This is a genomic window from Martinezella calliandrae, from assembly GCF_030272695.1.
GTDB lineage: Bacteria > Pseudomonadota > Alphaproteobacteria > Rhizobiales > Rhizobiaceae > Rhizobium > Rhizobium calliandrae.
This window is the reverse complement of the sequence record NZ_JARFYN010000008.1, coordinates 1-115,343: the sequence shown is the minus strand read 5'-3', so window position 1 is coordinate 115,343 and position 115,343 is coordinate 1. Positions and strand designations below refer to the sequence as shown.

The 115,343-nt window shown below is 59.4% G+C and carries 103 protein-coding genes and 1 pseudogene (1 of these 104 running past the window's edge); 45 read left to right on the top strand and 59 right to left on the bottom strand.

All coding sequences use genetic code 11. The features are described from left to right. On the bottom strand, nt 1-2,453 hold the 5' portion of the coding sequence (alaS, locus tag PY650_RS08380) for an alanine--tRNA ligase (RefSeq protein WP_285878645.1). It extends 208 nt beyond the left edge of the window; the window shows 2,453 of its 2,661 coding nt (coding positions 1-2,453); the start codon lies at nt 2,451-2,453; the stop codon falls past the left edge of the window. 251 nt (nt 2,454-2,704) lie between these two features. Continuing rightward, a complete protein-coding gene (gene recA, locus PY650_RS08375) occupies nt 2,705-3,790 on the bottom strand; it encodes a recombinase RecA (RefSeq protein ID WP_285878644.1) in 1,086 nt (361 codons plus the stop codon). Nucleotides 3,791-4,029: 239 nt separating this feature from the next. Here recA and PY650_RS08370 point away from each other — a divergent pair, with 239 nt between their 5' ends. Both PY650_RS08370 and PY650_RS08365 read left to right on the top strand, forming a co-directional pair. Further along, nucleotides 4,030-4,974: a carbohydrate kinase family protein gene (locus tag PY650_RS08370; RefSeq protein WP_285878643.1), complete on the top strand. Its 945-nt coding sequence runs from the start codon at nt 4,030-4,032 to the stop codon at nt 4,972-4,974. Between the two features lie 46 nt (nt 4,975-5,020). Then, on the top strand, nt 5,021-5,947 hold the full coding sequence (locus PY650_RS08365) for a pseudouridine-5'-phosphate glycosidase (RefSeq protein WP_285878642.1): 927 nt from the start codon (nt 5,021-5,023) through the stop codon (nt 5,945-5,947). Between the two features lie 40 nt (nt 5,948-5,987). Here PY650_RS08365 and trpS read toward each other — a convergent pair whose 3' ends face one another. Continuing rightward, nucleotides 5,988-7,007 carry a tryptophan--tRNA ligase gene (gene trpS / locus PY650_RS08360; protein WP_285878641.1) on the bottom strand — a complete coding sequence of 340 codons (1,020 nt, stop codon included), beginning with the start codon at nt 7,005-7,007 and terminating at the stop codon, nt 5,988-5,990. 238 nt (nt 7,008-7,245) lie between these two features. Beyond that, a complete protein-coding gene (gene cckA, locus PY650_RS08355; RefSeq protein WP_285878640.1) occupies nt 7,246-9,861 on the bottom strand; it encodes a cell cycle histidine kinase CckA in 2,616 nt (871 codons plus the stop codon). Between the two features lie 290 nt (nt 9,862-10,151). On the opposite strand from cckA, the gene PY650_RS08350 reads away from it, so the two are divergent. After that, nucleotides 10,152-11,084, top strand: a complete 933-nt coding sequence (locus tag PY650_RS08350; protein WP_285878639.1) for a flagellar biosynthetic protein FliO — start codon at nt 10,152-10,154, stop codon at nt 11,082-11,084. A gap of 98 nt (nt 11,085-11,182) precedes the next feature. On the opposite strand, the gene dksA is transcribed toward PY650_RS08350, so the two are convergent. Continuing rightward, nucleotides 11,183-11,602, bottom strand: coding sequence for an RNA polymerase-binding protein DksA (gene dksA / locus PY650_RS08345; protein WP_028753038.1), 420 nt, complete (start codon nt 11,600-11,602; stop codon nt 11,183-11,185). A gap of 280 nt (nt 11,603-11,882) precedes the next feature. Between dksA and PY650_RS08340 the strand changes: the two genes are divergently transcribed. The 4 genes from PY650_RS08340 to PY650_RS08325 all read left to right on the top strand — a co-directional run bounded on the left by PY650_RS08340 (nt 11,883) and on the right by PY650_RS08325 (nt 15,720). Then, nucleotides 11,883-12,374, top strand: a complete 492-nt coding sequence (locus PY650_RS08340; protein WP_285878638.1) for a SixA phosphatase family protein — start codon at nt 11,883-11,885, stop codon at nt 12,372-12,374. 124 nt (nt 12,375-12,498) lie between these two features. Further along, the gene (locus tag PY650_RS08335; RefSeq protein WP_285878637.1) at nt 12,499-13,974 is read left to right on the top strand and encodes a YcjX family GTP-binding protein; all 1,476 of its coding nucleotides are present in this window, start codon (nt 12,499-12,501) and stop codon (nt 13,972-13,974) included. Further along, a complete protein-coding gene (locus PY650_RS08330; RefSeq protein WP_285878636.1) occupies nt 13,971-15,056 on the top strand; it encodes a YcjF family protein in 1,086 nt (361 codons plus the stop codon). Before PY650_RS08335 ends, PY650_RS08330 begins: the two co-directional genes overlap by 4 nt. Before the next feature lie 112 nt (nt 15,057-15,168). Continuing rightward, nucleotides 15,169-15,720 carry a hypothetical protein gene (locus PY650_RS08325; protein ID WP_285878635.1) on the top strand — a complete coding sequence of 184 codons (552 nt, stop codon included), beginning with the start codon at nt 15,169-15,171 and terminating at the stop codon, nt 15,718-15,720. Nucleotides 15,721-15,830: 110 nt separating this feature from the next. On the opposite strand, the gene folK is transcribed toward PY650_RS08325, so the two are convergent. From folK to folP, 3 genes are read right to left on the bottom strand one after another with little or no spacing between them, the layout of a single operon-like run. Then, entirely contained in the window at nt 15,831-16,370 is a 540-nt protein-coding gene (gene folK / locus PY650_RS08320) for a 2-amino-4-hydroxy-6-hydroxymethyldihydropteridine diphosphokinase (protein WP_285878634.1), read from the bottom strand. Beyond that, complete coding sequence (folB, locus tag PY650_RS08315; protein ID WP_285878735.1) at nt 16,354-16,716, bottom strand: dihydroneopterin aldolase; 363 nt, start codon at nt 16,714-16,716, stop codon at nt 16,354-16,356. The genes folK and folB overlap by 17 nt, the downstream gene beginning before the upstream one ends. Before the next feature lie 5 nt (nt 16,717-16,721). Further along, nucleotides 16,722-17,585 (bottom strand): dihydropteroate synthase, encoded by an 864-nt coding sequence (gene folP / locus PY650_RS08310; protein ID WP_490390924.1) that lies wholly within the window; start codon nt 17,583-17,585, stop codon nt 16,722-16,724. Between the two features lie 103 nt (nt 17,586-17,688). Between folP and PY650_RS08305 the strand changes: the two genes are divergently transcribed. Continuing rightward, complete coding sequence (locus PY650_RS08305; RefSeq protein WP_285878633.1) at nt 17,689-18,309, top strand: DUF922 domain-containing Zn-dependent protease; 621 nt, start codon at nt 17,689-17,691, stop codon at nt 18,307-18,309. A 459-nt stretch (nt 18,310-18,768) separates the two neighbouring features. Here PY650_RS08305 and PY650_RS08300 read toward each other — a convergent pair whose 3' ends face one another. Together PY650_RS08300 and PY650_RS08295 are read right to left on the bottom strand one after the other, a co-directional pair. After that, nucleotides 18,769-19,089: a 2Fe-2S iron-sulfur cluster-binding protein gene (locus PY650_RS08300; RefSeq protein ID WP_285878632.1), complete on the bottom strand. Its 321-nt coding sequence runs from the start codon at nt 19,087-19,089 to the stop codon at nt 18,769-18,771. A 151-nt stretch (nt 19,090-19,240) separates the two neighbouring features. Then, the gene (locus tag PY650_RS08295; protein WP_285878631.1) at nt 19,241-19,609 is read right to left on the bottom strand and encodes an Hpt domain-containing protein; all 369 of its coding nucleotides are present in this window, start codon (nt 19,607-19,609) and stop codon (nt 19,241-19,243) included. Nucleotides 19,610-20,101: 492 nt separating this feature from the next. Between PY650_RS08295 and PY650_RS08290 the strand changes: the two genes are divergently transcribed. The 3 genes from PY650_RS08290 to PY650_RS08280 all read left to right on the top strand — a co-directional run bounded on the left by PY650_RS08290 (nt 20,102) and on the right by PY650_RS08280 (nt 28,473). Further along, nucleotides 20,102-27,322: an apolipoprotein A-IV repeat region-like domain-containing protein gene (locus PY650_RS08290; protein WP_285878630.1), complete on the top strand. Its 7,221-nt coding sequence runs from the start codon at nt 20,102-20,104 to the stop codon at nt 27,320-27,322. Nucleotides 27,323-27,365: 43 nt separating this feature from the next. Next, nucleotides 27,366-27,581 (top strand): helix-turn-helix domain-containing protein, encoded by a 216-nt coding sequence (locus PY650_RS08285; RefSeq protein ID WP_285878629.1) that lies wholly within the window; start codon nt 27,366-27,368, stop codon nt 27,579-27,581. 325 nt (nt 27,582-27,906) lie between these two features. Continuing rightward, the gene (locus PY650_RS08280) at nt 27,907-28,473 is read left to right on the top strand and encodes a hypothetical protein (protein ID WP_285878628.1); all 567 of its coding nucleotides are present in this window, start codon (nt 27,907-27,909) and stop codon (nt 28,471-28,473) included. Nucleotides 28,474-28,871: 398 nt separating this feature from the next. Here PY650_RS08280 and PY650_RS08275 read toward each other — a convergent pair whose 3' ends face one another. From PY650_RS08275 to PY650_RS08230, 10 genes are all read right to left on the bottom strand, one after another. Beyond that, a complete protein-coding gene (locus PY650_RS08275; RefSeq protein WP_285878627.1) occupies nt 28,872-29,189 on the bottom strand; it encodes an RcnB family protein in 318 nt (105 codons plus the stop codon). 218 nt (nt 29,190-29,407) lie between these two features. After that, entirely contained in the window at nt 29,408-31,018 is a 1,611-nt protein-coding gene (locus tag PY650_RS08270) for a glycoside hydrolase family 43 protein (RefSeq protein ID WP_285878625.1), read from the bottom strand. Between the two features lie 132 nt (nt 31,019-31,150). Further along, a complete protein-coding gene (mgrA, locus tag PY650_RS08265; protein WP_285878623.1) occupies nt 31,151-32,182 on the bottom strand; it encodes an L-glyceraldehyde 3-phosphate reductase in 1,032 nt (343 codons plus the stop codon). Between the two features lie 69 nt (nt 32,183-32,251). Beyond that, the gene (locus PY650_RS08260) at nt 32,252-33,385 is read right to left on the bottom strand and encodes a Gfo/Idh/MocA family protein (RefSeq protein ID WP_285878622.1); all 1,134 of its coding nucleotides are present in this window, start codon (nt 33,383-33,385) and stop codon (nt 32,252-32,254) included. 10 nt (nt 33,386-33,395) lie between these two features. Further along, the gene (locus tag PY650_RS08255; protein WP_285878621.1) at nt 33,396-34,157 is read right to left on the bottom strand and encodes a sugar phosphate isomerase/epimerase family protein; all 762 of its coding nucleotides are present in this window, start codon (nt 34,155-34,157) and stop codon (nt 33,396-33,398) included. An 82-nt stretch (nt 34,158-34,239) separates the two neighbouring features. Continuing rightward, nucleotides 34,240-36,702, bottom strand: coding sequence for a beta-mannosidase (locus PY650_RS08250; RefSeq protein ID WP_285878620.1), 2,463 nt, complete (start codon nt 36,700-36,702; stop codon nt 34,240-34,242). Between the two features lie 57 nt (nt 36,703-36,759). Next, nucleotides 36,760-37,851, bottom strand: a complete 1,092-nt coding sequence (locus tag PY650_RS08245) for an ABC transporter ATP-binding protein (protein WP_285878619.1) — start codon at nt 37,849-37,851, stop codon at nt 36,760-36,762. Nucleotides 37,852-37,854: 3 nt separating this feature from the next. Then, nucleotides 37,855-38,787, bottom strand: coding sequence for a carbohydrate ABC transporter permease (locus PY650_RS08240; RefSeq protein ID WP_432761507.1), 933 nt, complete (start codon nt 38,785-38,787; stop codon nt 37,855-37,857). A 4-nt stretch (nt 38,788-38,791) separates the two neighbouring features. Next, complete coding sequence (locus PY650_RS08235) at nt 38,792-39,697, bottom strand: carbohydrate ABC transporter permease (RefSeq protein WP_285878617.1); 906 nt, start codon at nt 39,695-39,697, stop codon at nt 38,792-38,794. Nucleotides 39,698-39,912: 215 nt separating this feature from the next. Beyond that, complete coding sequence (locus PY650_RS08230; RefSeq protein ID WP_285878616.1) at nt 39,913-41,148, bottom strand: ABC transporter substrate-binding protein; 1,236 nt, start codon at nt 41,146-41,148, stop codon at nt 39,913-39,915. A 459-nt stretch (nt 41,149-41,607) separates the two neighbouring features. Here PY650_RS08230 and PY650_RS08225 point away from each other — a divergent pair, with 459 nt between their 5' ends. Then, complete coding sequence (locus PY650_RS08225) at nt 41,608-42,642, top strand: LacI family transcriptional regulator (RefSeq protein ID WP_285878615.1); 1,035 nt, start codon at nt 41,608-41,610, stop codon at nt 42,640-42,642. A gap of 169 nt (nt 42,643-42,811) precedes the next feature. On the opposite strand, the gene gnd is transcribed toward PY650_RS08225, so the two are convergent. Next, entirely contained in the window at nt 42,812-44,239 is a 1,428-nt protein-coding gene (gene gnd / locus PY650_RS08220; RefSeq protein WP_285878614.1) for an NADP-dependent phosphogluconate dehydrogenase, read from the bottom strand. Between the two features lie 303 nt (nt 44,240-44,542). On the opposite strand from gnd, the gene PY650_RS08215 reads away from it, so the two are divergent. Further along, complete coding sequence (locus PY650_RS08215; protein ID WP_285878613.1) at nt 44,543-44,941, top strand: SRPBCC family protein; 399 nt, start codon at nt 44,543-44,545, stop codon at nt 44,939-44,941. A gap of 7 nt (nt 44,942-44,948) precedes the next feature. On the opposite strand, the gene PY650_RS08210 is transcribed toward PY650_RS08215, so the two are convergent. From PY650_RS08210 to PY650_RS08180, 7 genes are all read right to left on the bottom strand, one after another. After that, on the bottom strand, nt 44,949-45,566 hold the full coding sequence (locus PY650_RS08210; RefSeq protein ID WP_285878732.1) for an ABC-type transport auxiliary lipoprotein family protein: 618 nt from the start codon (nt 45,564-45,566) through the stop codon (nt 44,949-44,951). A 38-nt stretch (nt 45,567-45,604) separates the two neighbouring features. Then, the gene (locus PY650_RS08205) at nt 45,605-46,975 is read right to left on the bottom strand and encodes an MlaD family protein (protein WP_285878612.1); all 1,371 of its coding nucleotides are present in this window, start codon (nt 46,973-46,975) and stop codon (nt 45,605-45,607) included. Nucleotides 46,976-46,983: 8 nt separating this feature from the next. Next, nucleotides 46,984-47,838, bottom strand: a complete 855-nt coding sequence (locus PY650_RS08200; protein WP_285878611.1) for an ABC transporter ATP-binding protein — start codon at nt 47,836-47,838, stop codon at nt 46,984-46,986. A 12-nt stretch (nt 47,839-47,850) separates the two neighbouring features. After that, a complete protein-coding gene (locus PY650_RS08195) occupies nt 47,851-49,011 on the bottom strand; it encodes an ABC transporter permease (protein ID WP_285878610.1) in 1,161 nt (386 codons plus the stop codon). A gap of 154 nt (nt 49,012-49,165) precedes the next feature. Further along, nucleotides 49,166-50,386 (bottom strand): MFS transporter, encoded by a 1,221-nt coding sequence (locus PY650_RS08190; RefSeq protein WP_285878608.1) that lies wholly within the window; start codon nt 50,384-50,386, stop codon nt 49,166-49,168. A gap of 168 nt (nt 50,387-50,554) precedes the next feature. Then, nucleotides 50,555-51,361, bottom strand: a complete 807-nt coding sequence (locus PY650_RS08185; protein WP_285878730.1) for a UDP-2,3-diacylglucosamine diphosphatase — start codon at nt 51,359-51,361, stop codon at nt 50,555-50,557. A gap of 112 nt (nt 51,362-51,473) precedes the next feature. After that, entirely contained in the window at nt 51,474-52,229 is a 756-nt protein-coding gene (locus PY650_RS08180; protein ID WP_285878606.1) for a glycerophosphodiester phosphodiesterase, read from the bottom strand. A 231-nt stretch (nt 52,230-52,460) separates the two neighbouring features. Between PY650_RS08180 and PY650_RS08175 the strand changes: the two genes are divergently transcribed. Both PY650_RS08175 and PY650_RS08170 read left to right on the top strand, forming a co-directional pair. Next, the gene (locus PY650_RS08175) at nt 52,461-54,773 is read left to right on the top strand and encodes an NADP-dependent malic enzyme (protein WP_285878604.1); all 2,313 of its coding nucleotides are present in this window, start codon (nt 52,461-52,463) and stop codon (nt 54,771-54,773) included. Nucleotides 54,774-55,029: 256 nt separating this feature from the next. Further along, entirely contained in the window at nt 55,030-55,791 is a 762-nt protein-coding gene (locus tag PY650_RS08170) for a hypothetical protein (RefSeq protein ID WP_285878602.1), read from the top strand. Between the two features lie 470 nt (nt 55,792-56,261). Here PY650_RS08170 and PY650_RS08165 read toward each other — a convergent pair whose 3' ends face one another. Together PY650_RS08165 and PY650_RS08160 are read right to left on the bottom strand one after the other, a co-directional pair. Next, on the bottom strand, nt 56,262-57,089 hold the full coding sequence (locus PY650_RS08165; protein ID WP_285878600.1) for a TolB family protein: 828 nt from the start codon (nt 57,087-57,089) through the stop codon (nt 56,262-56,264). Between the two features lie 30 nt (nt 57,090-57,119). Beyond that, complete coding sequence (locus PY650_RS08160; protein WP_285878599.1) at nt 57,120-58,799, bottom strand: NAD+ synthase; 1,680 nt, start codon at nt 58,797-58,799, stop codon at nt 57,120-57,122. A 189-nt stretch (nt 58,800-58,988) separates the two neighbouring features. Here PY650_RS08160 and PY650_RS08155 point away from each other — a divergent pair, with 189 nt between their 5' ends. Both PY650_RS08155 and PY650_RS08150 read left to right on the top strand, forming a co-directional pair. Further along, nucleotides 58,989-60,917, top strand: coding sequence for an LTA synthase family protein (locus PY650_RS08155; RefSeq protein ID WP_285878597.1), 1,929 nt, complete (start codon nt 58,989-58,991; stop codon nt 60,915-60,917). 81 nt (nt 60,918-60,998) lie between these two features. Then, nucleotides 60,999-61,547 (top strand): DUF1003 domain-containing protein, encoded by a 549-nt coding sequence (locus PY650_RS08150; protein WP_285878595.1) that lies wholly within the window; start codon nt 60,999-61,001, stop codon nt 61,545-61,547. 43 nt (nt 61,548-61,590) lie between these two features. Here the strand turns inward: PY650_RS08150 and PY650_RS08145 are convergent, their stop codons facing one another. The 6 genes from PY650_RS08145 to rpiA all read right to left on the bottom strand — a co-directional run bounded on the left by PY650_RS08145 (nt 61,591) and on the right by rpiA (nt 67,551). Then, a complete protein-coding gene (locus PY650_RS08145) occupies nt 61,591-62,181 on the bottom strand; it encodes an IMPACT family protein (RefSeq protein ID WP_285878592.1) in 591 nt (196 codons plus the stop codon). A 426-nt stretch (nt 62,182-62,607) separates the two neighbouring features. Then, nucleotides 62,608-63,033, bottom strand: a complete 426-nt coding sequence (locus PY650_RS08140; protein ID WP_285878590.1) for a GFA family protein — start codon at nt 63,031-63,033, stop codon at nt 62,608-62,610. Nucleotides 63,034-63,195: 162 nt separating this feature from the next. Further along, nucleotides 63,196-64,569 carry a class II 3-deoxy-7-phosphoheptulonate synthase gene (locus PY650_RS08135; protein ID WP_285878589.1) on the bottom strand — a complete coding sequence of 458 codons (1,374 nt, stop codon included), beginning with the start codon at nt 64,567-64,569 and terminating at the stop codon, nt 63,196-63,198. A gap of 145 nt (nt 64,570-64,714) precedes the next feature. Beyond that, on the bottom strand, nt 64,715-66,100 hold the full coding sequence (gene gor, locus PY650_RS08130; protein WP_285878587.1) for a glutathione-disulfide reductase: 1,386 nt from the start codon (nt 66,098-66,100) through the stop codon (nt 64,715-64,717). Nucleotides 66,101-66,251: 151 nt separating this feature from the next. Further along, the gene (locus tag PY650_RS08125) at nt 66,252-66,836 is read right to left on the bottom strand and encodes a DUF2059 domain-containing protein (protein WP_285878585.1); all 585 of its coding nucleotides are present in this window, start codon (nt 66,834-66,836) and stop codon (nt 66,252-66,254) included. A gap of 13 nt (nt 66,837-66,849) precedes the next feature. Then, complete coding sequence (rpiA, locus tag PY650_RS08120; RefSeq protein WP_285878583.1) at nt 66,850-67,551, bottom strand: ribose-5-phosphate isomerase RpiA; 702 nt, start codon at nt 67,549-67,551, stop codon at nt 66,850-66,852. Nucleotides 67,552-67,746: 195 nt separating this feature from the next. On the opposite strand from rpiA, the gene PY650_RS08115 reads away from it, so the two are divergent. Continuing rightward, nucleotides 67,747-68,421 (top strand): HAD family hydrolase, encoded by a 675-nt coding sequence (locus PY650_RS08115; protein ID WP_285878581.1) that lies wholly within the window; start codon nt 67,747-67,749, stop codon nt 68,419-68,421. A gap of 52 nt (nt 68,422-68,473) precedes the next feature. Here the strand turns inward: PY650_RS08115 and PY650_RS08110 are convergent, their stop codons facing one another. After that, nucleotides 68,474-70,372 (bottom strand): L,D-transpeptidase family protein, encoded by a 1,899-nt coding sequence (locus PY650_RS08110; RefSeq protein WP_285878579.1) that lies wholly within the window; start codon nt 70,370-70,372, stop codon nt 68,474-68,476. Nucleotides 70,373-70,791: 419 nt separating this feature from the next. On the opposite strand from PY650_RS08110, the gene fumC reads away from it, so the two are divergent. Further along, a complete protein-coding gene (gene fumC, locus PY650_RS08105) occupies nt 70,792-72,183 on the top strand; it encodes a class II fumarate hydratase (protein WP_285878577.1) in 1,392 nt (463 codons plus the stop codon). Between the two features lie 98 nt (nt 72,184-72,281). Here the strand turns inward: fumC and PY650_RS08100 are convergent, their stop codons facing one another. Continuing rightward, entirely contained in the window at nt 72,282-72,491 is a 210-nt protein-coding gene (locus tag PY650_RS08100) for a hypothetical protein (protein ID WP_285878575.1), read from the bottom strand. Between the two features lie 257 nt (nt 72,492-72,748). On the opposite strand from PY650_RS08100, the gene PY650_RS08095 reads away from it, so the two are divergent. Beyond that, nucleotides 72,749-74,356 carry a fumarate hydratase gene (locus PY650_RS08095; protein WP_285878574.1) on the top strand — a complete coding sequence of 536 codons (1,608 nt, stop codon included), beginning with the start codon at nt 72,749-72,751 and terminating at the stop codon, nt 74,354-74,356. Between the two features lie 196 nt (nt 74,357-74,552). After that, complete coding sequence (locus tag PY650_RS08090; RefSeq protein WP_285878573.1) at nt 74,553-75,620, top strand: GGDEF domain-containing protein; 1,068 nt, start codon at nt 74,553-74,555, stop codon at nt 75,618-75,620. Between the two features lie 60 nt (nt 75,621-75,680). Here the strand turns inward: PY650_RS08090 and PY650_RS08085 are convergent, their stop codons facing one another. Both PY650_RS08085 and PY650_RS08080 read right to left on the bottom strand, forming a co-directional pair. Continuing rightward, on the bottom strand, nt 75,681-76,289 hold the full coding sequence (locus PY650_RS08085; protein WP_285878571.1) for a pyridoxamine 5'-phosphate oxidase family protein: 609 nt from the start codon (nt 76,287-76,289) through the stop codon (nt 75,681-75,683). A 58-nt stretch (nt 76,290-76,347) separates the two neighbouring features. Next, complete coding sequence (locus PY650_RS08080; protein ID WP_285878570.1) at nt 76,348-77,322, bottom strand: alpha/beta hydrolase; 975 nt, start codon at nt 77,320-77,322, stop codon at nt 76,348-76,350. Between the two features lie 45 nt (nt 77,323-77,367). On the opposite strand from PY650_RS08080, the gene PY650_RS08075 reads away from it, so the two are divergent. After that, nucleotides 77,368-77,853 carry a MarR family winged helix-turn-helix transcriptional regulator gene (locus PY650_RS08075; protein WP_285878569.1) on the top strand — a complete coding sequence of 162 codons (486 nt, stop codon included), beginning with the start codon at nt 77,368-77,370 and terminating at the stop codon, nt 77,851-77,853. Here PY650_RS08075 and PY650_RS08070 read toward each other — a convergent pair. Together PY650_RS08070 and PY650_RS08065 are read right to left on the bottom strand one after the other, a co-directional pair. Next, nucleotides 77,847-79,046 (bottom strand): low temperature requirement protein A, encoded by a 1,200-nt coding sequence (locus PY650_RS08070; RefSeq protein ID WP_285878568.1) that lies wholly within the window; start codon nt 79,044-79,046, stop codon nt 77,847-77,849. The genes PY650_RS08075 and PY650_RS08070 overlap by 7 nt on opposite strands. Before the next feature lie 24 nt (nt 79,047-79,070). Continuing rightward, on the bottom strand, nt 79,071-79,445 hold the full coding sequence (locus tag PY650_RS08065) for a gamma-butyrobetaine hydroxylase family protein (protein ID WP_285878567.1): 375 nt from the start codon (nt 79,443-79,445) through the stop codon (nt 79,071-79,073). A 135-nt stretch (nt 79,446-79,580) separates the two neighbouring features. Between PY650_RS08065 and moaA the strand changes: the two genes are divergently transcribed. After that, entirely contained in the window at nt 79,581-80,630 is a 1,050-nt protein-coding gene (gene moaA, locus PY650_RS08060; RefSeq protein ID WP_285878566.1) for a GTP 3',8-cyclase MoaA, read from the top strand. A gap of 79 nt (nt 80,631-80,709) precedes the next feature. Here the strand turns inward: moaA and PY650_RS08055 are convergent, their stop codons facing one another. Further along, nucleotides 80,710-83,259 carry a methyl-accepting chemotaxis protein gene (locus PY650_RS08055; RefSeq protein WP_285878565.1) on the bottom strand — a complete coding sequence of 850 codons (2,550 nt, stop codon included), beginning with the start codon at nt 83,257-83,259 and terminating at the stop codon, nt 80,710-80,712. A gap of 327 nt (nt 83,260-83,586) precedes the next feature. Here PY650_RS08055 and PY650_RS08050 point away from each other — a divergent pair, with 327 nt between their 5' ends. From PY650_RS08050 to mobB, 3 genes are read left to right on the top strand one after another with little or no spacing between them, the layout of a single operon-like run. After that, complete coding sequence (locus PY650_RS08050) at nt 83,587-84,498, top strand: DMT family transporter (protein ID WP_285878564.1); 912 nt, start codon at nt 83,587-83,589, stop codon at nt 84,496-84,498. A gap of 10 nt (nt 84,499-84,508) precedes the next feature. After that, a complete protein-coding gene (gene mobA, locus PY650_RS08045) occupies nt 84,509-85,159 on the top strand; it encodes a molybdenum cofactor guanylyltransferase MobA (RefSeq protein WP_285878563.1) in 651 nt (216 codons plus the stop codon). After that, nucleotides 85,156-85,686 (top strand): molybdopterin-guanine dinucleotide biosynthesis protein B, encoded by a 531-nt coding sequence (gene mobB / locus PY650_RS08040; protein ID WP_285878562.1) that lies wholly within the window; start codon nt 85,156-85,158, stop codon nt 85,684-85,686. The genes mobA and mobB overlap by 4 nt, the downstream gene beginning before the upstream one ends. Nucleotides 85,687-85,737: 51 nt before the next feature. Here mobB and PY650_RS08035 read toward each other — a convergent pair whose 3' ends face one another. Then, nucleotides 85,738-88,215 carry an OmpA family protein gene (locus PY650_RS08035; protein ID WP_285878560.1) on the bottom strand — a complete coding sequence of 826 codons (2,478 nt, stop codon included), beginning with the start codon at nt 88,213-88,215 and terminating at the stop codon, nt 85,738-85,740. A gap of 371 nt (nt 88,216-88,586) precedes the next feature. Here PY650_RS08035 and PY650_RS08030 point away from each other — a divergent pair, with 371 nt between their 5' ends. The 4 genes from PY650_RS08030 to PY650_RS08015 all read left to right on the top strand — a co-directional run bounded on the left by PY650_RS08030 (nt 88,587) and on the right by PY650_RS08015 (nt 91,581). Continuing rightward, nucleotides 88,587-89,369 carry an ABC transporter substrate-binding protein gene (locus PY650_RS08030; protein WP_285878559.1) on the top strand — a complete coding sequence of 261 codons (783 nt, stop codon included), beginning with the start codon at nt 88,587-88,589 and terminating at the stop codon, nt 89,367-89,369. A gap of 117 nt (nt 89,370-89,486) precedes the next feature. Beyond that, the gene (locus PY650_RS08025; protein ID WP_285866533.1) at nt 89,487-90,290 is read left to right on the top strand and encodes an ABC transporter permease; all 804 of its coding nucleotides are present in this window, start codon (nt 89,487-89,489) and stop codon (nt 90,288-90,290) included. Further along, the gene (locus tag PY650_RS08020; RefSeq protein ID WP_285878558.1) at nt 90,287-91,117 is read left to right on the top strand and encodes an ABC transporter permease; all 831 of its coding nucleotides are present in this window, start codon (nt 90,287-90,289) and stop codon (nt 91,115-91,117) included. Before PY650_RS08025 ends, PY650_RS08020 begins: the two co-directional genes overlap by 4 nt. A 197-nt stretch (nt 91,118-91,314) precedes the next feature. Next, entirely contained in the window at nt 91,315-91,581 is a 267-nt protein-coding gene (locus PY650_RS08015; RefSeq protein ID WP_285878557.1) for an usg protein, read from the top strand. Between the two features lie 18 nt (nt 91,582-91,599). On the opposite strand, the gene PY650_RS08010 is transcribed toward PY650_RS08015, so the two are convergent. Then, entirely contained in the window at nt 91,600-92,325 is a 726-nt protein-coding gene (locus tag PY650_RS08010; protein WP_285878556.1) for a DUF2270 domain-containing protein, read from the bottom strand. A 147-nt stretch (nt 92,326-92,472) separates the two neighbouring features. Here PY650_RS08010 and PY650_RS08005 point away from each other — a divergent pair, with 147 nt between their 5' ends. The 4 genes from PY650_RS08005 to PY650_RS07990 all read left to right on the top strand — a co-directional run bounded on the left by PY650_RS08005 (nt 92,473) and on the right by PY650_RS07990 (nt 94,935). Continuing rightward, nucleotides 92,473-93,297: a class I SAM-dependent methyltransferase gene (locus PY650_RS08005; protein ID WP_285878555.1), complete on the top strand. Its 825-nt coding sequence runs from the start codon at nt 92,473-92,475 to the stop codon at nt 93,295-93,297. A 135-nt stretch (nt 93,298-93,432) separates the two neighbouring features. Next, nucleotides 93,433-94,125, top strand: a complete 693-nt coding sequence (locus PY650_RS08000; RefSeq protein ID WP_285878554.1) for a glutathione S-transferase family protein — start codon at nt 93,433-93,435, stop codon at nt 94,123-94,125. Continuing rightward, nucleotides 94,118-94,462, top strand: a complete 345-nt coding sequence (locus PY650_RS07995; protein ID WP_285878553.1) for an ArsR/SmtB family transcription factor — start codon at nt 94,118-94,120, stop codon at nt 94,460-94,462. Before PY650_RS08000 ends, PY650_RS07995 begins: the two co-directional genes overlap by 8 nt. Continuing rightward, the gene (locus tag PY650_RS07990; protein WP_285878552.1) at nt 94,459-94,935 is read left to right on the top strand and encodes an SRPBCC family protein; all 477 of its coding nucleotides are present in this window, start codon (nt 94,459-94,461) and stop codon (nt 94,933-94,935) included. The genes PY650_RS07995 and PY650_RS07990 overlap by 4 nt, the downstream gene beginning before the upstream one ends. On the opposite strand, the gene PY650_RS07985 is transcribed toward PY650_RS07990, so the two are convergent. From PY650_RS07985 to PY650_RS07970, 4 genes are all read right to left on the bottom strand, one after another. Further along, entirely contained in the window at nt 94,932-95,735 is an 804-nt protein-coding gene (locus PY650_RS07985) for an ABC transporter ATP-binding protein (protein WP_285878551.1), read from the bottom strand. The two genes, PY650_RS07990 and PY650_RS07985, sit on opposite strands and share 4 nt — an antisense overlap. Before the next feature lie 10 nt (nt 95,736-95,745). Further along, nucleotides 95,746-96,582, bottom strand: a complete 837-nt coding sequence (gene ssuC, locus PY650_RS07980; protein ID WP_285878549.1) for an aliphatic sulfonate ABC transporter permease SsuC — start codon at nt 96,580-96,582, stop codon at nt 95,746-95,748. A 24-nt stretch (nt 96,583-96,606) separates the two neighbouring features. Beyond that, nucleotides 96,607-97,782, bottom strand: coding sequence for an FMNH2-dependent alkanesulfonate monooxygenase (gene ssuD / locus PY650_RS07975; RefSeq protein ID WP_285878548.1), 1,176 nt, complete (start codon nt 97,780-97,782; stop codon nt 96,607-96,609). Nucleotides 97,783-97,986: 204 nt separating this feature from the next. Further along, nucleotides 97,987-98,955: an aliphatic sulfonate ABC transporter substrate-binding protein gene (locus PY650_RS07970; RefSeq protein WP_285878547.1), complete on the bottom strand. Its 969-nt coding sequence runs from the start codon at nt 98,953-98,955 to the stop codon at nt 97,987-97,989. Between the two features lie 272 nt (nt 98,956-99,227). On the opposite strand from PY650_RS07970, the gene PY650_RS07965 reads away from it, so the two are divergent. Then, a complete protein-coding gene (locus tag PY650_RS07965) occupies nt 99,228-100,100 on the top strand; it encodes an NAD(P)-dependent oxidoreductase (protein ID WP_285878546.1) in 873 nt (290 codons plus the stop codon). Nucleotides 100,101-100,158: 58 nt separating this feature from the next. On the opposite strand, the gene PY650_RS07960 is transcribed toward PY650_RS07965, so the two are convergent. From PY650_RS07960 to PY650_RS07950, 3 genes are all read right to left on the bottom strand, one after another. Continuing rightward, nucleotides 100,159-100,647, bottom strand: a complete 489-nt coding sequence (locus PY650_RS07960; protein WP_107108286.1) for an Lrp/AsnC family transcriptional regulator — start codon at nt 100,645-100,647, stop codon at nt 100,159-100,161. A gap of 66 nt (nt 100,648-100,713) precedes the next feature. Next, complete coding sequence (locus tag PY650_RS07955; protein ID WP_285878728.1) at nt 100,714-101,346, bottom strand: uracil-DNA glycosylase family protein; 633 nt, start codon at nt 101,344-101,346, stop codon at nt 100,714-100,716. Then, nucleotides 101,346-101,912, bottom strand: a complete 567-nt coding sequence (locus tag PY650_RS07950; protein WP_285878545.1) for a thermonuclease family protein — start codon at nt 101,910-101,912, stop codon at nt 101,346-101,348. Before PY650_RS07950 ends, PY650_RS07955 begins: the two co-directional genes overlap by 1 nt. Before the next feature lie 123 nt (nt 101,913-102,035). On the opposite strand from PY650_RS07950, the gene PY650_RS07945 reads away from it, so the two are divergent. Continuing rightward, nucleotides 102,036-103,565 (top strand): sensor histidine kinase, encoded by a 1,530-nt coding sequence (locus tag PY650_RS07945; protein WP_285878544.1) that lies wholly within the window; start codon nt 102,036-102,038, stop codon nt 103,563-103,565. 3 nt (nt 103,566-103,568) lie between these two features. On the opposite strand, the gene PY650_RS07940 is transcribed toward PY650_RS07945, so the two are convergent. Continuing rightward, nucleotides 103,569-103,964, bottom strand: coding sequence for a diacylglycerol kinase (locus PY650_RS07940; protein WP_285878542.1), 396 nt, complete (start codon nt 103,962-103,964; stop codon nt 103,569-103,571). Nucleotides 103,965-104,149: 185 nt separating this feature from the next. Further along, the gene (gene cobT, locus PY650_RS07935) at nt 104,150-105,166 is read right to left on the bottom strand and encodes a nicotinate-nucleotide--dimethylbenzimidazole phosphoribosyltransferase (protein WP_285878541.1); all 1,017 of its coding nucleotides are present in this window, start codon (nt 105,164-105,166) and stop codon (nt 104,150-104,152) included. A 123-nt stretch (nt 105,167-105,289) separates the two neighbouring features. Between cobT and PY650_RS07930 the strand changes: the two genes are divergently transcribed. From PY650_RS07930 to PY650_RS07910, 5 genes are all read left to right on the top strand, one after another. Beyond that, nucleotides 105,290-106,072: an adenosylcobinamide-GDP ribazoletransferase gene (locus tag PY650_RS07930; protein ID WP_285878540.1), complete on the top strand. Its 783-nt coding sequence runs from the start codon at nt 105,290-105,292 to the stop codon at nt 106,070-106,072. Between the two features lie 21 nt (nt 106,073-106,093). After that, on the top strand, nt 106,094-106,315 hold the full coding sequence (locus PY650_RS07925) for a DUF1289 domain-containing protein (RefSeq protein ID WP_285878539.1): 222 nt from the start codon (nt 106,094-106,096) through the stop codon (nt 106,313-106,315). After that, the gene (locus tag PY650_RS07920) at nt 106,312-107,013 is read left to right on the top strand and encodes a TIGR02281 family clan AA aspartic protease (protein WP_285878538.1); all 702 of its coding nucleotides are present in this window, start codon (nt 106,312-106,314) and stop codon (nt 107,011-107,013) included. The genes PY650_RS07925 and PY650_RS07920 overlap by 4 nt, the downstream gene beginning before the upstream one ends. Nucleotides 107,014-107,128: 115 nt before the next feature. Continuing rightward, nucleotides 107,129-108,034: a DMT family transporter gene (locus PY650_RS07915; RefSeq protein WP_285878537.1), complete on the top strand. Its 906-nt coding sequence runs from the start codon at nt 107,129-107,131 to the stop codon at nt 108,032-108,034. 461 nt (nt 108,035-108,495) lie between these two features. Next, on the top strand, nt 108,496-108,783 hold the full coding sequence (locus tag PY650_RS07910) for a glutathione binding-like protein (protein ID WP_285878536.1): 288 nt from the start codon (nt 108,496-108,498) through the stop codon (nt 108,781-108,783). Nucleotides 108,784-108,886: 103 nt separating this feature from the next. On the opposite strand, the gene PY650_RS07905 is transcribed toward PY650_RS07910, so the two are convergent. After that, on the bottom strand, nt 108,887-109,414 hold the full coding sequence (locus PY650_RS07905; RefSeq protein ID WP_285878535.1) for a hypothetical protein: 528 nt from the start codon (nt 109,412-109,414) through the stop codon (nt 108,887-108,889). Between the two features lie 245 nt (nt 109,415-109,659). Next, complete coding sequence (locus PY650_RS37350) at nt 109,660-109,884, bottom strand: putative quinol monooxygenase (RefSeq protein ID WP_432761506.1); 225 nt, start codon at nt 109,882-109,884, stop codon at nt 109,660-109,662. Nucleotides 109,885-110,050: 166 nt separating this feature from the next. Here PY650_RS37350 and PY650_RS07895 point away from each other — a divergent pair, with 166 nt between their 5' ends. Together PY650_RS07895 and PY650_RS07890 are read left to right on the top strand one after the other, a co-directional pair. Next, nucleotides 110,051-110,386, top strand: a complete 336-nt coding sequence (locus PY650_RS07895) for a type II toxin-antitoxin system TacA family antitoxin (protein WP_349644481.1) — start codon at nt 110,051-110,053, stop codon at nt 110,384-110,386. After that, nucleotides 110,374-110,904, top strand: a complete 531-nt coding sequence (locus PY650_RS07890; RefSeq protein ID WP_285878532.1) for a GNAT family N-acetyltransferase — start codon at nt 110,374-110,376, stop codon at nt 110,902-110,904. The genes PY650_RS07895 and PY650_RS07890 overlap by 13 nt, the downstream gene beginning before the upstream one ends. 450 nt (nt 110,905-111,354) lie before the next feature. On the opposite strand, the pseudogene PY650_RS07885 reads toward PY650_RS07890, so the two are convergent. Then, nucleotides 111,355-112,207, bottom strand: a pseudogene (locus PY650_RS07885) (chromosome partitioning protein ParB); the annotation flags it as partial. 396 nt (nt 112,208-112,603) lie between these two features. Between PY650_RS07885 and PY650_RS07880 the strand changes: the two are divergent. Next, nucleotides 112,604-112,825: a helix-turn-helix domain-containing protein gene (locus tag PY650_RS07880; protein WP_285878531.1), complete on the top strand. Its 222-nt coding sequence runs from the start codon at nt 112,604-112,606 to the stop codon at nt 112,823-112,825. Nucleotides 112,826-113,205: 380 nt separating this feature from the next. Here the strand turns inward: PY650_RS07880 and PY650_RS07875 are convergent, their stop codons facing one another. Together PY650_RS07875 and PY650_RS07870 are read right to left on the bottom strand one after the other, a co-directional pair. Next, nucleotides 113,206-114,783, bottom strand: coding sequence for a type IV secretory system conjugative DNA transfer family protein (locus tag PY650_RS07875; protein WP_285878530.1), 1,578 nt, complete (start codon nt 114,781-114,783; stop codon nt 113,206-113,208). Continuing rightward, on the bottom strand, nt 114,780-115,082 hold the full coding sequence (locus PY650_RS07870) for a mobilization protein (RefSeq protein ID WP_285878529.1): 303 nt from the start codon (nt 115,080-115,082) through the stop codon (nt 114,780-114,782). Before PY650_RS07870 ends, PY650_RS07875 begins: the two co-directional genes overlap by 4 nt. A gap of 95 nt (nt 115,083-115,177) precedes the next feature. On the opposite strand from PY650_RS07870, the gene PY650_RS37100 reads away from it, so the two are divergent. Further along, nucleotides 115,178-115,343 (top strand): MerR family DNA-binding transcriptional regulator (locus PY650_RS37100; protein WP_349644480.1); only part of this gene is annotated, 166 nt, incomplete at its 3' end.

The window sequence follows — 115,343 nt, the reverse complement described above, 5'->3', positions numbered from 1 at the left end:
ACGCCGATCAACGCCACGACACCGGAACCGAGGCTGGTTTTGCCATCGTCGGCAAGACCCTTGAGATCCTTCGGATCGACGCCGGAAATGGCCTTGCCGAGGAACTTGACGCCGCCGATGTCGCGAACCGCATCCGCCGAACCGCCCTGACCACCGCCCATGGCGAGCTTGCGCTTGGCGTCAGCCAGTTCGCGTTCCAGTTTGCGCCGCTCATCCATCAACGCTTCGACGCGCGCGACGACATCGCCCGGCTGCACCTTCAAGGTTGAGGCCAGCGTCTTCACGCGCTCATCCTGCTCGGCAAGATAGTCGCGCGCGGGGTCGCCGGTCACCGCTTCGATGCGGCGGACGCCCGCGCCGACGGCGCTTTCTCCGAGGATGCGAATGAGGCCGATCTGGCCGGTCGCGGAGACATGTGTGCCACCGCACAGTTCGACGGAATAGGGCTTGCCGGTCTTTTCACCACGCACGCCCTGCCCCATGGACACGACGCGCACTTCATCGCCATACTTCTCGCCGAACAGCGCCATCGCGCCCTCGGCAATCGCGTCATCGACGCTCATCAGACGAGTGGTGACCGGCGAGTTCTGCAGCACGATTTCGTTCGCCATGTCCTCGACGACCTTCAGCTCTTCGGCCGACATCGGCTTTGGATGCGAGACGTCGAAGCGCAGGCGCTCGGGCGCCACCAGCGAGCCCTTTTGTGCGACATGCGTGCCGAGAACTTCGCGCAGCGCTTCATGCAACAGGTGGGTCGCCGAATGGTTGGCGCGAAGGCGCGAGCGCCTGTTGTGGTCGACCGTCAGGGCAACAGCGTCGCCGGCCTTGATGGTGCCTTCCGAAACGGTGGCGCTGTGGACGAACAGGCCCTCGCCCTTTTTCTGGGTATCACTGACCGAAAGCTTGCCGTGGTCGCCGGCGATCACGCCGGTGTCGCCCATCTGACCACCGGATTCGCCGTAGAACGGCGTCTGGTTGACGACGATCTGCACCTTGTCGCCGGCCGAGGCGCTGTCGACGGCAACGCCATCCTTGACGATCGCCTGGATCACGCCTTCAGCGGTTTCGGTATCGTAGCCGAGGAACTCACTCGCGCCGAACTTCTCCTTGAGCTCGAACCAGATGGTTTCGGTCGCCTTGTCGCCGGAACCGGCCCAATGCGAACGGGCCTCTGCCTTCTGGCGTTCCATCGCATCGGTGAAGCTCGAAATATCGACGCCGATGCCGCGAGCGCGCAAAGCGTCCTGCGTCAAGTCGAGCGGGAAGCCATAGGTGTCGTAGAGCTTGAAAGCGGTTTCGCCATCAAGGCTGTCGCCCTTATGAAGCGTCGAAGTTGCATCGGCAAGCAGCGACAGGCCACGCTCCAGCGTTTTCCGGAAACGGGTTTCTTCCAGCTTCAGCGTCTCGGAGATCAGTGCTTCGGCGCGCACAAGCTCGGGATAGGCGCGGCCCATCTGTTGCACCAGCGTCGGCAACAGCTTCCAGACCAGCGGCTCCTTGGCGCCGAGCAACTGAGCATGGCGCATGGCGCGGCGCATGATGCGGCGAAGCACGTAGCCGCGGCCTTCGTTCGACGGCAGCACGCCGTCGGCAATCAGGAAGGCGGAGGAGCGCAGGTGATCGGCGATGACGCGATGGCTCGCGCGGCGCTCGCCCTCGGCCTTGACCCCCGTAGCCTCTTGCGAAGCCTCGATCAGCGCGCGGAACAGGTCGATGTCGTAGTTATCGTGCTTGCCCTGCAACACGGCGGCAACACGTTCGAGACCCATGCCGGTGTCGATCGACGGACGCGGCAGGTCGACCCGTTGCTCCTTGGTGATCTGCTCGAACTGCATGAAGACGAGATTCCAGATCTCGATGAAGCGGTCGCCATCCTCTTCCGGCGAGCCGGGAGGGCCTCCCCAGATTTGCTCGCCATGATCATAGAAGATTTCCGAGCAGGGGCCGCAGGGGCCGGTATCGCCCATCGCCCAGAAATTATCGCTGGTGGCGATGCGGATGATCTTGTCGTCGGCAAGACCCGCAATCTTCTTCCAGAGATCGTATGCGGCATCGTCGGTATGATAGACAGTTACCAGCAGGCGTTTGGCATCGAGGCCGAATTCCTTGGTGATCAGGTTCCAGGCAAGCTCGATGGCGCGCTCCTTGAAATAGTCGCCGAACGAGAAATTGCCGAGCATTTCGAAGAAGGTGTGGTGACGGGCGGTATAGCCGACATTGTCGAGGTCGTTATGCTTGCCGCCGGCACGCACGCATTTCTGTGCCGTCGACGCAGTCTTATAAGAGCGCTGCTCCAGGCCGGTGAAGACGTTCTTGAATTGCACCATGCCGGCATTGGTGAACATCAGCGTCGGATCGTTGCGCGGCACAAGCGGGCTGGACGGCACGATCTCGTGGCCGTTCTTCTTAAAATAGTCGAGAAAGGTCGACCGGATTTCATTCACACCGCTCATATTAGGCCCTTCAGTCCTTGCCTCGAGCGAGATTTCGTCTCGCTCATGTTCCATTGATTAGCATGACCCTATGCAAAAACCGCTTCGCACCTATGGGATCAGGCTCTGGCAATATTTAGTAAATCCAGTGGCTTTTATCGTCCGCTCCGAGCCCTGTCCAGACGCACAAACAAAACCGACCGTACATCCCTTGGACAATACGGCCGGTTTCGAATTTTAGTCTTGATTAGTCCTGGGTTCCGTCGCGGAAATTACAGGTCCGCGGCGTCGCCGTCATCGGCCTCAGGCCCGCCGTTCTGCAGGAAGCGATCGGCGATCAGACCGGCATTCTGACGCAGCGACAGTTCGATCTCGCGGGCGAGATCCGGGTTGTCGCGCAGGAAGAGTTTTGCGTTTTCGCGACCCTGGCCCAGACGCTGGCTGTTATAGGAGAACCAGGCACCGGACTTCTCGACAATGCCGGCCTTGACGCCCAGATCGATCAACTCGCCGGTCTTGGAGACGCCCTCGCCATACATGATGTCGAACTCCACCTGCTTGAAGGGCGGCGCCATCTTGTTCTTGACGACCTTGACGCGGGTCTGGTTGCCGACCACCTCTTCGCGCTCCTTGACGGAGCCGATACGGCGGATATCGAGGCGCACGGAGGCGTAGAACTTCAGCGCGTTACCGCCAGTCGTCGTTTCCGGCGAGCCGAACATGACGCCGATCTTCATGCGGATCTGGTTGATGAAGATGACCATGCAATTGGACTTCGAGATCGATGCGGTGAGCTTGCGCAGCGCCTGGCTCATCAGGCGGGCCTGCATGCCCGGCAGGCTGTCGCCCATTTCGCCTTCGATTTCCGCGCGCGGCGTCAGCGCCGCGACAGAATCGACGACGAGAACGTCGATGGCGCCGGAGCGCACCAGCGTATCGGTTATTTCAAGCGCCTGTTCGCCGGTGTCCGGCTGCGAAATCAGAAGGTTCTGCAGATCGACGCCGAGCTTGCGGGCATAGACCGGATCGAGCGCATGTTCGGCATCGACGAAGGCGCAGATACCGCCCTTCTTCTGGGATTCGGCGATCGTCTGTAGCGCCAGCGTCGTCTTACCGGAGCTTTCCGGTCCGTAGATCTCGATGATGCGCCCCTTGGGCAAGCCGCCAATGCCGAGAGCGATATCGAGGCTGAGCGAGCCAGTGGAAACTGTTTCGATTTCGACCACATTCTCGTTCGAGCCGAGCTTCATGATCGAGCCCTTGCCGAACGACCGCTCGATTTGAGAGAGTGCCGCTTCAAGTGCCTTGCTTTTATCCACCGATTTGTCCTCTACAAGCCGCAAAGAATTCTGAGACATCCGATCCACCTTTAGGTTATTGAAGCCGCTCAAGCAATGTTGCCGCCGATGAGAATTGTGTACTCTATTTGTTCTCATGCCGCAAGAGCACAACAAGCAATTGAAAGAAAAAGGTAAAATGAATTCCGTTCTACATTTGTTTTCTTCTTTCATAGCAAGCACTTACGTGCGCTTGCCCGGACTTTTGCGCGAAAAATCGCTCGGCTCGATTCGCCTTTGGAACCACTGAGGAGATCGATATGGCCAAGAAGATTCTCGTTCTGGGTGGTGCCCATATCGACCGGCGCGGCCGCATCTTCGGCGAGACGGTGCCGGGGGCCAGCAACCCGGGCGCCTGGTTCGAGGAGCCGGGTGGCGGCGGCTTCAATGCGGCGCGCAATCTGGCTCGCCTCGGCTTCGATGTGCGGCTGATCTCGCCGCGTGGCGGCGACGCGGCCGGCGAGATGGTGGCGCAAGCCGCGCGCAATGCCGGCGTCGACGACAAGCCCTTCGTTTTCCTCGATCGCAAGACGCCGAGCTATACGGCAATCCTGGAACACGACGGCAATCTCGTGATCGCGCTTGCCGATATGGAGCTTTATAAGCTGTTCGTGCCGCGCCGGTTGGCAATCCGTGCCATCCGCGACGCCTTTGTCGCCGCCGACCTGATCCTGTGCGATGCCAACCTGCCGGCCGAAACACTCGCAGCGATCGCAACGCGCGCCGCCGATTGCGGCAACCCATTGGCCGCAATTGCGATTTCGCCGGCCAAGGTGGTGCGCCTGAAACCCAGCCTTGCCGGTATCCACCATCTTTTTTTGAACGAGGCGGAAGCCGTGGCCCTGACCGAAAGCCGTCCCGACGACCCACGCAGCTGGGTTGCCGGATTGCGCTCCCTCGGCCTCAAGGGCGGTGTGATCACCCGCGGAAGGCGGGAATTGATCGCCTTCTCCGGCGATGACGCGATCAGCCTGCAGCCGCCCATCGTCGATGACATTGCCGATGTCACCGGCGCCGGGGATTCGCTTGCCGCCGGTGTTCTTGCCGCGCTATTAGCCGGCCACGGTCTTGGCGAGGCCGTGCGCTACGGCGCGGCCGCGGCCGCGATCACCGTGCGGTCGCCTTTTGCCACCGCGGAAGATCTTTCGCCCGAGCTCTTGAAGGCAACGCTGGCTCTTGTTCCCGAAGCCGCTATCTTGTCATGAAGCGCACGCAAATCGCATTTCCCGTCTCAGCCAATTGGATTAGACCATGATCAAGCCCATTTCCCCCCTGCTGCCGATCTCCTATTCGAAGGAGGTTGCCGCGGCCAAGCTGCGCGGTGCACCGTTGGTAGCGCTGGAATCGACCATCATCACCCATGGCATGCCCTATCCGGGCAATATCGAGATGGCACGCAGCGTCGAGGCGATCATCCGGCAGGAAGGTGCAGTACCGGCAACGATCGCCGTCATTCACGGCGTGCTTCATATCGGCCTGGAGCCGGCAGAGCTGGAAGCGCTCGCCAAGACCACCGGCGCGATGAAGGTCTCGCGCGCCGATCTGGCTTTTGCGATTGCCGAGCGTCGCACGGGCGCCACCACCGTCGCTGCAACGATGATTGCCGCGGCTCGGGCGGGCATCAAGGTCTTTGCGACCGGCGGCATCGGCGGCGTGCATCGCGGCGCCGAGGAAAGCTTCGATATCTCGGCAGACCTGGAGGAACTCGCCCGCACTGACGTCATCGTCGTTTGCGCCGGCGCCAAGGCGATCCTCGATATCCCGAAGACACTGGAAGTGCTGGAAACCCGCGGCGTTCCGGTCGTCACCTATGACAGCGCCGAATTCCCCGCCTTCTGGTCGCGTTCTTCCGGCCTGGCGAGCCCGTTGACGTTAAACAGCCCGGCGGCGATCGCCAACTTCCAGACGACCCGTGAACAACTCGGCATCGACGGTGGCATGCTGATCGCCAATCCGGTACCTGAAGCCGATGAAATCCCGCGCGAGGAGATGGAAATTTATATCGAGCGCGCCATCGACAGCGCCGAGCGCGACGAGATCGCCGGCAAGGCGGTCACCCCATATCTGCTCAGCACCATCTTCGATATCACCGACGGCCGCAGCCTTAAGACCAATATCTCGCTCGTCGAAAACAACGCGCGCCTTGCTGCCGAAATCGCGGTTGCCCTGGCCGAATAAGACAGACATAGGCTATGGATGTCGAAGCTTTATGGCCGCTTTAGGTGAAAGTGAATAGACCTAAAGCGGCGCGCAGTTCTGCAAAGGTTGCTTCCGTCCGCTCTTTGGCTCTTGCCGTGCCTTGCCGCAGCACGTCCAGAACATGGCCGGGATCGGCAGCATAGAGCGCTCGGCGCTCTCGGATCGGGGCAAGCAGAGCTTGTAGCATATCTTCGAGGTGCCGTTTCACGACCATGTCGCCAAGGCCGCCCCTGCGATAGCGCGCCTTTAGCCCTTCGACGAGATCCTTGTCCTCGGCAAATGCATCGAGATAGGTGAAGACGACATTGCCTTCGACCTTTCCAGGATCGGCGGCGCGCAGATGCTTAGGATCGGTGTACATCGCGCGCACGGCTTGTCGAATGTCGTCCGGTGATGCGTAAAGAGAGATGGCATTGCCCTGCGACTTGCTCATTTTAGCCTTGCCGTCGACGCCCGGCAGACGGCCAACCGTCGGTATCATCGCTTCAGCCTCTGGAAGAACTTCGCGGCCAACCTGCCTGTTGAGGCGACGTACGATTTCGTTGGTTTGCTCGATCAGCGGCGCCTGATCCTCGCCCACCGGAACGATCGTCGCCTTGAAGGCCGTGATATCAGCCGCTTGAGCGACGGGATAGCAGAGAAACCCCGCTGGAATATCGCGCTCAAAACCACGAGCCTGGATTTCCGTCTTGATCGTCGGGTTGCGCTCCAGCCGTGCGACGGTCACGAAGTTCAGGTAGAGCAGCGTCAGCTCCGAAAGCGCCGGCAAGGCGGATTGCACGCAGATCGTTGTTACGGCCGGATCGATCCCGACCGCGAGATAGTCGAAGGCTACCTCCAATACATTGCGGCTTATCCTGTCCGGATCATGCGCATTATCGGTTAGGGCCTGCGTATCTGCGAGAAGCAGGAACTGCCGGTGGCTATGTTGAAGGGCGACGCGGTTCCTGAGGGACCCGACATAGTGACCGAGATGGAGAGGACCTGTGGTGCGGTCGCCGGTGAGAATGACCGGCCTGTTATCGATAGGTGAAGACATTGGCTTGCTCCGCAAAAGGGAGCCGCCGAGACCGGAAGAAAGCCGAAAAACCATGCCTGCCGGATCACGGCGGCATGGGTCGATTTCAACAAATGACGACTGCCGCTCCTAGAAGGAGCGCCACCACATCCGCAGACTGAGGTTTGCAAGGTCGGTCATGTCGGTTTGATGCCACGGATCGGTCAGGCATGGCAACGGGAAATGTCAGTTTTTGGCCGTCTTACTTTAATCTTCTCATCTACCGATCCAACGTCTCCCTGACGACGACGGCAAGTTGCTTCAGCGAGAAGGGCTTGGGCAGGAAACCGAATTTTGCGTCGGCCGGCAAGTTGCGTGCAAAGGCATCTTCGGCATATCCCGACACGAAGATGAACTTCATGTCGGGATATTTCTTGCGCAATTCCCGCAACAGCGACGGCCCATCCATCTCCGGCATCACAACGTCGGAAACGACGACATCGACCTGCCCGTCCAGTTCATCCATGATGTCTAGCGCCTCGACGCCGGACCCTGCCTCGTAGACGGTATAGCCACGCGTCTCGAGCATGCGCTTTCCGCCGCGGCGCACGGCCTCCTCGTCTTCCACCAGGAGAACGACGGCCGACTTGCCGGTGAGATCGGCGGGCTCCTCCGGCGGGACGATGGCGGCGACACTTTGATCCATCGCCGAGATGTCGCGACTTTCGGAGACCTGCCCTTCGATAATCGTCGGGATCTCGACGATGTGGCGCGGCAGGAAGATGCGGAAGGTCGTGCCCTTGCCGACTTCGGATTCCGGGTGGATATAGCCGCCCGATTGCTTGATGATGCCGTAGACCATGGCAAGCCCGAGCCCGGTGCCTTTGCCCACTTCCTTCGTCGTGAAGAAAGGCTCGAAGATCTTGTCCATGATATCGGGCGCGATGCCCGTACCGGTGTCGCTGACCTCGACCAGCACCATTTCCTCATGCGGCAGATAGGCATAGTTGAAAGCAGCAACGTCGGCGGCCGACAGATTGCGCGTACGCAGCGTCAAGGTGCCACCGCCTGGCATGGCATCGCGTGCATTGACACAGAGATTGATCAGCACCTGCTCGAACTGCGAGAGGTCGGTTTTGACCGGCCAGAGATCGCGACCATAGTCGACGTCCAGCTTGACATGCGTGCCCGAAAGCAGTCGATCCACCAACATGCGCAGATCGCCGATGACATCCGTCAGGTTGAGGATTGTCGGCCGCATCGTCTGCTTGCGCGAGAAGGCCAGCAACTGCCGCACCAGCACCGCGGCGCGGTTGGCATTGCGCTTGATCTCCATCAGGTCGGCAAAGCTGGCATCGGATGGCCGCGCCTGCAGCAACAGGTGGTCGGACGAGAGCAGGATCGCTGTTAGCACGTTGTTGAAATCATGCGCGATGCCGCCGGCGAGCGTGCCGACGGCATTCAGCTTCTGCGTCTGCGCCATCTGCGTTTCGAGCGCCTTCTGCTCGGTCACTTCGACTGCATAGACGATGGCAGCTTCCTCGGGCGCTTCGTCGGTCTGATCGATGACAGCGTTGACGTAGAAGCGGAAATGCCGCGTGTCGTCCGTCGGATTGCGGGAATCGATCGGTGGGATATCACCTTGCCGGTCCTTTGCGGCGGCAATTGCCTGTGCGAGCCGCGGCCGATCAGCTTCAAAAACGACCGTCTCGAGGGCAGCGCCACGCTCGATATCGTCACGCGATACCAGATCGGAGAAGAGCTTCAGGAAAGGTGCGTTGGTGCGCAGAATACGCCCTGATCCGTCGACGGAGGCAATCGCCATCGGCGTATTGTTGAAGAAGCGGCTGAAGCGCATGGCCGCGACGGAGGCGGATTGATCGTTGTCGCCGCCATTTTGTCGCGTGAGCACGATGGTGCGGCTTTCGCCCGGCGCGCCGTCGCGCATCGACGTGACGCTATGGACAATCTGCACCGGCAGGCTCTGGCCATTGGCCCGGCGCAGATCGAGATCGAGGGTCACCGTCTTTTTGAGGCCCGGCTCGGCCTGCACGGACTGGATCAGCGCCAAGCCCTCGCCAGCGACGAGATCGCCGATGGTGATCGAGCCAGGGGTGAATTTGGTGAGATCGAAGCCCAGCCATTCGGCAAGCGTCGCATTCAGATAGAATATCTCACCCTTGCGGCCGGCCGAAAAGAAGCCCGCCGGCGCATGATCGAGATAGTCGATGGCGTTTTGCAGTTCCTTGAAGAAACGCTCCTGGTCGTCCCGCTCCGAGGTGATGTCGGTGATCTGCCAGATATGCAATGCCTTGCCGCGCCCTTGCTCCGGCGGCAATACACGCGCCTTCAGGCGATACCAATGCGCGCCGTTGCCGTTGGCCTCCGCCGGGCCGAGCGGCTTCAGGAGCCGAAATTCTTCCGACCCCTCCTTGCCGTCGCGCAGACCGTTGGCGAGACGGTATAGCGCCTCGTTGGATTCGCGATTGCGCGACAGCAGCGTTTCCAGCGATTGCACTTCGGTCGCCTTGGTCGCGCCCGTCAACTGACCGTAAGCGGCATTGGCGTAGACGATGCGGCCCTTTTCGTCCGTGATCAGCGTGCCGTCGGGATGACTGTTCAGGAATGAACGCGCCAGGCTGTCGGACTGCGTCTGCGGCATGACTTCGACGAAGCCGATGATGGATGAGACAAGAAAGAAGATGCCGACCATGGCAAGAATGCCGAGGCCGCCAAGCACGGTTTCATTGTCGAGCTCGTCCTTGAAGACGACAAAGGCGACGGCCGCCGCCACCAGCACCAGGGCAAGCAGAATGATACGCAATACGGTGCCCGAACGAACCCCGCGATCCACCAGCGGCACGCTATAGTCGTCGGACTGACGCTGCTTCGTCATAAACCCCTCGTCTCCATCCTCTTCCTTGTCACGTCAGGCACTTGACGGATCGCCGGATTCGGACCTTTCGAATCTTCTTTACCAATTTGCGGCATCAGCAAAAAGCTTTGCGGGGCTAGAAAGGCCTGTATTCACAAGGAAGAGCGCTGGACAACCGACGATCCTATCTTGTTTCCGGAGCGAACCTGTCCATATGATCGCCTCATATCAACACAAAGGTGAAGACACGGGGCCGGTCGTTTCGTTACGGCATGGTCACGACATCGGGGTTAATTACGGAGTATCTCGAAATGTGGGACGAAATCGCCGGGGCTTATGGCAGTCGCTTTTTCCTCGCAGCCGGTGGGGTTGGCATTGCCCTTCTTCTGTTGATCTGCATCCTCTGGATCTTCCGCAACCGAGCGCCCTCGCCTTTCGTGCGCGGCGGCAAGAACCGCCAGCCTCGCCTGCAGGTGCTTGATGCCGCCGCCGTCGACGCTCGCCGCCGTCTCGTGCTGGTACGACGCGATGGCATCGAACACCTTATCATGATCGGCGGCCCGACCGATATCGTCATTGAATCGGGGATTTCCGATGCGGCCAAGGCTGGCATGCCGGGGCCGGTCGGAATGCCGATGGCTTTGGAACGCCAGTTGGAGCCGGCGCAGGAAGCGCCTCGCCTCGATCATCAAACGGCGGCAGCCTTACAGCCGTCCCTGTCAGAGGACGTTTCAGTCGGAGCCTATGCGCGGCCCGAACCTGCGGCTGGCTTTGAGCCGGCCCCGCCACGCGCCGCCAAAACGGTCGAGCGTCAGCAACCTGCTCCCACGCCTCAGCAGCGTGCGCAACAGTCGGCTGCCATGCTGGGCGAGGCGGAAGTGGCTGAGATTCTCGATGCGGCCCGCCAGCAGGTATTGCCGCAGGAACCGGCGCGTGTCGCTCCGGCCGCACAACCCGTTCGCCCCTCCGTCGCAGCTCAAGCTGCGCCAGCGGTTGCGCCGCCGCCGGTGCGCGAACCCGACAGCGACTTCCAGCGCATATTGGAAGCGGAAATGTCCAGCAATCTCACTGCCGAGCGGATCATTCCGAACGCGCAGCCACAACGGCAAGTGCAACAGCAGCCCGCAGTCTCTCCACAACAACGCCTTGATCCGGAGCTCGCGCCGATGACCGGGTCGGATGCCGCGCTTCAGAAAGAGGTTGCGCGCATCTTCGGTGAAATGAGCGTCAACCGCGACAAATAGGATGGCGCCAGCCGCGCCTCGCCACGGCATGAGAAAGGCACGATGGAAATTTCCGCCGTGCCTTAATTTTTTGCACCCCAATCGGCTCGATCGGACGCTTATTCGTCGCGATAGACTTTTTCGCGACGCTCGTGGCGTTCCTGCGCTTCGATCGACAGGGTGGCGATCGGGCGGGCGTCCAGGCGCTTGAGACCGATTGGTTCGCCAGTTTCCTCGCAGTAACCGTAGGTGCCGTCCTCGATCCGCTGCAGAGCGGCGTCAATTTTCGAAATGAGCTTTCGCTGGCGGTCGCGAGCCCGAAGCTCGATGGCCCTGTCGGTTTCAGAAGAGGCCCGGTCAGCGAGATCGGGGTGGTTTGCGCTTTCTTCGGCCAGATGATCGAGAGTTTCGCGCGCTTCTCTTAGGATATCATTTTTCCAGGCGACTAGCTTAGCACGAAAATAGGCACGCTGGTTTCCATTCATGAACTCCTCGTCTTCCGAGGGCACATAATTGCTAAGATCGATCTTCTCACTCAACGCGATTCTCCTGAAGAACATCTCATATTGCGGGGTGTATATCCCAACCGATAGTATCGATTCAAGCCAAATAGACGTCGTGAACGGTTTTTTAAATTTGTCATAAAAGTCGGCTAAAGGTCTCTTTTTCCATCATATATTCGCGATACTAAAAATGTGGTAGAACCATAACCTTCGCGTGAACGATCGCCAAACCCGTGCGTAGCCGATGGCTGCGCTGTTGACGGCGCATGGGATGAGGCGGTACGTCAAAGGACAAATCGAGCACGGGAATTCCGCCATGACCCGCATCACGCCGCCGCCTTCCCGGATTTACCTGTTGCGACATGCCAAGGCTCTGCGACCCGCGCCCGGCCAAAAAGATTTCGACCGCGCGCTCAGCGATGAGGGCTTTGCCGCAGCGGAAATTGTCGCCGAAAAAGCCGTCGACAAGGACTACAAGCCGGATCTCGTCATCTCCTCCACAGCATTGCGCTGCCGCCAAACCGCTGAAGCCATTCGCCGCGCCATGGGTCCCTCGACCGAGTTTCGCTACGTCGACGAGCTATACGACGCCACAACGGACGGCTATCTCGAAATCATCTCGTCGCAGGTGAGCGAGGGTTCCGTCATGCTGGTCGGCCACAACCCGACCATTGAAGCTACGCTCGAAGCGCTGATTGGCCATAAGGCCTACGTCTCAGCCCTTCCCAAAGGCTTTCCGACCGCCGGACTTGCCGTCATCGACGCGACGCCGTCGGGCTGGGTCCTTACGGATTTCGTCAAGAAATAGGTTCGGCGGCAAAAGATCTGCCGGCACGCTGATTTAGCGGATTTGACCTCCAAGGGCCGGCCATCTTTTCGGCTCTCGCATCGCTTCCTATATTGACCACCAGCTGTCATTCAGGGATCCCGCCTTGCCGCCAAGCCTGACCTCCTTCACTGACGACGCCCTGATCGCCTTCGATAATCTCATCGACCGTACGACAGGTCTCGTCAATCCGACGATCCGGTTCGGCGTGACCGGCCTTTCGCGTTCCGGCAAGACTGTTTTCATTTCCTCTCTGGTTCATAATCTCTTGAATTTCGGTCGGCTGCCGCTGTTCGAGCCGGTGCAATCCGGCCGCGTCTCCGCCGTGCATCTTGAGCCGCAGCCCGATGATGCCGTGCCGCGTTTCCAATATGAGGATCACATTCGCGCCTTGGTGAAGGAGCGTATCTGGCCGGAGTCGACCCGGGCTGTCTCAGAGCTGCGCGTCACGCTGGATTATCAAAGCGCCAGCGGCTGGAACCGGCTGTTTTCGCCCGGTCGCCTTTCCATCGACATTGTCGACTATCCCGGTGAATGGCTGCTCGATCTGCCATTGCTCACCAAGGACTTCCAGGCCTTCAGCGAGGAGACGCTGGCGCTCGCCAAGACGGGAATTCGCGCGGAGCTGTCGCGTGCCTGGCTCGGGGTGACGCAAGCGACCAATGCCGCCGCGCCCGCCGATGAGACGACTGCACGGGAACTTGCCATAGCCTTTGCCAATTATCTCAAAGCCTGCAAATCGGACGAACGTTCGCTGTCGACACTCCCGCCCGGCCGATTCCTGCTGCCAGGCGACCTCGACGGCTCGCCGGCCCTGACATTCGCGCCGTTGGTGCCTCCGGTCGACGGCAAGGGGCAGAAGGGCTCGCTATGGGCAATGATGGAACGTCGCTACGAGGCCTACAAGTCCGTCGTGGTGAAACCCTTCTTCCGCGAACATTTCGCTCGCCTCGACCGCCAGATCGTCCTGGTGGACGCGCTGCAGGCGATCAACCGAGGCCCGGAAGCTGTACAGGACCTGGAGCGGGCGCTAACGGACGTGCTTTTCTGCTTCCGCCCGGGCGCCAACTCCTTCTTCTCGTCATTGCTCGGCCGCCGTATCGATCGCGTGCTGGTCGCGGCGACCAAGGCTGATCATCTTCATCACGAAAGCCACGACCGGCTGGAGGCGTTGACACGCCGCCTGGTAGAGCGCGCCATAGAACGGATCGGCATGGCCGGCGCCGGCATCGAGGTCATGGCGATCGCCTCTGTCCGCGCCACGCGCGAGGCAACGGTTAAACGCGACGGCCATACACTCCCCGTCATCGTCGGCACGCCGATGGATCGAGAGGCAATCGGCGGCGAGAGCTTCGACGGCAACCGCAAGACGGCGATCTTCCCCGGCGACTTGCCGGAAAATCCGCAATGGCTGTTCGATGCGCTCGAAGGGCGCGCGCCAGGCACAGATTTACCCGAAGTCAGTGTCGTCCGCTTCCGTCCGCCGGAGTTGGACGAGGCCGGTGGCGGCATCAAGCTCTCCGTGCCGCACATCCGCCTAGACCGTGCCATGCAGTTCCTGTTCGGAGACCGTCTCGCATGACGAAGCCGACCGCTGACGATCCCAGCCTTTCGCGCCGTCCCGCCGCCTTTTCGCTGGAACCGGAGACATCGAACGAAGAAGGACCTGCCAAAACGACGGCGCAGGTGCGGCGTCGCAAGCCGCAAAGTTTCGATACTGAAATCGTTCTGACGCCGGACGAGGAAGATCCGTTCCTCGATCCGGCCCCCGCCACCTCCGATGGCGAAGCTGCTGTCGCCTCGCCACGCCGCAGAGGTTTTTCCTTCGGCAAGATTGCCGCCGGTGCCTTCGGCATTCTTTTGTCGCTTGCCTTCGGCCTGTGGACCGACCGATTGATTAGCGATCTCTTCAATCGTGCCGACTGGTTGGGCTATAGCGCGCTTGCGGTGCTCGGCATCGGCATTCTAGCTGTCCTTGCCATCGTCATTCGCGAGACGGCGGGCATGATGCGGCTTGCCGCCGTGCAGACAATCAAGGCGGAGGCGGAGGCCGCCATGACCGAGAAGCGCCCGGCTCGCGCAAAAGCCCTGGTCCAGCGCCTGTGCACGCTTTTGGAGGCTAATCCGGAAACGGCAAAGGGCCGCGCGACGCTGAAAGCGGCAGAGGACGATATTATCGACGCGCCGCAGTTAATCGACCTTGCCGAACGCGAACTGCTCGGCCCGCTGGATCGCCGCGCCCGGGGCCTCATTCTCGGCGCTTCCAAAAGGGTCTCGGTCGTTACGGCCGTCAGCCCGCGCGCGCTGGTGGACATTGTCTATGTGCTTTACGAGTCGGCCAAGCTCGTGCGCGCCATGGCGGAGCTCTACGGCGGCAGGCCCGGCACGCTCGGCATGATCCGATTGATGCGTGACGTGCTTGCGCACCTCGCCGTCACCGGCTCTATCGCCGTCGGCGACAGCATCGTGCAGCAGTTGATCGGCCACGGTTTGGCCTCGAAACTTTCGGCTCGCCTGGGTGAAGGCGTCGTGAACGGCATGATGACGGCGCGCATCGGCATCGCCGCGATGGACCTCTGCAGGCCGCTGTCGTTCAAGGCGTTGAAGCGGCCGGGGATCGGTGATTTTGCGGGCGATCTCGCGCCAAGCATCTCCGGCCGCTGAGTGCCGCAAACCCCCGCCAATACGGCTTTTGCCCCAATAAGAAACCAAGCATTAACCATTCTGAGGCAAAAGTGGATACCAGTTTCCGGTTCCTCTTCGTTAGGGAATGTCCATGTTTTCGCGCCAATTTCTTCTTGTTTGCGGCTTTGCCGTTGCGGCCCTCTCCGCAGGTGCCTGGGTGCATTCAGCCGATGCGGCATCCCGAGACAAAGCCTTCTTCCAGTCTGTCGCCGGTTCGTGGCGCGGCCCGGGCGAGATCGTCGCCGGCAAGTACAAGGGTACGAAGTTCACCTGCAATCTGACCGGCAGCGCCCTTGACGGCAGCCAAGCCGGTGTCAAGCTCGACGGGACGTGCCGCGTCGGCGTCTTCCAGCAGCCGATGACGGCCGAAATCACCCAAAGCGGTGGCAGCTACTCAGGGAAATTTCTCGATGGTGCAGCCGGCAAAGGCCTGGATGTCACATCGGGCACCGTCAACGACGGCACCGTGGTGCTCGGCCTGAACCGCCAGAAGCTGAATGGCGCCATGATTGCCCGCGTCGCGGACAATAAAACGATGAATGTAACGATTTCGGTCAAGGTCAACGACCAGATGGTGCCGGTAATCGGCGTAACATTGCAGCGCGCTAATGTCGATCAAATGGCTGTGGGATCAATCCAGTAGAGCTTATGAGCTGACAGCAAATACGCCTCCGGCTTTTAAAAAGCGGGCCGGGGGCGTTTTTTATCTGCTGATCTGAATGTCGTTGATTGCGATATCGGGTGGGATCGGCACTACGCCACCTTCCACCAATCGCGATTTTCATCGGCGACATCTATTCCCTGCACATCCGCTTCGCTCAACCAATCCGCCACCTTGCGGCCCTTGACCACGAGGTCGGCGTCAAAGTCGAAAAGCGGCACCAGCACGAACCCTCGCTCGGTCATACGCGGATGCGGGATCGTCAAGAGAGATCCGGCGCGTTCGAGATCGCCGTAGGTCAGGATGTCGATATCGAGCGTGCGCGGCCCCCAGCGTTCGACACGCACCCGCTTCATGTCGCGCTCGATACCGAGGCACACCTCAAGCAGCGCCTCCGGCGACAGCGTCGTATCGACGGCTGCACAGGAATTATAGAAGAAAGATTGGTCCGTCTTGCCCCAGGGCGGCGTGCGGTAAAGACGAGAAACCGCGGCAATGCGGCAATCCGCGCGCGCGTCAAGCGTCTTTAAAGCAAGCGCCATGGCTCGAACGGGGTTGTCGAGGTTGCCGCCGAGACCGAGGGTTGCGCGTGTCGAACCGGAAGCAAGAAAAGTTTCAGGCGAAATGCTCAACGCTCACCTGCACATAGTCAAGAACCCCAGGCACCGGCGCATTGGGTTTGCGCACCGCAATCTTCGCCCGGCGAACGGTCGGAAAACGCCGGCAAAGCTCATTGGCGACGTCGAGAGCGAGCGCCTCGATCAGATAGCGTCGGCGTCCAGTGACGATTTCTTCGATGACGCTGAAGGCGATACCGTAATTAACGGTATCGTCGATCGAATCCCGCTCGAGCGCATCGCCGGCATCGACATCGAGCTCGGCATCGACGAAGAAGCGCTGACCGAGGAATTCCTCCTCGTCGTGCACGCCATGGCGGGCGAAAAATGCGCAGTTCTGAAGGGTGATGGTGTAGATCATATCGCTCATGGCGTCCTGGCGCCGATTTTTGCCCGTGTCCTAAGAATAGCATCGGCAACCGCCAGCGCATCCCTGTTGATTGCGACATTATGAACCCGGAAAATTGCCGCACCCTGCAAACGCAATATAGCACTGCTGGCCGCCGTTCCCACATCCCGGTCGGACATATCGCGTCCGGTAACGGCACCGACGAATCGCTTGCGCGACGTGCCAACCAGCAAGGGCAGTTCGAAGCGGAGCAGTGCTTTAAAGCGTGCCATTAGTTCGAGATTCTCATCGGTATCCTTAGCGAAGCCAAAGCCCGGATCGAGCACGATATTCTGCCTGTTCACGCCGGCCGCGGCAGCGATATCGAGCGATCGGCTCAAAAACAACACCTGGTCGTCGATGACGTCCGGCAGCTTTGGCCGTTCGCGCCCGGTATGCATGATGCAGAGCCCCGCACCCGTCTGTGCCGCCAATACCGCGATTTCCGGCTCGCGCTGCAGGCCGAAGACATCGTTGATGATGTGTGCGCCAGCGCTGATCGCCAGCCTTGCCGTGTCGGCGCGATAGGTATCGATGGAAATCAGCGCATCCGTCTTGCCGCGCAGCGCCTCGATGACAGGCAGCACGCGCCCCTGCTCCTGCGTGGCGCTGATTGCCTCGGCGTTCGGCTTGGTGGACTCTCCACCGATATCGATGATGGCAGCGCCCTCCTCCACGCAGAAAAGGGCATGCGCGACCGCGGTGTCGACCGCCTCGTAATAGCCGCCGTCGGAAAAAGAATCCGGCGTTACGTTGACGACCGCCATGATGGCGCTCTGTTGGCCGACATCGAGGCTGCGCCCATGCGCAACGTGCCAGCTATGGCTGCGAAGCTCTATCACGAACCGTCCATCCCATTGAAAATGAAAAAACCCCGCCTCGGATATTGCGCTTGCAGTGGCTATGCCGCAAGCTTCATCGAAGTTCAACCTGGTAGCAGCACGAATGCCGTTTGCTTCTCAACACATCCGTGTCTGGCTTGTCCTTGTGCTTGTGTGCGCCATCTCCAGCGTTGCCGACGCTGAGGTCATCGCCCGCAAGTCGATCTCCTATTTCGATATCAAGGGCGATAGCGCCGATGCGCTCGATGCTTCGTTGAATGCGCGCGGACCCGTGACGATGGGTTCGAGCAGCCGCCACCCAGGCGCGACGAAGATTCGCTTCAGCGGCAACGCGACATATACCGAGCGCAACGGCCGCTGCTATATCACCGACGTCAAAATTACGGTCTACACCGAAATCATTTTGCCACGCTGGCGCGATCGGCGGCATGCGAGCCGGCAATTGTCGATGATCTGGGACACGCTCTCGGAGGACATCCGCCGTCACGAGGACAGGCATGCGGAAATCGCCCGCGATCACGCACGGCAGATGGAAAGGGCGATCCTCGCCCTGCCTTCGGCCAAGGATTGCGACACGCTGCAGGACAAGGCAAACGAGGTCACCATGCAGCAAACTCAGCTACATGATGAGGACCAGGCCCGATTCGACAAAATCGAAGCGATCAATTTTCAAAGTCGCATCCAGCGGCTGATGACCTATCGCAGCCAACAAACTGGCGAATAAATGCCAATTTTGGCCTCTTTTTTGCCAAAATTACGTGCCGGTCGCAGCAACCTGTGGGAAAACTGTCACTATACCTGTGAATCGTCCACTACTTCTACCTTTTGAACTTTACGAGAATCTGAAATAGGTTTTTCCTATCTTAAAGGGCGTGGATCAGTTCTTGCAGATTGTGAACCGGAAACCTGAGGGGTTTCCCGCAAAGATCTATCAGAGTTCATGCGCCGGCGGTTCATTCGTTCCACCGCGCTTAGAGTTTAGTGTTTGACGCGTATATTCAGTGTTCTCCTGGCGCGTCCTGAAGCCACAGGTGTTTCCTCCCTTGCCTGTTGGTGATGCGCCCGCCTTGCCTCGCTCGCTGCGACAAGCTGAGCGAGGCTTCTTTTTTGTCCGCGCATCCCGAAAGCGGCACGGATTCTTTGAACTGTCCGACAGCAGGTCGCATAAATCGAGCGGCAGACCTCAGGCCTGACGCTCCGGAACATGCACGACGAGGCCGTCAAGCGCCTTGGTCACCTTGATCTGACAGGACAGGCGCGAAGTCGGGCGGACGTCGAAAGCGAAATCCAGCATGTCCTCTTCCATCGGCTCCGGGCCGCCGACCTTGTCGGCCCATTCTTCATCGACATAGACGTGACAGGTGGCGCAAGCACAGGCGCCGCCGCATTCGGCCTCGATGCCAGGCACGGAATTGCGCACGGCATTTTCCATGACGGTGGAGCCATCGTCGGCATCAAGGTCAAAACGGGTACCGTCGAAAGCGACGATGGTGACTTTGGTCATGTGATTGAATTCCGGTATTCGAGAGTGAAGGGCTACATCCGGAATTTTTCTTCCAACAATTCCAGAGGGCAGTCAACAATTGCGCCACCGAAATGGCTCAAACCATTTGGTGGCGCTATGGAAGACATGGATAATCTTGGTCAGCGTCAGCTCAACGCGACAGCTTCAGAATGAAATTCTCGGCCTCGATGACGCAGCTCGTCACCACCGCCATGCGAGCAGGGTCGCCGACATCGCTTTCGAGCGCATTGGCGGCATCGGCCACTTTGAATGCGCCGACGGCAGCTGCTGCACCCTTCAGCCGGTGCGAAGCGGCCACGGCGCGCTTTGGATCGCCGCTGCCGATTTCCTGCAGGCAGGACCGCGCCTGGCGGGCAAACATCTGAAGCACTTCCACTTCCAGGGCCTTGTCGCCCATCGTCTGCTTCGCGAGATGAACGAGGTCGATTGCCCGCTCCCGCGATGGCGCCGCGCCGCGCGAATTGTCCGGCGCTTCGAACGCGATATTTAATGCTGCCATGTGCCAACTCTCCCGTCTTATTTTATAGGGTTCACTGGGATCTGCCGCATGCTTGCGGCTTGCCGATGGCTATCGAGTTAAATTTTGGCACATTGGCGGCGTAAATCTCACGACATGGTTAACGGGCGTTAAACATGGCTAAATTATTAGGTTTTCAGCAGGTTGCGGCCACGAAAAGTGTTAACAATGGCTTAATACGACACGGAGCCGGCCGTGGAATTAATTGTCACGCTTGGGGGAATGTGTCACTACGGTACTGATAAATTGGGTTCATGGCCTATGCCTTTGCCCAAGAGGTGGATAGTGGTAATGTTTTAATACCATCCGTTTGAAAAAGCGGTTATCCACTCTGAAATGTAACGGGAAATCCATCTCCGACATCAGTCAGGGGCGGGTAACCCCACGGGAGGCAGGGTTCGTCTTTTCTGGACGTTGGCGGATTTCCGGAAAAGACACGGCAGGCCCGAACGAGTAGTAACGAGGCGTAACCGTATGGCGAACAAAAAGTACATCGAGTCGATCGAGGACAAGGCCTTTCAGGCACTGGACGAGGCTTTGCAGATCGATTTCAGTGACGAGAACTTGGAGCCTCGCAGCGGTTCGACGCCTGACGCCCCGGAGACAAGAGTGTCTGAACCATCGACTCCGCCTGCAAAACAGAGCCAGGATGACGCGGCACGCAAGGCGGCCGCAGCGCGCAGCGCCACCGCTGCCGCCCGACCGACCGAAGTGCCGAAGAGCCCCATCTTCGCTCCAGCCAACGATGGCAACCGGGTCAGCCCGGCAAGCATCCTGAAATCGCTCGATGGCGCCTCTCAAAGCCACGCCGTGCGCAACGCGACGATCTTCTCGCTGTTCTGGATCGTCGGCGGCATCGGTCTCGCCTTCTTGCTTTACGGGCCGCAGCTCTGGAACATACGCTCAGTTGCCGATCTCGCCGCACTTCCCGGCGTGATCGCCTGCATCATCGGCATCATCGTTCCCGTCCTGCTGTTTTATGCTTTCGGTGTGATGATTTCGCGCGCCCAGGATATGCGCAACGCCGCCCGCTCGATGGCGGAAGTGGCACTGCGCCTCGCCGAGCCGGAAACGGTCGCCTCCGAGCGCATCATGACGGTCGGCCAGGCCGTGCGCCGCGAAGTTTCGGCCATGAACGAAGGCATCGAGCGGACGATCGCCCGCGCCACCGAGCTCGAGACGCTGGTTCATACCGAAGTCAACGCGCTAGAGCGCAGTTATGCCGACAACGAGCTTCGCGTGCGCGGCCTTGTGCATGAACTCGGCTCCGAGCGCGACGCGATCGTCAATCACGCCGAACGCATCCGCTCGTCGATCGTCGGCGTGCATGACCAGATCAAGGAAGATCTGTCTCTTGCGACCGAAGAAATTGCCGTGCGCCTGTCGACCTCGGGTGAGGCCTTCGCCTCGATGATCGATACGCGCGCCGCTACACTGATGGAGAAGTCCGATTCTGCCTTGGAGGCGCTCGGCACCCTACTCGCGGCCAAGACAGACAGCCTGCTGCAGAACGTCAATGCTTCCGGCGTCGCGCTGAGCCAGGAATTCGACACGCGTCTTGAAAGTCTATCCTCGACGCTGGCGGAGCGCGGTAATGAGCTGTTGAGCCAGTTCGAAACCCGTGCCTCCACGCTGGATGCCAACACCGAGAAGCTGAACACGGCACTCAATGATCGCGCTCGTCAATTGAATGAGACGCTGGTCGCCCGCACCCGCGAAATCAGCGAAAGCCTCACCGGCAGCGAACGCTCGATCGCAAGTACGCTCGATGATGTGCTCTCCAAGCTTAACAGTGCCCTTGATGAAAAAGGCGCGAGCTTCCGCCAGAGCCTGCAGTCGACCGCCGATGACACCATCATGGATATCGACCTGCGCTCGGGCTTCTTCGAGGAGCGCATGCAGTCGACTGTGGCGCAGATTTCGACTGCCTTCGACGAGCGGGTCTCGGAATTCACCTCGGCCTTCGACAAGCGCGCCGGTTCGCTGGACAGCAAACTGTCGGAAAGCCTCACTCGGATCAACGAAACGCTAAGTGGCGGCTCGGATGCCATTGACGGCATCCTGAACTCCAGCATCGAGCGCATTGGCTCTTCGCTGACCGACCAGTCTTTTGCCTTGGCGACGACACTTGCCACCAGCCAGGAAGTATTGGAAAGCGCGATCGGCTCCAAGGCCGACGAAATCGCTGCTGCGCTCGAGGGGGCAAGGAGCGGGATTACCTCAGCCCTGACGTCCGGCGCCAGCGAACTGCACACCACCCTTGCCTCGCATGCCGGCAACTTCACGTCCGCAGTCCAAGGTGTAGCGCGCGACGTCTCCGCCGCCTTGCAGAGCGGCACGCAAGAGCTGACCTCGGCTTTTGCCGGCCGCTCCGGCGAGCTCTCCAATACGCTTGCCGAGCATTCCAGCGAGTTCACCAAGGCCCTGCAGACGGCAACCTCCGACATCTCCTCGGCGCTGAACAAGGGCACGAGCGAGCTGACCAACACTTTCCTCGGCCGCGCCAGCGAGATCAACAACACGCTTTCGGCCCGCACCGGCGAGATCACCCAGGCGCTGGGTTCGGCGCATGAACGCATCGATACGGTTATGGCCGAGCGCAGCAGCGCGCTGTTCGGCGCGCTTTCCGACAACCAGTCGCGCTTCGAGCAGACGCTGGCCGAGCGCTCGGAAGGTATCATCAATGCCGTCACCGGCAGCCATGAACATCTGACCGCTGCCCTTGACGAGCGCACCTCGATGCTGGCGATTTCGCTTGCCGAAAACCAGCTTCGCCTCGAGAACACACTGGCAAGCCGCGCCGACGCAATTGCCAGCAATGTCGCCGAAACACACAGCAAGCTGGCCGATACCTTGGACGACAAGGTCATGGCGCTCGCCATCGCGCTATCGGACGGCCAGGCGCGCATCGAAGATACTTTGAGCGGCCGGGCTGAGAGCCTGACCAGCGCACTCGCTGACACGCATAACAAGCTCGCCGACACGCTTGACGACAAGACGATGGCGCTGGCCATTGCTCTTTCCGATAGCCAGGCACGTCTGGAAGATACTTTGTCCGGCCGCGTCGAGGGCTTCACGGGCGCCATCGCCGATACGCACAACGCACTGGCAAGCACCCTGGACGACAAGACGAAGGCGCTTTCAGCAGCGCTCACCAGCAGCCAGTCCCGCCTGGAAGAGACGCTCTCCGGCCGCGTCGAAGGCCTGACCAATGCGATCGCCGATACCCATACCAAATTGGCCGAAACACTCGACGACAAGACGATGGCGCTTGCCGTCGCGCTCTCGGCGAGCCAGGCACATCTGGAGGATACTCTCTCCGGCCGTGTCGAAGGCCTGACCAATGCGATCGCCGATACCCATACCAAATTGGCCGAAACACTCGACGACAAGACGATGGCACTCGCCGTCGCGCTCTCGGCAAGCCAGGCACGCCTGGAAGATACCCTATCCGGTCGTGTCGAAGGCCTGACAAACGCCATTGCCGATACCCACAGCAAATTGGCCGAAACACTCGACGACAAGACGATGGCGCTTGCCGTCGCGCTTTCGGCCGGTCAGGCACATCTGGAGGATACTCTCTCCGGTCATGCCGATCGCGTTTCCGATACGTTGGACGGCAAGACCAGGGCGCTCGCCGAGGCCTTTAGCAGTGGCCAGTCGCGCCTTGAGGAAACGCTTTCCAATCGCGCTGAGGCGATCACCAACGCTTTCACGGGCAGCCATACGGCTCTCGCCGACGCGCTGGACGAAAAGGCGATGGCGCTCGCTATGTCGCTTTCCGCCACACAATCCCGGCTCGAGGATTCGCTGTCGAGCCGTTTGGACGCACTCTCCAATACGGTCGCCGGCACGCATGACAAGATCGTCAACAGCCTCGACGACAAGACGCTGGCGCTTGCGATCGCGCTGTCGGATAACCAGGCCCGGATCGAGGAAACCTTAGCAAATAGCGCCGAGGCGATCGCCCATGCCGTCAACAGCGGCCATGCGGCGCTGACCGACACGCTCGATGACAAGAGCATGGCGTTCGCCATCACGCTTGCCGAAAATCAGAACCGCTTCGAAAGTGCCCTGGAATCCCGCGCCAATGCCCTGCTCGACAGCGTGGCCGGCGCGGAATCCCGTGTCGCCGGCGCTTTTGGCGACAAGGCCGACGCCATTCGCGCCGCCTATACCGAAAATCAGGATCGCCTCGACCGCTCGCTCGGTACCCATACCGACGCGCTCTCCGGTCTGCTCGGCAGCGCCAGCGCCCGGATCGAAAACCTCATTGGGGGTTCGGCCGAACGTGTCGAAACCGCACTCAGCGCCACCACCCGCCAGCTTGAAAATGCCCTGGGCGCCGGCCTGTCTGAGATGGATGAGAGCCTTGCGTCTGCCTACGAGCGCATGCGAAGCACTCTCGAGGATCGCAGCAACGCCATCAGCCTGACGCTGCGCGATGCGCATGCGCAGCTCGACAATACGTTGACGGAGCAGGCGACTGCGATCGGTACGTCGATCGCCACCAGCGCCAGCATGCTGGAAATGTCGCTCGAAGATCGCGAAGCCTCACTGCGCCAGACCATCGATGCCAGCGCAAGATCTCTGGAAGAACGCCTGCACGGCGGCGCCGGGGATATTGCCGGTCGCATTCAGCAGGCAGCCGGCGACATCACACGCTCTGCCGAGACGTTCTCGAGCAATCTCAATCAGTCGATCGATGGCATGACCAGCCGCTTTGCCGAGACCGGCTCGCGCGTCGAGGCCAGCCTATCGGCCCTTGAGAACCGTATCCATGATGGCGTCGGCGGAGTTGCCGCGCAGGTGGATGCCGCCGGCAACCGGCTGTCGGACACACTTTCAAGCGGCATCACCCAGATCGACCGCAGCGGAGACGCCGCTGCAGCCCGCATCGCCGCAGCCCTCGACAATCGTCTGGCAACCATGGCCGAGGCGATCGACAGCCGCACGGCCAATCTGAGCAGGGCACTGGAAAGTGGCAGCGCCCACATCGAAGAGCGCCTGTCGACCATGGACCGAGCCCTGAATGTCGGCCTCGAAGCCGTCAATCGCACTATCGAGGGCAAGGCCACCAATCTCGCCACGACACTGCGCACCGCCGTTGCCGATGCCGCGCAAGGCATGGATAGCGAGGCGACGCGCACGGCCGATCTGCTTGCCCGCACCGGCCAGCAGTTCGCCGACGACCTTGGCAACCGCAGCGATGCCTTCACCCGCGCCATGAACGAGCGTTCTGAAGAGATCGTCACGCGCGTCTCCGAAACGCATAATCGTCTGGCAAGCCAGGCGGCCGCCGTCGCCCAGACTTTCTCGGAAGCCGGCAACGCGATCGTCAACAAGGTCGCCGAGGCCGAGGGACTTGTCGGCAATCAGGTCAACGCGATCTCGCAGGTGCTGTCCTCCGCCGAGCAATCCCTGGAAGCCCGTGGCGCCGCCATTCGCAATACGCTCGCCGGCGGCAGCGAGCAGATTGCTTCGACGATGGCTGAGGTCGAGCGCGCGCTCGATCAACGCGGCAACGCGATCCGTACCAGCCTGGAAGATCGAGCTCGCGAGATCAACGCGACACTGGCAGACGTCGACAAGGCTCTGGAAGCCCGTGGCACATCGATCCGCTCTTCGCTCGATGAGCGTACACGCGAGCTGAACTCCATGCTCGCCGGCCGCTCCAGCGAGCTGTCGCGCCTGATCGACGAGAAGGCTCGCCCGATCGTCGACCGCTACGCGGCAACCGGTCAGGAGGCTGCGGCGCTGATCTCGGCCGCTGCTCAGGAAAGCAGTGATCGCTTGCGCGCTGAAAACGCCGCACTGATCAACGCCATCGCATCGCGCACCAATGACACGTTGGCAGCAATCTCGGCTCGCACCGAACATGCCGCCAATGCAGTCAGCGCGCTGGAGAACAACTTGCTCGCCAGTGTCAACGGCATCATCGAGCGGTTGGCGGAAAACAATTCCGCTATGGCAGGCATGCTGAGCAGCGCCGCCGAGGAATTCGCCACGATCGATGGCCGCCTCAATGCGACATCGGCCCGGTTTGCCGACTCCGCATCGAAAGCGGGCGAAATGGTTTCTGCCTCGACGCGGCTTCTCGAAGGCAAGGTCGACAAGCTCTCGGATATTTCAGGCAAGACGCTGTCGCAGGTCGGCGGCATCATCGGCCGCTTCGACGAGCATTCCAAGGTTCTGTCGCAGGCTTCCCAGCTTCTGGGTGCTGCACAATCGAACCTCGTCTCGACGTTGGAAGAGCGCGAGACAGCGCTGCAGAACCTGTCCATTGGCCTGGTGCAGCGCTCGGAAGAGATCGAAAACACCATGCGCGCGCTCGGCAGCATGGTGGAAAGCGCCTTCGACCGTGCCGAACAGCGCTCCAACCAGGTCACCGGCAATCTGCGCCAGGGCGTGCAATCCTCCTTCGCCGATATCGGCCGTGTGCTCGCCGACGCGGAAGCCCGCGCCGAACAGGCGGCGCAAAGCATGCGCGGAACGCTTCAGAAGGCTGGCGAAGAAGCCAACCAGACGATCGACGGTACTTTCGCCAACGCGGAACGTCGTTCGAGCGAACTGACGAACCGTCTCCGGGGTGGCCTCTCCGCCTCGATCAACGACATGGAGCAAATGCTGGCAGAAGCCAGCAAGACATCGGACGGCGCAGCCCAGCAGTTGCGCGAGACCTTGCGCGTCGTAGTCGACGACGCTGTGGGCCGCTTCTCCGGTGCGACCGATGAGATCCGTCGCTCGGCAGGCGACATCCGCCGGGAACTCGACCTGACCCGCAGCGAACTGAAGCGCGGCGCCTTCGACCTGCCGGAAGAGGCCAAGGAAAGCGCGGCCGCCATGCGTCGCGCCGTCGCCGAGCAGATCAAGGCGCTGCAGGATATTTCCCAGATCGTCGGCCGCTCGACGCAGCAGCTGGAAATCTCCGAACCGGCAGCCCGCGCGCTGGCCGAAGCACAGCCGGCTCAGCGCCCCCGTCCGGCAGCACCCGCACCGGCAGCACCCGCACCGGCCGCGGCAGCTCCCCGGCCCCAGCCAGCCGCACCGCAGCCGCCCGTTCAGCAGGCACCACAGCAGCCAGCGCCGCAACCGCCGGCTCCGCAGCCGCAGCAGCCGCCGATCGAGGCCCTGGGCCTTCGTGGCACACTCTCCGAGCGTCCTGTTGCCCCGCAGCCGCGTCCGGCCGAGGCGCCCGCTCCTACCCGCCAGGAAACGGCTGCAGGCGGCGGGTGGATCAGCGATCTCCTGCGCGGCGCATCGCGCGACGACCTTGCCGACCTGCCACCGGCTCGCCAGACCGCACCACGCCAGCAAACGGAAGCAGCGCCTGCGGCGCGCAATCCGCGCCACGTGGTTGAATCGCTGAACTCGCTTTCGGTCGATATCGCCCGCGCCATCGATCACGATGCTTCGGTTGATCTGTGGCGGCGTTATCAGCGCGGCGAACGGGATGTCTTCACCCGCCGCCTCTACACGCTGAAGGGCCAGCAGACCTTCGACGACATCAAGCGCAAATACGACCGCGAGCCAGAATTCCGCACCGCCGTCGACCGCTATATCGCTGATTTCGAAAAGCTGCTTTCAGACGTGGCCCGCACGGATCGCGATCGTAGCGTCACGCAATCCTACCTCACCTCCGACACCGGCAAGGTCTACACCATGCTGGCCCATGCGGCAGGTCGTTTGAGCTGATTACTTAGGATCGTGCGCAACAAAAATCCGCAGTTGGACCACCTTGAAGAGCAATGACTGGAAGGCGCTACGCGCCGAACTCCCGGAAGACGTTCGTCCGCGCCTTGACGAAAAGCGCCAAGCGCGTCGCGTGGGCAAGGCTCTGGCTGAAGTGCGTAAGGCGATGAATGCAACACAGCAGGACGTCGCCACGCGTGCCGCTATGACGCAGAATACCGTCTCGAAGATCGAGAGCGCTGATGATTTCCTCCTATCGTAAGTCGTGCGCCACACGCACTCCGTTGGAGGTGGTATCGAGCTTGTCTTGAAGACGCCTGACGGTAAGGCAAAGCGGGTCGACTTCGATCCCGAAATCTATGTCAAGCAATACGCATAGCCGAAAGGTGGCGCGCAATTATGCGTTGGTGGCAATCGCTGCCTAAGGCCGTAAAAATGATGTCGTGACATCACAAGCAGCAACCGCCCAACCTTTGGTGGTTGCTCTACGTAATAGCGCAAAAATCCGCAATTATGTAGGACCCACCACCAGACTCTCATTCCGTGACCAGATAGTCCGAAAGCGTAGCTTTTAGAGGGGGTTACGGATGCAGGTGGTAGAGGAGCTGAAAAAGAAGCGGGAAGAGCTGGAGGCCAAGATCGATGCCCTTCACGGCGAGATCGCGGTCCTGGAGCAGCAGCGAGCCGCGTTCGACACCGTGCTGAAAGTTTACGACGTGCGCTATCGTCCCGACGGCGCTGCTCGCATCCGTCCGAGAAAGCCTCCGAAGGTGCCTGCAAGCGCAGTGACACCATTGCTCAAGGATCTCGACAAGCGCGGAGCCCTCCTGCGCATCCTGAGGGATGCAGAGGCTCCGGTTTCGACTGCGCACTGCGCAAAGCAGGTCGCGCTGCAGAAGGAGAGCGTCGATCGCTGGCATGCATCCTGGTTAACAGGGCCTCGTAAGTGCCTACAGATGAAACCAGCCATCCCCCGCGGAAAGCGGTATTATGTGTTCTTTAGAGTCCAGTTCTTGGGAGAGAATCCCAACACCGATCCGCTCGCAATGGACCTTTACATCGAAAGCGCCTATGTCAAGGACGTGCAGGTCCGGTTCCGACGGCTGGCACCGTTTGGCCGGATCGTGGAAGAAGCTGTGTTTGGAAAGCAATAGAGCGGCCGAAGCCGCTCTATTGTATTACTCGACCAACCAAACCTTTCGGTCCACCGGCGTAACCGTGTGACTGGATTTCTCCAGCGGGCTAGTGCTATCCGTGTTAATCACGTCAGCCGACCAGTCACTAGCTGCGCTGCGACATTTCAGCCCAAGCGCTCGAAGTACAACTAACTTGTATCGAGTAGGTTCCCTTCCCGCAAGCAGATTTTTGCCCCTCCCCGTGTCGACGGATGGTCGCAGCGAATTTCTGCTTGGTGGTGGGTCCTACATAATTGCGCAAAAATCCCTGGTCATCGTACCGGGGATTTTCGATTCTGACCGAAACAGCGAAAATTTTTCGCATAAAAAAGCGGCCTATCGGACCGCTCATTCTCATTTCGGATTTGAGATCAAACTCAGTGAGCAGTCTCAACTTTGGAGATCAGGCCGCTGGTAATGCCGACAAGCAGGAAATTATTGCCGATACGAACCCAGTGATAGCCGTGTGGCGGGGCCTTCAGATGATAATGGCGATAGTCGACGGGTTTGGCGCGATGGCGATCGGCGGCCGACAGATGGCGGCCCTTGACCCAGTGCCCCTTGTGAACGACGACCTTTTTCTTCTCGACGATAGCCTCGTTGTGAGGGACCGGCGCGGCATTGGCTTTGGCTGCCATGGCGAGCGGCGTTGCTAATACGGAACCGGCAAGAAGGATGGAAAAGAGTCTCTTCATTCGAGTGTTTCCTCAATTTTTTGTTCATGCCAGCAATTTATCGCGCAAAGGATAAACCGAATCTGAAAATCATATTACAGTTTTATAATGGAAATTAGGTGCTTGCAGGGATTGTCTAATAAAATGCGTGTGCGATGTTGGCAGCAACCGGCCGGCTGAAAAGGTCCCACCCGCCTATCAAGCGAAGGCGGGCGGACGACGATCAGTCATTGGACCACTCACAGCTGGTCGTAATTGAACCAGTCGAAATCGGCAGTCTTTGCACGACCCGACGTATCGAAAGCGAACATGCCGGCAAAGGCGCCGGTAAAGGAGCCGTGTTCGCCACGGCCGCCTTCGTCGGAAATGACACCGGCGTCGAGGACCGGGCCGATTGCCTGCCACGCTCCCATGCCCTCAGCCTGCCAGAAGAATTGCACGTCATTATCACGGACCTCCATGGCAAGCTGGATGCGTCCGTCCGGAACGGAGACGCCGCCTTCGATCGGAAAACTCAGCCGACCATTCGGATAGTCGCCCGCGCAGGTCATGATCGTGACGCAGCGTCCGAGCTTCTCATGCAAGGTGAGCGCTATCGCATGCAGCTTGAAGCGATTGTAATAGTGCGTCAAACCAGCGACCTGCTGATAGGTATCGGGCTGAAATTCCACGACCGTCTCGGCCCGGAAGCTGTGATGCTCCTGCCTGCGGGCGACAAGCGAGTGCTCGAACCAAGAGCCGATGCTTTCCCGCGCAAACAGACGCAGATGGCCGGGCCGCTCCGTCAGGCTGAAGATGCGTTCCGGCTGCGGCGTGCGCAACCACTGAAAATCCATGGGCAACTTGCCGCCGTCGAAATTATAGCCGCTGCGGCGCGGCTTCTCGACCGGCTGAGCTTGGTTGAGGCCCTGTACTTCGACATCGGGAACCACCGTGCCGTTTTCGAGATAGAGCCAGCCGTCTTCCTTCCAGACGCATTTCTGCAGGCTGGTCTCGCGGCCAAGGGTACAACGGCGATGTGGCGGCAGCGGCCGACCGGAAAGATGCGTATGATAAAACTGCCCGTCGGCCGTTTCCACATATTGGCCATGCCCCGCCCGCTGCAACACCGCTTCCGGATGGTCCTTCGAGGTGATGAGATGCTTGTTCGGATGCAACTCGTAAGGTCCATCGATATTGCGCGAGCGCGCCATTGTCACGGCGTGGTCGTATCCAGTGCCGCCCTCGGCGGTCGTCAGATAATAGTAGCCGTTGCGCTTGAAGAGATGCGGGCCTTCGACCAGGCCGAGCTCGGTGCCTGGGAAAATGTTCTTGACCGGCCCCTTCAGCAATTTCGTTACCGGGTCCCATTCCTGCAGCAAAATGCCGTCAAAAGCCGGCGTTTTTGGCGAGCCGCCGTAGCTTTCGGTGCGATGGTTCCATTGCATGTTGACGAACCATTTGCGGCCGTCGTCATCGTGGAAGAGCGAGGGATCGAAGCCTGAGGAGTTGACGTAGGAACGCTCGGACCATTCGCCTTCGATCGTCGGCGACGTCACGATGTAATTGTGCGCATCCTTGAAATTGCCGTCGTAACGCTTGACGTCGGTGTAGACCAACCAAAATAGACCATCGGCATAGGACAGGCATGGCGCCCAGATGCCGCAACTATCCGGCTCGCCGCGCATGTCGAGTTGGGAGGCGCGCTCCAGTGGGCGGCGAACCAGGGTCCAGTTCACCAGATCGCGCGAGTGATGGATCTGGACGCCCGGATACCATTCGAAGGTCGAGGTGGCGATGTAATAATCCTCGCCGACGCGGCAGATAGACGGATCGGGGTTGAAGCCCGGCAAAATCGGGTTGCGGATCATGGAACCATCTCCTCCAGAAAACACCAATATGCGCCGCTCAAACGGCAATGGATAAGGTGCCGGCAATGCCTGCCGGTCACCACGAGGGCAAAGCAAAACGCCCGGAACCAGGCTCCGGGCGTCGTCGAATGACTATTCGAGCTCGGCCGACTTGGCCCAGAGATTGATATCGGCCTCGCGGGCGTAGACGTCGATCTCCTTGAGCTCTTGCGCGGTGAATTCGAGATTGTCGAGCGCCTTGACGCAATCGACAATCTGCGACGAACGGCTGGCCCCGATCAGCGCCGAGGTGATGCGGCCGCCGCGCAGCACCCAGGCGATCGCCATCTGCGCCAGGGTCTGACCACGCTTTTGCGCGATCTCGTTCAGCTTGCGGATATTGTCGATGATCGACGGGCGGATGAAGTCCCGCTTCAGGAAGTGGTTCTGGGCGGCTCGGCTGTCCTCGGGAATGCCGCTCAGATATTTCGTTGTCAGCATTCCCTGGGCAAGTGGCGAGAACACGATCGAGCCGATGCCAAGGTCTTCCAGCGTATCGACCAGGCCGTCATCCTCGACCCAGCGGTTGAGCATGGAATAGCTGGGCTGGTGAATGAGGCATGGCGTGCCGAGATCCTTCAGAATTGCTGCCGCTTCGCGCGTGCGCTGCGAGTTGTAGGAAGAGATGCCGACATAGAGCGCCCTGCCCGAGCGAACGATATGGTCGAGCGCACCGCAGGTCTCTTCCAGGGGCGTATCCGGATCGAAGCGGTGCGAATAGAAGATATCGACGTAATCGAGACCCATGCGCTTCAGGCTCTGGTCGCAGGACGCTATCAGATATTTGCGGCTGCCCCATTCGCCATAGGGACCCGGCCACATGTCATAGCCGGCCTTGGAGGAAATAATCAGCTCGTCGCGCAGGCCGGCAAAATCGTTGCGGAGAATTTCGCCGAAGGCGGTCTCGGCGCTCCCGGGAGGAGGACCGTAATTGTTGGCAAGGTCGAAGTGGGTGATGCCGAGATCGAAAGCCGTGCGGCACATGTCGACCTTGCGATCATGCGGCGTGTCGCCACCGAAATTGTGCCAAAGCCCGAGCGAAACCGCCGGCAGCTTCAGACCGGAACGCCCGGTTCTGTTGTACTTCATGTTCGCATAGCGATCGGATGCCGGTTGCCAAGCCATAGTTCCAGTTCCTCCGAGATAAAAAACGCGCGGGCAAGCCGCCCGCGCGCAAACTAGCTTTTTGTACGCTTACTTCAAGAGCGCTTGGGCTTCTTCGATGCCGAGCGCAGCCGGCTGCGTGCAGGTCGTGGTCAGATCGACAAAGCGGTTTTCCGCGCCCGACTTCAGGATCGAAGTCATGACGTCGACGCCATGCAGCGTGCGGTCAAGCGAGCAACGAGCATCGCGGCCATCAATCAGCGACGCCGCCATGTCGGCAAGACCGGCCGTTCGATAATTGGCGCGCGGGCCGTTCGGGCTGTCCTGATTGGAGATGCCGAAAGGATGCGCCCATTCGTCGAGCACCTTGATGTCCTTGTTGCGGCCGCTTGCCTCGACCGTGCCGCCAAAGAAATTCGGATCCGGCACGTAGAGCGAACCTTCGGTGCCGTAGAGCTCCATGTTGGCGTGGCGGTGCGACCAGACATCCCAGCTCGCCGTCAAAGTCACCGTTGCGCCACTGACGAATTCCAACAGCGCCTGGATCGTCGTCGGTGTTTTCACGGGGATGACCTCGCCGCTGCGCGGCTGGCTGGTGATGGTGCGGGTTTGCGACGCCATCGAGGTCATGGCGCCGACACGCTTGACCGGGCCGATCAGGTTGATGAGGTTGGCGATGTAATAGGGGCCGAGATCGAGGATTGGACCACCGCCCGGCAGGAAGAAGAAGTCCGGGTTTGGATGCCACATTTCCATGCCCGGGCTCATGACGTAGCAGGCGCCCGAGGTGATGCGGCCGATGCCGCCATCGTCGACGAACTTGCGGGCAAGCTGATGGGCGCCGCCGAGGAAGGTATCGGGAGCGCAGCCGACGGCAAGCCCCTTCTCCTTGGCAATGCGGCGCAGCTCTTCGCCCTGCTCCAGCGACAACACCAAGGGCTTTTCGGAATAAACGTGCTTTCCGGCCTCCAGGATGCGCTTGGACACCGGGAAATGCGCGTCCGGGATTGTTAGGTTGACGATGACATCGAGCTCGTCATTGGCGAGCAGTTCGTCGATCGTCTGGGCCTTGACCTGATACTCCTCGGCGCGCAGGCGCGCCGCGTCCATGTTGATATCAGCGCAGGAAAGCACTTTCAGGCCGTTGAAGAGCGGAGAAAGCTTGAAGTAGGTGGTTGAGATATTGCCGCATCCGATGATGCCGACGCCAAGTTCCTTAGCCATGTGGGATGCCTCAGTAGGTCTTGAAGGATGCGATGGAACGGGTGATCAGACGATCGATGTCGCTCGGATTATCATGCTCGAGCACGTAATGCTTCGCCTTGGTACCAGCGAGCGTCTTCATGAGCTTCGGCCATGGAACGCTACCGTGACCGAGATCGGCCCAGCCGTCCTCGTTCTTGTTCTCACCTGCCGGTGCGATATCCTTGACGTGAACCGCCGAGATGCGCGGGCCGAGCTTCTCGATCCAGGCAAAGGGATCGGCGCCGCCGCGCACGACCCAGGCGATATCGGCTTCCCAGGAAATCTCCGGAGCGCCTTCGAAGATCTGTTCGATCGGCAACGAGCCATCGCCCTGCTTGACGAATTCGAAGTCGTGATTATGCCAACCGAATTCGAAGCCGGCGTCCTTGTAGGGCTTGCTCATTTCATGCAGGCGCTTGCCGAAGGCGCGCCAGCCGGCCGCATCCGTCGGGCGCTGATCAGCGGCCAGGTGCGGTGCGTAGATCGAGTCCATGCCGAGGATCTTGGCGATTGCCAGAGACTTCTCCACCTGCCCATCGAGAAAGTCAGGGCTGAAATGGCCGCTCGCCATCGTCAGGCCGTTCTTGTCCAGCTCGGCGCGCAGGTTCTTCAGCCCAGCTTCGTCCAGATCGGCGTAGATGCCGCCAAAACCTTCGACTTCCGAATAGCCGGCCTTGCCGAGTTTTGCGAAGATATCCGAATAAGGCTGAAAATTGCGGGCGCTATAAAGCTGGAATCCCAGTTTCGTCATCGATATTTCCTCCAATGGCCTCGCGGCCTCCTGTCATGGGCTTTTGGCCCCTCAATCGCCACCGAAAGGCGGCTCGGTACCCTCAGTCCACCGATTGGCTAGACTGCAGGTCGTAGAAACGGAAGTCCGGGACGCTCCCGGCATACGGTTTGGCCGGCGTGAAGACGATGCGACGGCTTTCGCCGGCGCCGAGGTCGAAGGCGTTGTCGGAGTAACGCCCTTCCGTCTCGCTTTCGATCATCACGAATAGCGCCAATCCCCTCGCGGTCACGGTAAACTCCACCGTGCCATTCTCCTCGATCTCCTCGCGCTGCACCGTAAGGCCTGCAGGCTGAAGCTCCAAGGCCTTATATGTGCCGTGGACATAGTGCCCTTCCCCGCTCATTCCGTTCGATGCGGTGAAATGCCACGCCAACAGGCAATCGGCCGGCACTTGAAGAGCGTCGATCGAGAACGCGGTGACGGCTTGATCGGACGTGCACGCCGCGTGGGCACTCGCAAGCGGCACGCGTTCGCCATCGAGCTTGAGCAGCGATACGGCGATGTCGACGGTGACGTCCGCGCTGGTGTCGTTGACGAGCGAGAAGCGGATTGTCTTGTTGTCCTCGGACGGAATGGCTGCCACCGAAACCGGCTGGAAGAAGCGGCGCACGAGATAGTGCATCACCTTCCAGCGCCCGCCGTAATCAAGGCTCGACCAGGATGCCACCGGCCAGGTGTCGTTGAGCTGCCAATAGATGGTGCCCATGCAATGCGGCTTCAGTGACCGCCAATATTCGACCGCCGTCTTGATGGCGAGCCCTTGCTGCACCTGGCTCAGATAGACGAAATTCGGGAAATCCTTCGGGAAGCGGAAATAGCGGAACATCGTGCCGGCGATGCGCTCGTTGCCGCCGGCATTCTTCTGATGCAATTCCATGACGGGCGAGGCTATATTCATATCCTTGGCGTCGGCATAGGTCTTGATGACGGGAAGCGACGTATAGGACTGGAAGCCGAATTCCGAACAGAAGCGCGGGCGCACGCAACGATAATTGTCGAAGGACTTGTTCTCATGCCAAACCGACCAGTAGTGCATGTCGCCGGAGCCATCGGCATGCCAGGCGTCGCCGAAGTTGAGATAGCCGGACGCGGGGCTCGACGGCCACCAAATCGCATCCGGTGCGGCCTTCTTCATTGCCTGCTCGATCGTCCGGTTCAGGCGATCGTAGGAAACGAGATAGCGATCGCGGTCATTGCGGGATTCTTCGAACCAGGTGAGAGCCCCCACCAGCTCGTTGTCGCCGCACCAGAGCACGATCGAGGGATGCGTCGCCAATCGACGAACCTGATAGCCGGCCTCAGCCTCGACATTCTCGAGAAAATCGCCGGTCGAGGGATAGAGGTTGCAGGCAAACATGAAGTCCTGCCAGATCATCAAGCCCAGGCGGTCGCAGATGTCGTAGAACCAATCGTGTTCGTAGAAGCCACCACCCCAGATGCGGATGATGTTCATATTGGCCGCAGCGGCCGACTGCAGGAGGTCCTCGGCCAAGGCAGGTCTTGAGCGTGAAAACAACGCATCCGCTGGAATCCAGTTGGCGCCGCGGGCGAATATCTCGCGCCCATTGACCTTGAGCGCGAAACGGCTGCCCGCTTCGTCCTCGTCGGTGATCAGCTCGACGGTGCGCAGGCCGATCTGGCGCGCCACCGTCTCGGAATTGGTCTCGACTGAGAGCGCGTAAAGCGCCTGCTCGCCACTGCCGGCCGGCCACCAGAGCTTCGGCCTGTCGACATGAAAGACATGCGTTATGGAGATCTCGCCGGCGTTGACGCCGACATCCAGTCGCAGGCGTTCCTCGTCGAGCTGGAAATAGACTTGAGCGACGCCGACGCCCTTGGCATAGAGTGCGACAGTCACCTGGAGATCGACCGAGCCGTCGGCATTGTGAACCTGCCGTGTCACCACATTCTCAATGCGAGCAGTTTCGAGCTTCTTCAGCGCAATCGTGCCGTAGAGCCCGAGTGGCGCGATGGCAATGTTCCAGTCCCAGCCAAAATGGCATTGCGGCTTGCGCAGCATATTGCCGTTCGGGATCGGCGAATTGGCAGTGCTGTAGGGAATATAGAAGGGCTGCTTTGCCTGCAGTTCGGCGCCCGCCTTGATACTGGAATAAAGAACGATGCGGATCGTATTCTGCCCTGCCTTCAAAGCCTGGGAGACATCCGGCCGATAGCGCTTAAAGCAGTTGTTGCCTTCGAGCACGAGCGTGTCGTTGACATAGACGCTCGCCATCGTGTCGAGGTAGTCGATATCGAGATACCAGTCGCCGCTTGCATCATCGAGATCGAAGCTGCGCTCAATTTGCCAATCCTTTTTCGCCACCCACTGCACGACCGCTTCGTTTCGGCCGAAATAGGGATCGGGAATGACGTTTGCGGCATGAAGCGCGGTGTGAACATCGCCCGGTACGGGCATTGAAAGAGAATGATCACTGTCCGGCGAGGTAAGCCGCCATTGACCAGCCAGATCGACTGAAAAATTGCCATTGAATGAAGACGACATCGGACCTCCCGCACCGCTGCAGAAATGGAGCTGACAAAACCACCTCCATTCATATGATCATATTCTGAGTTCTGTTTGCGCGTCAAAGACCGAAGCGAGCGACATATCGAATCCGAGCTTTACGGGCGTACCCGCGCTGAAACGCCGCGCCCCATTGATGCGCACCGACATGGTGTGACCAGCATGCTTGAGCCAAAGCAGGTTGTCGGCACCCATCGGCTCCTCGATATCGACCGTCGCATTGTGCACTTCCGCGCCGGGACCCAGATCCTCGTTCACCTTGATGTGCTCGGGCCGGACGCCGAGAATGACCTTGCGACCTGCTTCCAGCCTTGCGCCGGCATTATAGCCATCGAGCGCGAAAATCACATCGTTGGCGGCGAACGCCACTTTGCCGTCGCGGTTCACGAGTTCGCCATTGAGAAAATTCATCGACGGCGAGCCGATGAAACCGGCAACGAAGAGATTGCGCGGCGCATTGTAGATCGTCGTCGGATCATCGAGCTGCTGGATGATGCCGTTTTTCATGATGGCGATGCGGTCGGCGAGCGTCAGCGCTTCGATCTGATCGTGGGTGACGTAGATCATGGTGTTCTTCAAAGACTGATGCAGCCGCTTGATTTCGACACGCAGTTCCGAGCGCAGCTTGGCGTCGAGGTTCGACAGCGGCTCGTCGAACAAGAATACGTCGACGTCGCGCACCAGGGCACGGCCGATCGCCACACGCTGGCGCTGGCCGCCGGAAAGTTCAGCGGGTTTGCGCTTGAGCAAGGGCTGGATCTGCAGGATCTCGGCGGCCCGGGCAATACGCTTGTCGATCTCCGCCTGCGGCACCTTGGCGACACGTAGGCCGAAGGACAAGTTCTTTTCGACCGTCATCTGCGGATAGAGCGCATAGGACTGGAACACCATGCCGATGCCGCGGTCCTTGGGCTCTTCCCAGGTGACGTTCTTGCCCTTGATGAAGATCTTTCCTTCGGTGATGTCGAGCAGGCCGGCGATGCAATTGAGCAATGTCGACTTGCCGCAGCCGGACGAGCCGAGCAGCACGAGGAATTCGCCGTCGTTGATTTCAAGGTTGAGGTTCTTCAGAACGGTGACCGAGCCGAAATCGAGCGACAGGTCTTTGATGGAAACGCTGCTGGTCATGGATCAACCCTTCACTGCGCCGGCGGCGATGCCCCGAACGAAAAGCCGTCCGGAGACGAAATAGACGACCAATGGCACAAGTCCGGTAAGGATCGTTGCAGCCATGTTGACGTTGTATTCCTTCACGCCCTGGACGGAATTGACGATATTGTTGAGCTGCACAGTCATCGGGTAATACTCCGGCCTGGTGAAGACGACGCCGAACAGGAAGTCGTTCCAGATACCCGTAATCTGCAGGATCATGGCGACGACGAAGATCGGCAGCGACATGGGCAGCATGATGCGCAGGAAAATCTGCCAGAAACCTGCGCCGTCGATGCGCGCTGCCTTGAAAAGCTCCACCGGCAGCGATGCGAAATAGTTGCGGAACAGCAAGGTCAGGATCGGCATACCGAAGATGCAATGCACCAGGATAAGTCCGCTGAGCGTGCCGTAGATGCCGATTTCGCGCAGCACGATGACGATCGGGTAGATCATCACCTGATAGGGGATGAACGCGCCGATGATGAGGATCGCGAAGAAGAAATCCGCACCCTTGAACCGCCAGTTAGCGAGTGCATAGCCGTTGACCGAAGCGACTGCGATCGAGAAGATCGTGGACGGCACGGTAATACGTACGGAATTCCAGAACCCGCGGGAAAGACCATCACAATTGAGACCGGTGCAAGCCGTTGCCCAGGCTTTCACCCATGGCTCGAATGTGATCTCGAGCGGCGGCGCGAAGATGTTGCCAAGGCGGATTTCCGGCATCCCCTTCAGCGAGGTGACGATCATCACGTAGAGCGGCAACAGATAATAGGTGGCGGCAACGAAAAGCGTGCCGTAGAGCATGATGTTGCGGCCGGAAATCACTCGGCGCGGTCTGGAGCCGTGCGGCTCCGAGAGCGTCTTGTCGGTCGCGGCGGCACCGCTACCGTTGGCATTCTTAAGAGCAATGGTATCAGACACGGTTGCGGCCTCCGCCAAATTCCAGATAGGCCCAGGGGATGACGACGATAGCGACGGTCACGAGCATCATGGTCGAAGCTGCAAATCCCTGACCGAGGTTCTGCGCCTGGAACATGTAGTCGTAGACGTATTTCGCCGGGACTTCCGAAGCGATGCCAGGTCCGCCACTCGTTTGCGCGACGACGAGGTCATAGACCTTAACGATACCGCTGGCGATGATGACCAGCGTAGTGATGAAGACCGGGCGCATCATCGGAATGACAACGAACAGATAGGTCTTCCACATGGGGATCCCATCCACGCGCGCTGCTTTCCAGATATCTTCATCGATGCCGCGCAAGCCGGCGAGCATCAAGCACATCACAAGGCCTGTTCCCTGCCAGAGTGCGGCGATCAGAACGCCGTAGATGACGATGCTCGGCGTATAGAGCGGATCAAACGCGAAAGTCGTCCAGCCGAGCGAGCGCACGACTGACTGGATGCCGAATTCAGGGTTGAGCAACCACTGCCAGACGAGGCCGGTGACGATGAAAGACAGCGCGAAAGGATAAAGGAAAATCGTGCGGAAGGTGTTTTCGAACCGGATCTTCTGGTCCATCAGCGCGGCCAGCACAAAGCCGATAACCAAACTGAAGATCAGGGAAAAGACGCCATAAACGGCGAGATTTTCAATGGAGATGATCCATCGCGGTGCCGCCCACAGGCGGTAGTATTGATCCAGTCCGACGAAGCTGAGGCGTGGCAGCAGCTTCGAATTTGTGAAGGAATAAACGACCGTCCAGATCGTGCCGCCCAAAAAGATGACGACAGCCGTAAGGATCATCGGGATGGATGCAATCTTCGAATTCAGATTGCGCAGGAATTGATTTGGCCGGCCGGCTTGCGCGTGACCCGTCATTGTACCTCCTTCTGAAGCGCGACTGCTTCGGTGATCAGAAGCGGGTCAACGACCACAGCTCCTGCCGCTCCCTCCTTATCCGCGGTCGACCGTCACATCCGTACGGGTCGACCGCCTATAAGAGGCGCTGTAGTTAGCCGGACAACAAGATACGTCCTGACCGTGATACCGGATCCACAACGGGATCCGGTATCACTACAGCGAGAAGATTGAGATCAGTCAGCCGCGGCGATGATCTCGACGAAGCGCTTCTGGGCAGCTTCCGGCGTCATCGAAGGATTGGCGAAGAACTCGGAGAACAGGTCCTCTTTCTGCTTCTGCGTGTCGGCAGAGAGAAGCTGGTCCGTACCCTGGATCACATTACCCTTCTTCAGGATCTCGAGGCCCTTCTTCATGCAGTCGTTGGCGGAGGCGAGGTCTACGTCGCCACGCACGGGCAGCGAGCCCTTCTTAAGATTGAAGGCAACCTGCGTCTTCGGATCGAGAAGCGTCTTGGCGAGAGCTTCCTGAGCCTTCGACTTGGCCTCGTCCTTCAAAAGCGGGAAGTAAAACGCGTCGCCGCCAGTGGAGATGATTTCGTTGACACCGAGACCTGGAAGGCAAGTGTAGTCCGTACCGGCCTTTTGACCTGCGAGGGCAAACTCGCCTTGCGCCCAATCGCCCATGATTTGGCCGCCGGCCTTGCCGGTAATGACCATGTTCGTCGCCTGGTTCCAATCCTGAACGTTAGAGCCTTTCGACATCCTGCGGGCGTCGTCGGCCGCCTTGAAGACCTTGGCGATTTCCGGGCCGGCTGCTAGCTTGGCATCCCTGTCGCCGAATACTTTCTGATAGGTGTCCTTGCCGGCGATCGCGACCATCAGCACGTCGAAGGCGCCGGTAGCCTGCCAGGGCTGACCACCCACGGCGAGCGGAACGATGCCTGCCTTCTCCAGCGCGGGCGCAGCGGCGACAAACTCATCCCAGTTCTTCGGAACAGGAACACCGGCCTTCTTGAAGGCGGCATTCGAAAGCCAGAGCCACTGCCAGGAGTGAATATTGACCGGGGCGCAGTAGATCTTGCCGTCAATCGTGCAGGAATCGAGCAGGCTTGACGGGCGAATAATGTCCTTCCAATGCTCCTGCGTCGCGACATCGGTCAGGTCGCGCATGAGGCCGGCTTGCACAAGCTCCTCGGCCTGGCGTCCGTGGTTGAATTGGGTGGCGCCCATCGGATCACCGCCGGTAATGCGGCTGACCATGATCGGACGCGCGGTGCCGCCCGAGCCTGCAATCGCACCATCGACCCAATGATTGCCGGTCGCATCGAACGCCTTTGCCAATTCGGCCACGGCGGCAGCCTCACCACCCGACGTCCACCAATGGGTTACCTCGAGGTCAGTTGCCTTGGCCGCACCAAGCGGCAACACGGCTGAAGCAGCCAATGCAGCAGCCATCAAACGAATATTCATGAGTTTCCTCCCTCACTGAAACGTTGCCGGAAAAACGTAGTCTAATCATTTTCGGGGCGCAACCGGTCACTCGTAAAATTTTTCTGAAAGTTCAAATATACGACTCCTGATTACATTTTTCATTTCCAATACGGCGATTTGCCCGGCAATTGCTCACATCGCGTTGCAGTCGCCGCAGTCGATAACATATTGATAAATATTCTATAAGATCGATATCAGATAACGAGCGCTTTAGTCGCCTTTCGCATCTGCAAAAGATTTGCGCAAACCCTGTGGATTCAACCGCCGGATATGAAGGCCATCCTGACATCAGAAAAAAAGCTCGACTTTCTCACTGTATCGTTACAGATTTTCGAAACGAGGGAGGAGTGACCACATCGCGCATATGCTTGCGGCGCCGCTGCAGGCAATATAAGCGGATTGGTCGCGGGAGGCGGCCGGAAGACGGCTTGGCAGGATATGGACAGTAAAAAGATTTCCGGCGGCGGTACCACTCAATCCGCACACGAGCGACCGACACTCAAGACGATCGCCTTCATGACCGGCCTAGGAATAACCACCGTCTCACGAGCCTTGAAAGACGCTCCGGATATCGGTGCCGAGACCAAGGAACGGGTCCGCATGGTCGCCCGTCAATTGGGTTATCAGCCCAATCGCGCCGGCGTGCGTTTGAGAACCGGAAAGACCAACGTTATCGCTCTGGTGCTCAGCATCGACGAAGAAATCATGGGCTTCACCAGTCAGATGGTCTTCGGCATTTCCGAGGTTCTGGCCGGTACGCAATATCATCTCGTCATTACGCCGCACTCGCACAGCAAGGATCCATTGGTCCCCGTGCGCTATATTCTAGACACCGGCTCGGCCGATGGCGTCATCATATCGCGCACGGAACCGGACGATCCGCGTGTAGAGCTCATGCATGAGCGTGGGATGCCTTTTGCCACGCATGGGCGCACGAATATGGGAATCTCCCATCCTTTTCACGACTTCGACAACCAAGCTTTCGCACGTGAAGCGGTGCGTGCCCTGGTCGCCAAAGGACGGCGGCGGATCGCGCTTTTGCAGCCGCCAGGCAAACTCACCTATTACCTGCACACTCAGTTCGGCTTTCAAACGGGACTGCGCGAATGCCACGCTCAGGAGGTTCCCTTGAGAGCCAGCACCGACACGACGCTTGCCGAAATCAAGGATACCGTCGAGGAGTTGATGCGTTCCACGCACGTGCCAGACGGCTTCGTCTGCTCCAGCAGCGCCGGCGCCATCGCCGTCAATGCCGGCCTCGAAGCGGCGGGTTTTCGCCTCGGCCACGATGTCGATATGGTCGCCAAACAATCGACCGATGTACTAAGCTGGATACGCCCGGAAATCATCGCGGTCTACGAGGACTTTCGCCACGCCGGTCGGGAACTGGGCAAGGCGGTCATTGCGCGCATCGACGGCGTCGAGCCCGAATTGCTGCAAAGCATCAGCCCGCCCGTCTGGCCAAAGAGCTGACCCTATAGCGCATCGCGATCTCTGGGATTTGCTCCCTACGCTTTAGATTCTTGATTTTGCGCATGTCGTGATCGCAAAACCGCTTTAGACTTTTGCGCGACAGGCTTTAAAAAAAGGGCCCACCGGATATCCGGCAGGCCCTTTGTCTCTTCAATCCGAAAGCGCAGGATCAGCCGTTTGCGCCGCTGCCCCAGGGGCCGTGGTGGATATCCTTGCCATCGACGCGATCGAAACCGTGAGCCCCAAAGAAATCGCGCTGAGCCTGGATCAGGTTCGCAGTGCCGCGAGCCTGGCGATAGGCGTCGAAATAGGTCAGCGCCGAAGCCAGGGCCGGAACCGGCAGGCCGGAAGCCGTGGCGGCCGAGACGATGCGGCGCAGCGACGGGATCGAACCCTTGACCATCTCGGCGAATGCCGGGGTTACGACGAGGTTGGCGGCATCCGGCGTCTTGGTGAAGGCGCTGGTGATCTCATCGAGGAACTGCGAGCGGATGATGCAGCCTGCGCGCCAGATCTTGGCGATGACCGGCATCGGCAGCGACCAATTGAACTCCTTCGAGGCTTCGGCCATGACGGCAAAGCCCTGTGCATAGGCACCAATCTTGGCTGCGAACAGTGCGAGCTCCAGATCCTTCAAGAGCTCGGGACCGAAGGCGATCGGGAATTTGTAGTCCGGTGCGCCAAAAATCTTTTCGGCGGCTTCGCGCTGGGCCTTGATGGCCGACAGGCTGCGGGCTGCGACGGCAGCTTCGATTGCGGTTGCCGGAATGCCCATGTTCTGCGCTTCGATCGCCGACCACTTGCCGGTGCCCTTCTGGCCGGCCTTGTCGAGGATGACGTCAGGCATGGCGCTACCCGTTGCCGGGTCCCTGGCAGCCAGGACCTTTTCGGTGATCTCGATGAGGTAGGAATTCAGCCTGCCCTTGTTCCATTCGCCGAAGATGCTGCTGATCTCGGCCGCGTTCTTGCCGAGGCCGTCGCGCAGGATGCCGTAGATCTCGGCGATCATCTGCATGTCGGCATATTCGATGCCATTATGGATGGTCTTGACGAAATGACCGGCGCCGTCATTGCCGAGCCAGGCGACGCAGGGATCGTCCTTGTACTTGGCAGCAATCGACGTCAGCACTTTCTCGACGCGCTTGTAGGACTCTTCGGTGCCGCCGACCATGATCGACGGGCCATGGCGCGCACCTTCCTCACCACCCGAGACGCCCATGCCGATGAAGGTCAGGCCGGTATCCTTCAGACGGTCGAAACGCGCGATCGTATCGCGGAAATTGGCATTGCCGGCGTCGATCATGATGTCGCCCTTGTCGAGGTGCGGCTGCAGCGCCGCCATCTGCTGGTCGACCGGCTCGCCGGCTTTGATCATGATGATGATTGGCCGCGGCGGACGGATCGCTTCGACGAATTCCTCGATCGTTTTGCAGGGGATGATCTTGTCCTTCAGCGCACCTGCGTTCGCGTAGAATTCGTCCGTCACCTGCGGCGTGCGGTTGAATACCGCGATTTTATTGCCCTTCTCGGCAATGTTGAGCGCCAGATTCGATCCCATGACAGCGAGACCGATCAGTCCGATTTCTGCCTTTTCCACGACAATCCTCCAATGAACCGCTTACCGCGCCCGCGCGTCCCCCGGGAGGGACAAACAAAAAACGCAGTAACACTTTGAAATGACACATAACCCGAAAATCGACTCCGATTTTCGGGTTATGTGTTAGACCGATGTTGTTGCACTCCGGGCGTGAAACGGCAAGCCTTTGACAGCCCCGAATCGTCTCCATTGCAGGACCGTGCAAGAATACCGCAGCATCTTTCAAGAGCTGAGCTTCTCCGTTCGGTTCACGATGACCCACCCGGCAGTTCATCAAATACGAATATACAGGAGGAGGTATTCATGTCGACCATGACCGCAAAGATCGTACACATCTCCATCGATCGGAATTGGAAGGAAGTCTACGGCTTTGCCGGCCGACCGGAAAACATGCCGCTCTGGGCCTCCGGCCTCGCATCCGGATTGGAGCAGGATGGCGAGGATTGGATCGCCACGGGCATTCTCGGCACCGTCCGCGTCAGTTTCACCGCTCGCAACGAATTCGGCGTCATCGATCACACGGTGACGATCGGATCCGGCTTGAAGGTCTATAACGCCCTTCGGGTCGTGCCGAATGGCACTGGCTGCGAGGTGATGTTCACGCTGCTTAAGCTCCCCGGCATGACAGACGATGAATTCGCTCTAGACGCGGCACATGTGCTTAAGGATCTCAGCACATTGAAATCCCTGATGGAACGATAAGGAACAGCTAGAGCGAGCGCAGAGTCCAATCGACGATTTCCGCGGTCACGCCGGCAAAGGCGGTATCGAGCCCCCTCACCAAATCGGGGTTGCTGCTGCCATTGACTGGCACAACCCTTCGGAAGACGTTCTGCGCCTTAACCGTGCCTGACTTGTCATTGAGGATCTTCACCGAAATTTCAACGACGGCGGACCTGCGACCTGCCACCGATTCGATCTCGAAGGAGCGGATATCGGTGACGATCTGATAGTCGATCGCAAGCCCCTGCCCCGGCACACCGACACCGCCGAGCTTGCCGGTATTTTCGAAAGCCTCGACCAGCTTCGACTGCACCATCCGGCTCAGCCTGTCGCTCCACTGCGACCTGCCGAGATATTGAATCTCCGAGGGTGAAACCCGCACGACAATCTGGTTGCTGTCGAGCGCCTGCAGTGCCGTCGGCGGCGGGATCAGGATTTGCCGGCCCTTGAGCGACGGACCCGTCGCCTTGACCGAAGCGGAAAGATCATAGGTGTCGTTGACGGCGGCTGAACCGCAGCCGCTAAGCAAGGCTGAAAGCAGTGGCAGAATGATCGCTGCCTTTCGATACACCTGATAACGCTCACGAGAAACGCAACCGACCATATTCTGCCTGTCCCTTGCAGCCCAAAAATTGCTTTTCATCAACGCCGCGCCCGTCCGTCATATTGCTTGACGGTATCGCCGCCGAAAATCAGGCGCTGCGGATTGCGGTCGAAATTCGTAATTGTGTTATTAAGATTGCCAACCGTACCTCTCATGTCATTGATGAGAGTCTGTAGATCGCGCAGGCCACCGCTCGAAAATCTCTGCAGATTGTCGGCAATCGGCCCGATCCGTGCATTGAGATTGTCCGCCAACGTTTTGTAGGACTGCAGTGTGTCCCTGGCTTCGACAAACAGCGACTTCGTGTCACCCGAGCCGAGCAGCTCATCGACCTTGGTCAAAATGCCGTCGACCTTGCTGGAGGCAGAGTTCAGCTTTGCGGAAATATCCTTGGCATTGGCGATCGTCTGATCGATATCCTGCTGGCGAGCCGCAACCGTATTGGCAACATCTCGGATCGAGATGACGGCTTTCCTCGCATCCTTGGTCACTTCGGCGATATCGTCTATGGAACCCTTCACCTTGTTGGGATCGATCTGCGCCACGATCTGGTCGACGCGCTCCAGCGTCTTTTGCGCCTTTTGACCGAAGGCCGTGTAGGTCTCAGCTGTCTCCTTGAAGCTTGCAATGGTCGCCTTCAGATCGGTCGATGCATCAGCCACATTCGCGGTGATCTTGTCGGCATTATTGACGACATCGTTGATCTTATTGGCATCAACCGCGCGCACCAGCTTCTCGATCGCATCCAGCGTCGATTGGACGCGTGGCGACACGCTCTTGATGGTATCGGAGAGCTGTCCGACGCTGGCGAGGAACTTGTCGATATTGCCGGAGTTATCAGCGAGCGCCTTGGAGAACTTCTGGGCATTGCGCACCGTATCGGTCAGCGGTCCGCGTGAATCGGAGATGAAGCCTTGAATGTCGCCGATCGTGTCGTTGGCACGGTTAAGGATCTTGTCGGCGGTGTTGAGCAGGTTCGTGACACTCGACTGGTCGGCGAGCAGCACCGCTCGCTTACCAGTTTCGATCGACCGCTTAAGAATGTTCTCGTCACCGTTGCGACCGCCGGAAAGCTCAATATAGGCTGCACCGGTCAGGCCCTGAATTTCCAGGATGGCCCTCGTGGACGTATAGACCGGCGCATCGGCGCGAACCTCGGTGAAGGCCAGCGAATAGTTCGGATCATCGGCGTCGATCGAAAGCCCCAGCACCGAGCCGACCTGAATGCCATTGAAGCGAACGGGCGAACCGACGCTCAGCCCGTTTGCGGAGCCTGGAATGCGAACCACCAGCTCGGCCATCGGACCACCGCGGCCATATTCCGCCATCCAATAGACAAAGCCGAAGGCGGCGGCGATGACCAGCAGCGTGAAGAACCCGACGATCGTGTAGTTGGCTTTGGTTTCCATTGTTCCAGTTACTTCTTGCGGCTGTCGGCGCCAGCGCCATTGTGATTCCCGATGTCCTGCCGCGGCACGATTGATCGCGCACGTTTGCCCCGGAAATAGGACTGCACCCAAGGGTCGTCGCAGGCGAGCATGTCCTCAACCGTACCCTCCACCAATACCCGTTTATGTCCGAGAACGGCAATACGATCGCAGACGGAAAAAAGGCTGTCGAGGTCGTGGGTCACCATATAAACGGTCAGGCCGAGCGTGTCGCGCAGCTTGGCAATCAGCTCGTCGAATTCTGCAGCGCCGATCGGGTCAAGGCCGGATGTGGGCTCATCCAAGAAAACAAGATCGGGGTCGAGGGCGAGCGCCCTCGCAAGGGCGGCGCGTTTGATCATGCCGCCGGAAAGCTCGGACGGATATTTATCGGCGGCATCGGCAGCAAGGCCGACCATGCGAATCTTCAGATGCGCCAGCTCGTCCATCAGAGCCTGCGGCAGATCGAGATATTCCCGCATTGGAACCTGGATGTTCTCCTTGACCGTCAGAGAGGAAAACAGAGCTCCCTGTTGGAACAGCACGCCGAGGCGCATATCGAGCTTGTTACGCTCCGGCTCTAAGAGCTTGTCATAATCTTCGCCGAGGATCTCGATCTTGCCGGAACGGCGTGGCAACAGCCGTAGCACCGTGCGCAGCAGCACCGACTTGCCCGCGCCGGATGCGCCGACGAAACCCAGGATTTCGCCGCGATAAATATCAAGGTTCAGTTTGTCGAGCACCACTTTCGATCCGAAAGCGACAGTGACATCTCGTGCGGAAAGCACGATATCTCTGCCCTGCTCATCCTTATCCAACGGGATTTCCGAGTGAAGCGCGCTCATCCTTGCCGGCCCTCAGAAATCGATTGCTGCGTAGAACATGGCAAACAGCCCGTCCATCAGGATGACGACAAAAATCGACTTCACGACGGATTGGGTCACATGCTGGCCGAGCGATTCGGCGCTGCCACCGACCTTCAGCCCTTCGACTGCAGCAACTATGCCGATGACCAGCGCCATGAACGGCGCCTTGATCATGCCCGAGATGACGGTGGAGAGACTGACCGCTTCGTGCAGGCGTGAAACGAAGGTCGCGAAGGTGATGCCGGAATAGGCCCAAGCCACCACCGCCGCGCCGGCAAGCGAGGCAAAATTGGCAAGGATGGTCAGCAGCGGCAATGCAACCGTCAATGCCACCAGTCGCGGGAAGATCAGAACGCCGACCGGGTTCAGACCCATGACCTTCAGGGCGTCGACTTCTTCGCGCATCTTCATCGAACCAATCTCTGCCGTAATGGCGCTGCCCGAACGGCCGGCGATCATGATGGCGGTCAGCAGCACGCCGATTTCGCGCAGTTGCAGGATACCGACGAGATCGACAACGAAGATTTCGGCGCCGAAATAGCGGAGCTGGAACGCACCCTGCTGTGCGATGATCGCGCCGATCAAAAAAGACATCAGCAAGATGATCGGCACGGCGCGCACGGCCATGTGGTCGATCTGATTGACGATCGAAGCGGGCGAAACACCGCTGCCGCGGCCGAACTTGAGCTGCGCTCCCCGCACCGCCGAACCGAGAATATACATCGCTGCGATGAAGTTGCCCCAGATATCGTAGACGCTCTCGCCGATCGGGGCGAATATCCGTTCGGCTAAGGATTTCTTTGGCCTGGGCTCCGCCGCCTCGCCGTTCGGTTGTTCGGCAAAAGCGGTAAGAAGCTCGTCGATATGGGGGGTTGAGCCTTCGATCCTGACGCTGACACCGTGCGCTTCCTGGCTCTCCTTCAGGCGACGGATCAGCAGCGCGCCGGCAGTATCGACGTCGGAGAGATCGGAAAGATCGATCACCACCTGACCGTTGCTGCGCTGTTTCGTCAGCTGGTCGAGCTGCCGCAGCACGCCATGCACATTCGCACTGCGCCAATTGCCTTCCAGCCGATAGCGACGCCCGCTGCCATCAGGCTCGTCATCGATCCTCGGTGCATCGGTTATCTGTTCAGCTGCGTTCAAACTCATGCGTCTTTCAGGTCTTGCGGCACAATCGCCGACTCGGGAAAATCCCGGGTCGACGCTAATGGTTAATACACTGTGTGCATAGCCGCTTTCTATGCCGCGCCGATGTCAAACTATGCTATAGAATCTTGATATCCAAATGAATTCGTCTGACGCCTCAGGATGCCTCGCTCGCTCTTGCGCCGAACGCGGGGCCGCGAGACTGAAGATTGCGGGCGAAGAATACCATGGCGAGGCCGAACGCGGCGACGCCAGCCATTATATAGTAGCTGGAAAGACCGAGCCACGCATAGAGATAGCCTGACGCCAGGGTCATCAGCCCGAGGAACATGCCGTTATAAAAGAAATAGGCACCCTGAGCCGACGCCTCCTGGGTCTCCTGGACCGACGCGACAATGCGGCGCTGAATGCCGGTATGGACGCAGGCATAGGTGCAGGCATGGAAACATTGCAACACGAAATAGCCGATGAAACCGAGATTGATCGGAAACAGGATCCAGCGCAGGACGCACATGCTCGAGCCGAAGAAAATCAGCGTCCAGGCACTGAAGCGGCGGTTCAGCATTCGGGACATGAAGAAAACCATCACCTCCGCGGTGACCCCTATGCTCCAGAGCACGGCGATCTGCGTGCCGGAAAAACCGAGATCCCGCCAATAGATCGACGCGAATGTATACATCATTGCATGGCTCGACTGCTGCACCGACACACCGATCATGCTGATCAGCAACTTCGGTGAGCGCAGCCCGCTGCCCGTCGATGCCTGCAGGTTGATTGGCTGGTTGCGTCGGCGTGTCGGCCCGATGCGCGGACAGAAGAAGGCCATCATCGTTGTCAGGACAAAGCCGCCGACCATGGTCGGCAGAACCATGGTGCCGCCCCATCTGCCGATTATCTGACCGCCGACAAGCGTGGAGAAGATGAAAGCGATCGATCCCCAGACGCGCATCGAGCCGTAATCGAACCCCCAGCGCCGCACGCCGGAAACGGCGATCGATTCCACGATCGGTACGTAAGGTGCATATGTCGCACCCTGAATGCTGTAAACCAGCAACACCGGCCAGAAATCGCTTGTCCAGTAAAGCGCAATCGCGGTCAAGAGCGACAGCGCGCCCGACCAGAACAGCACATTCGCACGTTCCTCCACGCGATCGGCAAGCATGCCGACGATCGGTATAACGAGAACGCGCACCACCATCGGTACGGCGAGAATAAGACCGATCTCGCGATCGCCGAAATTCAATCCAGACAGCCACACGGGGAAAAATGGCAGCGCAATCCCGTTGACGAGCAAGGGAGCACAATAGGACAAGGCGCTGCGCAAACGAAAATAGGGAGGCGCACCCTCGCCCTGCAGAGATTTTGTAGCGGGAATCATGACAGACCTGAAGGGAAACTGATTTTTCCCTATCATCCTATCGTGATTACGACTATGGCGAGAAATAGTCCTGCCGAAACGTTTCGGGGAAAATATTAGACTATCGCCAGGTCGCAACGATCAAGAATTGTGACGAACCGTTATCGGAGCTGTGAAGCGGCGGCATAACTACGCCGCCTGAGCCCCAAGCGCCTTCGGCAGATCCTCGACGGTTGCGCCGGCGGCCTGCGCTTCGGCAATCGACTGCCAGGTGATCAGCTCGAAAGTACCGTCTTCGTGTTCGGCAATCGCCGTGCAGCTTTCGACCCAATCACCGGTATTGATATAGCGGATGCCATCAAGGTTCTCGATGACAGCGTGATGGATATGGCCACAGATGACGCCATCGGCATCATTGCGCCTCGCCTCTTCAACCACGACGCGTTGGAACTCGCCGATGAAATTGACGGCATGCTTGACCTGAAGCTTCGCCCAGGCCGAGAACGACCAGTAGGGCATGTTCAGGCGGCGGCGAACCGCGGCGAGACCGATGTTGATGAAGATCGCCATATCGTATGCCCAATCGCCGAGATAGGCGAGCAGACGCGCGTTGCGGACGACGACATCAAATTCATCGCCATGCAGGACAAGATATTTCTTCCCGTCAGCGGTCTCGTGGACCGCCCGCTCGGCGACCTCGATGCCGCCGAAGTGCATGCCGGGAAAGTCGCGCAGGAATTCGTCGTGATTGCCGGGGATGTAGACGATACGCGTCCCCTTGCGCGCCTTGCGCAGCAGTTTCTGCACAACGTCGTTGCAATCCTGCGGCCAATACCAATTGCGCTTCAGGCGCCAGCCGTCAACGATATCGCCGACAAGGAAGATGGTGTCGGCTTCGTGATAGCGCAGAAAATCGAGAAGATAGTCCGCCTTGGCCGCTTTCGAGCCTAGGTGCACATCGGAAATGAACAGCGTTCGAAATCGCCTGACATCCATGTTTTCATTCACGAACTTTATGCTCGTGCCCTACCTACGTTGGCTATTCCAAAATCAGACTCGTGTTTCAGGATGATGACAAATTCTGTGTGGAGGAACTTACCGTGGGCAATCAGCCGCGCTTTGCAGCTATAGCGAGATCGGGTCGATCGGTTGTAAAACTGGCGACACCGAAGCGGAACATCGCCTTGGCCGCTTCACTCGTATGAGCCGCCCAGCCATGGACCGTCACACCATCTCTCCTTAAAAGGTCCAACACAGCGGCATCGATGAGGTCGGCGCGCAATGCAATCTCGCGAATGCCAGATTTGCCGAGCGCGGCAATGACCCCTCTCCAGCCGATCTGGGCCACGGTCTGGGGCGAGCAGAGAAAAATGAAGCCAAGGAGTTCGCCGACATTCAGGCCGCGCTCGTCGAGTGCGGCGGCGAAGGCTTCCAAGCGCGAGAGCGCGAAACTCGTCACCATCGTGCGCGTCAGCATATCGGTTGCCAACAACTCGTCGACAATGCGACTTTCCATGCCCTCGTAGGGTTTGCCGTCCACTCTCGTCTTGATTTCCAACCGGAGATCGACCGCGGACGGTCCGAAAATGTCGATGGTTTCGGCAAGCGTCGGGATCGTCTCGCCACCGCTGCCGATGACGATATGCCGCATCAGTTCGTCATAGCTTAAATCGGCGATCGCGCCCTTGCCGTCCGTCATGCGGTCGATCAGCGCATCGTGATGGACAACGAGCTTGCTGTCCCGCGTCTGATGCACGTCGAATTCGACCAGATCGACATCAAGTTTGGCGGTTTCGGAAAAGGCAAGCCGGGTGTTTTCAGGCCAAAGATGCGAGCCGCCGCGATGGGAAGCGATGAGGGGCATGGGGGTTCCTCTGTTTGTCGCTCTCATAGGCCTGCGCCGTGAACCCCGTGTGACGCATTAGCCCTGCGCTTACCATTGGATCCGAAAGTCTAAGTTTCCGGACAGGAAAAACAATTGTGAAAAAGCCGCCGCAAAAAACCTTTCCTCTGCGTCAATTGCATACTGTGCACCCTGAGGGATTGATGTATGCAGGTGGTTCAAATGCGAGCGCAAGCAGGAACGGAGGGCGTAATGGATACGCACGATACATCGAAGGCAGCCAAGAACATGGCGAGCGGCAATCTCGACGAACAGGCTCTCTTCTTTCATCGCTATCCCCGTCCCGGCAAGCTCGAAATCCAGGCAACGAAGCCGCTCGGCAACCAGCGTGACCTGGCGCTCGCCTATTCTCCTGGGGTTGCCGCGCCTTGCCTGGCCATTCGCGACAATCCGGAAACGGCCTTCGACTACACGTCTCGGGGTAATCTTGTTGCGGTCGTATCCAACGGTTCGGCCGTTCTCGGTCTCGGCAATATCGGCCCGCTTGCCTCCAAGCCGGTCATGGAAGGCAAGGCCGTCTTGTTCAAGAAGTTCGCCGGCATCGATGTTTTCGATATCGAAGTCGCCGCACCCACCGTCGATGAGATGGTCAGCTCGATTTCGGCCCTGGAGCCGACCTTCGGCGGCATCAATCTGGAAGATATCAAGGCACCCGAGTGCTTCGACGTCGAGCGCCGCCTCCGCGAAAAGATGGAAATCCCGGTTTTCCACGACGACCAGCACGGCACCGCCATCATCGTCGCCGCCGCCATCCTGAACGGGTTGGAATTGGCTGGCAAGAAGATCGAAGAGGTCAAGATCGTCGCCTCGGGCGCCGGTGCTGCGGCACTCGCCTGCCTCAACCTGCTCGTCATCCTCGGCGCACGGCGCGAGAACATCTGGGTTCATGATATCGAAGGCCTGGTCTATAAGGACCGCAACGTCCTGATGGACGAATGGAAGTCGGTCTATGCCCAGGACAGCGACAAGCGCGTGCTTGCCGAATCCATTCCAGGCGCCGACGTCTTCCTCGGCCTGTCGGCTGCCGGCGTGCTGAAGCCCGAGCTTCTCGAACAGATGGCGCAAAAGCCCTTGATCATGGCGCTCGCCAACCCGACGCCGGAAATCATGCCGGACCTTGCTCGCGCCGCCCGCCCGGACGCGATGATCTGCACCGGCCGCTCGGATTTCCCGAACCAGGTCAACAACGTCCTCTGCTTCCCATATATCTTCCGTGGCGCGCTCGATTGCGGCGCCAAGACGATCAATGAAGAGATGAAGATGGCCGCCGTGCGCGCCATCGCCGCTCTCGCCCGCGAAGAGCCCTCCGATGTTGCCGCCCGCGCCTATACCGGCGAAACGCCGGTCTTCGGGCCGAACCACCTGATCCCTTCGCCCTTCGATCCACGCCTCATCCTGCGCATCGCGCCGGCCGTGGCCAAGGCGGCCGCCGACAGCGGCGTGGCGCTGCGCCCGATCCCGGATTTCGACGCCTATATGGACGAGCTCAACCGCTTCGTCTTCCGCTCCGGCTTTATCATGAAGCCGATCTTCGCGGCCGCCAAAATTGCCGAACGCAAGCGCGTCGTCTTTTCCGAAGGCGAAGATGAGCGCGTGTTGCGCGCCGCCCAGGTTCTTCTCGAAGAGGGCACCGCCGTTCCGATCCTGATCGGACGCCCCTCCGTTATCGAGACACGTCTCAAGCGCTACGGCCTGAAGATCCGGCCGAATACGGATTTCGCCGTCATCAATCCGGAAGACGATCCGCGCTTTCGCGAATATGTCGACCTTTATTTCTCGATGGTTGGGCGTAGCGGTGTCATTCCGGAGGCGGCGCGAACGATCGTGCGTACCAACGCGACCGTCATTGGCGCCCTGGCGCTGAAGCGCGGCGAGGCCGACGCGCTGATCTGCGGTCTCGAAGGCCGTTATGAGCGCCACCTGCGCGTCGTCCGCCAGATCATCGGCAAACGCGAAGATGTCCGCGACTTCTCCGCGCTCAGCCTGCTGATCTCGCAGCGCGGCGCCACCTTCTACACCGACACCTATGTCACATTTAACCCGACTGCCGAGGAAGTCGCCGAGTCGGCGGTGCTGGCGGCCGAGGAGATCAAACGCTTCGGCATCTCGCCGCGGGTGGCCCTCGTCTCGCATTCGAACTTCGGCTCGCGGGAATCGGAAAGCGCAACCAAGATGCGCAATGCTCTGGCGCTTGTCCGCGAAATGGCACCGGAATTGGAAGCCGACGGCGAAATGCATGGCGACAGCGCCATCTCCGAGAGCCTGCGCCGCCATGTCATGCCGGACAGCACGCTCTCCGGCGAAGCGAACCTACTGGTCTTCCCGAACCTCGACGCAGCCAATATCACCCTCGGCGTGGTCAAGACCATGACCGACGGCCTGCACGTCGGCCCGATCCTGCTCGGCACGGCACTTCCCGCCCACATCCTGTCGCCCTCCGTCACCTCGCGCGGCGTCGTCAACATGGCCGCCCTTGCGGTGGTTGAAGCCTCTCAGCCGAATTAAGCCAACACCCGCCTTGGACGCCCGCCCCCAGGGGCGGTCGTCGTCAAGGCGCCGGCGGCCAACCGCTCTCGAAATTGCCGGTGCGTGCGCAGTCCCCGACAGGAGGTCTTGCAGAGCATCCTTAAAAATAGAGCCTACGCTTCGACTCTCATCGGTTCGTAAAAATTGCACGGCGAAAGCACATTTCTGATAGGAACGTTGTTAAGCTCCATGCTGTATCGTTGTCTGGGTCGATCCGCTTTCGAAGAGCAAAATTGTGAACCGCGGCAGAAATTTTTCCTCTTGTCTTTTGCTGTCCCTGTCGGTGACGGCGCCGGCCTTAGCGCAGACGAACACCATTTGCGACGAGTTGCGCGGCCGATATGCCAATGTCACCGAAGTCATCGGTGCCAGCGCCGAGACGCGGCAGCTTTCACGCGCCATCGTCCGCCAAAATGTCGTGATCCGGCAGTTGAGGAGCGATATGCGCAATCAGGGCTGCACTGTCGACAGCAGCGTGGTGATCTTCGGCTCAGGCTCTGGGGACAGCGGCGCCTGCGATGAGATGCAGAGGTCGCTTGATCGGATGGAGCAGGACCTTGGTTCGCTGATGGATGAGCGAGAGCTGAGCTTGACCCGCGTCGACGCCGAGGGTGCGCAGCGTCGGCAATTGCTGTCCGCCATGCAGCGGAATGGCTGCAGCATTCCGGCTTCTGCCGAGCCCGACACCGTCATCAACACCAGATTGAAACCGGAGCCCTATGCGCCTGAACAGCAGTCGCTGGTAGAACCGGAGAGCTCGATCACGACAATTGAGACGCCGAGGCCTAAACCCGATTTTACGTTACCGCAAGGGCAGGCGCCGGTGACCACCGCGCCGGCGATCACTCAAATTCAGCCAAAACAGCTGCCACCCGATCGGCCCTACGATCCCACAACAAACAAGGTGCGTCAGGTCGGACCGCAATTCCTGGATCCCGACCAGGGCAGCCTCGATCTCAAGCATCCGAAGGCGGCTGGTCCGCAGCCCGCCCAATAGACCCTTTGATCAATAAGACGATCGCTCCATCCCGTCTCTTGCGCCAGGCCTCCTTATGTGCGACCGGACGCATCCCTCACAGAACGATCGCCGCCGCGCTCCAAGAGTAGGCGCACTGTCTCCACCTGTGCACTGAGGATCGCAAAGCCGAGCGGCGTCAACCAATCGCGCTCTGGGCTCGCCTGTCAGGGTCGACGCGAATCGCCGAAGCGGATGTTCATCTGATCAGGATGCTTATCCAGAATGTGCGGCCAATTGCCCAACTTGACCAAAGGCAGCAGCGCCAAAGTTGTCGGGAAGTGGATGGGGTGGAGCAATTGAAACCCGGAGCATGGCTTCCAGCTACCGATAATGGGGGCAGCAACGCTGCTTTCCGTGGTAGCATCAGGTGGGCCTTGCCCTTCCCGCGGATCGGATGCGCCCTGCGAACGATCCGAAATTTATAGTGAGCACTGACCTGTCCAGCGAGATCAAGCCGGCTCGTAACGGACATAGGCGAACTCGTCGCCATTGGGCGCCCAGTTCGGCACATTGATCGTGCCCTGCCCGCCGAAGAGCTCGAACAACGTCGTCAAATTGCCGCCGTCCATATCCATAAGCCGCAGCCGGACATTTAGATCACGCGGATGGTCGAAGACATCGGGATCGTAGGAGATCAGCACGACCTTGTCGTTCTTCGGCGACGGATGGGCGAACCAGTTGCCGTAATTGTCTTTGGTGATCTGCTGCAGCCCGCTGCCGTCAGGACGAATACGCCAGATCTGCATCAGGCCGGTGCGGCTGGAGTTGAAATAGATCCAATGTCCGTCGGCAGAATAGTCAGGCCCGTCATTGCGGCCCTCGCCATGCGTCAGTCGTATCTCCTGGCCGCCATCGATCGAAATCGTGTAGATATCGAAGATGTCATCGCGAATGCCGCAATACGAAAACCGCCGACCGTCGGGCGACCATCCATGAAAATAGGATGGCAGGTTGCGTGTCACTTGCCGCGGCGTTCCACCTTCGGCGGGCAGGACATAAATGCAAGACTTGCCATGTTCTGTCTTGTCTGAAATGGCGATCAGCGAACCGTCGGGCGATATGCCATGGTCGTTGTTACATAGCCTCGCAAAGCCGGTATCGACCTGAACGGCCTTGCCCCTGCCGTCGAGCGGTAGCCGATAAAGCAATCCGTCGCCGTTCAGCAATAGATAGCGCCCATCCGGAGAAAAATTCGGCGCCTCGACCAGCCGCTCCGTCTGCCAGACCACGCGATTTTCACCGGTGCGGATATTGTAGATCTCGACCGAACTGCGCATTGCTTCTCCACTCGCCATTAGGCGCCGCGATCAACGATCGCGAAACCGGTTGGTGATCGGATAGCGCCGATCACGACCGAAATTCTTCTTGGTGATCTTCACGCCCGGCGCCGACTGGCGACGCTTATATTCGGCGAGATAAAGCAGATGTTCAACACGATGGACGGTCGCGACATCGTGCCCGCGTGCGACGATTTCCTCGACGGCCATTTCCTTTTCCACCAGGCATTCCAGGATATCGTCGAGCACCGGATAGGGCGGCAGCGAATCCTGGTCCGTCTGGTTCGCTCGCAGCTCGGCTGACGGCGCCTTGTCGATGATGTTGGCGGGGATCACTTCACCCGATGGGCCAAGCGCACCCGGCGGCACATGCAGATTGCGCCAGCGCGACAGCGCATAGACCTGCATTTTGTAGAGGTCCTTGATCGGGTTGAAACCGCCGTTCATGTCGCCATAGAGGGTCGCATAGCCGACCGACATTTCCGACTTGTTGCCAGTTGTCACGACCATTGAGCCGAACTTGTTCGAGATCGCCATCAGGATCGTGCCGCGGGCACGGCTCTGCAGGTTCTCTTCGGTAATGCCGCTGTCGGTGCCTTCGAACAGATCCGAAAGTGCCGAGGTGAAGCCGGTCACCGGCTCCTCGATCGGCACGATATCGTAGCGGCAGCCGAGCGCCTTGGCGCAATCGGCGGCGTCTTTGAGCGAAGCCTCCGAGGTATACCGGTACGGCAACATGACGGTCCGCACCCGCTCTTCGCCGAGCGCATCGACGGCGATCGCCGCACAGATTGCCGAGTCGATACCGCCGGAAAGTCCGAGAACGACCGATTTGAAGCCGTTCTTGTTCACATAGTCGCGGAAGCCCAGCAGGCAGGCACGGTAATCGGCCTCTTCGGCTTCCGGGATATGCGCCATCGGCCCTTCGGTGCAGTGCCAGCCGTTATTGTTCTTCTTCCAGGTGGTCACCGCCAAAGCGGTCTCGAACTGGCTCATCTGAAATGCCAGAGTTTTGTCGGCGTTGAAGCCGAAGCTTGCGCCGTCGAAAACCAGCTCGTCCTGCCCGCCGACCTGGGCTGCATAGATGAGCGGCAATCCGGACTCGATCACCTGGCGGAGCGCGACCTGATGACGGACGTCGACCTTGCCGCGATAGTAAGGTGAGCCGTTCGGAACCAGGAGAATTTCCGCCCCGGCTTCGGCCAGCGTTTCGCAAATGCCGAGATCGTTCCAGATCTCCTCGCAGATCGGAATGCCGATCCGGACACCCCGAAAATTGACCGGCCCCGCGATGGTACCTTCGTCGAAGACCCGCTTCTCGTCGAACTCGCCATAGTTTGGCAGATCGACCTTGTCCCTGATGAAAATGACCTTGCCGCCGTCAAGCACAGCGACGGAGTTGTAGCGGCCCGTCTCGTCCTGGCGCGGAAAGCCGATGATCACACCCGGTCCGCCATCGGCGGTATCGGCGGCCAGCTTCTCCACAGCTTTCCAGCAGGCGCGGATAAAGGCCGGTTTCAGCACCAGATCCTCCGGCGGATAGCCAGAGATGAACAGCTCCGTCAGGAACACGAGATGCGCGCCTTCGCGCGCCGCCTCAACCCGCGCTTCCCGCGCCTTGGCAAGGTTTTCGGCAACATCGCCGACCGTCGGATTGAGCTGAGCGACGGCGATGCGGATGGTGTGAGTGATGGGGCTTTGTTCTGTCATGCCATATATTTAGCGAGCGCATTCCTGTTGCGCAACAGCCTTCGGCTGTGTTCGCGCGCCAAAGAGCGCGGTGCTCGCATAGGCGGTAGTTTCCGACTAAAAATACTAAGCAGGCCTTGCGATTCATCCGGTATTCATGACAAAGGAGCGACACCTATGTGAACGATCTATAACATTTCGGAGAGGCCGGTGGTTGCCTTAGTACCAAGTTCTGCGTCGGCAGCCAGGCTCGCCATTTTGCAAAAACTTGCCGCGGCGCAACAACGATCGACGGCTTTACGTCAGTTTCTCAGCCTTATGCAGACTTTCCTGCTTGCGCTCCTGACGGTTATCGCCGTCGAATGGGTTGCGCGCGGCGAACTGACGGATATTGCGGGCTATTTCATTTCGCCCATTCGTCCCGCATTCACGACGGTTGGCGTCGTCATGCTATTGATGCTGGTGCTCGACGCCATCTTCGGCCGCAATCATCAATCGATATTGGTGATTGCCCCTTTAGCCTTGATCCCAGCTTTCATTTCCAGTGAGAAGCAGCATTATCTCTCCGATCCGCTCTACCCCTCGGATTTGCTTTTTGCCCGTCAGATCATGGAGCTTATGCCGGTGATGCTGCGCGAGCGGCCATGGACCGCGGTTGCGGTCGTTGTCGGCACTGTTGCCTCGATCGCTGGCCTCGCCCTTCTCTGGCGCTATTTCTGGCGATATGCGGCAACGCTTTCGCACAATGCCAGGATCGCACGGTTCTCCATCTGCCTGCCGCTAATGGCTGTCTTTGCCTCGCAGATGGATCCAACGCAAAATTCGCTCATCCGGGAAAAGCTGCGCATCATCCCCATCGTCTGGGATCAGAAGGAAAACTACGCCTATAACGGTTTCTTGATGGCCTTCTTGCTGAACCTGCCGATGGCCGATGTCAAAGCGCCAGCGGGTTACGGGCAAGCTGCGATCGATGCCATACCCGCCCGCAATTACGGTTATCTTTCAAGCCCAAGCGAAAAGCCCGACGTCATCATGCTGATGAGCGAGTCTCTCTGGGATCCGACCAGGCTTTCCAATCTGACCTTTAAGCCCGATCCCATGGCCAACATACGCGCGGCACAATCAGGCCATGTATTCTCCCCCGAATTCGGCGGCATGACAGCCAATGTCGAGTTCGAGGCGCTGACCGGGTTCTCCAATGCTTTCCTGCCTTCCGGCAGCATTCCCTACCAGCAATATATCCGCCGGCGAATGCCCTCGCTTGCGACCTTCTTCCGCGGCGAAGGTTATGCTGCGCGCGCCATGCACCCATTCAGCGGCTGGTTCTGGAACCGCAACGAAGTCTACAAGGCTTTCGGTTTCGAGGAATTCCTCACAGAGGAGACCATGCCGCCTATGGACAAGCGTGGCCTTTTTTCCGCCGACGGTTCGTTGATGAAGGAAATCATGCGTGAGGGCGACGCGACGGAGCGACCGTTCTTCTTCTTTGCCGTTACCCTGCAGGGTCACGGTCCCTATGAACCGCATCGCTACGCCGACAATACCGTCGACATCGCGGGCGATCTCAGCGATGCCAATCGCGACACGCTCGCGACTTACTCGCAGGGCGTTTTCGAGGCCGACCAGAGCCTGAAAATGTTGATGGACTGGGCTTTAAAGCGCGACCGCGAAACGATCATCGTCCTCTGGGGCGATCATCTGCCGCCGCTTGGCACGGTCTATCCGGATACGGGCTACATGGCCGAAAAGGTAGCGAACCGAAAAGCGCCGCTCGACGTGATGAGGCAAGAGCATGAGACGCCGCTGGTCATCTGGTCGAACAAGAAGGGCGTGCGCAGGGATATCGGTACGATCAGTCCATCGCAACTGCCCTATCACATCCTCAAGAGCGCCGGCTACGAGCACCCTTTCTACACAGGCTTTCTCGGTCGAGTGCAGAAGAAATACAACATCATCGATCGCTATCAGCTGGCGACGCGCGACGGTCAGGCCTTTCCGGATTGGTCTCGCAAGGATGAGAACCTCGATCAGGTGATGCGTGACTATCACTATCTGCAGCATGACGCGATGTTTGGGCGGGATTACGGTCTCGACCGATTCTTCCCATCGCACGCCCGGCTCATCGATGAGAACAGTTAGGCAGCGGCAATTTCCGCATTGCGTTTCCACTGGGCAATCGAATACTTGCGCCGAAAGCGATCAAGTCTTCGGAGTGTTCCCATGTATAATTTACCCAATTTCGTTCATCAGCATTTCGACAAGACCGCCGACGAGCTCGGCGATATCGAAAAGCGCGTGCTGAAAAAGGCGCATGAGCGGAAAATCGTTTCCACCGACATCAACGCCGCCTTCTCGGCCAAGGCATCCGTCGGCGAGCGCCTCGCAGACAGCATTGCCCGCGTCGGCGGCTCCTGGTCGTTCATATTGGCGTTCCTTGCTTTTCTCGTCGTCTGGTGCGTCATCAACACGATCGTGCTCGCCACCCGCGCCTTCGACCCCTACCCCTTTATCTTCCTCAACCTCGTCCTTTCCATGCTCGCGGCGATCCAGGCCCCGATCATCATGATGTCACAGAATCGCCAGGCTGAACGCGACCGCTTCGAGGCCGCGAAGGACTACGAAGTCAATCTCAAGGCTGAACTGGAAGTGCTCTCGCTGCACCAGAAGATCGACCTGCGTGTATTGACGGAGCTTGCAGCCCTGCGCGAGGAATTCGTAGAGCTCAACCGGAGAATCGAAGACAAGAGCGGCGAAAGGCCGATCATCTAAAAGCATATTGATATATGTGCTGGGGCAACCGATCGGTGCGAGGTCAATCGCCTGTGCGGAGCACCGAGCGCCCATTGGTAAGATCATTAATGAGTTGTGCCACGGCTTGGAAATCAGCTTGGGGCAGCTCAATTGTCGCATCGCAACCTTCATTGGTGAAGTGTTGTTCGACGACGCGAACCTGATCGAGAGAGGCGAGGCGTGCCTTCACGAGCGCCAAATCGCCAAACTGAATGTTCGCTTGCCCCGCAATCATTGGCAAAAAGGCGGTAAGCTTTGCTGCCCGCAGGCAAGCCGCAGCGGTGCCGCCATAGGCTCGCACGAGACCTCCCGTCCCGAGCAGTATGCCGCCGAACCACCTGGAAACCACCAAAAGCACACAATCGATCGATTGCCCGTCGATTGCCGCCAATATTGGCTTTCCGGCCGTACCGCCCGGCTCACCGTCGTCTGAAAAACGGTAGGCTTGTCCGATGCGCCAGGCCCAGCAATTGTGATTGGCCCCTGTAGCTGCGGCAATGGTTTGAAGAGCTGGTTTTGCTGTATCCTCGGAACCGATAGGGATTGCGACGGCGCGAAACGTACTCTTCTTGATGACCTGTTCGAAACTGCACTGTTCTTCAAGGCGAAACATCTTAATGCCAGCGGTATGAGGTGTGGCGCTCGCCTAAAAAGCAATCGCAGGAACTAAGTGCGGCAACCATGGTTTCTCCATAAATGATGGAGGCGAAAATGTATCGCGATTTGAGCGGGTTCTATCAAAGAAGAGGGCCCCCTGGGGAACCCGAAAAGAAGCCTCCGCGTTTGACGCCAGGGCAGCAGAAGTTGCTGATGTGGGCGCTTGGACTTGAACTCCTGTTCCTATTTCTTGCCCCGGTTGGCGGCGTCTCTGTCGTCAGCGCGTTCCTTTATATCGCGCGGTGATCGGATCGGCCCCCTTCTCCAGGCCGTGCTGACCAAGGACTATGCGGGCTTTGATGACGGAGAAATCCATCAACGGATGATGACGTCTCCGCGCCGGTTCGAACCCTTCGGACGCATCGCGCTTATCGACACGAACCTAATCCGAAGGCCCGGCTGTCAGCAGTCCCGGACGGCCCTGTCGGTACTGCGGCAGATCATCGGTGATTTCGTAGAAGTCGCCTTTGTCGGCGCAATAGATATGGTAGGCAAGCTTCAGGTCGCTCGGCCGGTCGAAGAGACCCGCCATGATCGAGATTTCCTCGGCGTTATCAGCCACCCAGAAAAGCGCGGAACCGCAAGTTCGGCAGAAACCGCGACGAGCAAAGGAGCTGGCACGATACCAGGTGATCGCCTCCTCCCCTTCGATCGTGATATTGCCGAGCGCAACGTTGGTCGCAGCGTAGTAAAGCCCCGTCTGCTTGCGGCACTGCGAGCAGTGACAAGCAACAACCTCCCGCAAAGGCCCGTATGTCTTGAAACGGACGCTGCCGCAAAGGCAAGCGCCGGTATGTTCAATATTCATGCTCACTCCTCTTCTTTTCATGGCAGCTTCGACGACGATGCCGGTTGCGTCAAATGCAAAGAAATGAAGCAGGCTTCAGCGAGATTGATTGCGAAAGCAGAAAAGCAAACGGGCCGGCATGAGCCGGCCCGTTCGCAAAATATGTTTTCCTAGAGCTCGCGATCAGCCGTGCGCGCGCAGACGCTTCTCGTCCCGGCCGCCCTTCATGCGTTCGGCGAGCAGGAAGGCAAGCTCCAAGGCCTGATCGGCATTGAGGCGCGGATCGCAATGCGTATGGTAGCGATCTTGCAAATCATCGGCCGTGACGGCGCGGGCGCCACCCGTGCATTCGGTGACGTCCTTGCCGGTCATCTCGATATGGATGCCGCCCGGATGCGTGCCTTCCGCGCGGTGTATCTGGAAGAAGCTTTCGACTTCCGACAGGATGCGCTCGAACGGCCGCGTCTTGTAGTTGTTGAGCGTAATCGTGTTGCCATGCATCGGATCGCAGGACCAGACGACCTTGCGGCCTTCGCGCTCGACCGCGCGAATGAGACGCGGCAGATTGTCGGCAACCTTTTCGTGGCCGAAACGGCAGATCAGCGTCAGGCGGCCGGCCTCGTTGGAAGGGTTAAGGATATCGATGAGGTTCAGCAGATCGTCAGCCTGCAGCGAAGGACCACACTTCAGGCCGAGTGGATTTTTGATGCCGCGGAAATACTCCACATGGGCGTGGTCGGCCTGGCGGGTGCGGTCGCCGATCCAGATCATGTGACCGGAGGTCGCGTACCAGTCGCCCGAGGTAGAATCGACGCGCGTGAACGCTTCCTCATAGCCGAGCAACAGTGCTTCATGGCTGGTGAAGAAATCCGTCTCGCGCAGACTTGGATTGCTCTCGGCGGTGATGCCGATCGCCTTCATGAAGTCCATGGTCTCGCTGATGCGGTCGGCGAGCTTGCGGTAGCGCTCGCCCTGCGGGCTGTCCTTGACGAAACCGAGCATCCACTTGTGCACGTTCTCGAGGTTGGCATAGCCACCCATGGCGAAAGCGCGCAGGAGATTGAGCGTCGCGGCCGACTGGCGATAAGCCATCAGTTGGCGCTCCGGATTGGGGATACGCGCTTCCTGAGTGAACTCGATGCCATTGACGATGTCGCCGCGATAGCTCGGCAGCGTCACGCCATCCTGGGTCTCGACGGCCGAAGAGCGCGGCTTGGCGAATTGACCGGCAATGCGGCCGACCTTTACGACAGGCAGCTGCGCACCAAATGTCAAGACGACAGCCATCTGCAGGAATGCCCGGAAGAAATCGCGTATCGTGTCGGCGCCGTGCTCGGCGAAGCTTTCGGCGCAGTCTCCGCCCTGCAGCAGGAAACCGTTACCTTCGGCGACATTGGCAAGATGTGCCTTCAGACGGCGAGCTTCACCGGCAAAAACGAGCGGCGGGTAGCTTGCAAGCTGTGCTTCCGTGGCTGCCAGCGCTGCCTGATCCGGATATTCCGGCACCTGCTGGATCGGTTTTTGCCGCCAACTGCTCGGTGTCCAATTTTCTGCCATCTCACTCACCTGTTTCCGCACTCGGTCTTCGCCAAGTGCCCGCCGTCACAAATAACGCGCGCTTATAAACCTTTGCCCGCCTCTTGCAAAGGCGGACCAACTGCTCGGTTGGTCTTTTATGCGCGGTGGAATTACTAGCCTATTCCTATACCCGCACGCCGTTGCGGATGCGATAGCTTGGCGTATACATCGTTACCAGTTCCTCGGAGGCCGTGGGATGTACTGCCATGGTGCGGTCGAAATCTTCCTTTGTGCAGCCGGCCTTCACGGGAATGCCAAGCAATTGCGCCATCTCGCCGGCGTCATGGCCGAGAATGTGCGCGCCGATCACCTTGCGATCGGCGGCATTGACGATCAGCTTCATGATCGTCTTCTCGTTGCGGCCAGATAGTGTCGCCTTCATCGGTCTGAACTGGGCGCGAAAGACTTCGAGTTCCGGATAACGCTTGGCGGCGTCCTCTTCGGTCAGGCCGACTGTGCCAATCTCCGGCTGTGAGAAGACGGCAGTCGGGATCAATTCGTGATCGGGACGGGTAGGATTGTCCTTGTAGACGGTCTCGATGAAGCACATGGCCTCATGGATCGCCACGGGCGTCAATTGTACCCGATCGGTGACATCGCCAAGCGCATAGATGTTCGGCACCGAAGTCCGCGAATATTCGTCGACGACGATAGCGCCGAGTTCGTTGACTGCCACGCCCGCAGCGTCGAGCCCGATATTCTTGGTATTCGGCGTGCGGCCAAGCGCCAGCATCACCGTGTCTACCTTCAAAACCTTGTCGTTCTTTGTAAGAACGCCCAAGCCGTCTTCCGTCTTCGTCACGCTTGCAATGATGTCATGGCAGAGGATGCGGATGCCCTTGGCCTCCATTGCCTCATGCAGGCCCTTGCGCAGGTCCTGGTCGAAACGCGACAGGATCTCGGCTCCGCGATAGATCAATGTTGTCTCGACACCGAGCCCATGGAAGATATTGGCGAATTCCACGGCGATATAGCCGCCGCCGGCAATCAGGATCGATTTCGGCAGTTGCTCCAAATGGAAAGCCTCGTTGGAGGAGATGCAGAGCTCGTGGCCAGGCAGCGCCGGATGCAGGTTCGGCGTACCGCCGGTGGCGACGAGGATCGTTTCGGCGGTGACGATCCTGCCGCTCTTCAGTAGGCGGATCGTATGAGCATCGATGAGCTCGGCGCGCGTATCGAAGATTTCGGCCTTGGCGTTGTCGAGACCCTTGCGATAGAGCCCTTCTAGGCGGGCGATTTCCTTGTCCTTCGCCTCGATCAGCTTCTTCCAGTCGAATGTGCTTTCGCCGACTGTCCAGCCGAAGCCGGCAGCATCCTCAAAATGCTCGCTAAATTGCGAGGCGTAGACGAAGAGCTTCTTCGGCACACAGCCACGGATGACGCAGGTGCCGCCATAGCGATACTCTTCGGCGATGCCGACCTTCCTTCCGAGCGATGCGGCGACACGCGCGCTGCGCACACCTCCCGAACCGCCGCCAATGACGAAAAGATCGAAATCAAAGGAAGGCATCGGATACTCCTAGAAAAATCAAGCTGCGCGAGACGCGAAAAAGGGTCGCCCCTGATATAGGATTTCGAAGCGGAAAAAGAAAAGCCCGGAAATAATATCCGGGCTTTGGAAGTGAAGCGATTTTCGGATCAGATCATGGACGGGATCGAGCTTACTTCTTCGCTGCCGGCTTCTGTGCCGGAGCCGCTGTTGCCGGCTGAGCATTGTCGGCATCTGTCGGCGCGGGAGTGATCGGGGCCTTCACCACCTTTTGCAGAGCGTCGCTGCTTTGGTTGGCTAGATCGCGCGAGATGCCCTGCCCCCAGATGTCAGCGGCCTTATAGAGCTCGCGCGTTGCAATCGGGCCGTCCTTGAGGAGCTTCTTGCCGGCCGGCGAGTTGTAGAAATCGGCGATCGCCTTCAGCTCGTCGGCAGTGAAAGCCTTCGCATAGGTCACAGCCGCTTCCCGCTCGAGGTCGGCGCGGCGCGGCGCCAGAGCAAGCGCGGTTGCGTCGACGGACGAATTGATGGCGTCACCGAAGTTCGGATTAGCCTGGATCATCGTGCTCTTCAGCTGCTCGGCGAGATTCGGCAGGATATTGTCGAACTGGTTCGTGATGCCTAGCGCGTTGATAGCAGCCCGTGCGGCCTTGATCTGATCTTCCGTGACTTCCTGAGCGCTGGCGGAACCGAGCGCGATGCCTGAAAGAACGATGGTCGCAGCGGCAAAACGGCCAAGACCCGCAATTTTGATCATGAGTTCAGTGCTCCTATGTATTGTTCGCCTGCAACGTGTGCGCGCCGGCCGGACCGGCAATGATCGCAAGTGTCGCCATGTTGATGAAGAGCCCGTGTTCGACAACACCGGGAATCGAATGCAGCTCAATCGACAGCGCCTCTGCATCAGGAATGCGGCCAAAAGATGCGTCGATAATGAAATGTCCACCGTCGGTCATGAAGTTGCGATCACCCGACCGGCGAAGGTTGAGTGCGCCGGAAAGGCCAAGACGGGATGCGGCCTTCTCGATCAGGATACGCGTGGAAACGAGGCCAAACGGATTGACCTCGATCGGCAGCGCAAAAGCGCCAAGGGTCTCGACGACCTTGCTTTCGTCGGCAATGACGATCATCCGAGCCGACGAAGCTGCGACGATCTTTTCGCGCAGCAACGCGCCTCCACCGCCTTTGATCAGACGTAGAGCACCGTCCACCTCGTCGGCGCCGTCGATGGTGAGATCAAGCTCGGGAAGTTCATCGAGCGATTTCATCGGCACGCCGAGTTCGACACAAAGCCTGGCCGTCCGCTCGGAGGTCGCAACGCCCTCGATTGCAAGGCCTGCCGCCACTTTCTCTGCGAGCAACCGAACGAACTCTTCCGCCGTGCTGCCCGTGCCGATGCCGAGCCGCGTGCCGCTCCCGACATAGGTCAGAGCCGCCCTTGCAGCCTCGATCTTCATTTGGCGGGCGTCCATGCGCCACTGCTCCCATTGTTGCGTTGGTGTGCTGTTTACACGGCTCTCCTGGCAAACGAAAGCCAAAATAACGGCACCGCTTAGAAATCAGCGGCCATATTCGGACAAGCTTGCGGAGCCTTCGGTTGCAATTGCCAGCCTGATCTTCTAACTCGGAAGACCTGCTTGTTCTTCTTACCCAAAGGCCGATTCCTCGTGAAATCTCCCCTTGTCGTATTCGATCTCGACGGCACGCTGCTCGATACCCACGCGGATCTCGTCGAAAGCCTCAACCATACGATTGCCGCATTGAAACTGGCGCCGGTCAACTACAGCGACCTGACCTATCTTGTCGGCAATGGCGCCCAGGTCATGATCGAACGCGCCTGCAAGCTGCAAGGCTATATCCTGAAGTCGGAGGAACTGCCGACATTGTTGCAGCGATTCATCGAGCACTATATCGAGACGATGCCTGGCCTGACGCAGCCCTATCCGGGTCTGCTTGCGGCATTGGACGCCTTGAAGGCACAAGGCTACAAGTTCGCTGTCTGCACGAACAAGATGGAGCAGCTCGCGTGCACCCTTCTGGAGCGGCTGGGGCTCACCCACTATTTCGAGGCGATCACCGGGGGCGATACTTTCACCGTTCGCAAGCCGAATGCGGAGCACCTGATCGGCACCGTGGAACGAGCCGGCGGTGACCTTCGCCGCACCGTGATGATCGGCGACAGTATCAACGACATTCTGGTTGCCCGCAATGCCGGCGTCCCTTCCATCGCTGTCCCCTTCGGCTATTCGGATGTGAGTGTCGATACCCTCGGCCCGAACCGGGTCATCACCCACTATGACGAGCTAACACCGGCGCTCGTCCGCGACCTTTTGGCTGCATAGACAAAGAGGCGGCCGAATGGCCGCCTCCTGGTATACTTAGTCTCATCCCCAATCAGATCTGAGCCGACCGCGCCTTGGTCGTCGCGTCGAGCGCCGTCTGCGTTGCCGCATCGCGATCGTAGACATCGTTGAAATACTGCACGACGCCGTCCTTATTCGGCCAGGCGGTGAAGTAAGCGATGTAGATCGGGATTTTCTGCGGTACGGGCACGGCCTTGTTCTGGCCGGTGGCGATCTGCTTTGCGATATCGTCGACCGTCGTGTTCATGACGGCAGCTGCCATGGCGCGCGGGTCGGCAAGGCGGACGCAGCCGTGGCTGAGCGCACGCATATCCTTCTTGAAGAAGCTCTTTTGCGGCGTGTCATGCATGTAGATCGCGTGCGAGTTCGGGAAGAGGATCTTCAGTTCGCCCAGTGCATTGTCGCTGCTCGGCGGCTGGCGGACGGAGACATTTTTGGTAGAGCCGTACCAGTCGACGCTGGAAGACGCGACCGCATGGCCGCCGACCTCGACCTGATAGCCCATGCGGTCGAGATAGTTCGGATCGCCACGAAGCTTCGGCAGCATCTCGTTGATGATGATCGACTGCGGAACACCCCAGAATGGGTTGAATTCAACAGTCTGGATCTGGTTCTCGAAGAAGAAGGTCTGATGCTGCTTGCCGCCGACGACGACACGCATCGACAGCTGTTCCTGGTTGTTGTTGTGATAGTAGACCATGAAGGCCGGCTGGTTGATGAAAACATAGCGCGGGCCAAGCTCGTTCGGCAGCCAGCGCAACTGCTCCATGGCGATGACCAGCTTCTGGATCTTCACGTCGCTATTTTCGCCGACCATCGCGCGAACGGAAGACTGGCCGATAACGCCGTCTGATGTCAGGCCCTTTTCCTTCTGAAAGTCTTCGACCAGCGAGACGAGCTCCGGCGTATAGTCAGGTGTGCCAGCATAGGCCGCCAGCGTGACGGCGTTCTTGACCTTCAGCGCGTCCGAACCGCGTTGCTGGATGGCCTTGACGATGTTGGCCATCTCCGGCGAGCTGCCGCCCGGTTTCAGGGTACCGTTCAACGCGATGGAGATATGGGCGCCATCGCTGCTTTCGCCACGAAGCTTGGCAAGCTCGGCCTTCAGTTCCATGAACTCCTGGTTCGAAGGACTGCGGCCGTTGAGATAGGCGCTAACATCCGAGCTTGCCTGCAGCAGGCCGAGAATGGGCGCCAGATCGACGTCCTTGCGCTTGAAATCGTGATAACCGGAGATCTTGTTCGGGTCGAGACGACCGCGAACCGTATCCTGGACGAACATCAGCACCTTGCCGGAAAGTGCAAGCTCGAATTGCATCAAGGCACGGCCACGCATGGTCGGATCGACACTTGCGGGATCGAAGCTTGGGGCTTGAACGGCATAATCGGCCGGATCGAGGCCGACGGAGCCGGCATCGGCCAGAACAGCCATGGCTGCTTTCGCTTTGTCGTTGATGACATTGTCGGCAACCCAGAGCAGCGGCTTGCTTTGGTCGGCATAATAGGCCTCGAGCGCCTTGGCGATGTCATTCGTCGCCATCACGCGAGCGTCGGTCAGGAAGCGACGCTGCGAAGCGCTGGTATCGACGGCGACCGGCGTCGTCGACGCGTCCGCAACGGCCCCGGTCACCACCGGATCGGCAAAGCGGTCGGATGCCACGAGGCGCATAGGCTCGGGCTTGTAGGTGTAATATTTCGGCGCGCTGACCGTGGGGAGCGGCTCTTTTGTCTGCACCGGCGCGACGGAGCGAAGGCCCGGTTGACCGCGATTGGCGTTGAGCGGAGCAGAGACCTGCGTGCTCTCCTGGCGCCCTTGGCCCCCGCGAATGAAGTCCATGAGGGTCATGGCATTTGCGCAGGTCGTGCCGGCGGCGGAGATGCAGCAGGAAAGCGCCAGAACGGATGCTGCGGCTTTAGTGACAAGTTTCATTCTCTAATCAGTCCCCGTGTCATGCGGTAGCCTCGAGGCAGACGGCGCTGTTTTCAGTTCAACTCGGCCACGATGTTCGAAACACCGTTTAACCATTAGAATTAAAACGGCCAGACCCGCCTTTCGTTCAATGTCTCAACTTTGTGTGACGAAGCCGAAGCGTCCTTCGCGGTTTAGTCCGAACAAAATTATGAAATTATTAGTTAATTTTTTATTGAAGTTTCGCGCTGTTTTTGAGTGGCAATAAAGACACTCTGAAGAATATCTATCGAGCGTGTTAAAAAGAACACGGCCTTCGCGCTGCGCCCGGATAACATGATGACGATAGTCATGAAATCCTTTGTGCCGCTGTTTTCTTGATCGTCGTTCGGACCTATATGACGGCTATCCTTTTCAACGGAAAAGCAGGATCAGACAGAATGACCGCCACCCGCACTGAAACCGACACTTTTGGCCCGATCGAAGTAGCAAGCGACCGCTATTGGGGCGCACAGGCGCAGCGCTCGCTTGGCAACTTCAAGATCGGCTGGGAAAAGCAGCCGCTATCGATCGTACGCGCCCTCGGCATCGTCAAGCAGGCGGCCGCGCGTGCCAACATGGAGCTTAGTCAGTTGGACCCCGCTCTCGGAAAAGTGATCGTCGAGGCCGCCCAGGAGGTCATCGACGGCAAGCTCAATGATCATTTCCCGCTGGTCGTCTGGCAGACGGGCTCCGGCACGCAGTCGAATATGAATGCCAATGAGGTGATCTCGAACCGCGCGATCGAAATGTTGGGCGGCGTCATGGGCTCCAAGAGGCCGGTGCATCCGAACGACCACGTCAATATGAGCCAATCGTCGAACGACACTTATCCGACGGCAATGCACATCGCCTGCGCCGAGCAGATCGTTCATCATCTGCTACCGAGCCTCAAACATCTCCATGCGGCGCTGGAAAAGAAGGTTGCCGACTTCGCCCATATCATCAAGATCGGCCGCACCCATACGCAGGATGCAACACCGTTGACCCTCGGCCAGGAATTTTCCGGCTACGCCGCGCAGGTCGCCTCGGCTATCAAGCGCATCGAACTGACGCTGCCGGGCCTTTTTGAACTTGCCCAAGGCGGCACCGCCGTCGGAACCGGCCTCAATGCGCCTGTTGGCTTTGCGCAAAAGGTTGCAAGCGAGATCGCCGGGATCACCGGCCTGCCCTTCGTCACCGCGCCGAACAAGTTCGAGGCGCTGGCCGCCCATGACTCGATGGTCTTCAGTCATGGCGCCATCAATGCCGCCGCCGCCGCTCTCTTCAAGATTGCCAATGACATCCGCCTGCTAGGTTCGGGTCCCCGCTCCGGCCTCGGCGAGCTAGCGCTGCCGGAAAACGAACCGGGTTCGTCGATCATGCCGGGGAAGGTCAATCCGACGCAATGCGAAGCCATGACGCAGGTTTGCATCCACATCTTCGGCAACAATGCCGCGCTGACATTTGCCGACAGCCAGGGTCATTTCGAACTCAACGTCTATAATCCGATGATGGCCTATAACTTCCTGCAATCGGTCCAATTGCTCGGCGACGCCGCCGTCTCTTTCACCGACAATTGCGTCGTCGGCATCAAGGCACGCGAGGACAATATCAAGGCTGGTCTGGAGCGCTCGCTGATGCTGGTGACGGCGCTGGCGCCGAAGATTGGTTATGACAATGCCGCCAAGATCGCCAAGACGGCGCATAAGAACGGTACGACGTTGAAAGAAGAGGCCTTGGCGAGTGGTCTGGTTTCGGCGCAAGACTATGACGCCATCGTTCGGCCAGAGACGATGATTGGGCCGAAGTGAATTCTGCCGGGTGAAAAAGCGCTTCCGATATTTGCCGGAAGCGCTCCGTCTGCGATGAATGGAATGCGGCAGATCGTAGCGTTCCGACAAATCGACCTTCAGTGCACGGGTGTGCCGTTGCTTTTATGCTGCGGCATCATATCGGCGGCGGTCAGGACGTCGGCCGGATTGATCGACGCCATGATTTCCTTATGAAAGGCATGTTGCAGATAGCCACTGTGACTAAGTGCCAGCATGCTCACTCCGACGAGCGCGGCGGCAACCGCTAGCGGAGAAATGTGGTGGTGATGATTGTGGGAGAAATCCATGATCTCAACCTGTCTCAGGGCTTTTTGGGGCACCTCGCCCGACCTGCTGACTTCATATGTGCGCCTTGCTTGTCGTTCTCTCAAGACAACGATCTGAGCACCGATTGTCTACGAGACATTGACAATCACATCCCTTGAAATTCAGTTGTGACATCCAGCCAATTGCATTTGGACCTTGCCGGATTTAGACCCATCGCAAACGTCTCTTCCGCCACATCATGGCATTGACCACAAAATGGCATTGAAAGGTCCCCCGCATGGCAGACGATCTCTTTCCCCTCGGCGACGACGCCACCCCTTACCGCAAGATTTCCGGCGACTACGTCTCCGTCGATACCTTCAAGGGCCAGGACATCCTTACCGTCGATCCCGAGGGCATCCGACTGCTTGCCGAAACAGCCTTCGCCGATATCAATCACCTGCTGCGCCCCGGTCATCTGCAGCAGCTTGCTTTGATCCTCGAGGACCCCGAGGCGACCGATAACGACCGCTTCGTCGCTTACGACCTCTTGAAAAATGCCAATATCGCCGCAGGCGGCGTGCTGCCCATGTGCCAGGACACCGGCACTGCAATCATCATGGGCAAGAAAGGCCGTCGCGTCTGGACCGAAGGCGGCGATAGCGCGGCTCTGGCAAAGGGTGTGCTCGACGCCTACGAAAAGAAGAACCTGCGCTACTCGCAGCTCGCGCCCATCAAGATGTTCGAGGAAAAGAACACCAAAAACAACCTTCCCGCCCAGATCGATATTTATGAGGAAGGTACCGACGCCTACGAATTCCTCTTCGTCGCCAAAGGCGGCGGCTCGGCCAACAAGACCTTTCTCTATCAGGGCACGCCGTCGCTGCTCACCCACGACCGCATGCTGGATTTCCTTAAGGAGAAGATCCTGACGCTGGGCACGGCGGCCTGTCCTCCCTACCATCTGGCGATCGTCATCGGCGGCACTTCGGCCGAGATGAACCTCAAGACCGTCAAGCTCGCCTCGACGCGTTATCTCGATAGTCTTCCGACTGAGGGCTCCGAAAGCGGGCATGCCTTCCGGGATATCGAAATGGAAAAGGAAATTCACAAGCTCACTCAGAGCCTCGGTGTTGGCGCGCAATTCGGAGGCAAATATTTCTGTCACGATGTCCGCGTTATCCGCCTGCCCCGCCACGGCGCTTCGCTGCCGATCGGCCTTGGCGTCTCCTGTTCCGCTGATCGCCAGGCCAAGGGCAAGATCACCCGTGATGGCATCTTCATCGAACAGCTGGAAACCAATCCGTCGAAATACATGCCAGAAATCGACGAAGCTAAGCTTTCCGAATCGGTGGTCCGCATCGACCTCAATCGGCCGATGGCCGACATCTTGGCGGAACTGTCCCGGCACCCGGTCAAGACCCGGCTGTCACTGACTGGCACCATCATCGTCGCCCGCGACCTGGCGCACGCAAAAATCCGCGAGCGTCTGGAAAGAGGTCAGGGCATGCCGGACTACCTGAAAAACCACCCCGTCTACTATGCCGGCCCGGCCAAAACCCCGGCAGGCTATGCCTCGGGTTCATTCGGACCGACGACGGCCGGACGAATGGACAGCTATGTCGACCAGTTCCAGTCCTTTGGAGGCTCGATGGTCATGCTCGCCAAGGGCAATCGCTCTCGCGCCGTGCGCGAGGCCTGCAAGGCCCATGGCGGCTTCTATCTAGGTTCGATCGGCGGCCCGGCCGCGCGCCTTGCTCAGGACTGCATCAAAAAAGTCGAGGTGCTGGAATATCCCGAACTCGGCATGGAAGCGGTCTGGAAAATCGACGTCGAAGACTTCCCTGCCTTCATCGTCATCGATGACAAGGGCAATGATTTCTTCCAGGAGCTCAATCTCGGCTGAACCTCGTCACCGAAACAAACAAAAGGAAGGCGCGGTTCCTAGCGCCTTCTTCGCAAGTGTTTCTATATTATAATGAAGTTATTTCTCGGGCCGAATTTATATATAAAATTTTGCGTTCATTGCCTTAATCTTTTTCAAAGGATCTTAGGCTAACTAAAAATAGTGCTTTTACTAGATCATTTTACGGAGTTCGCCGATGAGTACGGTAGTTGCGCCCAAGGCGCAAGTTCCCGACGTGGCAGGACAGATTACCTATGCCATGCGATCCATGGGGGTCGCGCCGATCCCGCGCAATTATGAACTTTTCTATGAAGCCTATATTGGTTCCAACCCTGCCCTGACCCGCGAGCTCGCCACACTCGGCAGCAACGCTACGCAAGAAGAACTGGACGCACTTGGCGCTCAGTATTTCGACCACCATGCCAGCCGCGTTTTCGATGACGCCCACGCCCGCCTGACCACTGAACTCGACGGCGTGCTGCGCACGCTGCGACAAGAACAAACCTCGCTGGAAAGCTACAACCGGCTGCTCGGCGAAACCTGCGAACGCATCACGTCCAAGAACAACAACAGCGTCGACCTGCCGCGCAGCGCCATCGACATCCTGGCGGAAGCGACCGGCGACACCATGGCGCATGGAGAAAAAACCGTCGAGAACGTCGCCCAGCGCAGCCAGGAAATGGACCAGGTGCGCAAGGAACTGGACGAATACAAGCGCATCGCCAACACCGATTCTCTGACGCGGCTTTCCAATCGCCGTGCCTTCGATGACCGTCTGGCCGCCATTTTCGACAACCCTATGGCCCGGCCCGTGACGGCGCTGGTGCTGACCGATATCGATCATTTCAAGAAGATCAACGACACATACGGCCATCCGGTCGGCGACAAGATCCTCGCCACCGTCGCCTCCCTCATCCGCGCCAATGTCCGCCGCGAGGCATTTGTCGCCCGCACCGGCGGTGAGGAATTCGCGCTGATCCTGGAAGGCAATACGTCGGAAGAGGTCTTGGCGATCTGCGAGCGGATCCGCCGCACGCTAGAAGCAACGCCGTTCAAGAACTCCCGCACCAAGGTGAATTACGGGCCGATCACCATCTCGCTCGGCATCTGCATGGCCTCGGAAGCCGCAGACCCAGGCGAACTCTACAGCAAATCCGATATTGCGCTCTATTGCGCCAAGAATGCGGGCCGCAACTGCAGCTATGTTTATCAGGACGGCATGCAGAAAGATTTCACCAAGAGCTGGCTCATCTACAAGACCTGAAATCGCAGCCGATACCAATGCGCCGGCGCTGCCTTCCTTGGGCGCGCCGGCGGATTTTTGTTACCACATGCTCTTGGCGGCTCGCGCCGGCCATTCGCGATCATAGGTCTCGTGATCGAAATCGTCCCTCACCGCCTTCGACAGCATACCGGGCGTCGGCAGGCTTACCGGATCGACAAATGTCTCAGGCTTCCAGAGTTCAGCACGCATCACCGCCCGGCCACATTGAAAATAGACCTCGTCGATGGAGATCACCACGACGGCGCGCGGATGCTTGCCCTCCATTTCGAAGCTCGCCAGCAGGCTCTCCTCGATGGAAACAACCGCCCGGCCATTGAGGCGCATGGTGGTGTTCGAACCCGGGATCAAGAACATCAGTGCGATTCGCGGATCGCGGACGATATTGGCGAGCGAATCGACGCGATTATTGCCGCGCCAATCGGGAAGCAGCAGCGTCTTGTCGTCTTTTACGCGCACGACGCCACCGATATCGCCGCGTGGCGAACAATCCAGGCCTTCCGGTCCGACCGAGGCCAGCGCCACGAAAGGCGATGCCTCGATCATCTGGCGATAGAGCGGCGTCAGCGCAGTCGTCACCTTGGCAATCGCTGCCTCGCTGGCGCTGCCGTAAAGTTCATTCAATTCTTCAACGGAAGTGATGATCCGCATGTTCCCTCGCGTCTTTTTGCTCCATATGTCGGCGGGCTGGACGCAAGGCATGATGCGGCTATGACACGCGTCGCACCGACGTCCGAGGAAACGATATCACCGATACGCCGTCAGTTTCGAGCGCATTTTCGCGCCTTGCGGACGCCGGCGCCTCCTCCAGGAATTCGCCGATCGCCGTAAGCACCGGGGCGGCACTAACGATGCGGCGATGGCCGAAGCCGTTCGCCCAGAAAAGGCGAACATGATCGCCAGCTGCGGCGTAGGCGCGGGCATGGTCGGCGCTGACTTCCTTGTCATCCTCGGCGTGAATGACCAGCACCGGCCTGCCGAGGCCACGAACACCACGCGCCGCATCGTACTCCTTAAGTTTCCTACAGGTGACACGGCCAACCTCCGCCTCAAGTGCCGCCTGCGTCGCGGGATCAAGTTCCATCAGCCTGCCGAAATCGGTAAACAGCCAGGCCATCGCGCACGGCGCGCCGATCAGCACGAGGCGACCCGGCAGGACCGGTTCGATACCGGGCAGAAAGCCGGCCGCGGCAATTGCGATGGACGCGCCGCCGAAAGAATGGCCGATGGTGGCATCGAACGGGCCGAAGCGCTCCGCCGCCGCGGCAATCGCCGAGACGGCGAGACGCACATTGAGAAAGCGCCCGGGCGAGCGGCCATGACCCGGCAGGTCCAGCGAGATCACCTCGGCGCCCGTACCCGCGAGAAAGACCGTGAGTTCCGACATATATTCACTACTGGAGCCCCAGCCATGGACGACAAGAAAGCGCTCGCGCCGGCCCTTGGCGCCGCCGTTGAAGCGATAGGCCATTGCCTGTCCGCCTTGAAAGGCGAGCATGATGGTCTCGGCGGAACTCAGACGCGCCCTGCCCTGCGCAAATGTGACCTCTGCCTTGGCGCCCCGAGGCCGACGCGACGGTGTCAGACAGAAAAGCCTGAAGGCGGCCTTGCCGGCAAGTCGCGGCAAAATCCTGCCAAGGCTGGACAAGCCCAGCCGGGTGACCTTAAGCGCAAAGGATGGCATAGTGAGAATCCATTAATGTTCAATCATGAACAATAAAGTACAACGATGAACAAAAATCAATCCCTGCCTTGGGACCATCCGCGGTTTCGCAGCTGGATCGCCGTTGCCCGCGCCTGCCAATTGATGCAACAGTCGCTCGGCCGGGCGCTCGTCCATCTCGACATCAAGCCGCCGCATCTCGACATTCTCGTCAACCTCTTCCGTTTCGAAGGCATTTCGCAGCAGGAGTTGGCTCGCAAGCTGCTGGTCGGTCGCTCCAACATGAGCATGCTGCTGCCGCAAATGGAAAAACGCGGCCTCATAGAACGCCGCGGCGACAAACACGATAAGCGCGTATTGCGGCTTTATCTGACGGGGGAAGGCCGGCGCGTGACGCAAGAGGCGATGGCCATCCAGACACATCTCATCGACCGTATGCTCTCGGACGCGCCGCTCGAGGAATGTGACATCATGACGGCGCATATGGAACGCATCGTCAGCCTGTTGCTGCGCGAAGAGCGTGAGCCTCTGGAAATGGCCGACGATCAGTGACTGCCCGGCGGCCGGGCCAACGGCACGGCGCGGGTCAGTGAGGCGAACTCCCAGATCGCCACGACGACAAGCACGGCGGTCGAAAGGATACCGAGCTGGTAGACATCGATCTGCGAGAGCGCAAGAAGCAACAGCCCGAGGCCCGCAAGTCCGACGAGATGCGACAGCGGCGGCCGGCCCCTCGTCGCCCCCTTGAACCAGAGATTGCCGACGACAAACATTGCTGGCCCGCCAAGGATCGCTGCGCCGGCATGCATGTCGGCTTGATCGTGCGGATGGGAGAACAGGAACCCATTGCCGACGACGCTCAGGATGATACCGGCAAGGATCGGGATATGCGCATAGGTGAAAGCCTGCCGCGCCAGACTTCCCGGTGTCTCGTCCTGTTCGATGCGATGGGCGGTGCGCTCATGGCCGAACTGGAAATAGATCCACCACATGGCGACGGTGCCGACGAAGACGGTAATGAATACCGTGACGATCAACGGTGAGAGCGGCTGTTCGGCAAATATCTTGCCTGCCTGCAGGATCGCTTCACCCAGGCAGATGATGATGAAGAGCGCGCAGCGCTCGGCAAGATGCGCACCTGAAACATCTAAATTCGCCGCGGTCGACTTGCCAAGCCCGGGAACGGGAAAGCCGAAGGCGGGCGCGACATAGTCGATCGAAAGCGCGGCCAGCCATAGCACCACGCGTGTCTCGCCTTCCATCACCGCGCCTCCAATCCAGAAGAGGCCAGACAATATCAGCCAGCAGGTGATGCGAATGAAATTGCGATAATTGGCGGGGCTGACATCCTTCAGAGCATAGATCGTGAATAACGAGCGCCCGACCTGCATGAACACATAGGCGCCGGCAAAGAAAATGGCTTTCTCAGCAAACGCGTCCGGAATGGATGCGGAGACAACAAGTCCGGCGAACATCAGGACGAAGAGCATGATCCGAACCGGCATACGGTCCGGATCGAGCCAGCTCGTTACCCAGGCGGTGAAAATCCACACCCACCAGACGGCAAAAATCAGCATGCCCGCTTCGAGTGCGCCAAGAGGCGTGAAATGATCGCCGAGCGCATGCGAAAGCTGCGAAATCGAGAAGACGAAAACGAGGTCTAAAAACAATTCGACAAAAGAGACCCTGCTTTGGCTTTTGCTGCCCCTGGCGCGCAGCCAGCGTCCCGGATCCCCGCCTGCCATGCCCACCCCCCAATGCTGATAACGCTAATGCGGTTTGCCAGCCACGTCGCGGCTCAATCCCTTTTCTTTGAGCTCGGCCTCATAGGCCGCGAAAAGTTCCGGACCCTTCTCGCCGAGTTCCCGCAGGTAAGCCCAGGTGAAAATGCCAGTATCGTGCATGTCGTCAAAGCCGATGCGCACCGCATAATTGCCGGTCGGCGTCATCGACATGATCCCGACATTGCGTTTACCCGGTACGGTGATCTTCTGCCCCGGTCCGTGGCCCTGCACCTCCGCTGATGGCGAAAGCACGCGCAACATTTCCGCCGACAGATCGAATTTCGCGCCGTCGCTGAAGCTCACCACCAGATGATGGCGGTCCTTCGATACTCTCAACTCCGTTGGCCAGACGTCAGTCATCAATGTCCCCAAGCGTTCCAATTTCTATCCGGAGAAGTAGGCCGCGACCCTTTTACGCGCAAGTGCCTTTGAAAATGCATTTCCCTTGACGCAACAATCGCCTATGCACAGATTAACATGACAACGGAGGTTTTTGTGAACAGCATCGTCGGCACGATTGGCAACGGATCGCCGCTGGTGGCGGATGCATCACCAATGATCGACCCTTTCGGGCGGGCGGTCACCTATTTGCGCGTCTCCGTGACCGATCGCTGCGATTTCCGCTGCACCTATTGCATGGCGGAACACATGACCTTCCTGCCGAAGAAGGATCTGTTGACGCTCGAAGAACTTGACCGGATCTGTTGCGCCTTCATTGCCAAAGGCGTCCGCAAGATCAGGCTGACCGGCGGTGAGCCACTGGTGCGCAAGAACATCATGTTTCTGGTTCGCCAGCTCGGCAAGCGCGTTCAAGCGGGCGACCTCGACGAGCTCACGCTGACCACCAATGGCTCACAGATGTCCCGTTATGCCGACGAACTCTATGATAGCGGCGTGCGCCGCATCAACGTTTCGCTCGACACGCTCGATCCCGATAAATTCCATGCCATCACCCGCTGGGGCGATTTCTCCAAGGTGATGGAGGGTATTGATGCTGCGCAGAAGGCCGGCCTGAAGATCAAGCTCAACGCCGTGGCGCTCAAGGATTTCAACGAGGCGGAGATACCAGAACTGTTGCGCTTCGCCCATGGCCGCGGCATGGATTTGACCGTCATCGAGACGATGCCGATGGGCGAGGTCGAGGAAGATCGCACCGATCGCTATCTGCCGCTCTCGAAATTGCGCGCCGATCTCGAGCGGCAATTCACGCTGAACGACATCCCCTACAAGACCGGCGGCCCGGCCCGTTATGTCGAAGTCACCGAGACGGGCGGTCGCCTCGGCTTCATCACGCCGCTCACCCATAACTTCTGCGAGAGCTGCAACCGTGTGCGCCTGACCTGTACCGGCACGCTTTTTATGTGCCTCGGCCAGAACGACGCTGCCGACCTGCGTACGGCGCTGCGGGCCAGTGAAGACGATACGCTTGTCTATGCTGCCATCGACGAAGCTATCACCCGCAAGCCGAAGGGTCACGATTTCATCATCGACCGCACCCATAACAGGCCGGCGGTTGCTCGGCACATGAGCGTCACGGGCGGCTGATTTTCGCAATATCAAAAAAAGACGCCAGGCAGCAAGCCCGGCGCTTCAATTATTTATTGCTATTACCTAATGTAATTCCTTAGGCGGCGCGATACCGGGCCGCATCGTTGTCGTAACTGTCGTATGCCTCGTCGCCGTCGCCGGTGCGAAAACGATCGATCTTGTCGGAGAGCGTGTCGACGCGTTGGCGCAGACCATGGATCTCGGCGTTGTTTTCTTCGACCATCGCCGCATTCCTTTGCGTGATCAACTCGACTTCGCCGACAGCGCGCGTAACTTCCTCGATGCCGGTCGACTGCTCGGCCGTAGCGGCGGAAATGTCGGCAACGAGTTTCTGGACGCCGGTCACGTGCCCGATAATTTCGCTCAGGGCTGCGCCCGTCTGCTCGACCAGGTAGACGCCGTTCTGCACCTGCGCGGAGCTTGCCGAAATCAGGCCTTTGATCTCCTTGGCCGCATTGGCGCAGCGTTGTGCCAGTTCGCGCACCTCTTGGGCAACGACGGCAAAACCACGACCGGCCTCCCCGGCGCGGGCCGCTTCAACGCCGGCATTCAACGCGAGCAAGTTGGTCTGGAAGGCGATCTCGTCGATGACGCCGATGATCGTGGCGATCTTTTCAGACGAGCGGTTGATCTCGCTCATGGCGCCGACGGCCTTGGCGACGACTTCGCCGGATTGGGTCGCATAGGCCTGGGTCTCGTTGACGGAAACGGCCGTCTGCTTCGCGCGATCGGCGGTGGAGCGCACGACATCGCTCAACCGATGCAGCGCGCGTGAGCTTTCCTCAAGGGCGGCCGCCTGCTGTTCGGTGCGGCGCGCAAGATCATCGGCGGACGTGGCGAGATTGCCCGTGCCACCCTTGATTTCCTCGGCCGTATGGCGGACATCCGTCAGGGTCTCGCGCAAGGCTTCGACAGCGTGATTATAGGTGAATGCCATTTCGATGAAATCGGCAGAGAGGTCTTCGCGCATGCCCTCTTCCAGATTGCCGTCAGCGAGCTTGGTGAGAACGTCAGCCAGCGCATTCAGCGCCTGCTTCTGCTCGGCTTCGATACGGGCGCGATCGGCGGCACGGCGCGCCGCCTCCTCTGCCGACAAGGCGCGAGCACTCTCTGCCTCCCGCTCCAGCCGAACGTTCTCCAAAGCAGCATCCCGGAAGACGGTGACAGAGCGTACCATGTCGCCGATCTCGTCACCGCGATTGCGGCCGTCGATCGCCACTTCGAGATCCCCGCTTGCGAGCCTCGTCATGATCTCGGTAACCCGCTTCAGCGGCCCACGCAGCGTTTCCACCAGCATCAGGCCACCAACGATGGCAAGCAGCGTACCGAGGATCATGGCAATGACGGAGACATTGGCGGAGCGCTCACTGTCTTCCTTGCCGATCTCCTGTGCCTGCGCAACGAAGCTGCGCAGCGCCGTCATTGCATCCGCAAGCAGACTATTGGAGCCGACACGCGTCTTTTTCCAATCGGCAGTAGCCTGCAGCAGATCCGCCGACCCCTTGGTCAAGCTGTCGATCAGAGGCTGAGTATGGGCGCTAAAGTCGCGCATCGTGGCATTGGTCTGACCGAGTGCCGAAATCTTTGCGCCGACGCCCTGCAGGTCCTTCAAATCCGCGATGACGGCATCGCGCGAGGCGGCGTCACGGACATTTTCCATGCGGGACGCGTGCAGCGTCAGGCGATCGGTGATGCCGAGCGCTTCGTCGACGTGATCCAATAGTTCCTTCTGGCCGTCGATGACCTTGTCGAGGCTGACGAAGCGGTCGGCAGCAGTGTCGCCGTTCTTGGCCGATTGCAGGGTCATGTCCCCTTCGATTTTCACGAAGCTCTGCAGGATCGGCCCGATGGCCTCGACCTTCTGGTCGGACGTGCCGCTGCCCTTGAGGACGGCATCGAGCTTATTGGCCGCCTCGGCCGCGCTATTGACCAACCCGGCGCCGCGCTTGGAGACCAGGGCTTTCGACGTCGCGACCTGCTTCAGAATGGCATCGGTATAGGTCCGCGCATCGGAGATCTCTTCATCGGGAGAGGCCGCCATCTGCACCTGGATGCGCAGATTGCTCATCTTCTCCGACAGGCCCTTATAGGCGGCGGCATCATAGAGCAATTCCTTGGCGAAGGTCTCCTTGTCGCTGAAGTCCTTGCGGATGATATCGATCTGCTTGCCGGCCGCCTTCCCGCTGGCTTCAATGGCCAGCACCGCCTTCTGGATTGCATCGACATCGCTGTCCTGCTTCTGCTTGATATTCCAGAGGGTGGTCGTCTGAGCGTGCATCTTGTCGGAAAGGTCGCTGACCGCGGCGATCTTGGCACGCTGATCGGCGCTCAAAAGGCCGCTCAGACGCTGAACACCGGCAGCCTGTGCATCAATCTTGCCGACTAGCGCGTCGCGCGTCTCTTCGGATGGCGACGTGGTGAACTCCTGCAGGGCTGCCTGCAAATTCTCAAAATCGCTGATGTTTTCGATCGTCGCCCGCGTTACCGTCATATGGCCGTTGAGGATATTGGCCGTGTGATAGCCGACCAAGCCGACACCGGCGATCAACACCACCAGCGGCACGACGAAGATGAGAACCTTTGTCACTATCCGGCGACTTTGCAAAAGACGATCAATGAAGAACATGCCACGCCCCAAATAAACTGGTATCCGGCGAAGGCGGGACAATCATTCCTGCTGCGCTGCGGTACATGCGTCTGCCTCATGCAAAACTTGGCGAAAGCCTCGGGAAATAAGATTGAATAAGGATTAATCGCAGACCCAAAAGGTTGTACCACCTGCGTAAAAATCAACAATTGCCCCAATTTTGCGATTTTCACCCAAGAATTTGCGCGCGCATCTCACACATTCGTGGCAACGCAAAATCGAATTTGACCGCCGCCACACAGCAAGTGATTCCAATTTGCCGAAAAGCGCAGTAGATCGAGCTGATATATCTAGGGAATCGCTTTGATGCCGCGGACGAAGAATACACAGGGTGCGCTCTACATGGCCGCAGCAATGGCCGGCTTTTCCTGCAGCGATGCACTGTCCAAATCGGTTATCGTCGCGATGAATGCCGGCCAGATCATGTTTATTCGCGGGCTCCTTACCAGCGTCTTCGTCTATCTGCTTGCCCGGAATATGGGCGCGTTGCGCTCCTGGAACGTCATCGTGCAGCCGATGATCGCGCTGCGCGTCGTCTGCGAGGCGATTGCGGCGGCAACCTATATCACGGCGCTCGGCATGATGCCGATCGCCAACGCTTCCGCCATTCTCCAGGCTCTGCCGCTCGCCGTCACCCTTGGCGCGGCGCTGTTCCTGAAGGAGCCGGTCGGCTGGCGGCGCTGGACGGCAATCACCGTCGGCTTCGTAGGCGTCCTCATTATCATCCGCCCCGGCCCCGACGGTTTCACCACGGCCGCCCTGCTGGTCGTCGCCAGTATGTTCGCCACCGCCGCCCGCGATCTCGCGACGCGCTGCGTCAGCGAGGATGTACCCTCGCTCATGGTGACGGTCTGCACCGCGATCTCGATCTCCGTCTTCGGCGCCCTGTCGATCGTCCCGCTTGGCGGCTGGCAGCCGGTCAGCCTCACCTCGTTCTCACACATCCTGCTCGCATCGATCCTGGTGCTCGTCGGCTATCAATCGGTGATCCAGGCAATGCGCACCGGCGAGATCTCTTTCGTCGCACCATTCCGTTATCTAAGCCTCATCTGGTCCGCATTGCTCGGCTTGCTATTCTTCGGCGAAATGCCGGATGCCTGGACCATGATCGGCTCCGCCATTGTCATCGCCTCCGGTCTCTATACATTCTACCGGGAGAGCAAACGGCAAGCGGCCGAGCGTGTCGCTAAGGCAACAGAGCCGCGTGTGCCCGCCTGAGGTCGCCAACATGCCCGGCTTCATCACCGACCCCGCCGATATCCCGACCTATCTGCTCGCCGGCGGCCGTTCCAGCCGCATGGGCACGAACAAGGCGTTCGCTCTGCTCGGCGGAGAAAGACTTCTGACGCGCATAGCAGCCCGTATCGGACAACAGCAGAAGATGCCAGCCGCGCTGAATGCGGACGCCGACTGGCCGGACGCGATAGGGTTGCGGCTGGTTCCCGATACCATCCCCGGCAAGCTCGGCCCGCTCGCCGGCGTGCTCACCGCCATACGCGATGCCACCGTGAAGCACCCGCATGCATCCCATATCGCCACCGTGCCGATCGATAGTCCGTTCTTCCCCATCGATCTGGTCGCCAGACTGGCTCAAGCGATTGCAGGCCGCGACGAAATCGTGATTGCCGCGTCGCTCGGCCGCGATCATCCGGTCTTCGGCCTCTGGCCCATGACCATCGCCGACGATCTCGAGACCTGGATTCTTACGAACGGCAAGCGGCGCGCCCGGGATTTTCTTTTACGCCACATGGTCCGAACAGTCGATTTTGCAACGATCCAAACGCCGATCGAGCCCCTCGATCCCTTCTTCAACATCAACACACCAGACGACCTGATTGCCGCGGAGAGATGGCTCGCGGCCTTGGAGCAGACGTCATGACCGGGAAGCGACCCAAGATCTTCGGCATCGCCGGCTGGAAGAATTCCGGCAAGACCGGGCTTGCGGTGCGGCTCGTCACCGAATTCACCCGACGCGGCTATAAGATTTCGACCATCAAGCATGCACACCATAACTTCGACATCGACAAGGTCGGCGCCGATAGCTTTCGCCATCGCGAAGCCGGAGCCCATGAGGTCACCATCGTCTCCGGCACGCGCTACGCAATCATGCATGAATTGCGCGACGAGCCGGAGCCGAGCTTCAAGGAAATCCTGGCACGGCTCGCTCCGTGTGACCTCATCCTGATCGAAGGCTACAAGCGCGAACCGATTCCAAAGATCGAAGCGCGCCGCCTGGAGGCTGCCAATCGCGCGCCCTTGGCGCCGCAAGACCCACACATTGTCGCCATTGCCGCCGATCATCCGGTGGAGGATGCCGGCGCACTGCCCATCTTCGATCTCGACGATACCTTGGCGATCGCCGATTTTATCGTTGCGACGGTTGGCCTTGGCGAACCGGCCAAATGACGAAGGCCGCCGGTTTCCCGACGGCCCTTGAGCGTTTGAGATAGATGGAGCTTACTGCGTCGAAGCGACCGGACGCACCAATGCCGTAACACGGCGGATGGTAACGCGGCGGTTTTCCTGCTCGGGCGCCTGCGTGTTCACCTTGAGATATTGCTCGCCGTAACCCTGGGTTACCAGGTTTTCCGGCGGAATGCCGTAGACATCCGTCAGTACGTTGGCGACGGATTCGGCACGCTGATCGGAAAGAACCAGGTTGCTTTGCGCAGTGCCGACGGCATCCGTATGGCCTTCGATCAGGAAGGTCTCGGTCGGGTCCCTCTTGACGATCTTGCTCATGGCCTCGGCGACGCCGCGCAACGTGCTCGCCTGCGACATCGGGATTTCCGAGCTACCGGTCGCAAAGGTGATCGTATCGAGGTCGATACGGCGCACCTTGTCACGGATGCGGGCGGAATAACGCACTTCGTTCAGCGAATAGACCCGCTCCACCGGCTCGACGGGCGGCTCCCGCAGGAAGTCGTAGTAATCCGCCTCACGATCCGTGCCGGTGTCGATGATGTACTGGTTCACCGGGATGCGCAGGCGCATCGGTGGCAACTCGTCGCCGGGATCGCGGAAATAGTCATCGTGGTCCGGCTGATCCTCCAATTCCGGCGAATAGAACAGCACATATTCGCGGCCGCGCGCATCGATGCGCGAGCGCTGAATGACGTCGCCATAGCGGTTACGCACGGTGATGATGCGATCGCCATCTGGACGATCGATGGTTTCACGGTAGCGATCGCGCGGAAGCTGCTCATAGATCGGACGCTCGCCGTCGCGGACGAAGCGCTCGCTGTCATCGTGACGGACGACGTAGGTGTTGTCGATATTCAAGATGACGCGACCGCCCTGATTGCCGTTGCCGTTTTGCTGGACGGCGACGCCTTCCGGCGGCGCGAAATCCGGCCGGCGGTCGAGCCGTCGGCCCTGCTCGTTGGTAATGGCTTCCATCCTGACGGGCTGTTGCTGCTGGCCGCCCACTGCGCGTTGCGCCTCGGCATCGGACGTCGGTGGCTTGCTGTAGGCTGGCTGCGGCTGGGCGTTCTGCCCTTGCACGGCCTGTCCTTGCGTGACCTGTCCTTGTCCAGTCTGGGCCTGGCCCGCCTGACCGCCTGCAGCTTGGCCGCCCTGACGAAGGCCGCGTCGAGCCGCATCCTTGTCGCTATCCAGCACGGCAGCACCGTTCTGCACCGGCAAAATAACGGTCTCATTGCTTGCCGCGGGATTTTCGGCGACTTTCTTTCGACGCTCCAATTCCTGTGGCGAGACCTGCCCACCAGCGGCGGGCGCTGCCGTCTGGGCACCCTGTTGCACGGCGCCATTGGCGGGCGCCTGCGTTGCATTGCCCTGCGCCGGAGCAGCGGTTCCTACATTCGGCTGCTGTTGTTTGCCGAGCTGCGGAGCCGCCTGGTTCTGCGGCTGAGGCTGAGGCTGCTGCGGCTGAGCCTGCTGCCCTTGGCTCTGCTGAACCGGCTGCTGTCCAGGATTGGCTGCGGGCTGTTTTCCGCCCTGCTGTTCATCCGGCAACAACTTGGGTTTCTGCACTTCCTTGCCAGGCTCGGCCTGCTGCGTGGCAGGCGCCTGTTGTTGAGCTGGCTCGGCCTGCTTTCCTTGGGGTTGCTGCGCCGGTGCCGTCGGTTGCGCCTGCTGCTGCAGATGCTTCTTCAATTCGGGCTGGGCTGGGGTCCCCGGCTGAGCCTGTTGCGTCTGAGACTGTTGAGCGGCCGGCGCCTGTTGTTGGGCAGGCGCGGCCTGCTGTTCCGCCGGCTGCTGGGCCGGAGCTGCCGGTTGACCCTGCTTTTGGTGCTTCTTCAGCTCAGGCTGGGCTGGAGCCTCGGGTTGAGCCTGCTGGCTCTGAGATTGTTGGGCAGCCGGCGCCTGTTTCTGTGCGGGAGCGGCCTGCTGTTCCGTCGGCTGCTGCTTCTGATGCTTGTTGAGCTCTGGCTGGGCCGGCTGTTGCGCTTCAGGGGCTGCCTGCTGCTGAGCGGGCTTCGTCTGCGGTGTTGCCTCCGGCTGTTGCGCAGCGTCCTGCTTGTGCTTCTTTTGCTCCGGCTGAGCCTGCTGGGTCTCCGGTGCGGCCTGCGGCTCTACCGGCTTGGGCTGCTGTGTTTCCTGTTGCTGCTTGCCCGGCTTTGCTTGCTCGGGCTGCCCTTCTGGCTGTGCGCCCTTCATCTTCGGCTGCGGCTCGGCTCCGCCCTGCTGGGCGGGCGCGGCCTCATGCTTCTGACCCTGAGGCTCGCCCTGCTCTGCACCGCCTGGCTTCTTGTGCTTTTTCAGTTCCTCTTCGGACTGCCCATCCGGGGCTTGCTGCGCCTGCGCAACTTGGAAACTTGCATTGCCGTTGGCGATGGCCGACTTGGCAGCATCATTATTAATCGGTGCGATGGCCTGTTCGCGCAGCGCTGTGGCAGCGGCCGGCTCGAATGCCAGTGATAAGGACAGCAGTGGAAATGCTGCACTGGCAAATAGTCTGGATCGCTTTCCCATAGGTAAAGTCTCCTTTTCTTATCTTTGTCCGCCGAATCACGGACCCAGCCCCCGGAGCTGATGCCGCGCAATGCCGACCGATTTTCGGTGCCCTTAGGGCCGAATCACGGCGAGCAGCGATATCTTCAGAGAGGATTAGTCATACTGAATTAACCTTGCCTGAACGCGTTAGACGGTTGCCATTCAGGTTTGCGGGTTAATGCAAGCCGCGCTTGCGGCTGCGTGCGGGCCAAAAATGCCTTCGTAATTCCAGTTGCAATTTGCGAAAAAAAAGTAAGATTATCTCAGCCAGGCGGGCCACTCACCCGCTCCATTCTGGCCGGCCGCCAATCAAGAACAACAGCAGCCGGCTGCCAACAGAGAGGATCAAAATGCGCATCTCCACTCGTCTTTTTGCCGCTGCGTCGCTCGCCGCGATGTCGCTCTTCGCCGGCGGCGCGCTCGCTGCTGGCGATACGATCGTCATTGGCACCGACGCCACCTATCCCCCTTTCGAATCGCTCGACGCCGCCGGCAAGTTCGTCGGCTTCGACATCGATATCGCCAATGCGCTTTGCGATCAGATGAAGGTCAAGTGCACCTTCGTGAACCAGGATTTCGACGGCATCATTCCGGCCCTGCAGGCCAAGAAGTTCGATGCCATCGTTTCGTCCATGTCGATCACGCCGGAGCGTGAAAAGACCATCGACTTTACCAACAAGTACTACAACACCCCACCGGCCATTGCAGTGCCGAAGGATTCGACGGTGACCGAAGCAACCGATGCGGCCCTGAAGGGCAAGACCATCGGCGCACAGTCCTCGACCACGCACGCCAACTACGCCACCGCGCATCTGAAGGATGCCGAGCTGAAGCTCTATCCGTCGCCGGACGAATACAAGCTCGACCTCGCCAACGGCCGCATCGACGCTGTCATCGACGACGTCGTCGTTCTTTCCGAATGGGTCAAGTCCGATGCCGGCAATTGCTGCAAGATGCTCGGCACGCTGAAGATTGATCCGCAAATCAATGGCATCGGCGCCGGCATCGGCCTTCGCAAGGGTGACACCGCGCTGAAGGACAAGTTCAACGCTGCGATCGCTGCGATCCGCGCTGACGGCACCTACAAGAAGATCCAGGACAAGTATTTCGACTTCGACGTCTACGGCGAGTGATCGCCTGTCGATTCTTGGGAAAAGGCGACGGCGGAAGCTTGCTCTTCCGCCGTTTTTGTTTGACAAAGTATATAAGAACAAGAGAAACGCAGCAGAAGCTGCGAGGGGAAATATGGTATGGGCGGATTGTTTTCCGCGATTGGTTCCTTATGGGTCTGGCTCGAAACCGTGTTTGATCCACTGTGCGGCCCGGCCGGGCTTTTTACCCTGTTCGGCCAGAACACCGTTATGGCTTGCGGCGATACTGGTTGGGGCGACGAGATTGCCGGCGGGTTGAAAATCACGATCACGATCGCTGTCCTGACATTGCCGCTCGGCCTGGTCGTCGGTTTTCTGGTGGCGCTGGCGCAGCAATCGGAAGAGCAGTCGCTGCGGCTCGCGGCCGGCGTGTTCACGACCATCTTTCGCGGCCTGCCGGAACTCCTGACCCTATTCATCATCTATTACGGCATACAGATCCTGCTGCAGACTGCCCTTGCTTATGTCGGCTACACCGGACAAGTTGAGATCAATGCTTTTGTCGCCGGTATGATCGCCCTTTCGATCGTCTTTTCCGCCTATTGCTCGGAAGTTCTGCTGTCAGCCTTCAGGGCGATCCCCAAGGGGCAATATGAAGCGGGGGATGCTCTCGGCTTTCACCGCGCCCGCACCATGCGCCTGATCATCCTGCCGCAGTTGATCCGCATTTCACTCCCCAATCTCGGGAATCTCTGGATGAACCTTTTGAAGGACACGTCCTACGTTTCCGTCATCGGGCTTGCCGATATCATCCGCCAGACCGGTCTTGCCGTGAGAGCGACCAAGGACCCGTTCCGCTTCTATCTGGTGGCCTGCGCCCTCTACCTGGTGCTCGCCATCATTTCCTCGGCTGGTTTGTCTTACCTTGAACGCTGGGCCAAACGTGCGGAGTTTCGCCGATGAGCTACGCTGAAGCTTTGATCCCGGCGCAACCGGCACCACCAGAGGCAATGAAGGGCGTCTCGAGAGCCCGCGTAGCCGGTTATTTCTTCCTGGCACTCTGGGCGCTGCTCGGCATTTCGCTGATCGCGATGATGATCACCAACTGGGACAACGAGAAATTCTTCCGGTTTGGCCCTCGCCTTCTGCATGGACTCTGGATCACGGTGAAGCTGGTCGGGCTTTCTTTCTTTCTCGGGGCGATACTCTCTATCCCGCTCGCTTTCGCCAGGATGTCGACGAACAAGATCCTGAGGAGCCTGACCTATGGCTATGTCTATCTGTTCCGCGGCACGCCATTGCTGGCGCAGATATTCATGGTCTATTACGGCTTCCCGCAGGCGCGCGGCTTCTTTGAAACTATCGGTCTCTGGTGGTTTTTCCGCGATCCATTCTACTGCGGACTGTTTGCCATAACGTTGAACACGGCTGCCTATCAGACCGAGATTGTCCGCGGCGCCATACAGAGCGTCCATCGCGGCCAAAGCGAGGCTGCGGCGTCGCTCGGCCTTCACAAGCTCATCACCTTCTACAAGGTCATATTGCCTCAAGCGTTGATCGTGGCGTTGCGCCCCTACGGCAACGAGATCATCCTTTTGATCAAGAGTTCGGCAACCGTTTCGATCATCACCGTCTACGATCTGATGGGCGAGACACGCTATGCCTTCTCGCAGACCTACGACTACCAAACTTACCTCTGGGCGGCGATTTTCTACCTGTCCATCGTCGAGATCATGCGCAACGGCTGGGCGCGCATGGAAGCCTATCTGACACGCCATCTGAGACGCTGATCTTTACCAGAACGGCGTCTCCTTTTGCCGCCCGCGGCATTAGCAGCACTCGCCTTATAGCGCTGCTATCATATTGATTTTTTAGAAAAAAATCTTTTTATGCAACACTTTTGTGAAGCTTGGGTTTACCATGAGCTGCTTCTATTTTCTCGTGACATCTCAGTCACGAAAAACATGGGAACAGAAAGGGCGACCTCATGCACAACGACATGCAAAAGCAGATGCAGGGCTATGGGCTGACCACGGCGCAGATCCTCTATCGCCTGCCCGATCATCCGCAATTTCTGCAGACTTATATCTGGCAGGACTACGATCTTGCTCCGAATTTCCCGGAGATGCGCAACTTCCTGAAGTTCTGGCAGGAGAAGCTTGACGGGCCGCTGCATTCGGTGCGCTATGTACACCGCCAGCTGATCTCTGCGACCGAATGGCGGGCGATGAAGGGAGAGTTCATTCTGCAATAGCTCGGCTTTGCCAAGCGATCAGACGTGCGCTTCGCCATGGATGAAATCGCCATCGTCCGTCCCCCGGCGCAGTGTGCTATAGAGAATGACAGCGTAGAACAAGACCACGGCAGCGATCACCAGCCAGCCGGGGATCGGTCCGAGTGCTGCATTGTCGACGATGTAGCTCCACGAATGCGCCAGGTCTTGCGGTGCGCCTTCCGTTTGCAGCTTCGGCGTCGAGATCTTCAAGATCCATGCCAGCAGAAGGATCGCGTACATCCAGCAATAATTCCGTCGCAACCGCCGCTGCATGGCCTCAAAATAGCCGAGCAGAACGCGCGGGGAACGCAAGCTCTTCGCAATCGATTGCGCCCAATCGGGATTGAGTTCCGCTTCGGGCGCCAGGATCTGCGCAAAATAGCTGCGTTCCAGTTGCCGCACGCGCGCCCGATAGACATCGAAGAAACGATAACGCCGCGCCTCGATCATCAAAAGCAATGTGATCAGCATCATGCCGAACAGCAATACGCCATGATGCGACGTCGGCGTCGACAACGACACGGAAAGCAGCGCCGCAACGACAGTGATCGCCCAGTTCGACGTCCGGTCGATACGGTCCCGCCAACTGGTCATCCGCGCGAGCTCGCCACGGTAATAATGGTTCAATGTGTTGGTGATCTCCCCGGTCGTCTGGGGTAGCGGCGGCAGTCTGATGTTCGTGGAGCTATCGATGAGATGGGACGTGGTGAGCTCGGTGGCCATGGCTTTTTCCTCCTCTATTCTTTTTTCACGCAACGGCCTTATGGCCCGCCGCTGTCGCAGACGAATATTTTGCTCCTTCAACGCAGCCATTGCAAAAGCCATTCAAGCGTCTTAAGGCCTCGTTGACAAATGAAAGGGCTGGTACTCATGGCGAAGAAAAAGATCGACGAAGACGCGCTGGCGGAAGCCTATAATCGCGCCCTTGCGCTGGAAAAAGCCGGCGACATCGACGCCGCGGTCAAGGCCTATGAGGATGTGCTGTCAATCGATCCCGAGGACCATGGCGGCGCTACCGTTCGCATCGCCTCAATGGGTCGCGGCGAAACGCCTGTAAAGGCGCCGGACGCCTATGTCGAGACCTTGTTCGACCAGCATGCTGAAGTTTTCGAGGACGTACTCGTCGAGCAGCTCGGCTACCATGTTCCGGTTCTCGTGCGTCAGCGGCTGCAGGCGCTTGGGCTCGGCCCCTTCAAGCGCATGCTCGATCTCGGCTGCGGCACGGGCCTGACGGGCGGCACGCTGCGCGATATCGTCGAGGACATCACTGGCATCGACATTTCCGAAAACATGGTCGAAGTCGCCCATGAAAAGGATCTCTACGAGACGCTGTTCGTCGCCGAGGTCGAGGATTTCCTCGACGACAATGACGAGGAGCCATTCGATCTGATCACCGCCACCGATGTCCTGCCCTACCTCGGCGCACTGGAGCCGCTGTTCTTCGGCGCCGCCGACAACATGACGCCGGGCGGTCTCTTCATCTTTTCCTCGGAAACCCTGCCCGACAGCGCGCTTGCCGGCCGTCCTTACATGGTCGGCCCGCACCAGCGTTTCGCCCATGCGCAAAGCTATGTGCGCGAGCGTCTGAACGCGACCGGCTTCGAGCTGATCGAAATCACCGACATCAATGTCCGCATGGAAGACGGCCAGCCGACGCCCGGCCATCTGGTCATCGCACGCCTCGTCGCGGAATAAGACGGCCCATCTGCAGGATGCCTGAAATAGTTACCCAATTGGGTAACTATCCATTGCTCGATGAACTTTGATCTGTTACTTAGCCATTTAGATAAGTTTAAGCCACAAAGCCTCGATATGGGAAAGGTTCTTTGCATGTCCCTTATTCTCTACCAGCACCCCCTTGCCTCCTTCTGTCACAAGGTCCTGGTCGCGCTTTATGAGAACGGCACGCCCTTCGAAAGCCGCATCATCGACCTCGGCAACGAAGAGTCTCGCGCCTCACTGCTGCGGCTTTGGCCGATCGGAAAATTCCCTGTCCTGCGCGACGAGGCGCTCGACAGCACCGTTCCAGAAAGCACTATCATCATCGAATATCTCGACCGGCATTATCCTGGCCCCGCGCCTCTGCTGCCGCTCGATCCGGCGGACGCACTCTGCGTCCGCCTCTGGGACCGCTTCTTCGATCTCTATGTCCAGGAACCGATGCAGGCGATCGTCGCTGATATTCGCCGTCCGGAGGATCAGCGCGACTCCAAAGCCGTCGCTCAGGCGCAGGCCCGGCTGCACACCGCCTATGGCATGATCGAACAGCAACTCGCCGAAAAGCCCTGGATCGCCGGCGACGCTCTAACGATGGCGGATTGCGCTGCGGCGCCGGCGCTATTCTACGCCGAGACGCTTGTGCCCTTCGGCCAACAGCACGTCCGGCTGAAACAATATTATCAGCGCCTGCTCGCTCGTGCGTCCTTCGCCCGCGTGCTGAGGGAGGCAATGCCCTACTTCCACCTCTATCCCTATCGTGAAAAGCTGCCCGCCGAGTTCCAGCCGGAACGCCCACATGCTTGAGGAACCCCTGGCGCTCGACCGGATGTTCCAGGCTTTGTCGGATCAGAGTCGGCGCGGCATGATCGACCGCCTCGGCCGCGGTCCCGCCTCGGTAACTGAATTGGCACAGCCGTTCGCCATGGCGCTGCCGACCGTGATGAAACATCTGCACGTGTTGGAGACCAGTGGGCTGGTGTTATCTGAAAAGACCGGCCGGGTGCGGACTTATCACCTGCGCAAGGAGGCGCTGGCAACGCTCGAGCGCTGGATTGGCGAACGTAAGGCGGGATGGAACAGGACCTTTGACCGGCTGGACCAGTTTCTCGCCGACAATTCCGAGGAGACAGTTGTGAAATGACTGAAAGATCGACGCAACACACGACTTTGGCCATAGAGCGCCATTTCAAAGCACCATTGACGCGCGTTTTCGGCGCCTGGGCGGTGGCCGAGAACAAGCGCCAGTGGTTTGCTTGTCACGACGATTGGACGCCGCTGGAATTCCAGCTCGACTTTCGTCCCGGCGGCAACGAGAGCAATCGGGTCGCCTCGACGGACGGTGTGGTGCACGCCTATCAGGGCCGCTATATCGATATCGTGCCGAATGAGCGCATCATTTATGCTTTCGACATGATGCTCGACGAAAAGCGCATCTCGGTGTCATTGGCCACCGTCACCTTCGCTCCGGAACCGACCGGCACGGCGATGTTTTTTACCGAGCAGGTGGTTTTTCTGGACGGTTATGGTGACAATGGCTCGCGGCTGATGGGCACGGAAATAGGCTTCGACAATCTGCGGCTCTATGTCGAAGGCAACGAAACCAGGCCGAATTAGCCTTCTCTGACATCACCGAGGATAGCCGCCAGCAACTGACCTTCGAGTTGCGCCAGCCCCGGATTGCCGTGGCGGCGGGGATGCGGATGGGGAACGGTAAGATCGAGCACGATCCGCCCCTCGTCCAGCACCACGACCCGATCGGCCAGATGCACGGCCTCGCTGACGTCATGGGTGACGAGCACGGCGGTGAAGCCGAGTTCGCGCCAGACGCGGTTCAACAATTCCTGCATGCTGATGCGGGTCAGCGCATCCAATGCGCCAAGCGGCTCGTCCAGTGCCAGAATACCTGGTTTGCTGACCAGCGCACGGGCGAGCGCTACCCGCTGCCGCTGACCGCCGGAAAGCCGCGAAGGCCATTCGGCCGCCTTTTCCGCTAGCTGCACTTCCGAAAGGACTGACGCAGTCTCGGACCGCGCCACGTGCCGCGGAACACCCTCACCGAGACCGACGGCGACATTGTCGGCAACGGCGAGCCAAGGCAACAACCGAGGTTCCTGAAAGACGATACGGGCGTTCGGCGCTTCGTCACTTCCGCCGGCAGTCTCAAATAGCACGTGGCCTGCAGTCGGCTCATCGAGGCCCATCAGGATGCGCAATAAGGTGCTCTTGCCGCAGCCACTTTTGCCGATGACGGCGACGAACTGGCCGGCGGGAATATCGAGATCGATGCCGCGCAGCACACGATTGTGGCCAAAACTCTTTTCCAGAGCATTGATGCGGATGGCAACCGCGCCTGTCTTCGACAGAGCGTCCTCGGAGGGGCGCGGTTGAACGCGTTCCAGTGCGATAGCGGTCATGGGATGCTCCTCAATTCTGATAGGCCGGGTTCCAGCGCAGCGCCCTGCGTTCCAGCGTCCGGGCAACGACGTCGGCGAGCTTTCCAAGCGCGGCATAGATGACCAGTGTCAACACCACGACATCGGTCATGCCGAACTCGCGGGCATTGTTGGCCATGTAGCCGATGCCCGATGACGCTGCGATCGATTCGGCGACGATCAACGTCAGCCACATGATACCGAGCGCGAAGCGCAGCCCGACAAGAATAGACGGCAGGGCGCCGGGAAAGATCACCTTCTTAAACAGGGTCCAGCCGCTCATGCCATAGACACGGCCCATCTCGATCAGTCCGCGGTCGACATTGCGAACGCCATGATAGGTGTTGAGATAGATCGGGAAGAGCACGCCGAGCGCCGTCAGGAACAATTTCGATTCTTCGCCGATCCCGAACCAGAGGATGACCAGCGGCACCATTGCCAAATGTGGGATCGTGCGCAGCATCTGCAGTGTCGTATCGGTCAGTTGCTCAGAGAGCGTTGAAACGCCGTTGGCAATGCCGAGCAGGAAGCCGATCGAGCCGCCAACGAAGAGGCCGGCGAAGGCTCGGCCGGCGCTGACCAGAATATTATGCGGCAATTGCCCGGAGATCGTTGTCTGCCAGAATGCCACGACGACAGCGGCCGGCGATGGCATGATGCGGGTGGAGATCCACCCGACCGATGAGCCGAGCTGCCAGATCGCGATGACGACGATCGGCAGCAAAAAGGGCAAGAACCGCCCCAGGGTGAAGGTCGGCCGCACTGATCTGGCCGGGCGAACCCTGCTTTCGGCGGCCGTGCGTGCGAAGGATGTGTCGAAAGCCGACATGGAGATCTCCCTGGAAGGATGGGGTTAAGAGCCGGAAACGACTTTCAGATTGCCGCCATGGCTGCCACCGGCGAAAATCTGTTTTGCCCCGAATTCGTTGCGAAAGCCGGCTCGCTGCTGTTCCCGGCCCAACCCAAGCTCGGGAAACAGCAGCTCCGCGACGCGATAGGCCTCTTCCAGATGCGGATAGCCGGAGCCGATCACCGTTTCGATGCCTATGTCCTGATATTCGCGTAGCCTTGCCGCCACTGTCTTGGGCGACCCGACCAGCGCCGTGCCGGCACCGGCGCGCACGAGGCCAACGCCTGCCCAGAGGTTCGGCGAAACTTCAAGCCTGTCGCGGCGGCCGCCATGAAGGGCCGCCATGCGCCTCTGACCGACGGAGTCGGATTGATTGACGAACTGCTCCTGCGCTTCGCGGATCGTTTCGTCATCGAGCTTGGAGATCAGCCGGTCGGCCGCGGCCCACGCCTCCTCGTCCGTCTCGCGGACGATGAAATGCAGGCGGATACCGAAGCTGATTTCGCGGCCCTTGCGGGCGGCAGCCGCGCGCACCTTCTCGATCTTCTCCGCCACCTGTGCCGGCGGCTCGCCCCAGGTCAGATATTTGTCGACGCGGCCGACCGAAAATTCGATGCCTGCATCCGACGATCCGCCAAAATAAAGCGGCGGGCGCGGCGCCTGCACCGGCGGCAATCCAAGCTTGGCGCCCGTCGCCTTGATATACTTGCCATCGAAAGTCGACGTGCCCTTCTCCAAGAGTTCTTCCCAGACGGTGAAGAACTCGTCGGCATGGGCATAACGTTCGTCATGGGCGAGATGAATGCCGTCGCCCGCCAATTCGGCAGGGCTGCCGCCAACCACGATGTTCAGCAACACTCGACCATTCGAGACACGATCGAGTGTCGAAGCGAGACGAGCATAATAGGCAGGCGATGCTGTGCCGGGACGGATTGCGACCAGGAATTTCAATTTCTGCGTCTGCGCTGAGAGCGCCGCGGCGGTGACAAACGACTCCTCGCACGAGACGCCCGTCGGCAGCAGCACGCCCGAGTAGCCAAGCCGATCGACAGCCTGCGCGATCTGCGTGAGATAACCTATTTCCGGCCCGCGATTGAGATCGCTCGAGCCGAGATAGGTGCCGTCGCCAGAGGTCGGGATGAACCACAGGAAGTCGATGGGTTTGGCAGTCTCGGTCATGATGTTTCCTGTCTCCTGGATATGCTTGATCGGGAGCCCGCTTCTCAGGGCCTTTTACCGGATAGTTGCATAGACTACTTATTATATCGACAATACAGATTTTCTATTGCCACCGAAGCAGCGAAATATTTTTCCCCGCTATGCGCCGCGCCGATATGTTTCGAGCGCGGACCGCAGCGGCGGCCAAGGGCAAGCCCTGGCGCCTCAACTCGCCTTCGGTCTCCACACGATATCGGCAACCGCAAGCTTTTTCGGCACGATACCGAGCTCGTAGAACTCGTCCGCCAAACCCTGCTGATAGGCGACCGCCTCGTCACTGATGGTGGAAACACCGCCAAGATTGAAATCGGGACGCGTCAAAGTCACCCGGGTCACGTCGGCAGCTACGCCGGTGATCGCCGCCAGCGCCGTTACGGTATCATCGAGATGCGTCTGTGCATCGGCACCGACCTCGGCAAGTTCGTCGATGACGTCCACAATCACCTGTGGATTGTCCTTGGCGAAATCGCCGTTTGCCAGGAAATAGCTGAAGGAATCGACGATGCCCCGCGCCGTCGCCAGGATGCGGGTATCCGGATCGGCCTCGGCGATGGCGAGGTAGGGATCCCAGATCGACCAGGCGTCGATGGCGCCGGTCTTGAAAGCAGCGGAAGCATCCGGCGGCGCGAGATCAAGCGCCTGGATATCGTCCACCGTCAGGCCGCCTTTGCGTAGCGCTTTCACGGTGACGTTATGGGCGCTCGACCCGCGCTTGAAGGCAACTTTCTTGCCTTTGAGGTCGGAAAGCGTCTGTATCGGCGCATCCTTGCGCACCAAGATGGCCGAGCCCTCAGGACTTCCCTTGTACTGGCCGACATAAACAAGATTGCCGTTCGCAGCCTGTGCGAAAAGCGGCGGCACGTCGCCCGTGGCACCGAAATCCAGCGCGCCGGCACCGAGCGCTTCCAGGAGCGGCGGGCCAGAGGTGAACTCAGACCACGCAACGGAGATGCCGCGATCGGAAAGCCGCTTTTCCAGCGAGCCCTTTCGATTGGCGAGCGCCAGCACGCCATTCTTTTGCCAACCTATGCGGAAGGTCGTTGCAGTGGCCGCGCGTGCCGGCGGGACGGAAGGCAGCGCTATGGCGGCGGCCGTGGCGCCGAGAAGGCTAAGTGTCTGTCTGCGCGTGATCATCGAAAGTTCCTTTCCCCACCGGTCCGGGACGCTTTCCCGCGAACGCCGGCCCTGTTGTCGATATCTAAGAATTGCAAATCCATAGATTATATCGACAACTGAAATTGTAATTTTTCGCGACCGAGACGAAATTCGGTTTCGATTGAGTGGGAAATCGCGGAATTATCTTTCAAGACCCATGGGACCGCGACAACTGCGCCGACAAATCGGTCTTCCGTCCCCCTCGCCTTTCCGATAAGTCTTCAGGCAAATTTTTGGAAGGAGTCTCGCGAATGGCAAAGGTCGCATTCATCGGCATGGGCGTCATGGGCTACCCCATGGCAGGGCATTTGAAGGTGAAGGGCGGTCACGATGTCACCGTCTACAACCGCACCATCGCCAAGGCAGAGGCTTGGGCGAAACAGTTTGACGGCAAGTTTGCCCCCACGCCAGCGACTGCGGCCGAAGGCGCCGATTTCGTCTTTACCTGCGTCGGCAATGACGACGACCTGCGTTCGGTAACGATCGGCAAGGATGGCGTGCTCTCGGGTATGAAGGCGGGCGCGACACTGATCGACAACACGACAGCCAGCGCCGAGGTCGCCCGCGAACTCCATGCTGCGGCCAAGGAAAAAGGCGTGGACTTCATCGACGCCCCCGTCTCCGGCGGTCAGGCCGGTGCAGAAAACGGCGTCCTGACCGTCATGTGCGGCGGCGATGAGACGGTGTTCGAAAAAGCAAAGCCGGTGATCGACGCCTATGCCCGCATGGTGGGTCTGATGGGCGCGGTGGGCGCGGGACAGCTCACCAAGATGATCAACCAAATCTGCATCGCCGGCGTCGTTCAGGGCTTGGCCGAAGGCATCCATTTCGGCAAGCAGGCTGGCCTCGACATCGAAAAGGTCGTGGAAGTCATCTCCAAGGGGGCGGCCGGTTCCTGGCAGATGGAAAACCGCCACAAGACCATGAATGTCGGCAAATACGACTTCGGCTTTGCCGTCGACTGGATGCGCAAGGACCTCGACATCGTGTTGTCCGAAGCCCGTCGGAACAAAGCCAAACTGCCGCTGACTGCCTTGGTCGACCAGTTTTATGGCGACGTCCAGGCCATGGGCGGCAACCGCTGGGACACGTCGTCGCTGCTGGCAAGGCTGGATAAAAAGTAATTTAAAGCGATCGTCCAGAAGTCGGCTCTTTAAAGGGCGCCATTTTTTTTAATGGCGCTCAATCGTCGCTTGATTTTGCATTCTCCAGCAGCATGTAGTCCAGCGGCAGTTCCGTCGAATATTTGATCTGTTCCATTGCGAAGGCCGAGGAGACGTCGCGGATTTCGATCTTGGCGATCATGCGTTTGTAGAAGGCGTCATAGGCGGCGATATCCGGGACGACGACGCGCAGGAGATAATCGACGTCGCCGCTCATGCGATAAAATTCAACCACTTCCGGGAAGTCCGCGATCACTTCGGAAAAGCGCTTCAGCCATTCGATCGAGTGGCTGTTGGTGCGGATCGAGACGAAAACGGTGACCTTGGTGTTGACCTTTTCGGGATCGAGCAGCGCCACGCGACGGCGAATGACGCCATCCTCTTCCATCTTCTGGATACGGCGCCAGCATGGTGTCGTCGACAGCCCGACCTTCTTGGCGAGATCGGCCACGGCCAAAGTGGAATCCTCCTGCAGCAGACGCAGGATTTTGCGGTCAAGACGGTCCATTTCGATTGCCCTTTCGAATTATATTCTCTCTATAGCGCATTTTTGCCGAAGGAAAAGAAACTTGTTTCAAGAAACAAGGCTTTTTATGCGCTCTCGCAATACGGGCAGCAGCTCAATCTCAAACCAAGGATTGCGCTTCAACCAGCCGCTGTTGCGCCAACTCGGATGCGGCAGCGGCAAGATCGCTGGCCAATGATTGGTAAAAAGGTACCGCCGCCATTCCGCAACGGTTTCTGTCATCGATGCCATTCGTGCCGAACCGAGATGCCAAGCCTGAGCATATTGGCCTATGGTCAGGACGAGCTCGATTTGCGGCATCGCGTCCATGGCTCTCTGCCGCCAAAGCGGCGCGCATTCCCTGCGCGGCGGTAAATCACCACCCGCAGCGCCATAGCCGGGGAAGCAGAAGCCCATTCCCATAATGGCGAAATGATCAGCGTTGTAAAAACTGTCTCGATCGACGCCCAACCATTGCCGCAGCCGGTCGCCGGACGCATCGTTGAACGGCAGGCCGCTTTCATGCACCCGCAGCCCTGGTGCCTGTCCCGCAATCAGGATGCGCGCCGTTGCCGACAAGACGGCGACCGGCCTCGGTTCATGCGGCAGCCGATCGGCCTGCCCACGCATCGGCGCATCCCGGCAGACACGGCAAGCGGCGATGGCCTTGCCCAGCGCCTGCAATTTCTCTTCCTGCGCCATCACCGATCCCATCCGACAATCCGTCGCAGATAGCCACCGAGCCCCGCCAGCCGATCGCCCTTGCGGTCCATCTGCTCTTCGCGCCGATAATCGCGCGGCCGCTCGAAATCGCCGGCCAAGAGCCCGGCCTTGGCCTTGCACGCCGCAACCTCTTCGGCGGCATAGCCGCCATAAGACAAGGCGATGCGTCTGCGCACCATCGCGCCGTTGATGTCGACGTCATCAGCTTTGCAAGTTACCGATAGTCGGCCATAGCGGTCATGCTTGCTCACCCGACATTCGCCCGCACCCGTCTTCATTAATTTATCAAATGCTTTGCGCGCCTTTGTGACGCGGGCCCAGTCCCGAAGATTGCACTGACATTGCTGGCGAAATACAGGTGCGTCGATGCCGATAAGGCGCAGACGATTGCCGTCCCGAGCGAGGGTGTCGGCGTCAACGACATAAAAACGTCCGGTTTGAACGAGTTCTGGGCGATTTTTCATCTTTAATGCAAGCAGGCCGATCAGCGCCAGCGGCGCAAATGTGGTTACGCCGTCACGAAACAAGCGGCCGAACCGCGTCACGCTTTTGCCTCCTTAAAGAACAAAACCTTGGCAAAGATGGCAAACAAATCATTTCTGAGCAGCATCTTCTTAAGGATTGGCCGCTAGTCTGTAGCCCTCGGCAGGCCAAGTTTCAACGTATCCATGAGCACCGGCGTCAGCACATCGACAGATAAAATCATCGTCGACCGATCGCGCAGTCACCGTAACCGGGCTGTGTCGAAGGCGGTGCGACAGACGCGCGAGCGCTTGCAAACCGGTCACAGCCGGAGCTTCGACCGCGAAGTCATGATGATGCATGTCGACACCCTCCTCCAGGGTGCTTCGGTCATGCCGATCTTCGTCATCATCGTGGCAGCACTCGGCGTCTATCTCACACGGGACGCGCAGATTTTCATCTGGGCCATCCCGACCCTCTCCGCACACGCCATCAACATGCTGCTTGGCCGTCGCGCCAAGAAGCGCGAGATGACCGCCAAGAGCACCAGGAAATGGCGCCGGATCCTGCTGCTTGGCCAGTTGCTCATCGGCTTTTGCTTCGCGTTCTTCGCCATGCAGAGCTGTTCGACCTGCGGCGGCGACAGCTTCGTACTCTATAAGAGCGCGACGCTGCTGGTGGCGATCTGTATCACTGCGATGGCAAATTTCATGCTGCCGCGAACCGTGCCCTTCTCGTTTGCGCCGGCAACCGTCGCACTTGCGGTCAAAGCGGTGCTGACCCGCAATCCTCTCGATATCGCACTCACCGCCGCCGTCGCGGTCGCCGTCGTCTTCTTCACCTTCATTACCAATCGGATGTTTCAGTCGAATCTGAAGATCCTCTCCTTCCAGTCGGAAAAGGATGACCTGATCGCCGAGCTGGAAGTCGCGAAATCCATGTCGGATGAAGCGCGCCGCCGCGCCGAGGAGGCCAACCTCGCCAAATCCCGCTTCCTGGCCTCGATGTCGCATGAGCTCAGAACGCCGCTCAACGCCATCCTCGGCTTCTCCGAGGTCATGTCGGCGGAAGTCATGGGGCCGCTGAACAACGCCACCTATCGCGAATACACCACCGATATCCATCGTTCCGGTCAGCATCTGCTCAACCTGATCAACGAGATCCTCGACCTTTCCCGCATCGAGGCCGGCAAGTATGAGTTGAACGAGGAGGCAATCTCGCTGCTGGATGTGGCGGAAGATTGCATCGGCATGGTGCAGTTGCGCGCGCGTGGCAAGAACATCTCCATCTCGCCGCAGTTCGAGCCAGAGCTTCCTTCGGTCTGGGCCGATGAAAAATCCATGCGCCAGGTGATCCTCAATCTTCTGTCCAACGCCGTGAAATTCACGCCGCAAGGCGGTGAAATCACTGTCAAGGTCGGCTGGACCGCCGGCGGCGGCCAATATGTGGCGATCAAGGACAATGGCCCCGGCATTCCGGAAGAAGAGATACCGGTCGTTCTTTCGGCCTTCGGCCAAGGCTCGATCGCCATCAAGAGCGCCGAACAGGGGACCGGCCTCGGCCTGCCGATCGTTCAGGCGATCCTTGCCAAGCATGACGGCCAATTCATGCTGAAGTCCAAGCTGCGCGAGGGCACGGAAGTCATCGCCATCCTGCCCGCCAAGCGCGTGCTGCAAAGCCTGCCCGCCATAGAGGACGCGCCGTCGGTCGAGCGCCGCAAGAAGAGCTTTGCCTGACGTTTAGGCCATAAAAAACAGATGGCTGGCGATCGTGAAAAGCAAGTAAAGGCCGGAAGCGACCAGCATGCAGAGAACTGCGAAGGAGCCAAGATCCTTGGCGTGCTTTCCGACGTTGGAAATCTCCGGCGAAATCCGGTCGATGACTTCCTCGACCGCCGTGTTCATCGCCTCGACGGCAAAAACGCCGAGAAACAGCACGATGGCGATCATGATTTCTGCAAGCGTAGCCCCAACGACGACGAGCAGGATCAATCCGGCGGCCGCGAACAAAAGCTCCTGCCGGAAAGCCGATTCTTGCAGCAGGCGCTGAAAACCGCCCCAGGAATAGCCGGCGGCCGCAAGGAAGTGCCGGACCCCGGTTTCCTTGGTTAGTGCTGATTTCGAAAACTCGGCCATCCCTGCCTCGCTTGCAATGTCCTAACAGCAAATTAGCAGCCTTGCGAATACCGTCTCGCCACTCTCAAGGCAAGCCGACGACTGGTTCGGTCAGACAAACAATTACAGTTTTATGACATAAATCGAAAGTCGGTCGGAATTTGGGAGGCGGAGCGCTTAATCGCCGCGCCCCGCCGTTTCATCCGTCAATGCTTGTTGGTTACCCCGGCGCTCTCGAAAGTCGCCATGCCGGAATGGCAGGCGGCGGCGGCCTTGACGATACCGGCGGCGAGCGCTGCACCCGTGCCTTCGCCAAGCCGCATGCCGAGCGCCAAAAGCGGCGTCTTGCCGAGTTTGTCGATGGCCTTGAGATGACCGGGCTCGGCCGAGACGTGACCGATGAGGCAATGGTCGAGCGCCGAGGGATTGGCCGCCTTGAGGATCGAGGCAGCCGCGGTTGCGACGTAGCCGTCGATAATGACGGGGATACGTTCCATGCGGGCCGCGAGAATGGCGCCAGCCATGGCCGCGATCTCACGGCCGCCGAGGCGGCGCAGCACTTCCAGCGGATCCGAAAGATGGTCACGATGCAGCGCGACCGCCTTCTCGACGGCGGCGATCTTGCGCTTCAGCATCTCGCCTTCAGAGCCGGTTCCGGGACCAACCCACTCCGTTGCCGTGCCGCCATAGAGCGCGTAGTGTATGGCGGCGGCGATCGTGGTGTTGCCGATCCCCATTTCGCCAACGCAAAGCAGATCCGTACCGCCGGCAATGGCTTCCATGCCGAAGGCCATGGTTGCGGCGCAGTCACGTTCGCTGAGTGCAGGCTCTTCGGTAATATCGGCGGTCGGGAAATCCAGCGCAAGGTCGAATACCTTCAGGCCTAGATCATAGGCGACGCAGATCTGGTTGATCGCAGCGCCACCGGCCGCGAAATTCTCGACCATCTGTTGCGTGACGGCAGGCGGAAACGGCGTGATGCCCTGCTTGGTGACGCCGTGATTGCCAGCAAAGATCGCCACTAGCGGCCGATTGACCGCGGGCGACCGACCGGACCAGGCGGCGAGCCAGAAGGCAATCTCTTCGAGACGACCGAGAGCGCCCGGCGGTTTGGTGAGTTGCGCGTCACGCTCGCGCGCCGCCACCAGTGCTCGGGAGTCCGGGCCAGGAAGGTCGCGCAGCAATGTGCGGAAATCGTCGAATGGCAAGCCGGTAACGCTCATGAATGCCGTTCCTTGTTTTTTGATCTCAAATCAGGTTTTTTGCGTGCGACTCTATTAGTCGCCGGCACCGTTGCGAACAACTCCAAAAACGCCCGATGCTGTCGCAGGTATGACGGGGAGTGAATGAATATTAGGGAATACACAAGCGATATAGCGCGCGCCGTGGCCTTCTTAAGCCGTATTCCAGTGCCGTCTTCTTTCTTCGAAGGCTATGACGGCAGGCTCGCCCGCGTCTCGCGCACCTTCCCCCTCGCCGGCTTTATGATTGCCCTGCCCGCCGCGATCGCCTTCGCCGTGCTGCTTGCCTTCAATGCCGACCCGTTCATGGCTTCGTTGTTGGCGCTGGCCATTCAGACGATGACGACCGGCGCTCTGCACGAGGACGGCCTTAGCGACACGGCGGATGGCCTCGGGGGCGGCAAGGATCGCGATAGGGCGCTTGCGATCATGAAGGATAGCCGCATTGGTACTTATGGTGCGATCGCGCTGATTCTCTCTTTTGGACTGCGGGCGGCTGCGCTTGCCTCCATCGCCAGCGACCTTGCGCCAATTGCCGCAGCCCTTGCCTTGTTGGCTGCTGCTGTTCTGAGCCGCGGCGCCATGGTCTGGCATTGGTATGTTCTGCCTGCCGCCAAGCCGGACGGAGTTGCCGCCTCGGCCGGCAAGCCGGATTACGGCGCAATGCAAATCGCACTCATTACCGCGCTGGTGCTTGCTGCCTTTCTGCTTTGGCCGAGCCTCAGGCTTCCTGGCCTTATCCTAAGCCTTTTTGTCACCGCGGCCGCGGCTTTTATCTTTACCCGGCGAGTACGCCAAAGGCTTTCTGGTCACACCGGCGACACCGTCGGTGCAACGCAGCAGATTTGCGAGATTGCTGCCCTCTGTACCCTTGCCATGTGCGTTTGAAGCATCGATATATATGATCTCATGCTAACACCCTGCATTCTTGTTTGCTCCATCGATACGAACACCGGCTATTGCTTCGGCTGCGGGCGTACGCGCGAAGAAATCGGCGCGTGGATGACCTACAGCGACGACGAGCGCCGCGACATTATGGAGGTTTTGCCCCAGCGCCTCGCCACCGTCGAACGCAAGCCGCGCCGGGAGACCCGCCGCCAGCGGCTGGCGCGGGAGCGCAGCGCAATATGAACCGCCTGAACATCGCGCTTGCTGTCATTGGTATCGGCCTCGCGCTCCTCGTGTTCAACAATAACAGTGGTACGACCCTCGGCATGGACAATAATGCCTTTGCCGGCGTCATCTATCTGGTACCGCTCGCCCTGGTCATCGGCGCGGGCATCTGGGCCAGCCGCCATACCGCCAGCCAGTCCCTGCGCAATCTGCTGATCTGGCTGGTTATTATCATGGCGCTGGCGACGGCATATATTTACCGGCGCGATGCCCAGCAGGTCGGCGACCGGCTGTTTGCGGGCCTTGTGCCTGGACACGCCGTCGTTGTCACGACCAGCGAAGGTGGCCAGGAAGTCATCCTGCACAAGCTGCAGAACGGCCATTTCGAGGCGAAGGTGACGATCAACGGCCAACCGATCGACATGCTCGTCGATACTGGCGCCAGCACCATCGCATTGTCGCAGCGAGATGCCGAGCGCGTCGGCATCATCCCGGAAAACCTCACCTATTCCATGACAGTCGTCACCGCCAACGGCCGGGCCAGGGCTGCTCCCGTAGAACTCGGCTCGGTCGCCATCGGCCCGATCCTGCGCCGCGACGTGAAAGCGACCGTCGCGGAAGACGGTAAGCTCGACCAGAGCCTGCTCGGCATGAGCTTCCTGGAAACACTGGGCTCGATGCAAATGCAGACGGATGAACTGCGGTTGCGGGATTGAAGGCGGCACTGAACGCTAGGCATCATACTTCGATCGTGCCCGAAGCATTAGGCTGCAATTGGGCGCTAGGGACGGTGACGTATGTTCCAATCATCGACCTCGAAAGTTCAGCCTAATGTCACCGACCAAAACCAACACGACGACGGAGCTTGTGCTCCTGCTCATGCTCGCGACTTTCTGGGGCGCCTCCTACACATTCATCAGAATCGCCGTGGCGACGATCCCGCCGGTCACCCTGATCGCTACACGCACACTCATCGCTGGCGGCATATTGTTTGCCATCGTCCGCTGGCGTGGACTAAGGCTGCCGCTCGGCCCGACAATATGGCGCCGTTTCCTTGTTCAGGCCTGTCTCAACAGCGCAATTCCTTTCACGCTCATCGCCTGGGCGGAACGCACGATGGATGCCGGTCTTGCGACCATCTTGAATTCGACCACGCCGATCTTCACCTTCCTGCTGGCTGCCCTCCTGTTTCGCAACGAGCTCGTCACCGCGCGTAAACTGTTCGGCATTACGATGGGTCTGACGGGCATCTGCTTCATTATCGGCTTCGACGCCCTGAACGGTTTCGGCCAGCAACTGCCAGCGCAGCTTGCGGTCGTGGCGGCATCGGTCTGCTATGCCGGTGCCGCCTTGTTCGGCCGCAATTTCAAGGGACTCGATCCGATGATGCCTGCGGTCGGTTCTCTTCTCTGCGGCGCCGTCATTCTTATCCCGGTGAGCCTTATTGTCGATCGGCCTTGGACACTCGCGCCTGCCGTCCCATCGGTCATCGCTCTGCTGGCCCTTTCAGTTCTGTCGACCGCGCTTGCCTTTTCGATCTATTTCCGGCTGATCCAGACCCTTGGTCCGATCGGCACAACGGCGCAGGCCTATCTGCGCGTCCCGATCGGGGTCGCCATCGGCGTCGTCTTCCTCGACGAGCCATTGACCCCGACAGCCGGCATCGGGCTCGTCTGCGTCATCATTGGTGTGATGGCCATGGCGATGGCACCGAAAAGGAGGGCCGTCAGCGGATAAAAACCGCCCCGGGCGACGTAATGACAAATCGTCCGATGCGACGACAATGTTTTGCGATCGCCAGATGGGTTCGGGGTCGGCATGGTGCACAACCATCCCACTTCCCATTTTTCGATCACGCTGGATCACGCTGTAGCACATTGAAGCATAAGGATTTTTAGGCTTACCGTAGAGCCGGATACCGTGGCGTATTGGGGTCGGTTTTAGGGGGATCGAGGCCCATTTTGGACCCAAGCACAGACCCCTACTATCCGTCCGCCGATCCCACTTGAAAGCCTACGGGAGACCCCAGCGCCAAGCCTTACAGATGGAGAAATTCGCCGCGCTCTGAAACAGGTTGAGGAGACCGGAAAGCAGCAGAGCCTTGTTGATGGTAAAGGCCATGGGACGGGCCGACTGGTGGCAAGCTACTGCCCAGGGATAGAAATCTCAGTTGGCGGACGCTTGAGGCGCTCGCCTTCATGTCCTCCGAAATCCACGGCACCTATACCCCGTTCTTCCCGGAGCCGGAAAAGCTACATGCGCGCGAAAAGCTCAAGAAGGCCTTCGCGATCCTCGCCGACCAGATGGGCGACAAGGCATTCCTGGTGAGCAACGAGATGACGATTGCCGATTGCTATCTCTTCTGGGTCCTGATGGCCGCGCCGAGAAGCGGCGTCGAGCTGCCGAAAAATCTACGGAACTGCTTCGAGCGCATGGACGCGATCCGTTCCGTGATCCAGGCGCTCACCGAGGAGGGATTGATCTGAAAAGCTTCGAGTATACGGCCGCTTTGCGCCTCCAATGCAGTCAATCAACTGCTCGACGCCCAATCCTGCAAGCTGCCCTCGTTCGCTTTCCTTTGATGGAAAGTCACAAATCACTCGTAATATCGCGACCGTGGGTTGAAGCCACGCAACTTTCTAAAGTGCCGTCGCAACCAGAACTGCTTAAGCTTCCTGAGAAACCGGCCCGTGTTTCTTGCCCGCTTGGGGAACTCGGATTACCTAATCTAATCTCGCGAAGATGGCTTATAGCCCGGTAATAACGAATTGGGGCATGATCGTCGAACGTGATGTAGATCACATCGCCGATCTTCTCCCAAACCACTGCGATGCTCCTTGACGGCGCAAACTTAGCGTGTCGGATACCGTTACCATTGTGCCTCAACATCTGACCTCGGCTCGGCAGTGGGTCAAATTTTAAGTCAGCAATGCACTGTGCGACATCAGGCCGGCGTTCATAGAGATCAGCCTTGACGATGTCGCTTCCATCTTTGTCCTCAATTTCTTGAATGATGGCTTGCAGGATTTCGAAGTGTTTTGGGTTTTGACGTTCGAGGTTTTCCAACCACTTCTTGGCATACGATCGATTGCAATAAGTGATTCTCGATTGCGCCATAGAGTTCCGATCCCATTCTTAGCCACCGCTTATTTTAGCCATGGCGGATGAGCCGTCAATTGATCGACCTGACCAACGGAAAAAGTGTGCCTTTTTCGTCGCCGACGCCACCGCAGAGCGGACGTTCCCAGCCCCGAAACGGAAATCATTTCCGCTTTGCGCCTTCATTTCGTCGTTCAAGTCCGAACCGGGAGTTCCGGAAAGCAGACGCACGTCATCCCGAGTGAAACTGATTGCAAAGCTCGTCATATCGTTGCACGTATAGTGCGAATCCACACGGTTAGGCGCTTCGAAACGCATCCATCAGGATAACTGTCGCGTCCTGCCGCTGTTGAGCGTTGATGAGTGGAACCAACCGCGTGAAATGCTCGGTCCTGCCGCTCTTCCATGAAAACGAAATGTCCCGGGTCTTTCTGGTCGATGAACAGGTCATAGACGATACAGCGTTCCTGCCGGGTCTTCTCGACCAGTTCGCGATAGAGTGGCAGGACGATTTCGATGGCTTCCGGCTTGATGAAATCCTGGGTTATGATCTTGAGCCCTCGACAATTTTCCTTTTATGAATCAGGTGCTGTCCCGATCTTACAGAAAGCCGGGCGTATTGACAATGTGGATACAAAGCCCCATGTTCCGAGCATGAGAAAAACTCGTATCGCTCTCTCGGCATCTTCCCCTTCCGCTGCTGTCTCGGCGCGCGCCTCTGCGGCCGACGCCAAGGGCAGCATCAACCTGCGGATCGAGACCAGCACTCGCCAACTCATCGACGATGCGGCGGCGGTGTTGGGCAAGACGCGCACCGAGTTCATGGTGGAAAGCGCCCGGCGGCAAGCAGTCGATGTGCTGCTTGACCAGCGCCTGTTCACGCTCGATCCCGAGCGCCACGACGCTTTTATGCACGCGCTCGACAATCCGCCCGCGCCCGGACCGAAGCTCAAGGCCCTGCTGCGCCGGACTCCGGCATGGCAGAAATAGACGACGCGCCGGACCAGCCCGCGCCTCGGCTTTCCGCTCCCGTTCCCCTGACTGCCGACCATGATGTTTCGGGGTTCGACTGTGGTGAGCCGGTACTGAATGACTGGCTGCGCCATAGGGCCTTGAAGAACGAAAGCCGGTTCTCGCGCACTTATGTCTTGTGTGAGGGCAATCGGGTGGTCGGCTATTTCTGCATTTCAGCCGGATCGGTCGAGCGTGGGGCTGCTCCCGGCAAGGTGCGGCGCAATGCGCCCGACGTGATTCCCGTGTCAGTTATCGGGCGGTTGGCGGTCAGTCGTGATCATGCGGGAAAGGGCCTCGGTGCGGATCTCCTGTCCGATGCACTGCGCCGGATCGCCCTGGCATCGCAGAGTATTGGCATCGGGGCGGTTCTGGTCCAGGCCAAGGACGATGTGGCAAAGCGCTTCTATCTGCGTTGCGCGGAGTTCATCGAATATCCGGAAGACAGCCGGACGCTGTTCCTGCCCATCGAAACAGTCGTGGCAGGGTTCGGCTAGGCGCGACGCGCCGCCCGTTATCTGGCGGGCCTGATCGACCAGGTGGGTGGCTGCCGATCCGCCATCGCATCGTGACCGCTAGAGCCGGATTTGGAATAATGTAGGCATGCTTAGGTGGGGGATAAATTGCGCGGCGGTCAGCCCGAGCAGGAAGGGCAGCGCGTCGATGGCGAGCGTATAAGCTAGAACGCAGAGAACTGCGACTAGCGCGACGCTCACGAACATCACCACAACCATGATCTTTCACCTTTAACTTGCGCCGGCGCCTTTCGTGCCGTCATGGGCCTGACGAATGAACCTTGGGCATGTGCCGATGCTTGTCTGTCCTGCCGAGCCTGATAAATCCGACTGTCCTTGAACTGTCGAGGTATTCGGCCGCGCGGTGAAGCCGCGCGGCCGCGATTTCTCGGATAGAAAGCCGGGACCGCTTGCGCGGCCCCGGCTCGCCTTTCATTCCGCCGCAACGGTGAAAGCCTCATCGTTGCGCGCTTGCGTCCCTGCCTCGACCTCGGTGGTCTGTGCCTCCAGCTGCACATCGGCTAGCCACGCGGGTCGCTCGGTGCGCAGCACAGGCGGAAGCCAGCCGGTTCCGGCAAGAAGCTGCTCGGCGGCTTCGGCCATCTCCTGCTTCTTCTTCTCTGCGATCCGCTCCGCTGCCTCGTCGCCAAGGGCTTCCCGCACGGCGGCGAGGATATGGGCCTTCGTGACGCGGCCGAGATAAGCGCGAACTGTGGGCGTCCAGTGTGCCGTCATGTCAAGCGCAACCGCCGTCGCCAGCCTGTCCGGCGTCTCATGGGCGCGCCGCTTGTGGGCTTCCCATGGCAGCTTGACAGTATTGACCGTCAGCGAGGCGCAATGTGCAAACAGCGCCATGACGCTTGCATGGTCCAGCCCGGCGACGAAGCAGCCCCAAAAGGTCGGCCACGTCGCGTGGCATGTCCGCCGCCCACCCGGTATGACGATCCGCCAGCGCCTTTGCCGCCGCCGTGTCCTCGATACCATCCGCATGGCTGGCGAGATAGAAGGTCTGCGCGACCAGCGTATGCGTGACGGCAATCAAGGCCATATCCGGCTGCTCGCCAAGAGCAAGGCGCAGGGCAAGGGTGCGATGGGCGGTCAGATCGCGGATAAGCGAATCCGACAGCGGCTTGCCGTCGTCCTCCGCTTCCTCGTCATGGTCGCCATCATCCGTCACCTCGCCATCGCCGTTGACGCTCACGCCGTCAATGACTGTTCCGCCATCTTCGTCCGCTGCCGGTTCTTCCGGCCTTTCCGGCTCTGGGGCCTCGTCCTCTGTGGAAACCCCCCGATGATCTCCAACAGCTTCTTTTCTATGCATTGCTGCCGCCCGCACAATTTGTTTTGCCGGAGCGCGATACCAGACCTTCCATATTGAGACGATCGGATCGACGGCAGTTCCTTTGTCCACCTCCGCGACCTCGTCCTTCGTATGGTTTTCGGTGGGCATACCCAAAAAGGCCGTTACGACCGATCGCAAGTTGCCACAATGATGCGTAAGCAAAGTTCTGCTAATCTCAGAACCATCCATGATCCAAGCTCCAACCAGCCAGATTGTGGTAGGTCAGGCTGGTTGTTCGCGCGCCTTGCCTGACCGCGACCGAATGAGCGGTCAGAACCCACATGAATCATTTTCAGATTTAATCAAGGATTAAATGTGTTAACCCCTGATCAAGTTCGAATGGCGCGTGCCGCTCTGAAATGGGGCATCCGGGATTTGGCGAAAAGAGCAAACATAACATCAGTCACGGTCAACCGAATCGAAGCGGGCAAGCCCGCCTATGCTGCGACTCTGCTAGCCATACGTGTTGCTTTTGAAGAGGCTGGACTGGAATTCATCGACGAGAACGGCGGCGGCGCCGGGGTGCGCTTCGCCAAGCCAAAAGCGGACGGCGCAGAATGAACCGAACTTGGTTCCAGGTAGATGGTTTCGACGCAGCTAGTGAACTCTCGCGACGGCGATCGGCAAAAGCGCTACGGCCCCGTCAATGAACCCACGGAGCACTCTCCACTCTCGAAGGTTTCGTTCGTCGACTCGAAGCGCCAACGCGGTCAACATCCATCCGGCACATGCGATATCGCCCGCCGCCAGATAACGATCAAAATGTTGAGAACAGGCAACGATGCGGGGATAGGCGTCTCCGTTGTCAAGCGCGATTTTTGAAACGAGCTTGTGAGCATGCACGTAGGCTTCAGCGATCCGTCTTCGGTCAGCAGCGTTGCTGCTCGTAATGCAGCCGACCGTGAACATCAATGTTTGGAACAAATCTTCTGTTTCATCTCTCATGATGGATCGAACAGTCCTTTGAACTCTGGATCATTGTAATAGCGGAGCTTGCGAACCAGCGCCGGCCGCCGGCCTTGTCGCAATAAGATCATTTGATCGCTCGCCAGCCGCATCACCTCGTCCGGATTCATCAAGTCGCGGGCGGAGATATGTTCGGCGGTCGAGCTCTTGCCTTCGCTCCACGAGGCCGTGAAATACCGCGCATCTGTCCTGCCAATCGTCTTGCCGACCAGTTCCGCGGTCTCGATGTCGTTGACACCGAACAGTTGAAGGACGCTGGCATTGGACAGAAAGGTCCCCGCCCTCTTTCCGTATGTAGCGCGGAGCTGGTGGACATCTTGCAGGATTGGCCAGAGCTGAACACCGTAACCGGCCATCAGCCCCATGGCTCGCTCGACTGGTTCGAGGTGCCCCAGAGCTGCAAACTCATCGAGAAGATAGAGAACCGGCGCTATCGGTTTCATGGGATCGCGGGCCATGTCGGTGAGGCTCTGGCTGACGAGCAGGCGAAGCCAACGCGAATAGGTCGAAAGCCGGTCCGGCGGCAAAACCAGAAACACCGTCGCGTTATGGTGCTTCAAATCAGTGAAGCGAAAATCCGATCGGCCGAGCACGGCCGCCATGCGCGGACTGTCGAGAAAATGTGTGTGGCGTTGCGCGGCCGAGAGTACGCCTGCGGCTTCGCGATCGGATTTACCGAGATGCCGATTGGCGGCACGAGCGACAAGGCCATTCACCTCGATTGAGGCCTGCATCTGTTTCAGCAAAACATCGAACGCTTCGGGCGCCAAGGTCAGATGGTGACGCAGACGGACGAGACTTCGTTCATGCGGCGGATCGTGTGTGACAGCGTAAAGGATGATCCCGGCGATCAGCGCCTTGGCCTCTTCGTTCCAATGTGTCTCGCCTGCCATGCCCGGTTCATCGAACACCAATGCGTCGGCGAGCGTGCTGGCGTCTTCGGCGACATCGAGGCTCGACGGATCGAGCATGTCGAGCGGATTGAATGAAGCCGATTGTTTGCCGGTCACCCCGAACGGATCGAGGATATGGACCGGCCCGAATGATTGCCGCGCCCGGCTGGCAATCCTGGCATTCTCGCCTTTCGGATCGATGCAGATCACCGAGCGGTCGGCAGTCAGCAGATTGGGAATGATAGTTCCTACGCCTTTGCCGGTTCGCGTCGGCGCCATCGTCAGCAGATGCCCTGGTCCGTCGTAGCGAAGCAGCTTTCCATCCTTGCTGTCGCGGCCGATCAACAGTCCGCTCTCGACTTTGGCGAGAGATTGCAGCTCTTTCCGGTTGGCCCAACGGGCGGTGCCAAAGACGGCTGCGCGAAGATCGGTGATTGGCACGAACGCAGCGATGAAGCCGCCGATGGCCATGATGGCCGGCAGGTATTTTGCGACGATGTCGACGGCGCGATGGACGCCTGTTGGCTCGATGTCCGTGAGCGCTTGCACAACTGCATTGCCGAGTACGAGGACTGCGGCGAGGACCAGACCAAGAACCCCGCAGACGACCGCGTAGATCGGAGCTTTGACGACCGCCTTCAGCAGATCGACGGCGGTCATGGCTGGCTGTCCATTCCTGGCTCGTCTTGGGCTTGGGAGATCGACGTATCGAGGATGGCTGGAAACAGCGCCTTGTCATGATCGCGGCTCAAGAAGCCTGGGAGTTCTCGGCGCAACCAGCTCATTAGATCGTGGGAAAATTGGTCCTTGCCAAGTTCGAGACGGTGCAGCACGAGCGCGCCAAGCAGGATCTTCCGTCTCGTGTCCTCGACACGCTCCTGTCTTTCAAGCCGCGCCTTCAGCGTCTTCTTGCGCACCTCCAGTTCGGCGATGCGTTGTTCGATCGTCTTGCGCGCCATTCTCTCTAACACCTCCGACATGATCGCTTGCGGCTTTGCTTCGTCGATTGTCGCCCGCACCGTAAACAGCCCGTCATCGGTCGCAACTGCCAGAAATGCGAGTAGATCGTGCGCGTTATCTGATCCCTACTGAAAGAGAACAGCGATTGAAGGTTGAAGGGTCATCCAAAATGGAGAGATTTGTGAGCATAGGCGAAGCGGCGGAAGTTTTGGGCGTGTCGATCACGACATTGCGCCGATGGGAAGCTGAAGGCCGTCTGG

Excerpts from the sequence above, each read along its gene's own strand:
- recA (WP_285878644.1), bottom strand. The coding sequence starts at position 3,790 with ATGTCTCAGAATTCTTTGCGGCTTGTAGAGGACAAATCGGTGGATAAA.
- PY650_RS08370 (WP_285878643.1), top strand. The coding sequence starts at position 4,030 with ATGGCCAAGAAGATTCTCGTTCTGGGTGGTGCCCATATCGACCGGCGC.
- PY650_RS08365 (WP_285878642.1), top strand. The coding sequence starts at position 5,021 with ATGATCAAGCCCATTTCCCCCCTGCTGCCGATCTCCTATTCGAAGGAG.
- trpS (WP_285878641.1), bottom strand. The coding sequence starts at position 7,007 with ATGTCTTCACCTATCGATAACAGGCCGGTCATTCTCACCGGCGACCGC.
- cckA (WP_285878640.1), bottom strand. The coding sequence starts at position 9,861 with ATGACGAAGCAGCGTCAGTCCGACGACTATAGCGTGCCGCTGGTGGAT.
- PY650_RS08350 (WP_285878639.1), top strand. The coding sequence starts at position 10,152 with ATGTGGGACGAAATCGCCGGGGCTTATGGCAGTCGCTTTTTCCTCGCA.
- PY650_RS08340 (WP_285878638.1), top strand. The coding sequence starts at position 11,883 with ATGACCCGCATCACGCCGCCGCCTTCCCGGATTTACCTGTTGCGACAT.
- PY650_RS08330 (WP_285878636.1), top strand. The coding sequence starts at position 13,971 with ATGACGAAGCCGACCGCTGACGATCCCAGCCTTTCGCGCCGTCCCGCC.
- PY650_RS08325 (WP_285878635.1), top strand. The coding sequence starts at position 15,169 with ATGTTTTCGCGCCAATTTCTTCTTGTTTGCGGCTTTGCCGTTGCGGCC.
- folB (WP_285878735.1), bottom strand. The coding sequence starts at position 16,716 with ATGATCTACACCATCACCCTTCAGAACTGCGCATTTTTCGCCCGCCAT.
- PY650_RS08305 (WP_285878633.1), top strand. The coding sequence starts at position 17,689 with ATGCCGTTTGCTTCTCAACACATCCGTGTCTGGCTTGTCCTTGTGCTT.
- PY650_RS08300 (WP_285878632.1), bottom strand. The coding sequence starts at position 19,089 with ATGACCAAAGTCACCATCGTCGCTTTCGACGGTACCCGTTTTGACCTT.
- PY650_RS08295 (WP_285878631.1), bottom strand. The coding sequence starts at position 19,609 with ATGGCAGCATTAAATATCGCGTTCGAAGCGCCGGACAATTCGCGCGGC.
- PY650_RS08290 (WP_285878630.1), top strand. The coding sequence starts at position 20,102 with ATGGCGAACAAAAAGTACATCGAGTCGATCGAGGACAAGGCCTTTCAG.
- PY650_RS08280 (WP_285878628.1), top strand. The coding sequence starts at position 27,907 with ATGCAGGTGGTAGAGGAGCTGAAAAAGAAGCGGGAAGAGCTGGAGGCC.
- PY650_RS08275 (WP_285878627.1), bottom strand. The coding sequence starts at position 29,189 with ATGAAGAGACTCTTTTCCATCCTTCTTGCCGGTTCCGTATTAGCAACG.
- PY650_RS08270 (WP_285878625.1), bottom strand. The coding sequence starts at position 31,018 with ATGATCCGCAACCCGATTTTGCCGGGCTTCAACCCCGATCCGTCTATC.
- mgrA (WP_285878623.1), bottom strand. The coding sequence starts at position 32,182 with ATGGCTTGGCAACCGGCATCCGATCGCTATGCGAACATGAAGTACAAC.
- PY650_RS08260 (WP_285878622.1), bottom strand. The coding sequence starts at position 33,385 with ATGGCTAAGGAACTTGGCGTCGGCATCATCGGATGCGGCAATATCTCA.
- PY650_RS08255 (WP_285878621.1), bottom strand. The coding sequence starts at position 34,157 with ATGACGAAACTGGGATTCCAGCTTTATAGCGCCCGCAATTTTCAGCCT.
- PY650_RS08250 (WP_285878620.1), bottom strand. The coding sequence starts at position 36,702 with ATGTCGTCTTCATTCAATGGCAATTTTTCAGTCGATCTGGCTGGTCAA.
- PY650_RS08245 (WP_285878619.1), bottom strand. The coding sequence starts at position 37,851 with ATGACCAGCAGCGTTTCCATCAAAGACCTGTCGCTCGATTTCGGCTCG.
- PY650_RS08235 (WP_285878617.1), bottom strand. The coding sequence starts at position 39,697 with ATGACGGGTCACGCGCAAGCCGGCCGGCCAAATCAATTCCTGCGCAAT.
- PY650_RS08230 (WP_285878616.1), bottom strand. The coding sequence starts at position 41,148 with ATGAATATTCGTTTGATGGCTGCTGCATTGGCTGCTTCAGCCGTGTTG.
- PY650_RS08225 (WP_285878615.1), top strand. The coding sequence starts at position 41,608 with ATGGACAGTAAAAAGATTTCCGGCGGCGGTACCACTCAATCCGCACAC.
- PY650_RS08215 (WP_285878613.1), top strand. The coding sequence starts at position 44,543 with ATGTCGACCATGACCGCAAAGATCGTACACATCTCCATCGATCGGAAT.
- PY650_RS08210 (WP_285878732.1), bottom strand. The coding sequence starts at position 45,566 with ATGGTCGGTTGCGTTTCTCGTGAGCGTTATCAGGTGTATCGAAAGGCA.
- PY650_RS08205 (WP_285878612.1), bottom strand. The coding sequence starts at position 46,975 with ATGGAAACCAAAGCCAACTACACGATCGTCGGGTTCTTCACGCTGCTG.
- PY650_RS08200 (WP_285878611.1), bottom strand. The coding sequence starts at position 47,838 with ATGAGCGCGCTTCACTCGGAAATCCCGTTGGATAAGGATGAGCAGGGC.
- PY650_RS08195 (WP_285878610.1), bottom strand. The coding sequence starts at position 49,011 with ATGAGTTTGAACGCAGCTGAACAGATAACCGATGCACCGAGGATCGAT.
- PY650_RS08190 (WP_285878608.1), bottom strand. The coding sequence starts at position 50,386 with ATGATTCCCGCTACAAAATCTCTGCAGGGCGAGGGTGCGCCTCCCTAT.
- PY650_RS08185 (WP_285878730.1), bottom strand. The coding sequence starts at position 51,361 with ATGGATGTCAGGCGATTTCGAACGCTGTTCATTTCCGATGTGCACCTA.
- PY650_RS08180 (WP_285878606.1), bottom strand. The coding sequence starts at position 52,229 with ATGCCCCTCATCGCTTCCCATCGCGGCGGCTCGCATCTTTGGCCTGAA.
- PY650_RS08175 (WP_285878604.1), top strand. The coding sequence starts at position 52,461 with ATGGATACGCACGATACATCGAAGGCAGCCAAGAACATGGCGAGCGGC.
- PY650_RS08165 (WP_285878600.1), bottom strand. The coding sequence starts at position 57,089 with ATGCGCAGTTCGGTCGAGATCTACAATATCCGCACCGGTGAAAATCGC.
- PY650_RS08160 (WP_285878599.1), bottom strand. The coding sequence starts at position 58,799 with ATGACAGAACAAAGCCCCATCACTCACACCATCCGCATCGCCGTCGCT.
- PY650_RS08150 (WP_285878595.1), top strand. The coding sequence starts at position 60,999 with ATGTATAATTTACCCAATTTCGTTCATCAGCATTTCGACAAGACCGCC.
- PY650_RS08145 (WP_285878592.1), bottom strand. The coding sequence starts at position 62,181 with ATGTTTCGCCTTGAAGAACAGTGCAGTTTCGAACAGGTCATCAAGAAG.
- PY650_RS08140 (WP_285878590.1), bottom strand. The coding sequence starts at position 63,033 with ATGAATATTGAACATACCGGCGCTTGCCTTTGCGGCAGCGTCCGTTTC.
- PY650_RS08135 (WP_285878589.1), bottom strand. The coding sequence starts at position 64,569 with ATGGCAGAAAATTGGACACCGAGCAGTTGGCGGCAAAAACCGATCCAG.
- gor (WP_285878587.1), bottom strand. The coding sequence starts at position 66,100 with ATGCCTTCCTTTGATTTCGATCTTTTCGTCATTGGCGGCGGTTCGGGA.
- PY650_RS08125 (WP_285878585.1), bottom strand. The coding sequence starts at position 66,836 with ATGATCAAAATTGCGGGTCTTGGCCGTTTTGCCGCTGCGACCATCGTT.
- rpiA (WP_285878583.1), bottom strand. The coding sequence starts at position 67,551 with ATGGACGCCCGCCAAATGAAGATCGAGGCTGCAAGGGCGGCTCTGACC.
- PY650_RS08110 (WP_285878579.1), bottom strand. The coding sequence starts at position 70,372 with ATGAAACTTGTCACTAAAGCCGCAGCATCCGTTCTGGCGCTTTCCTGC.
- fumC (WP_285878577.1), top strand. The coding sequence starts at position 70,792 with ATGACCGCCACCCGCACTGAAACCGACACTTTTGGCCCGATCGAAGTA.
- PY650_RS08100 (WP_285878575.1), bottom strand. The coding sequence starts at position 72,491 with ATGGATTTCTCCCACAATCATCACCACCACATTTCTCCGCTAGCGGTT.
- PY650_RS08095 (WP_285878574.1), top strand. The coding sequence starts at position 72,749 with ATGGCAGACGATCTCTTTCCCCTCGGCGACGACGCCACCCCTTACCGC.
- PY650_RS08090 (WP_285878573.1), top strand. The coding sequence starts at position 74,553 with ATGAGTACGGTAGTTGCGCCCAAGGCGCAAGTTCCCGACGTGGCAGGA.
- PY650_RS08085 (WP_285878571.1), bottom strand. The coding sequence starts at position 76,289 with ATGCGGATCATCACTTCCGTTGAAGAATTGAATGAACTTTACGGCAGC.
- PY650_RS08080 (WP_285878570.1), bottom strand. The coding sequence starts at position 77,322 with ATGCCATCCTTTGCGCTTAAGGTCACCCGGCTGGGCTTGTCCAGCCTT.
- PY650_RS08075 (WP_285878569.1), top strand. The coding sequence starts at position 77,368 with ATGAACAAAAATCAATCCCTGCCTTGGGACCATCCGCGGTTTCGCAGC.
- PY650_RS08070 (WP_285878568.1), bottom strand. The coding sequence starts at position 79,046 with ATGGCAGGCGGGGATCCGGGACGCTGGCTGCGCGCCAGGGGCAGCAAA.
- PY650_RS08065 (WP_285878567.1), bottom strand. The coding sequence starts at position 79,445 with ATGACTGACGTCTGGCCAACGGAGTTGAGAGTATCGAAGGACCGCCAT.
- PY650_RS08055 (WP_285878565.1), bottom strand. The coding sequence starts at position 83,259 with ATGTTCTTCATTGATCGTCTTTTGCAAAGTCGCCGGATAGTGACAAAG.
- PY650_RS08050 (WP_285878564.1), top strand. The coding sequence starts at position 83,587 with ATGCCGCGGACGAAGAATACACAGGGTGCGCTCTACATGGCCGCAGCA.
- mobA (WP_285878563.1), top strand. The coding sequence starts at position 84,509 with ATGCCCGGCTTCATCACCGACCCCGCCGATATCCCGACCTATCTGCTC.
- mobB (WP_285878562.1), top strand. The coding sequence starts at position 85,156 with ATGACCGGGAAGCGACCCAAGATCTTCGGCATCGCCGGCTGGAAGAAT.
- PY650_RS08035 (WP_285878560.1), bottom strand. The coding sequence starts at position 88,215 with ATGGGAAAGCGATCCAGACTATTTGCCAGTGCAGCATTTCCACTGCTG.
- PY650_RS08030 (WP_285878559.1), top strand. The coding sequence starts at position 88,587 with ATGCGCATCTCCACTCGTCTTTTTGCCGCTGCGTCGCTCGCCGCGATG.
- PY650_RS08025 (WP_285866533.1), top strand. The coding sequence starts at position 89,487 with ATGGGCGGATTGTTTTCCGCGATTGGTTCCTTATGGGTCTGGCTCGAA.
- PY650_RS08020 (WP_285878558.1), top strand. The coding sequence starts at position 90,287 with ATGAGCTACGCTGAAGCTTTGATCCCGGCGCAACCGGCACCACCAGAG.
- PY650_RS08015 (WP_285878557.1), top strand. The coding sequence starts at position 91,315 with ATGCACAACGACATGCAAAAGCAGATGCAGGGCTATGGGCTGACCACG.
- PY650_RS08010 (WP_285878556.1), bottom strand. The coding sequence starts at position 92,325 with ATGGCCACCGAGCTCACCACGTCCCATCTCATCGATAGCTCCACGAAC.
- PY650_RS08005 (WP_285878555.1), top strand. The coding sequence starts at position 92,473 with ATGGCGAAGAAAAAGATCGACGAAGACGCGCTGGCGGAAGCCTATAAT.
- PY650_RS08000 (WP_285878554.1), top strand. The coding sequence starts at position 93,433 with ATGTCCCTTATTCTCTACCAGCACCCCCTTGCCTCCTTCTGTCACAAG.
- PY650_RS07995 (WP_285878553.1), top strand. The coding sequence starts at position 94,118 with ATGCTTGAGGAACCCCTGGCGCTCGACCGGATGTTCCAGGCTTTGTCG.
- PY650_RS07990 (WP_285878552.1), top strand. The coding sequence starts at position 94,459 with ATGACTGAAAGATCGACGCAACACACGACTTTGGCCATAGAGCGCCAT.
- PY650_RS07985 (WP_285878551.1), bottom strand. The coding sequence starts at position 95,735 with ATGACCGCTATCGCACTGGAACGCGTTCAACCGCGCCCCTCCGAGGAC.
- ssuC (WP_285878549.1), bottom strand. The coding sequence starts at position 96,582 with ATGTCGGCTTTCGACACATCCTTCGCACGCACGGCCGCCGAAAGCAGG.
- ssuD (WP_285878548.1), bottom strand. The coding sequence starts at position 97,782 with ATGACCGAGACTGCCAAACCCATCGACTTCCTGTGGTTCATCCCGACC.
- PY650_RS07970 (WP_285878547.1), bottom strand. The coding sequence starts at position 98,955 with ATGATCACGCGCAGACAGACACTTAGCCTTCTCGGCGCCACGGCCGCC.
- PY650_RS07965 (WP_285878546.1), top strand. The coding sequence starts at position 99,228 with ATGGCAAAGGTCGCATTCATCGGCATGGGCGTCATGGGCTACCCCATG.
- PY650_RS07960 (WP_107108286.1), bottom strand. The coding sequence starts at position 100,647 with ATGGACCGTCTTGACCGCAAAATCCTGCGTCTGCTGCAGGAGGATTCC.
- PY650_RS07955 (WP_285878728.1), bottom strand. The coding sequence starts at position 101,346 with ATGGCGCAGGAAGAGAAATTGCAGGCGCTGGGCAAGGCCATCGCCGCT.
- PY650_RS07945 (WP_285878544.1), top strand. The coding sequence starts at position 102,036 with ATGAGCACCGGCGTCAGCACATCGACAGATAAAATCATCGTCGACCGA.
- PY650_RS07940 (WP_285878542.1), bottom strand. The coding sequence starts at position 103,964 with ATGGCCGAGTTTTCGAAATCAGCACTAACCAAGGAAACCGGGGTCCGG.
- cobT (WP_285878541.1), bottom strand. The coding sequence starts at position 105,166 with ATGAGCGTTACCGGCTTGCCATTCGACGATTTCCGCACATTGCTGCGC.
- PY650_RS07930 (WP_285878540.1), top strand. The coding sequence starts at position 105,290 with ATGAATATTAGGGAATACACAAGCGATATAGCGCGCGCCGTGGCCTTC.
- PY650_RS07925 (WP_285878539.1), top strand. The coding sequence starts at position 106,094 with ATGCTAACACCCTGCATTCTTGTTTGCTCCATCGATACGAACACCGGC.
- PY650_RS07920 (WP_285878538.1), top strand. The coding sequence starts at position 106,312 with ATGAACCGCCTGAACATCGCGCTTGCTGTCATTGGTATCGGCCTCGCG.
- PY650_RS07915 (WP_285878537.1), top strand. The coding sequence starts at position 107,129 with ATGTCACCGACCAAAACCAACACGACGACGGAGCTTGTGCTCCTGCTC.
- PY650_RS07910 (WP_285878536.1), top strand. The coding sequence starts at position 108,496 with ATGTCCTCCGAAATCCACGGCACCTATACCCCGTTCTTCCCGGAGCCG.
- PY650_RS07905 (WP_285878535.1), bottom strand. The coding sequence starts at position 109,414 with ATGGCGCAATCGAGAATCACTTATTGCAATCGATCGTATGCCAAGAAG.
- PY650_RS07895 (WP_349644481.1), top strand. The coding sequence starts at position 110,051 with ATGAGAAAAACTCGTATCGCTCTCTCGGCATCTTCCCCTTCCGCTGCT.
- PY650_RS07890 (WP_285878532.1), top strand. The coding sequence starts at position 110,374 with ATGGCAGAAATAGACGACGCGCCGGACCAGCCCGCGCCTCGGCTTTCC.
- PY650_RS07880 (WP_285878531.1), top strand. The coding sequence starts at position 112,604 with ATGGCGCGTGCCGCTCTGAAATGGGGCATCCGGGATTTGGCGAAAAGA.
- PY650_RS07875 (WP_285878530.1), bottom strand. The coding sequence starts at position 114,783 with ATGACCGCCGTCGATCTGCTGAAGGCGGTCGTCAAAGCTCCGATCTAC.
- PY650_RS07870 (WP_285878529.1), bottom strand. The coding sequence starts at position 115,082 with ATGGCGCGCAAGACGATCGAACAACGCATCGCCGAACTGGAGGTGCGC.